Annotated in this window: 74 protein-coding genes and 11 pseudogenes; 43 read left to right on the plus strand and 42 right to left on the minus strand. The window is 69.3% G+C overall.

Going from position 1 to position 85,146, the window contains the following annotated elements; all coding sequences use genetic code 11:
• Positions 1–701: pseudogene (locus tag RZ84_RS40255) on the plus strand (transposase); the annotation flags it as partial.
• Positions 702–891: 190 nt separating this feature from the next.
• On the opposite strand, the gene RZ84_RS00450 reads toward RZ84_RS40255, so the two are convergent.
• Positions 892–1,389, minus strand: coding sequence for a nuclear transport factor 2 family protein (locus tag RZ84_RS00450; protein WP_157878710.1), 498 nt, complete (start codon positions 1,387–1,389; stop codon positions 892–894).
• A gap of 105 nt (positions 1,390–1,494) precedes the next feature.
• Between RZ84_RS00450 and RZ84_RS00455 the strand changes: the two are divergent.
• From RZ84_RS00455 to RZ84_RS00460, 3 genes and pseudogenes are all read left to right on the plus strand, one after another.
• Positions 1,495–2,315: pseudogene (locus tag RZ84_RS00455) on the plus strand (LysR family transcriptional regulator); the annotation flags it as partial.
• A 317-nt stretch (positions 2,316–2,632) separates the two neighbouring features.
• Complete coding sequence (locus RZ84_RS40070) at positions 2,633–2,809, plus strand: hypothetical protein (RefSeq protein WP_157878711.1); 177 nt, start codon at positions 2,633–2,635, stop codon at positions 2,807–2,809.
• Between the two features lie 514 nt (positions 2,810–3,323).
• Positions 3,324–4,211, plus strand: a complete 888-nt coding sequence (locus RZ84_RS00460; protein WP_052229638.1) for a COG4705 family protein — start codon at positions 3,324–3,326, stop codon at positions 4,209–4,211.
• A 1,196-nt stretch (positions 4,212–5,407) separates the two neighbouring features.
• Here the strand turns inward: RZ84_RS00460 and RZ84_RS00465 are convergent.
• A complete protein-coding gene (locus RZ84_RS00465; protein WP_043262656.1) occupies positions 5,408–5,617 on the minus strand; it encodes a hypothetical protein in 210 nt (69 codons plus the stop codon).
• Positions 5,618–5,843: 226 nt separating this feature from the next.
• On the opposite strand from RZ84_RS00465, the gene RZ84_RS39445 reads away from it, so the two are divergent.
• The gene (locus RZ84_RS39445) at positions 5,844–6,068 is read left to right on the plus strand and encodes a hypothetical protein (protein ID WP_198539916.1); all 225 of its coding nucleotides are present in this window, start codon (positions 5,844–5,846) and stop codon (positions 6,066–6,068) included.
• 288 nt (positions 6,069–6,356) lie between these two features.
• On the opposite strand, the gene RZ84_RS39450 is transcribed toward RZ84_RS39445, so the two are convergent.
• Together RZ84_RS39450 and RZ84_RS00475 are read right to left on the minus strand one after the other, a co-directional pair.
• Positions 6,357–6,770, minus strand: coding sequence for a hypothetical protein (locus tag RZ84_RS39450; RefSeq protein ID WP_052229640.1), 414 nt, complete (start codon positions 6,768–6,770; stop codon positions 6,357–6,359).
• A gap of 265 nt (positions 6,771–7,035) precedes the next feature.
• Positions 7,036–7,866, minus strand: a pseudogene (locus tag RZ84_RS00475) (RNA repair domain-containing protein); the annotation flags it as partial.
• 57 nt (positions 7,867–7,923) lie between these two features.
• Between RZ84_RS00475 and RZ84_RS38630 the strand changes: the two are divergent.
• Positions 7,924–8,133, plus strand: a complete 210-nt coding sequence (locus tag RZ84_RS38630) for a hypothetical protein (RefSeq protein ID WP_157878712.1) — start codon at positions 7,924–7,926, stop codon at positions 8,131–8,133.
• Between the two features lie 130 nt (positions 8,134–8,263).
• Here the strand turns inward: RZ84_RS38630 and RZ84_RS40260 are convergent, their stop codons facing one another.
• The 5 genes from RZ84_RS40260 to RZ84_RS00495 all read right to left on the minus strand — a co-directional run bounded on the left by RZ84_RS40260 (position 8,264) and on the right by RZ84_RS00495 (position 10,842).
• On the minus strand, positions 8,264–8,662 hold the full coding sequence (locus tag RZ84_RS40260) for a glycosyltransferase (protein WP_241777470.1): 399 nt from the start codon (positions 8,660–8,662) through the stop codon (positions 8,264–8,266).
• A gap of 174 nt (positions 8,663–8,836) precedes the next feature.
• Positions 8,837–9,253, minus strand: a complete 417-nt coding sequence (locus RZ84_RS40265; protein WP_241777471.1) for a hypothetical protein — start codon at positions 9,251–9,253, stop codon at positions 8,837–8,839.
• A gap of 477 nt (positions 9,254–9,730) precedes the next feature.
• Entirely contained in the window at positions 9,731–9,886 is a 156-nt protein-coding gene (locus RZ84_RS39455) for a hypothetical protein (protein WP_198539917.1), read from the minus strand.
• 85 nt (positions 9,887–9,971) lie between these two features.
• Complete coding sequence (locus RZ84_RS40270) at positions 9,972–10,205, minus strand: hypothetical protein (protein WP_241777472.1); 234 nt, start codon at positions 10,203–10,205, stop codon at positions 9,972–9,974.
• 190 nt (positions 10,206–10,395) lie between these two features.
• A complete protein-coding gene (locus tag RZ84_RS00495) occupies positions 10,396–10,842 on the minus strand; it encodes an anthrone oxygenase family protein (protein ID WP_043262659.1) in 447 nt (148 codons plus the stop codon).
• A 91-nt stretch (positions 10,843–10,933) separates the two neighbouring features.
• Here RZ84_RS00495 and RZ84_RS00500 point away from each other — a divergent pair, with 91 nt between their 5' ends.
• On the plus strand, positions 10,934–11,512 hold the full coding sequence (locus RZ84_RS00500; protein ID WP_043262660.1) for a TetR/AcrR family transcriptional regulator: 579 nt from the start codon (positions 10,934–10,936) through the stop codon (positions 11,510–11,512).
• 644 nt (positions 11,513–12,156) lie between these two features.
• On the opposite strand, the gene RZ84_RS40275 is transcribed toward RZ84_RS00500, so the two are convergent.
• Together RZ84_RS40275 and RZ84_RS34870 are read right to left on the minus strand one after the other, a co-directional pair.
• Positions 12,157–12,408, minus strand: coding sequence for a DciA family protein (locus tag RZ84_RS40275; RefSeq protein WP_052229641.1), 252 nt, complete (start codon positions 12,406–12,408; stop codon positions 12,157–12,159).
• Positions 12,409–12,897: 489 nt separating this feature from the next.
• Positions 12,898–13,620 carry a helix-turn-helix domain-containing protein gene (locus RZ84_RS34870; protein ID WP_157878713.1) on the minus strand — a complete coding sequence of 241 codons (723 nt, stop codon included), beginning with the start codon at positions 13,618–13,620 and terminating at the stop codon, positions 12,898–12,900.
• Between the two features lie 289 nt (positions 13,621–13,909).
• Between RZ84_RS34870 and RZ84_RS00515 the strand changes: the two genes are divergently transcribed.
• From RZ84_RS00515 to RZ84_RS00525, 3 genes are all read left to right on the plus strand, one after another.
• A complete protein-coding gene (locus tag RZ84_RS00515; RefSeq protein WP_043262661.1) occupies positions 13,910–14,278 on the plus strand; it encodes a peptidase inhibitor family I36 protein in 369 nt (122 codons plus the stop codon).
• A gap of 296 nt (positions 14,279–14,574) precedes the next feature.
• A complete protein-coding gene (locus RZ84_RS35770) occupies positions 14,575–14,919 on the plus strand; it encodes a peptidase inhibitor family I36 protein (protein WP_078893460.1) in 345 nt (114 codons plus the stop codon).
• Positions 14,920–15,812: 893 nt separating this feature from the next.
• A complete protein-coding gene (locus RZ84_RS00525) occupies positions 15,813–16,307 on the plus strand; it encodes a hypothetical protein (RefSeq protein WP_052229643.1) in 495 nt (164 codons plus the stop codon).
• Between the two features lie 21 nt (positions 16,308–16,328).
• On the opposite strand, the pseudogene RZ84_RS40280 reads toward RZ84_RS00525, so the two are convergent.
• Positions 16,329–16,472: pseudogene (locus RZ84_RS40280) on the minus strand (IS5/IS1182 family transposase); the annotation flags it as partial.
• 871 nt (positions 16,473–17,343) lie between these two features.
• Between RZ84_RS40280 and RZ84_RS35775 the strand changes: the two are divergent.
• Complete coding sequence (locus RZ84_RS35775) at positions 17,344–17,952, plus strand: hypothetical protein (RefSeq protein ID WP_198539918.1); 609 nt, start codon at positions 17,344–17,346, stop codon at positions 17,950–17,952.
• Positions 17,953–18,154: 202 nt separating this feature from the next.
• On the opposite strand, the gene RZ84_RS00535 is transcribed toward RZ84_RS35775, so the two are convergent.
• Both RZ84_RS00535 and RZ84_RS38635 read right to left on the minus strand, forming a co-directional pair.
• Complete coding sequence (locus tag RZ84_RS00535; protein WP_043262664.1) at positions 18,155–18,646, minus strand: hypothetical protein; 492 nt, start codon at positions 18,644–18,646, stop codon at positions 18,155–18,157.
• A gap of 633 nt (positions 18,647–19,279) precedes the next feature.
• Positions 19,280–19,426, minus strand: a complete 147-nt coding sequence (locus RZ84_RS38635) for a hypothetical protein (RefSeq protein ID WP_157878714.1) — start codon at positions 19,424–19,426, stop codon at positions 19,280–19,282.
• A gap of 640 nt (positions 19,427–20,066) precedes the next feature.
• Here RZ84_RS38635 and RZ84_RS00540 point away from each other — a divergent pair.
• Positions 20,067–20,642, plus strand: coding sequence for a hypothetical protein (locus RZ84_RS00540; protein WP_043262665.1), 576 nt, complete (start codon positions 20,067–20,069; stop codon positions 20,640–20,642).
• A 648-nt stretch (positions 20,643–21,290) separates the two neighbouring features.
• On the opposite strand, the gene RZ84_RS00545 is transcribed toward RZ84_RS00540, so the two are convergent.
• Together RZ84_RS00545 and RZ84_RS39460 are read right to left on the minus strand one after the other, a co-directional pair.
• Complete coding sequence (locus tag RZ84_RS00545) at positions 21,291–22,166, minus strand: polysaccharide deacetylase family protein (protein WP_241777474.1); 876 nt, start codon at positions 22,164–22,166, stop codon at positions 21,291–21,293.
• A 786-nt stretch (positions 22,167–22,952) separates the two neighbouring features.
• Positions 22,953–23,093 (minus strand): annotated as a pseudogene (locus RZ84_RS39460) (IS5/IS1182 family transposase); the annotation flags it as partial.
• On the opposite strand from RZ84_RS39460, the gene RZ84_RS38640 reads away from it, so the two are divergent.
• Positions 23,094–23,294 (plus strand): hypothetical protein, encoded by a 201-nt coding sequence (locus RZ84_RS38640; RefSeq protein ID WP_157878715.1) that lies wholly within the window; start codon positions 23,094–23,096, stop codon positions 23,292–23,294.
• Between the two features lie 341 nt (positions 23,295–23,635).
• Here the strand turns inward: RZ84_RS38640 and RZ84_RS00550 are convergent, their stop codons facing one another.
• Positions 23,636–24,826 (minus strand): hypothetical protein, encoded by a 1,191-nt coding sequence (locus RZ84_RS00550; protein WP_043262666.1) that lies wholly within the window; start codon positions 24,824–24,826, stop codon positions 23,636–23,638.
• A 776-nt stretch (positions 24,827–25,602) separates the two neighbouring features.
• On the opposite strand from RZ84_RS00550, the gene RZ84_RS00555 reads away from it, so the two are divergent.
• On the plus strand, positions 25,603–25,929 hold the full coding sequence (locus RZ84_RS00555; RefSeq protein WP_043262667.1) for a hypothetical protein: 327 nt from the start codon (positions 25,603–25,605) through the stop codon (positions 25,927–25,929).
• A 130-nt stretch (positions 25,930–26,059) separates the two neighbouring features.
• Here RZ84_RS00555 and RZ84_RS00560 read toward each other — a convergent pair whose 3' ends face one another.
• A complete protein-coding gene (locus RZ84_RS00560; protein ID WP_043262668.1) occupies positions 26,060–26,677 on the minus strand; it encodes a TetR/AcrR family transcriptional regulator in 618 nt (205 codons plus the stop codon).
• Positions 26,678–26,745: 68 nt separating this feature from the next.
• Between RZ84_RS00560 and RZ84_RS00565 the strand changes: the two genes are divergently transcribed.
• Both RZ84_RS00565 and RZ84_RS35790 read left to right on the plus strand, forming a co-directional pair.
• A complete protein-coding gene (locus RZ84_RS00565; RefSeq protein WP_052229644.1) occupies positions 26,746–28,089 on the plus strand; it encodes an alpha/beta hydrolase in 1,344 nt (447 codons plus the stop codon).
• A complete protein-coding gene (locus tag RZ84_RS35790; protein ID WP_078893461.1) occupies positions 28,086–28,277 on the plus strand; it encodes a hypothetical protein in 192 nt (63 codons plus the stop codon). Before RZ84_RS00565 ends, RZ84_RS35790 begins: the two co-directional genes overlap by 4 nt.
• 21 nt (positions 28,278–28,298) lie before the next feature.
• Here the strand turns inward: RZ84_RS35790 and RZ84_RS00570 are convergent, their stop codons facing one another.
• The 3 genes from RZ84_RS00570 to RZ84_RS00580 form a co-directional block, all read right to left on the minus strand.
• The gene (locus RZ84_RS00570) at positions 28,299–28,685 is read right to left on the minus strand and encodes a barstar family protein (protein WP_043268678.1); all 387 of its coding nucleotides are present in this window, start codon (positions 28,683–28,685) and stop codon (positions 28,299–28,301) included.
• Between the two features lie 179 nt (positions 28,686–28,864).
• A complete protein-coding gene (locus RZ84_RS00575; protein ID WP_043262669.1) occupies positions 28,865–29,302 on the minus strand; it encodes an SMI1/KNR4 family protein in 438 nt (145 codons plus the stop codon).
• Positions 29,303–29,491: 189 nt separating this feature from the next.
• Positions 29,492–30,094, minus strand: a complete 603-nt coding sequence (locus tag RZ84_RS00580; RefSeq protein ID WP_043262670.1) for a TetR/AcrR family transcriptional regulator — start codon at positions 30,092–30,094, stop codon at positions 29,492–29,494.
• A 75-nt stretch (positions 30,095–30,169) separates the two neighbouring features.
• Here RZ84_RS00580 and RZ84_RS00585 point away from each other — a divergent pair, with 75 nt between their 5' ends.
• The gene (locus RZ84_RS00585; protein WP_043262671.1) at positions 30,170–31,348 is read left to right on the plus strand and encodes an FAD-dependent monooxygenase; all 1,179 of its coding nucleotides are present in this window, start codon (positions 30,170–30,172) and stop codon (positions 31,346–31,348) included.
• A gap of 595 nt (positions 31,349–31,943) precedes the next feature.
• Here the strand turns inward: RZ84_RS00585 and RZ84_RS00590 are convergent.
• On the minus strand, positions 31,944–32,852 hold the full coding sequence (locus RZ84_RS00590; RefSeq protein WP_241777475.1) for an alpha/beta fold hydrolase: 909 nt from the start codon (positions 32,850–32,852) through the stop codon (positions 31,944–31,946).
• A 19-nt stretch (positions 32,853–32,871) separates the two neighbouring features.
• Here RZ84_RS00590 and RZ84_RS00595 point away from each other — a divergent pair, with 19 nt between their 5' ends.
• Both RZ84_RS00595 and RZ84_RS35795 read left to right on the plus strand, forming a co-directional pair.
• The gene (locus tag RZ84_RS00595; protein ID WP_043268680.1) at positions 32,872–33,432 is read left to right on the plus strand and encodes a helix-turn-helix domain-containing protein; all 561 of its coding nucleotides are present in this window, start codon (positions 32,872–32,874) and stop codon (positions 33,430–33,432) included.
• 144 nt (positions 33,433–33,576) lie between these two features.
• Positions 33,577–33,976, plus strand: a pseudogene (locus tag RZ84_RS35795) (transposase); the annotation flags it as partial.
• Between the two features lie 201 nt (positions 33,977–34,177).
• On the opposite strand, the pseudogene RZ84_RS40290 reads toward RZ84_RS35795, so the two are convergent.
• Positions 34,178–34,383: pseudogene (locus RZ84_RS40290) on the minus strand (FAD-dependent monooxygenase); the annotation flags it as partial.
• Between the two features lie 285 nt (positions 34,384–34,668).
• Positions 34,669–35,034 carry a hypothetical protein gene (locus RZ84_RS00600; protein ID WP_198539919.1) on the minus strand — a complete coding sequence of 122 codons (366 nt, stop codon included), beginning with the start codon at positions 35,032–35,034 and terminating at the stop codon, positions 34,669–34,671.
• Here RZ84_RS00600 and RZ84_RS00605 point away from each other — a divergent pair.
• From RZ84_RS00605 to RZ84_RS37710, 3 genes and pseudogenes are all read left to right on the plus strand, one after another.
• Entirely contained in the window at positions 35,027–35,632 is a 606-nt protein-coding gene (locus RZ84_RS00605) for a polysaccharide deacetylase family protein (RefSeq protein ID WP_043262674.1), read from the plus strand. The genes RZ84_RS00600 and RZ84_RS00605 overlap by 8 nt on opposite strands.
• A 68-nt stretch (positions 35,633–35,700) precedes the next feature.
• Positions 35,701–36,015 carry a hypothetical protein gene (locus RZ84_RS38645; RefSeq protein ID WP_157878716.1) on the plus strand — a complete coding sequence of 105 codons (315 nt, stop codon included), beginning with the start codon at positions 35,701–35,703 and terminating at the stop codon, positions 36,013–36,015.
• Positions 36,016–36,370: 355 nt separating this feature from the next.
• Positions 36,371–36,676 (plus strand): annotated as a pseudogene (locus tag RZ84_RS37710) (ISL3 family transposase); the annotation flags it as partial.
• Positions 36,677–36,903: 227 nt separating this feature from the next.
• On the opposite strand, the gene RZ84_RS00610 reads toward RZ84_RS37710, so the two are convergent.
• From RZ84_RS00610 to RZ84_RS00630, 5 genes are all read right to left on the minus strand, one after another.
• Positions 36,904–39,441 carry an acyl-CoA reductase gene (locus RZ84_RS00610; protein ID WP_043262675.1) on the minus strand — a complete coding sequence of 846 codons (2,538 nt, stop codon included), beginning with the start codon at positions 39,439–39,441 and terminating at the stop codon, positions 36,904–36,906.
• The gene (locus RZ84_RS00615; RefSeq protein ID WP_043262676.1) at positions 39,441–40,631 is read right to left on the minus strand and encodes a LuxE/PaaK family acyltransferase; all 1,191 of its coding nucleotides are present in this window, start codon (positions 40,629–40,631) and stop codon (positions 39,441–39,443) included. Before RZ84_RS00615 ends, RZ84_RS00610 begins: the two co-directional genes overlap by 1 nt.
• Positions 40,628–41,809 (minus strand): GNAT family N-acetyltransferase, encoded by a 1,182-nt coding sequence (locus RZ84_RS00620; protein WP_052229646.1) that lies wholly within the window; start codon positions 41,807–41,809, stop codon positions 40,628–40,630. Before RZ84_RS00620 ends, RZ84_RS00615 begins: the two co-directional genes overlap by 4 nt.
• A gap of 104 nt (positions 41,810–41,913) precedes the next feature.
• On the minus strand, positions 41,914–43,365 hold the full coding sequence (locus tag RZ84_RS00625; protein ID WP_078893463.1) for an MFS transporter: 1,452 nt from the start codon (positions 43,363–43,365) through the stop codon (positions 41,914–41,916).
• Between the two features lie 1,980 nt (positions 43,366–45,345).
• Positions 45,346–45,993 carry a class I SAM-dependent DNA methyltransferase gene (locus RZ84_RS00630; protein WP_043262678.1) on the minus strand — a complete coding sequence of 216 codons (648 nt, stop codon included), beginning with the start codon at positions 45,991–45,993 and terminating at the stop codon, positions 45,346–45,348.
• 702 nt (positions 45,994–46,695) lie between these two features.
• On the opposite strand from RZ84_RS00630, the gene RZ84_RS00635 reads away from it, so the two are divergent.
• Entirely contained in the window at positions 46,696–47,451 is a 756-nt protein-coding gene (locus tag RZ84_RS00635; protein ID WP_052229648.1) for a GNAT family N-acetyltransferase, read from the plus strand.
• 180 nt (positions 47,452–47,631) lie between these two features.
• Here RZ84_RS00635 and RZ84_RS40295 read toward each other — a convergent pair.
• Positions 47,632–48,040, minus strand: a pseudogene (locus RZ84_RS40295) (IS5/IS1182 family transposase); the annotation flags it as partial.
• Between the two features lie 97 nt (positions 48,041–48,137).
• On the opposite strand from RZ84_RS40295, the gene RZ84_RS00640 reads away from it, so the two are divergent.
• Positions 48,138–49,166, plus strand: a complete 1,029-nt coding sequence (locus RZ84_RS00640; RefSeq protein WP_241777476.1) for a hypothetical protein — start codon at positions 48,138–48,140, stop codon at positions 49,164–49,166.
• Between the two features lie 309 nt (positions 49,167–49,475).
• Here RZ84_RS00640 and RZ84_RS40300 read toward each other — a convergent pair.
• Together RZ84_RS40300 and RZ84_RS00645 are read right to left on the minus strand one after the other, a co-directional pair.
• Positions 49,476–49,624: pseudogene (locus RZ84_RS40300) on the minus strand (RNA polymerase subunit sigma-24); the annotation flags it as partial.
• Between the two features lie 201 nt (positions 49,625–49,825).
• Complete coding sequence (locus tag RZ84_RS00645) at positions 49,826–50,182, minus strand: YciI family protein (protein WP_043262680.1); 357 nt, start codon at positions 50,180–50,182, stop codon at positions 49,826–49,828.
• A 1,945-nt stretch (positions 50,183–52,127) separates the two neighbouring features.
• On the opposite strand from RZ84_RS00645, the gene RZ84_RS00650 reads away from it, so the two are divergent.
• Positions 52,128–52,904 carry a class I SAM-dependent methyltransferase gene (locus RZ84_RS00650; RefSeq protein ID WP_043262681.1) on the plus strand — a complete coding sequence of 259 codons (777 nt, stop codon included), beginning with the start codon at positions 52,128–52,130 and terminating at the stop codon, positions 52,902–52,904.
• 797 nt (positions 52,905–53,701) lie between these two features.
• On the plus strand, positions 53,702–53,854 hold the full coding sequence (locus tag RZ84_RS40305; protein WP_241777477.1) for a helix-turn-helix domain-containing protein: 153 nt from the start codon (positions 53,702–53,704) through the stop codon (positions 53,852–53,854).
• A gap of 338 nt (positions 53,855–54,192) precedes the next feature.
• Here RZ84_RS40305 and RZ84_RS00655 read toward each other — a convergent pair whose 3' ends face one another.
• Positions 54,193–55,386 carry a DUF418 domain-containing protein gene (locus tag RZ84_RS00655; RefSeq protein WP_043268685.1) on the minus strand — a complete coding sequence of 398 codons (1,194 nt, stop codon included), beginning with the start codon at positions 55,384–55,386 and terminating at the stop codon, positions 54,193–54,195.
• Between the two features lie 85 nt (positions 55,387–55,471).
• On the opposite strand from RZ84_RS00655, the pseudogene RZ84_RS40310 reads away from it, so the two are divergent.
• Positions 55,472–55,732 (plus strand): annotated as a pseudogene (locus RZ84_RS40310) (response regulator); the annotation flags it as partial.
• A 616-nt stretch (positions 55,733–56,348) separates the two neighbouring features.
• Here RZ84_RS40310 and RZ84_RS00665 read toward each other — a convergent pair.
• Positions 56,349–57,161: an MgtC/SapB family protein gene (locus RZ84_RS00665; RefSeq protein WP_078893465.1), complete on the minus strand. Its 813-nt coding sequence runs from the start codon at positions 57,159–57,161 to the stop codon at positions 56,349–56,351.
• A gap of 1,461 nt (positions 57,162–58,622) precedes the next feature.
• Here RZ84_RS00665 and RZ84_RS00670 point away from each other — a divergent pair.
• The 4 genes from RZ84_RS00670 (at position 58,623) to RZ84_RS39465 (ending at position 61,857) form a co-directional block, all read left to right on the plus strand.
• Positions 58,623–58,805 (plus strand): hypothetical protein, encoded by a 183-nt coding sequence (locus RZ84_RS00670; RefSeq protein WP_157878719.1) that lies wholly within the window; start codon positions 58,623–58,625, stop codon positions 58,803–58,805.
• A gap of 924 nt (positions 58,806–59,729) precedes the next feature.
• Positions 59,730–60,077 carry a PadR family transcriptional regulator gene (locus RZ84_RS00675; protein ID WP_043262683.1) on the plus strand — a complete coding sequence of 116 codons (348 nt, stop codon included), beginning with the start codon at positions 59,730–59,732 and terminating at the stop codon, positions 60,075–60,077.
• Positions 60,074–60,790, plus strand: a complete 717-nt coding sequence (locus tag RZ84_RS00680; protein WP_043262684.1) for a hypothetical protein — start codon at positions 60,074–60,076, stop codon at positions 60,788–60,790. Before RZ84_RS00675 ends, RZ84_RS00680 begins: the two co-directional genes overlap by 4 nt.
• A gap of 653 nt (positions 60,791–61,443) precedes the next feature.
• Complete coding sequence (locus RZ84_RS39465) at positions 61,444–61,857, plus strand: hypothetical protein (RefSeq protein WP_063772641.1); 414 nt, start codon at positions 61,444–61,446, stop codon at positions 61,855–61,857.
• A gap of 121 nt (positions 61,858–61,978) precedes the next feature.
• On the opposite strand, the gene RZ84_RS00690 is transcribed toward RZ84_RS39465, so the two are convergent.
• Positions 61,979–62,611, minus strand: coding sequence for a hypothetical protein (locus RZ84_RS00690; RefSeq protein ID WP_043262685.1), 633 nt, complete (start codon positions 62,609–62,611; stop codon positions 61,979–61,981).
• A 128-nt stretch (positions 62,612–62,739) separates the two neighbouring features.
• Here RZ84_RS00690 and RZ84_RS00695 point away from each other — a divergent pair, with 128 nt between their 5' ends.
• The 3 genes from RZ84_RS00695 (at position 62,740) to RZ84_RS00705 (ending at position 64,160) form a co-directional block, all read left to right on the plus strand.
• Entirely contained in the window at positions 62,740–63,171 is a 432-nt protein-coding gene (locus RZ84_RS00695; RefSeq protein WP_043262686.1) for an Hsp20/alpha crystallin family protein, read from the plus strand.
• Between the two features lie 99 nt (positions 63,172–63,270).
• Positions 63,271–63,666 carry a DUF2267 domain-containing protein gene (locus RZ84_RS00700; protein WP_043268692.1) on the plus strand — a complete coding sequence of 132 codons (396 nt, stop codon included), beginning with the start codon at positions 63,271–63,273 and terminating at the stop codon, positions 63,664–63,666.
• Positions 63,667–63,722: 56 nt separating this feature from the next.
• Positions 63,723–64,160 (plus strand): DUF2267 domain-containing protein, encoded by a 438-nt coding sequence (locus tag RZ84_RS00705; protein ID WP_043262687.1) that lies wholly within the window; start codon positions 63,723–63,725, stop codon positions 64,158–64,160.
• Positions 64,161–64,218: 58 nt separating this feature from the next.
• Here the strand turns inward: RZ84_RS00705 and RZ84_RS34875 are convergent, their stop codons facing one another.
• The 5 genes from RZ84_RS34875 to RZ84_RS00735 form a co-directional block, all read right to left on the minus strand.
• Entirely contained in the window at positions 64,219–65,220 is a 1,002-nt protein-coding gene (locus tag RZ84_RS34875; protein WP_241777478.1) for a site-specific recombinase, read from the minus strand.
• Between the two features lie 153 nt (positions 65,221–65,373).
• Complete coding sequence (locus RZ84_RS00720) at positions 65,374–66,129, minus strand: GNAT family N-acetyltransferase (protein WP_043262688.1); 756 nt, start codon at positions 66,127–66,129, stop codon at positions 65,374–65,376.
• Between the two features lie 118 nt (positions 66,130–66,247).
• The gene (locus tag RZ84_RS00725) at positions 66,248–67,060 is read right to left on the minus strand and encodes a right-handed parallel beta-helix repeat-containing protein (RefSeq protein WP_052229649.1); all 813 of its coding nucleotides are present in this window, start codon (positions 67,058–67,060) and stop codon (positions 66,248–66,250) included.
• A 60-nt stretch (positions 67,061–67,120) separates the two neighbouring features.
• Positions 67,121–67,900, minus strand: coding sequence for an FHA domain-containing protein (locus RZ84_RS00730; RefSeq protein WP_043262689.1), 780 nt, complete (start codon positions 67,898–67,900; stop codon positions 67,121–67,123).
• A 19-nt stretch (positions 67,901–67,919) separates the two neighbouring features.
• Positions 67,920–69,821: a serine/threonine-protein kinase gene (locus RZ84_RS00735; protein WP_241777479.1), complete on the minus strand. Its 1,902-nt coding sequence runs from the start codon at positions 69,819–69,821 to the stop codon at positions 67,920–67,922.
• 776 nt (positions 69,822–70,597) lie between these two features.
• Between RZ84_RS00735 and RZ84_RS00740 the strand changes: the two genes are divergently transcribed.
• The 7 genes from RZ84_RS00740 to RZ84_RS00770 all read left to right on the plus strand — a co-directional run bounded on the left by RZ84_RS00740 (position 70,598) and on the right by RZ84_RS00770 (position 78,771).
• Positions 70,598–70,957, plus strand: a complete 360-nt coding sequence (locus RZ84_RS00740) for a zinc ribbon domain-containing protein YjdM (protein WP_043262691.1) — start codon at positions 70,598–70,600, stop codon at positions 70,955–70,957.
• Positions 70,958–71,271: 314 nt separating this feature from the next.
• A complete protein-coding gene (locus tag RZ84_RS00745; RefSeq protein WP_043262692.1) occupies positions 71,272–71,793 on the plus strand; it encodes an NADH-quinone oxidoreductase subunit B family protein in 522 nt (173 codons plus the stop codon).
• Complete coding sequence (locus RZ84_RS00750; RefSeq protein ID WP_043262693.1) at positions 71,790–73,889, plus strand: proton-conducting transporter transmembrane domain-containing protein; 2,100 nt, start codon at positions 71,790–71,792, stop codon at positions 73,887–73,889. Before RZ84_RS00745 ends, RZ84_RS00750 begins: the two co-directional genes overlap by 4 nt.
• Positions 73,890–73,941: 52 nt before the next feature.
• Positions 73,942–74,898, plus strand: coding sequence for a respiratory chain complex I subunit 1 family protein (locus RZ84_RS00755; RefSeq protein ID WP_043262694.1), 957 nt, complete (start codon positions 73,942–73,944; stop codon positions 74,896–74,898).
• On the plus strand, positions 74,895–75,587 hold the full coding sequence (locus tag RZ84_RS00760; protein WP_043262695.1) for a hypothetical protein: 693 nt from the start codon (positions 74,895–74,897) through the stop codon (positions 75,585–75,587). The genes RZ84_RS00755 and RZ84_RS00760 overlap by 4 nt, the downstream gene beginning before the upstream one ends.
• Entirely contained in the window at positions 75,587–77,284 is a 1,698-nt protein-coding gene (locus tag RZ84_RS00765) for a proton-conducting transporter transmembrane domain-containing protein (protein WP_241777481.1), read from the plus strand. Before RZ84_RS00760 ends, RZ84_RS00765 begins: the two co-directional genes overlap by 1 nt.
• A 5-nt stretch (positions 77,285–77,289) precedes the next feature.
• The gene (locus RZ84_RS00770; RefSeq protein WP_043262696.1) at positions 77,290–78,771 is read left to right on the plus strand and encodes a hydrogenase large subunit; all 1,482 of its coding nucleotides are present in this window, start codon (positions 77,290–77,292) and stop codon (positions 78,769–78,771) included.
• 119 nt (positions 78,772–78,890) lie between these two features.
• Here RZ84_RS00770 and RZ84_RS00775 read toward each other — a convergent pair whose 3' ends face one another.
• Both RZ84_RS00775 and RZ84_RS00780 read right to left on the minus strand, forming a co-directional pair.
• Complete coding sequence (locus RZ84_RS00775) at positions 78,891–79,109, minus strand: hypothetical protein (protein WP_043262697.1); 219 nt, start codon at positions 79,107–79,109, stop codon at positions 78,891–78,893.
• 556 nt (positions 79,110–79,665) lie between these two features.
• Positions 79,666–79,863, minus strand: a complete 198-nt coding sequence (locus tag RZ84_RS00780; RefSeq protein WP_198539920.1) for a hypothetical protein — start codon at positions 79,861–79,863, stop codon at positions 79,666–79,668.
• A 157-nt stretch (positions 79,864–80,020) separates the two neighbouring features.
• On the opposite strand from RZ84_RS00780, the gene RZ84_RS00785 reads away from it, so the two are divergent.
• Both RZ84_RS00785 and RZ84_RS34880 read left to right on the plus strand, forming a co-directional pair.
• Positions 80,021–80,413, plus strand: a complete 393-nt coding sequence (locus RZ84_RS00785) for a DoxX family protein (RefSeq protein WP_241777482.1) — start codon at positions 80,021–80,023, stop codon at positions 80,411–80,413.
• Between the two features lie 227 nt (positions 80,414–80,640).
• The coding region (locus RZ84_RS34880; RefSeq protein WP_198539921.1) for a non-ribosomal peptide synthetase at positions 80,641–85,146 on the plus strand (4,506 nt) is incomplete at its 3' end.

An 85,146-nucleotide genomic window follows, 5' to 3' on the forward strand; every position in this document is an offset into this window, starting at 1 on the left:
GCCCCTGATCCGCACGGACTCCGGCGGCGGCACCCACGAGTTCGTCGCCTGGCTCGCCCAGCGGGGCCGCTGGCTGTCGTATTCCGTCGGCATGGTGATCACCGACACCTCCACCAGCACGTGCTGAAGATCCCGGCATCTGCCTGGACCGCGGCCGTCGAGACGGACGGCGAGGTCCGTGACGGCGCCTGGGTCGCCGAACTGACCAGTGACGTCCTCGACAGCCGGCCCAAGGGCATACGGCTGATCGTCCGCAAAGAAGGGCCGCACCCCGGTGCCCAGTTGAGGATCACGGACGCGGACGGCATACGGATCACCTGCTTCGCCACACACACCGCCAACCGTCCAATCACCGAACTGGAACTTCGTCACCGCATGCGGGCCCGCGCGGAAGACCGGATCCGGGCCGCCTGGGCCACGGCCTACGCAACCTGCCCCTGCACAAGACCGCCCAGAACAAGATCTGGTTGGAGATCGTGCAGATCGCCTTTGACCTACTGGCCTGGCTGCCCGTGCTCGCCATGACTGGCAAAGCCCGACTCTGGGAACCCCGCCGCCTTCGGCTCTGCCTGTTCACCGCCGCCGGACAACTCATCACCACCGGCCGCCGCCGCATCCTCCGCCTCGCCCGCCACTGGCCCTGGAGCCACGACATCACCGCCGCCCTCGACGGACTCGCTCAACTGCCAACCGCGAGCTGACCAGCAAATCTCCATGTCCCGACGACTGCACCACTCGACCCGGAGCGGTGGAACCCGGCGCCCACCCGACGCGACACTCGGGTTACTGGCCTGCCCACGACCCGTCACGAAAAGCGAAACGGTCCACCGACTTCGTCACGCCGGGTCTGCTGCACGATCGGGTGACAGGAAGGATCGAGGCTAGGGATGGCTACTTCACGTAGTCGGGGATCTTTCCCATTCCGTGAATGATCTTGCGTGGGTGCGGCTTGGCGTCCTGACCCTCCTGCTGGATCTGGGCGCACATCCAGGGTTTGTCGCCGTGGTACTGGTGTTGGTCGCCGCTCAAGTTGACGACTTGATCGACCTGGCCGTCGGCGTCGAAGTGCCATACCAGTGCCCACATCGTGTCGACCTGGCCCACGCCCTGGGTTGTCCAGCCTCGGTGGATGTCGACGACGTACTCGCCGTTGCTGCCGAGAAACACCGGTTCGGCTTGGAAGCCCGTCTTGCCGAGCTGGTCGAAGAAGCTGACCAGCTCGTCGAGTCCGCGCTTGATGCCCGACAGCGGGTGGTGGCCTGGGATGTTCCACTCGATGTCCGGAGCCAGGACCGTGCTCATCCCCTTGACGTCGTTGGCGGCGTAGGCGGAGAAGAAGTGGTTGATGGCCTCGGCCTTGGGGTCGGACATGGCTTCACTCGTCGTCACCTGGATGCTCCCCGAAGATTCGGTACCGGACTGTCCCGGTCGCGTGATCAACGATGCCGCCGGCCCGCCGGAGCCGTCCAATACCTGCTTCCATAACCTGGCGGAATGGATATCGACACCCGTCTGCTGCGGTACTTCGTTGCGGTGTTCGAGGAAGGCAACCTCACGCGGGCCGCTGAACAGCTCCACATCTCGCAACCCGCGCTCACGAAGCAGATCCGGCAGCTGGAAGTCCAGCTGGGAGTGGTCCTGTTCATCCGTTCCCGTGCCGGGATGGCCCCCACCGAGGCCGGTGAGGCACTGGCCGCCCACGCCAACGACGTGCTGACCGCTTGGGAGCGCACGCTGCGCGCCACCCGGGCCGCCACGACCCGGGCCACACACACGCTACGGGTCGGCTTCGTCGCCAGCGCCGCCAATGAGTACACCCCGCTGATCATCGCCGACTTCGCCCGGCGCAGCCCCGGCTGGCGGGTCCAGATGCGGCAGACCGAATGGACCGACCCCACCGCCGGACTGGCCACCGGCGAGGTCGACGTGGCGCTGCTACGCCTGCCAGTGCCCACGCACAGCGACTTCGAAGTCGAGGTGCTGCTCACCGAGCCCCGCTGGATCGCCTGCCCGCGAGACATCACCTCGCGGCGGAGGACCGCATCCGGTTCCAAGATCTGTACGACGAACCATTCGTGGCAACTCCCGCCGAATCTGGGGCCTGGCGCGACTACTGGCTCGCGGCCGATGAGCGCGAAGGGCACCCGGTGCGTATCGGCGCGGTCGCCCACAACCCCGATGAATGGCTCAACGCGATCGCTCACGGACAGGGCATCAGCCTCACCCCCGAGGCGACCGCCCGCTTCTACCAGCGCCCGGACGTCGTCTACCGGCCAGTGACGGGCGTCAGCCCCAGCCAGATCGGTGTCGCCTGGCCCCGTAACCGACTGATTGACGACGCCATCGACGCCTTCATCCTCAGCTGCCGTGCCATATGCGCGAACGATCGCCTCGCAGACACCGGCCTGACCATGGACAGCTGACGCAACCAAGCGGACATCACGCATTCAAGCCGACATCACGCATTCAAGTTGGGTAGCGGCGCGGCACCTCATGGGAAACCTGGGCCGCCGGATGCCGGCCGCAGATTGAGCATGACGAAGGAGACCGCCAACTGGAGGAGGTTCGGGTGGCGGGGAGAAGGGCGGCGAATGATCCTGCCGACAAGTCGCCTTGACCAGTGGAGGTCCCCGTGAAGCACCTGACCGTTCTCGCTACAGCAGTAGCCGCCTCAGCACTGATGATCCTTGGAGCTGGCACGGCCAACGCCGACGACGGCCACCGTCCCACTGTCGTAACTGCTCAGCTCGGACCTGTCCGGATCACCGACGGCCTTCACAGAGTCGGCACCTGGCTTCTCGGCGACTGAGCTCACCCGCAGGTGGGAAGAGCTCTTCACCCTCCCGGAGCGCTGAGCGCGCGGCGAGACAGGGAAAGGCCGCACGGGCGAGACCCGATGCCGACAGGGGTAGAGAGCTCGCCGCGCCCGTTTCATTGCGCTCGATTCGCTCGGCTTCGGCCTCGACCGTATCCGCGACAGCGCCCACACGCTCATCGACCGCGCCGAGGAAGCCGGAAGCCTCCTCCGGGGCCTCTGTGAGGAATCTCCTAGTCAACCGATGATCAGGGCTGGAACACCTCGCACCTGATGGCAGAACTCATGGCCAGTATCCGCGGTCGCTGACGCTGTCATCAGGGCAAACGCATCGTGGCCGGGGATTTCGCGGACGGGGATCGGGGCTCAGGCAGTCGTTCAGAGGTTTTACGTTGTGGTCGCCAGCGTCGGAGATCACGGTTGCATACTGCAGCTGCACCGGCTCAACAGGGCGCGCTCTCCTCAGGGATGAGCGCCCTGCCGTGACTCTGAAACAGGAGCCCCCACCTTGGAGAAAACGGAACTCCTCACCGATCTTGGTGTCGCCAACACGACGAAGTCGGTGATGAAGAAGCTCCCCGAGGCCACTCTGGCCTTCTGGATCATGAAAATCGCCGCGACGACCCTGGGCGAGACGGCCGGCGACCTGTTCGCCCAGACACTCAAGCTCGGCTACTTCCTCACCACGATGGCCCTGTTTCTGATCTTCGTGGTGACGCTTGTCGTTCAACTCCGCTCCTCCAGCTACAACCCGTTCTTCTACTGGACCGTGATCCTGTCGACCAGCATGGCCGGCACCACGATCTCCGACTTCATGAACCGCGATGCCAGCGCCAAGTTCCTTACGGACGGCGCCACTTCGCTCGGCTGGGGTCCGCAGGGGCTTGGCCTTGGCTACCCCGCCGGCGCGGCGATCCTGATCTCGATCCTCCTGGCGATCTTCCTGGTGTGGAAACTGTCCGGGACGACGTTCCAGATCCGCGACATCGTCACCTTCCGCGGCGAGGCCCTGTTCTGGTCGGCGATCCTCGTCTCCAACACCCTCGGCACCTCCATGGGCGACTTCCTGTCCGACAGCTCCGGCCTGGGCTACGCGGGCGGTGCCCTTCTCGTGACCGGCGCGCTCGCGGTCCTCGTCGTGCTGATGAAGGTGCCCGCCGTTCCGAACGTGCTGCTGTTCTGGATCGCCTTCGTCCTCACCCGGCCGCTCGGCGCCACTGCCGGCGACTTCCTCACCAAGCCCGTCGCCAAGGGCGGCCTGGACCTCGGCACGGCCGGTTCATCCGCCGTGCTGCTCGCGATCCTGTTCGGCCTGATGGCCTACGCCCACGTCCAGGAAGGCAAGACCGCCACCCCCTGCTCAACGACGCCGCCTACGTCGCAGGGGTCGGCCTGACCATCAGCGAACGCGACCGGCTCGATATCCCGGCCGACTTGGCGACCACCTCACCCGGCTGCACCGCATCGGCATCACGGTCGGAGACCTCTCCCCCAAGAACGTGCTCTTCAGCACAGCCCCCGGCCCGAGTGCTCCCTCATCGACTGTGACGCCATGCGCGTGCGGGGCGCCACCGTGTACTGCCCCAGGCCGAGACACCCCACTGGCAGAGATGGGGTACATCATCTTCGTCACGCTCATCGTGGCTCTACGGCAGCCCCCGAGCGAAGTCGCCGGATTCCAGAGCCGCCTCGCGCCAGTTGGCGGCGAGCTGGAGCATGCGCTCGGTGCCGTGTGGGAAGTCAGGTGGTGGGGTGTTCGGGGTGGTGGGCCACAGGATGGCGGCGGCGAACCGGACCGTATGCCTGGCCGCAGTTGCGTGGGGGCAACGCTGCCGCGCTCCAGGCGCCGCAGCATGTCAAGCCGGGCAGCGCCACCGAGGAGTTCGTCGAACACGTTCCCGCATTCCTGCGCGCGTACGGTCGCGAGGTAATCCACGGGGAGTGCCTCCGGCGTTCGGGTGGGTGGGGCTGAGCCTGGAGGCGTTCACCGAACTCGGCCTCCTCGGGGTAAGCGGAGCCTCGGACGGCGTCACGCGGTGGCAGGCTGTGGCACTTCGAGCGCGTCGGCGATCCGGCTGCCAACTCCGCGATGCAGGACGGCAGATAGCCGTCCAAGGCGTCTACATCACGGCACAGCTTGGCCCGCAGCAACCCGCAAAGGGCGCTTCGGTGAACAGCCTCTGCGGCTCGCCATCGGACGCCGGTACCGCCTCGGCGCGGCGATCAGCATGGACGCCATCCCCATGGTGTCCGCCGCGTCCGTGGCACGGTACGAACGTCATCCGCTTCCAGCGGTCCGCGACATCGGGCTGTGGGCCCGGTGCGTATCGCCCCGCGGCGGGAACACGTCCACGAACTCCTCGTCGGTGAGCAACCGTTCGTCGGTGAGCAACCGTCCCTGCTCGTCCGGTCCCGGATCGCCAGGCTCCCCTTCGCCGCACAGACATCGTCAGCCGCCGCATACGGCAATGTCGGCCTCCACGACCACAACCAGGTCTTGAAGGCCGACGTCACACAGGACCGCGAATTACGCCACGACGGCCGAGGATGGTTCCGGGGCCCAGTGGATGAGCACCGTGCTACAACTGTATCTCAGCCGTGGATCGGGCCCAGCGGGATGTCGGAGACCTGGAGGCTGACGGACTTCACAGAGCCGCCGGTCAGAACAGGAATGCCGTTGGGGCCCGGGGCGAACGTGGCGGTCAGGCCGTCCACGGAGCCACTGACGGACAGACCACCCGCGACGCTGTCGAGGTCGTCGTCGGCTATCTCACGGGTCTCAATACGGGACGTGTTGCTCATGATGTTGAGCGTCCTTCCTCAGTAGTGGTGGGTCGCAATGCGTCGCGCACTGCAGCGGGAACCCCCGGACGGTGCTGACGCTAACCATGGCCGATCAAATGGCGATGAAATCGCTGGTGGGCATGGTGCGTGTATCGACGTGTCGCGGGCTGCGGGCTGCGGGCTGCGGTGCTGAATCCTCGCGGGGCGTATGGGGGGACCGGGCAAGGTGGGCAGGATCGGGCAGATGCCGCATCCGATCCGCCCGTCGCTGTGCCATACTCCCACGATCCATGTCGACGTCCAGCTTCTCGATGAGGACCTGGACGTCATGGGTGAAACTGTCGTCCGTCCTGTCCAGGACCGCGCGGTAAGCATCGGTGGCGGGCTTGGCCTTGGCCTTGTGAGCATGCCGATGTGCGGGCCCGTACCGCTTCAAAATGGCTTCACCGAGAATGACCTTGGGGTTTGACGGGAGGTCAACTGGCAGGTCGATACATACTCGTTGATGAGCCCGTGGACGGCTGTCTGTCGGTCGATCCGGATGGCGGGCAGGGGGATGACGGCGGAGTCGTCTCGGGGCGCGAGCTGATTCCTGCCTTGGTGGGGCCGGTGGGCGTTGAAGCCGGGCGTAGTCGTGCGGGATCCTCTCAGGGTGGCCGCGACCGTCGACCAACAACCGTCAGTGCACTCCTGGCGCGCGGAGCGGATGAAGCGCTGGGCGTGCGCGCATTGCAGTTCGGTGAGCCGGGGGGGGAATCTAGGCCACGGCCAAGTACTCGGAGGCGAACACGGCGTCGAAGGCAGCGGTGAACTTCACATCCCGGTCACGGACGAGGTGGGTGAACTGCTCGGTGCGGTCGCCGAGTTGCCGCAGGAGCCGGCGAGCTTGCTGGGTGGCCCACTCAGCAGTGGGGTGGGAGGTGGCACCAAGGATGGGCACGGTTCGGGTTCGTACCTCCATCACGAACAGCGCGTACAGGCACCGAAGCGCGATCGTGTCGAGGTGGAAGAAGTCCGTCGCGAGCAGGCCATCGGCCTGCGTTTTGAGGAACGCGGCCCATTCGCCGCGGGCTTGTTCACGTTGAGGGTGCGGGGCTGAGGCCGGCTGTGCGCAGGATGCGGCGGACGGTGGCGGGGCCGAGGCGGTGGCCGAGGCTGCGTAGTGCCCCATGCTCTCGACGCAACTCCCAGCCAGAGTTCTGCGAGTCGAGGCGGAGGATCAGGTCGCGGATCTTGTCCGGGAGCGGTGGGCCCCGGTTCGCTCGCGGGAGCATGCTCGACCCACGGACCGGCGACGCGTCGTTCCGTGACGGGCACTACTGATGGTGGAACGCGGGTGGCGCTTGCACCACCTGGCTGTCGCCTCACCTGTCAGTGATCGCGGAGAGCCATGCGGTGTCCTCCGGGCCCGGCGCTTCGGGGCCAGGCGCGGGCAGCCAGCGGACCTCGCCCGAGCGCAGGGCGACCGTGGCCCGTGGTCTCATGGGCCCGTCGCCCCTGCGTGAGAGCAGGACGAGTTCCCAGACCGTCGCCGTCATGGCGTCGAGCCGGGTGGCGCAGTGTGCGGTGACTTGCCGCGGATCCCGGGTCTGCCCCAGGGACAGATGTGGGGTGAAGTTCTTGGCGTGCGCACGACAGCGCGGGAACCGCTGCTGCAGTACGCGGTGCAGATCTGCCCACGGTGTCTTGCCGGCGGCCGCAGGGTCGAGCCACACAGTGACGTACGCCCTCTGTTGGAAGGTGCGTACCCCGTCCAGCCGGGCGGTGAAGACCGGCGTCTCGGCCGTCGCCGCGGCGAGCGACGGGGCCGCCCGCTCGAAGTCGGACTCCGGCACGAAGCCGAAGAGCACATTGACATGCGGTGGCCAGCGGTGGATCTGCGGGTCGTAGTCCCGGCGGATGTCCTGGATCGGTGGCCACAGCTCCGCAGGCGGGATCCAGGCCACCGCCGTGCGGGCCGTCGGGGACACATCGAGGGCGCTGGCAGGCTCGCCTCTGGCGAAACTCAGGTGCGCTTGCGAGGCCCGCACCCGGCCGGCCCGCGACGCGTCGATGCGGTCCACGCCTGTGGTCCGGTCCCAGACCACCTCGCCGTCCGCCTCGATGAACATCACCCGGTGCCACGGGATGTCGCCCCCGGGAACAAAGGAAGGCAGCGGGATGCGTTTGACGGCATCCCTGCGCTGGCTGATCCCCAGCACGAACCGGGCCGGGTCGAACCGCGGGTCCCAGCGGACCCGGTGATAGATCTCGTCACTGGTTCGCATCACGCCCCCTCTCCCGCCTTCCCCCTCCTCTTCCCCAGGATGCCGCCTACCCTGTCCTTGACGACTGTTCCGCTCCGTACCGCGACGCGTCAGGTGCGGTACGTGATGGCGCCGGCGTACGTCGAGGCGGGTTCTCGGTCGACGGATGACGGAGCCATCGCCAACGTCCTCGTCAGGTTGGACGCCACCGGGGTGGCCGAGCAGGTCACCGATCAGCCACGCACCCAGCGGCTCGCCCAGCCCGCGCAGACGACAATCACCCGGTAACCACCTACCACGACCAGGCCGGGCGCGCCCCACACGCCGTGCGCGATGTGCCCGGCCCCGTCGCTTCAGCAGTGACAGGCGGCGGAGACACCAGGTAGCTCGGCGCCTGTGAGCGCAGCTGTTCTCGGTTTCATCCGTCAGACGCAACGCCGATGCGGGCCACTACCGCGGCGGTGCCGTCCTCTGCGGCGATGTGGTGCGCGAGTTCGACCGCTCGCTGCCGGTAGGCGGGCTCGGCCATGCAGGCCATGATCGCCGCACCGGGGGATTCGGCGGTGAGCTCGTGGAAGGGCAGTGGCTGCGGGGCGACTCCGAGCCGGTGCAGCCGGGCCGCCCAGAACGGCCGGTCGGCCATGACGGGTACCGGCACGGTCGGGCACCCCGGCGCGCAGTCCGGCCGCAGTGGTGCCCGCCCCGGCGTGGTGGACGACGGCGGCCGTGAGGGGAACAGCCAGTCGTGCGGGAGCTCGCCGATCGCCAGGACGTCATCGCCGACCGCGCTCAGTCCGGCCCACCCCGCCTGCACCACCGCGCGCACCCCCGCCCGGGCCTGCCGCGACCACGAGCTCGCCCAGCCGTTCCCCCTGGCCCGGTGCCATGCTGCCGAACCCGATGAACACCGGGGGCGGACCGGCCTGGAGGAAGTCGACCGGCTCTGCCGGGGGCCGCCACCCTCGCGGCCGGGCAGGCCACCAGTAACCCGTCACCTCGACGTCGGACGGCCAGTCCGCCGGGCGCGATACCACCAGCGGACTGAAGCCGTGGAAGACCGGCCGGATCTCCCCTGCCGGTACGGCGACACGGCGGCGGGCAGCCCAAGCCGGGTACACAGCCGCGTCAGGCCCGCTTCCTGGCGCGCTCCGGCGTGGGCCAGCAGCACCCGGCCCGCAGCGAGATTGCCGTCCAGTCCTAGGTCGTCGGCGCCCAGTACACCGGGCAGCGGGAACTCCCCGGTGGCGAAGGCCAGTTGGAGGTAGGTTCCGATGACAGGGACGGCGAGCGCCTCGCCGGCCGCCTGGCTGAGCGATGCGGGGCCGAACGCGGTGAGCACCAGGTCGGTGCCGCACCCCACGGCCGCCACCACCCCGTCTGCCAGCCGGTCCAAGAACGTCGAGGTCACCGCCCGCGCCTCCTCCGGGGACATCGCCAGAGCGCGGGCGCGGATCAACTCCTGGGGGTCTCCCGCAGAGGCTGGTGGTCGGGCCGCAGCCGGCCACGAGTCCGACGAAGGGCAGGTGCGCGGCACGGCGACCTGGTGCCCGGCGTCCAGCAGGCGACGGTCCTGCGGCGACGGCTCCAGCAGTTGGCCGCCTTCTCCGCCGCTATGGCTTACGGGTTGTGCGGACCGCGTCGGCGTATTGCTCGGTTGTCAGGTCTCCTTCGTTGATGCCCAGGTCGGTCAGTACTGCCCGGACGTCGTCCAAGGCGGCCTGCAAGGCGTCGTCCTTCGCAAGTCTTTCGACTTCGAGGCAGGCACCACCGTCGAGTTACGGCGCTCGGACCAGGGTGGCGAGCATGCGCCGGTATCGGGCCTCGAAGTGATAGTCCCGGCACCGCTTCTCAAACGCGATGGCGGTCACTCATGCTGCGGCTGCGCTCATGAACGCTTCAGGAACCTCAAATAGAATGCCGCGAACACCAAGACGATTCCAACGTTCACCATCAGCCGCGCCCAGAACTGATGCCTGAAGAGCAGGACGTCCACGCCAACCACGACGGCTACCAGCGCGAGCACGTAGAGCACGACGACCACCTGTCTTCCCATCCCTCTTTTCTACGTGCCGCATCCCTGGGTCAGCGACCTGATCTTCCATCCTCCGGTCGAGCTGCAAGACGCCTCAGCCGAGCAGATCATCCATGAGGCCCTCAGATATCGGCCGATTGCCCCGTGAACGGTGGGACCGGTCAACTGGCGGCCCGCCTGCTGTTCGGCGCGAGCGCAGGTGCCGGCCAGGCGGTGGAGCCGGTGCCGCCTGCGCGATGGTCGGGTTCCCGGCCTCGGCGAGGACGAGGTTCTGGCGGTCGGTCGACTGCTGGTCGGTCGACACCCGCTTGTCGACCGGATTGGCCATGCGGCTCGCCGTTCTGGTGGTCGCATTCGACCCTGGCTACCGCACTCCGGCACAGGTCTACGCTGACCTCCTGAACAGCGGTGATGCGCTGACTGCTTGAGCTCACCATCGTTTGGGTGCTTCCCCGGAGCGGTGAGTGTCGAGCAGGGACTGCACGATGGCACCATCTGCGCGGTCTCGGCCCGCGGGCTCAGGTGAGGGCGGCGACCAGCGAGGCGAAGACGGCGATGAGGACGGCGACGCGGACGTAGTGGAAGCGGTCCCAGCGGTTCATCTGCTCCTTCCAGTCCTCGGGCCGGTTCTCGGGGGTCCACGTCTTGCCCCGGTTGTTGATCGGGACGAGCAGCAGGATCGACATGATCACGCTGAGGATCAGCAGCGCGCCGGCGGTGACGACGAGGCCGGTGCCGTGGTGGCGCCATCCGGCGATGGCCCAGACCGCGACGAGGACAAGCGAGGTGATGTACCAGACCGGCATCACAGCGCCGAGCATCCGGCCCCCGTGGGCGCGGCCGAGTTGGCCACTGTCACCGGGGAGCGCGTCGAGGATCCGGTTGATGACGAAGGCGACGGAGAACTCCACCCCCACCATCACGCCGACGACCACGGTGGTGAACCCCCCGAGTGCGTTGAGCATGATGACCCCTCCTGGGATCTAGCGCCGCTAGATGATGAGTCGACGCTAGTACTGCCGCCGCTTGATTGTCTAGCGATGCTAGGATCGAACCATGTCGGTACAGGAACGCAAGCAGCGCGAACGGGCGGAGCGCGAGCGCCTCATCGTGGCGACAGCCCGCGAACTCGCCGAGCACCAGGGCTGGAACGCGGTCACCACCCGCCGGCTCGCCGAGCGCATCGAGTACAGCCAGCCCGTCCTCTACAGCCACTTCCGCGGCAAACGCGAGATCATCGGCGCAGTCGCCCTCGAAGGCGCCACCGAGATGGCCACGGCGCTGCGGGCCGCGACCTCCGCCGCAGACGGCCCCCGCACCCGGGTCACCACCCTCGCCCGCACCTACCTCGACTTCGCCGAGCGCAACCCGGCGGTCTACGACGCCATGTTCCAGCTCGACGGCGGCCTGGTGTTTGCGGACGAGGACACCCCGGAGCCACTGAAGGACGCCTTCGCCGCGCTGCTGGAAAGCCTCGGCGAGGTCGCCGGGGACGGCGTCCACCCGGCGCTGTTCACCGAGGTGTTCTGGGCGTCCCTGCACGGGCTGACGACCCTGACCCGGGCGGGACGGCTGCCGCCAGGGGACGCCGAGCGGAGGATGGAGCTGCTGGTGGACCGGCTCGCCATGGTCTGACACACCGTCCGGGCGGGCGGCCGACACGGGTGCTCGGCTCCTCCCCCAGGTCACTCACCTCACGTACCGGATCACATCGTCCTAGGTCGCCCCTGGAGTCATGACGGTGCCGGGTTCTCGTTCAGCTCTTGCCGGTCGTCCCGGTTCATTCGGCCTCGGTCTCGTCCTCGTCGAGACCGCCCGCACGCGGGTCGCGCAGTGGGCGCGCACCGCCATCTGGATGCGCCGTTTGTCAGCCTGTACAAACTCCCCCATCCCGGCTGGCTAACTCGTCGTGTCACCAGTGGAGTTCACCAACCAGAGCCCCTTTCGACTCTGCTCATGCCGAATGCCCCAGCTGTGCTGCACCCGCTGCTCTGCCGATCGCTCCATCCGCGACGTGCCCCTGCCGGGCAGCACGCTCTGCCCTGCCCCGTGTACCGCCTAGGCGTAGGTTGCGGCAGCTTCACGGCGACGTTGGGCGCGTGGCTGCTCGATCGGGGCCAGCCCGCCGTCCGGCTCGGGCTCGGGGAAAGCGCGTCGCCTTCGTCTGCCGCTCCACCGCCTTCGCGATACCCGGGTCGAGCCGACCCGCTGTGCGGGCGCAGCCGCCTGGTGCGCGGCGAGCGCCTGGTGGAAGCCGCGCGAGGCGATCTCCCTGGTCTTCACCGGCTCTTGGGCGCGGGCGCGGCCGGCTGAGCGGACTCCACCGTGCGCACCGGGGGTGCGGCGCCGGCGGCCAGGACCCGGATGCCGCGGACCGCCTGCGTACCAGCCGCGTCGTTGGTCGCGGCGACGACACGGGCGTTGAGCAGACGCAGCTGGGTGCCGTAGGCGGGCGAGTCCGGGCGCAGGTCCAGTTGCCCGGACTCCGCGTGGAAGGCGACCGCCTGGACGTGCCCTTCCAGATCGAACATGACCGTACGGACCCTCCTTCGGGCATGCCAGTGCACGGTGCCGTACGAGTCAGTGAGTCGGCGACCGACGGGCGTCCACTCACCAACGCCAAGGTCCGGGACCGTCTAGCCGGCCGTCGGCCTTCCGACTCGATCCACGCTCCAGGTGGCTCCCCAGGGAGGTGGTCGGCGTCCCGCGAGCTCGTCGAACACCCCCTTGCCCCCCTGGTCAAAGCTCTGCTCACGGCCTCTCTGGGCGTCGTCCCAGTGCGACCAGAAGCACGACCAGAGGCGTGACCAGGAGCCCGACCAGTGGCGCGACCAGAAGTGCGATCTCCTACCGGTCCAGGCCGGGGCCTCCGCGGGACCGTTTCACCCGCAGCCATGCCGCCGCCAGTTGGCGCCACAGCCATGACCGGGGCCGGGGGTGCACGGTGACGTGCCTGCCGTGGTAGGGCGCCGATCGAGTCGGCGGGGAGATTCTCTATGGGCGGGCGGGGTGTGGGGTTGTCAGGGGCAGCGCGGGAGGTTCCCGGTGTTCTGGCCTTGGACGTAGTCGACGCTGATGTACAGGTTGGGGCGGCCGTCGTCGTTCGTGGTCCTCAGCCAGGTGTCGCTCGTGTGGTTCAGCGCCGACAGCCACTCTCCTTGCGTCCAGCACGAGAACCACCGGGGTCCCGGCCCCACGTCCCCCCGGTGCGTGGCGTCCTTTGCATCGGGTGAGGTGTGGGTCCAGGTCTTGGAGGTGACCACCAGTTGCTGGGGGCCGAGTGTGCGAGTCTGCGCCAGGAAGCCGGTGGCGCGCGCGGTCAGGAGGGTGAGCGCGGCGGCGGAGATGGCCGCGGCGGCTGCGAGGGCGATCAGGCGCAGGGGGGTGTGGTGACAGCGGACCGGCGGGGACGTTCGTGGTTCGCCGGGAGGCGCCGTGACCCTTTCCCGTGCGGCCAACCATGGTGCCGTCTGGTGTGTCCCGGTGACCCCGCATGCCGCGAGGAAGGTCAGCAACCGTTCCTGGGAAGGGAGTCGTTTGCCGGTCAGGATGTCGCTGGCGGTGGCGCGCGGCAGGCTCTGCGGCCGGCCGTCGCGTGGGGGGAGCCGTTCGGCGGCCTGCGCCAGCGTGCGGTAGGACATGCCCTCTCGTGCGGCGAGCGTGCGCAGGCAGGCGGCCAGGTCCGCCGGGCTGCGGACCTGGGCAGGGTCGGATGGCTGGTCGTGAGCCGCGGGACCGCGCACGGACACCCCCCTCTTGCACAGCGAATGATCACTGCTTGTTGTAGCTGCTGGCTGCCGGAGCGTGTCCGGTTCCGTCCCGGACACCGCTCGAACGGGTGAGTCCCGGCTTCGCGCCTGTTCGCCCTCCGGTCGCCCGCCCGCCTGCGCATTCCCTGCCTCGGGGAAGAAACCGCTGGTCACGGACGTGTCCGGGAAGGTTCGGACAGTGGCCGGAGAGGCGGGGGCCCTGCTGTGGTAGCGGTGCCGGGCCGAGAACGGCCCGGTCAACAACGACGCACAGGAGCTCGACATGTCACCTCGTCGACGCCTCGCCACGGCTGCCGCGGCGATCATCCTCGGCCTCGCACCGGCGCTGACCAGCGCGGCGACCACGGCCTCGGCCGACCCCAACTGCCCGGACAGCGGATGGGCTTGCTTCTACGGCGGAGCCAACTTCACGAGCAACCTCGGCCACATGATCAAAGCGCCCGCGGACGCCGACGACGTCTACGGCATCGTCAGCGTGCGCAACCGGACCGACCACGTGCTATGCCTGCGCAACAAGGCCAACGGCGCCACCGCGGCTCAGGGCCCGCACAGCCAGGCTCCGAACATTGGCCATGGCTGGAACCAGGTGACGGCCCACGTCACATTCGTCCCCGTCGGCACAGCCTGCTAGGCCGCGCCGACCGGCACCTGGCGGCACCCGTGGTGGACAACCCGGCACGGGCGCCGCCCGGAACTCCCGGCAGCTCCAAGCGCGCCCGGATCAGCCGGTGCACCTCTGCGTCCACGGTCGCCATCGTTGCGAGCAGGCGCCGCCGGTACGGCGTGCGCACCCAGGCGGGCTCGGGATGACGGCCAGCGTCAGCCGTCACCCATTCGGCCCAGCATCGTTTGCCTCCCTGACAGTGTCCGTACCAGGAAGTATCACCACCTATGCGCACGCGTTCGGCCTTCGGGCAGTAATCCTCGATCCGCGCGCTCGCCGTCCCGGCCACCGCCCAGTCAGCCCCCTCCCACCAGGAGCACAAGGCCCCACGGAACTGCGCATCCGGTGCGCTGTGTGTCTACTCGGGCGCCAGCTACACCGGCCGGGTCACCGTGCCCCGTGGCGACAACAAGAACCTGCTGCACAAGTGCGCGCTGCGGCACGCCGGGTCGGTCTACGACAACGGCCGCCACGACGTCATGATCTGGGACCACAAGGACTTCAAGGGCCGCTCCATCGAGGTCACCCCGAACAAGAGCGAGAAGGCCCTTCCGCACCGCTTCAGCCACAACGTGGCGTCCAGCAAGTGGGAAACGCACCACTGCTGACCAGGCCCACGGCCTGAGCTGAACCGACCTGCGACCAGCACAGCCCGGTCCGCCCGGACGCACCGGCGGCGTCACAAAGTGAGGGGCACCGAGGGGAGTCAAACCTGGGTACCCTTTCCACTGCTGGCAGCCGGGATGTCTCTCAGGCTTCTGCATGCCGGTCCACCTCGAACTCGCGGTGCTGTTGCGCGGCGGCGACTGCCCCAAGCCGATCGATCGTCGCGGCCTGACCAGGCCGGTGGCCAAGTCCGAGACCGACGTCCCGGCCGGGAGGGTGGTCGACCGAGCGTGTGTCCAGGCCACGTCGCAGCCCAGGTCGAGCAGCGCTTCGTGCTCATCCCCGACCGCGCCGTCGGCCCGGTGGATGGCGCGCAGCCCATCCAGGGCGGGCGAGGTCATCTCCGGCAGCTGTCCGAGGGCCTCAACCACCGTGCTCCCCCGGAGCCAAGGAGGGTGGCAACGGGTGCGAGAGGCGTACAGGTGCACACCGGAGCCGTCCGCAGGCTGATCCAGCCCCCGGCCACGCACGACGGGGTGGAGAGCAGCCGGCAGACGGGTCACCACCGGACCGCGGCCGTGCGGGTCCGTGTCCACCAGCCACCGCTCCGGCTTCTGCTACTGGTGCCACCACACCGGCCGGCTCTCAGACCTGACCCGCGGCGGCTACTACGCGTACCACGTCGACGTCGCCCCATTTCATGGCCGACCGCACTCACAACGGCCCCTCCGTGGTGCGATGGCTCGATAGCGGGCGGCGGAGCCGCAGCCGCTGGCGTGCGCTGGTCACCACTCGACGCCAGTATCTGCACGCCGCCCGCTGAACATACCGGCCCACTCAGCAAGACAGGCCCCGCTGGGGTGCGCCAAGGATCGGGAGCGCCAACAGTGGAGTCATGAACGACAACGTCCTCTTCCTGAACGTCGACGACCCGCAGGCCGGCCACCAGGCTCTCGACGCGCTGCGGCAGGCGCACGCCAACGGCGAGGTGAAATTGCGCGAGGCAGCGGTTGTCGCACGCGACGCCGACGGCGTCCTCGACTTCCCCGACGCCGTCGACAGCACCGGCACCGCCCGCGCCTTCACGGTCGGCGGCCTGATCGGCGGGCTCCTGGGCATCCTGGGCGGCCCGCTCGGCGTCATGATCGGATTCGGCGCGGGCGGGCTGATCGGCGGTGCCCATGACGCGCGCGAGGCGACCGCGGCCAACGCGGCACTGGAGATGCTGGCGGCGGAAGTGCCGGCGGGAAGCACCGTGCTGGTAGCCGAACTGGTGGAGGAGGATTCATCACTCGTCGACGGACTGCTCGCCCCTTACGGGACGGCCGCGCGCTATCCCGCCAGGGAGATCCGCAAGGAAGTGGAAGAGGCCATCGCACAGAGGCGCTAGGCCGGGCTCAGGGGCGAGCTACCGCAGTGCCGGGTTCGTCCGCCAGTACACAGCAACCAGTAGGGCCCGGTCCTCGAGAGGCCACCTCCACATTCGGCCCCTGCGGACGGGTCCGCTCCTTCGCGCCGCAGCGGTGATCAGCTCGCCGAACTGACACGCACTCAGCCCGGTGAACGAAGCCCTTCAAGACGGCTCCGACGCCGTGATCACACCAGTCACATCAAGAGCGTCCGGGTTCCTGTTGTCTGCTGCCTTCGTCGGTGTCTACTTCCAAGGCTGCCATGCGGGCTTGTATTCGGCCTGCGGGATCTGCCCGAGGACCGCGAGGCGTTCCAGTTCGGCGACTTCGGTTTGATGGGCGATCTTGCGGCGCCGTTCTGCTTGCTCTCCGCTGTACTTGACGGCCTTTGCGCGCTGCCTGGAGCGGTTGCTGCCACCAGGACGCAGCCCAAGTCGTCCACGACGCCCGCGATGCCGTCGTGTCCTACGGCACGGCACTACCTCTGACCAGCTACATGAGGCCGCTCGGACCGAGTCGAATTGATCGTCACGCTGGTGCAGTCAACTGACCACACGTAGGTAGCCCCGTTGCGTACTCGTGACGGGGCTACTCCCTTCCCCACTCAATCCAGTGCATGGCCACTCCGGTTCGGCGGCCTGTGCGAGCCACCTGCCGCGGCCGACAACGACGGACGGGGCACCGAGAGGCGTCAGGCCAAAGGCCCGGCAGAGCCGCTCCAGCTCCGCAGCAGCCGCGGACTCCGTGTCCGCGAGCACCGTGTACACCGTCGCCATACCAGCATTCTGCCCCCGACGCCGGACAGTTGATGGCAAAACATGGCGATTTCACCACCCCGCCAGAGCCCGGAGATTGTCGGGCACCAGCGGCACAATGGCGACAGCGCTCATAGCCCGCCCCGAGGAGCCGCCATGAACGACCAAGGCAACAACGGCAGCTACCAATGGCCCACCTGTACTGCATGCGGCCGGAACCTTTGGGAGACCGAACACCGAACTCGGCCGACAGGCATGCCACATGTGTCAGAGCCGCGTCGATCAGGACCTCACGGCGCTGGCCGGGCCCCGCGGACTGTACGCCTCCATCGCCCTAACCCTCAGGCCCGATATCGGAAGTGGCGAAGCCCAGGTCTCCGGCGGCGCCCGCACCGCACCGCTCCCGCTCCGCCTCGAACCGCTCAGCCTCTCCGCTCGTGGCGGCGTCGTCACCGTCCTGCCGACCTGGCTCGTCGACTGGCACGAGCACCTCGGCTGGAATCATCCGCGGTGGCAAGGCGATCTGCAGCAGCAACTCGACCAGGTCGTGAACGCGCTGCGCAATAACCTCGAATGGGCAGCCACCGAACATCCCGCGTTCCGGGAATTCGTCACCGAGGTCGTGGTGCTCACCAACTCCTGCCGTCGGCAGGTATCTGGGAAGCGTCCCGAGGGCCGCATCACCGTCGCATGCCCCTGTGGCGGGACAATGCGCATCACCATTTCCACGCCCGGTGCACGGTGTGCTGTATGCGGCGCCCAATACGGCCGCGCCGATGTCCTCGAACTGCCGCCTACACGAGACGACATGGCCGCCTCAAGGATCGTCTCATTTGGCGTCGGTAGCCAGGTCGCGCCACCACTGTCGTGACATGGGAATGGCCCCATGGCTTCCCCTGCGCACATACGACCAGCGCGACAGCAGGGGGCCGCATCGTCGCGCTGGAGACAGCGGACTTCCCGTGGCGGACTGACCGGGCCCGAACTCTGGCCGCTGGCTGGACTTTTCAGGAAGGTCCAGCCAGCGGCCTAGCGTTTCGACTGCGGGGCGAGCTGAGTCCCGCGGCCTGACCTTATGAGGTCGTAAGGCTCTCGGTTCGGACTGTGTAGCGGAGACTGGGCTGCGGTGTCATCGCCTGCTGTTCCCCGCCTTTACCTTCCCTACTCTCCGAGCATCCGCACTTCTGTGCGTCGCCGCCCTTGTCTCCGTTGCCTTCTCTTTCCTCCGAGCCTCTGGCTTCTGAGCCTCCGCCCTTGTCTTCGTCGCCGCCCTTGCTTTCCTTCGGGAAGTCGGCGTTGTTGTTGCAGCCCACGGACGAGCCCATGGTGGTGCTCTGCCCACCCGCGGGACCCTCGCCGCCGAGCGCGTTGCCCGCCAGGCCGTTGAGGACCCCGACCTCGCCGAGGACGTTGACGTTCGCGTCGCGCGACCTGCACTGGCTGCCCTGCTTGATGTCGATGTCGGTGCCGCCCTTCTCGCCATGGGCGTAGGCGGTGCCGGCGCCGAGGAAGCCGAAGCTACCGAGGACGACGGCCACGACGGCAGTCTTCTGAAGCTTGCGCATTTCTTCTCCGGTGGTCGACGGATGCAATCCGTGATAAAGCGACTTCTTACAGTCACAAGAGGTTAATACGGGATATGTCGTAGGTGTTCGGCGGCGCGCCGGATTCAGGGCCGTCGCGAACGGGTGGCTGTACCACGGCAGTCGCAAGCCCTCCGCCCCAACGGCCCAATATGAAGTTAAGTGTTGATCATTCGAGATGACCTATATGCGGTTGCGGACTTGATAGTGGAATGTCGCACTGCTCCCAACGAAGCACTCGTGTGCCCGCAAGCCCTGAAGCCTCCGATTCGTCGGTGGCTTTTTGCATCCTCGATCTGGAGGTGTGCGCGTACGTCTCGTCGAGATCCTGCCGGAGGACCTGGTCTTCGCTCACGAAGCCGCCGCAGCCACTGGAGTCCCACAGCAAGTGATTCGCCAATGGGCTTCATGCGGGGAGATCCGCCGCTTCTCTGGTAAGAACGGGATCACCCGAAACCGGCACGAGTACAAAACATGTACGCCCCTGTGACGCGCCCCGGGACCACGTGGCTGCTGTCCTTCACCCCGAACCCCACTGACGTGCAACGCGCCTGGAACGATGAGGAATTCACCCCGATCCCCTCAATCGCGTGGACCGTCGTGGAGGCGTCGTGCCTACGGTCGCTGGACGCGATGCGTCCCCTCGCGCGCGGCGGACGGCTCGGCCCGGTCCTCGTTGACCCGGCAGCTGATGTCGCCTGGTGGCTCGTGGACGACGGCGCCGATCAGCGCCTCGCCGACTTGCCGCTTTTGACCGTCCACCCCCGGGGCTGGCTCCTGCGTTTCCGCCGCCACACCTGTACTTCAACGGCCGCGGGTGGCTGGAGAAGCCCAACGGCGCCGGCATACTCACCAACCCGATCAAACTGGGGCCGCGTTCGGCCCCGGCGGACGACTCCCATCAGAGGCGTTTCGATGACCAAGAGGAAGATGTGGTCGACGCCCGTCCCACGCAGTCCATGAGCGAAATCGACCTCAGATTCTCGGGGTGCAGGACGGCATGCCGTCAGTGTTCTTCACACTGGGGCCGGTTTATGCGATGGAAGCCCAGACCGCCGTGTTCCACTCATGACCGAGGCAGCGATACCGCAAGCTGGGCGCAGTGCCGGGTTGGCCTTTCCCCGACGTCATGGTCTTCGCTGAGGTGAGGCCGGATGAAGCTCTCGACGTCGAGGATGTGAGTAACGGCATGCACGACGACGACCGGACTGCCGCCGATGCTGCCACGGAACCGGAGCGCGGTGCCGCCGGCCGCCAGGGTCGCTCCCAGCGCCGGACCTGGCTGCGGATACTGAACTGGATCAGGGTCCCGTTGATCAAACGGTGTTGAGGTCCTCCTGGTGCGCAGCGGTGTGCTGAGCGTCACCGAGGCGGCATTGTCTACGTCGGTATCGAGGCGCTGATGGCCGTGATGCTCATCGTCGGCGCGGTCCGCTTCCGGGCGGTCGTCCGCGAGCAGCGGACGGGCGGAGCCACCGTAGGGACCGCCGCGCTCACCGCGGGGCTCAGTGTGATGCCTCCGCCCCTGGCATGGATGGTCCGCAACGAACTGGCCGCCCTGCGACTCGCCTGGCTCGTCATCCGTCGGCGGGTCGACGGTGCCGGACCGCAGGATCTGCCCATCAGCTACAAGGGCGGCAAGCGGGCGCACGGGATCATCGGCGCGCTGTTCCTACTCGGCGGTCTGCCCGTTGTCGAACTCCTCGACACCTGGTCCTTGTTGGACATCATGGCACCGCTCGCGGAGACGTACACCTTGCTCCTGCTGTGCGGGGCCGTCGGCGGGCCACGGATCCGCCCGCGCCTGCTGGGCCCGGAACTGCTGCGCGTCCGCTGGGGGACGAGGGAAGAACTGCGAGTGGCTTTAGAGGACGTGGTTGCCACCAAGCCCGAGCGTGCGTCCTCAGGGACCGTCAGCCGATGCTCATCGACCGCGACTGGTGCCTGCCGTCGGCCGGATGCACCTCGGTGCGCCTGACGCTTTCCCGGCCGCTCCAGGTGCCCTTGCGCTTCGGGCAGCAGGCCCGGACGGCGACCCAGCGGTTCGCCGCCGACGACCCAGCGACCGCAGCCGAAACCATCGCCGAAGCGGCAAGACAACGGCAGGCCCCCCTCGGACAACAGGCGCACGCGCTCGCGCCGGCTCCGGGCACACCGTCCGATTCGCATAGCGCCCGCTGATCCCCGTCCCTCGCGGTCCTGCGCGAGGGGTCCACCGCTGGGGCGGACGCAGGCCGCCCGGCTCCCCAGACCTGGCCGACTGGAACCTCGGCCTGAGCCGCCAGAGTCTACTCCACCGGCCCTGGCCACTGCCCTTTCCCCGTGGCGCAGCAGCCGGGGCCGACTCGTACACTCGGGTGCCAGGCGGAGAGTGCGACGGCCCTGCCCAGCACCCGGTCTGCTTCCGACCGACCGGCCGGAAACAGTAAGTCCCGTGGCCTGCGCCTTCGTCACATGCCCAAGCCCATCGGGATGTTCGCGTCAGACTGTCGGGCAGCCGGCGGCTTTGAGGCCGATGTTGAGCTGCTTCTTCAGCGCGGTTTCCTTCTCGGTGAGACGTCCTGGTTGGGGATGGTGAGCTTGATGTCCTTCTTGCCCTTCCCCTTCTTCACCGTCATCGCGACCGTCATGTCACGCGGGACGACCGACTTGAGGTCGCCGTGGGCGACGGTGACGGGTCGCGCCAGTACTCGTGCAGGCCGGCGAGCGCCAGCTGGTGGCTGGCCAACGGACAGTTGCCCCGCTCGTGGGCGACGTCAGGTCCGCAGCCGAACTGTCGTCCTGCTACGTGCGGCTGCCGGTGCGGTGCATTGGTGAACTCGCCTGGTAGGTGTGCTGGCCCCGCCCGCAAGGCGACTCCTTCGTCCGCGGGCCGATCACGGGTGGATGGGGGTGTGAGGAGGGCGCGCAGGTCGATGACGCGGTAACCACGGGCGGTGATCGCATCGAGGATCTGTGGCAGGGCCTGGGCGTCGATCACCTCGGTGCCGCCCTCGGGCGCCCCGACGTGCATCTGCAGGATCGCCCCTGGGCGCAGCGCGTCCAGCGCTCTGGCCACCGCGCGGTCCACGGTCATGCCACCCTCCGTGCCCTTCCATCCATTGGTGTCGGTGGTGAATTCGACGTCCGCGAATCCCAGCCCGTTGACCACCCTGACCTGGGCGGGGCTGGTCTCGCTGTAGGGAAACCGGAAGAACGGGGTCAGGGCCTCTCCTGCCCCGGCTGCACGCAGGGACCGATCCGCTGCCCAGACCTCGCGACGTCCTCCGGCTGCCGTCAAGTCGTTGAAGTAGGGGTGGCTATAGGAATGGTTGCCCAGCCCGTGTCCCGCAGCCGCGATCCTCTTCACCACCTGGGGGTACCGGTCAGCGAAGTCGCCGGTCAGGAAGAACGTGGCAGGCGTGTGCCGGCGGGCGAGCTCACCGAGGACGCGGTCCAGACCGGCGTCGTTCCAGGCCGCGTTGAACGTCACCGCGGCCACCCGCTCGCTCGTATGGATCACACGGTTCTCCGATCCGAACAGTGCCCGAAGGCTCTCCTCGTCCGCAGTCGCCGCCAGGCACCGCGAACCAGCCCTGACTGTCACGGCCGGCGGCCCGGGCACCACCACCCAAAGGGCAGTAAACAACCCGATGGCCATCTGGAGCAGGCTGCGGGACACAAGACGGCGTGCGGCGAGGAGAGAACGCGTTTCCATGCCAGCCCCATCGACCGACCGGCGCTTGCCCTTGACCCCGGCCGCTCGGCGGTACCGACAGAGATGGGGGGACGGATCCGTAGGGATCCGGGCCCATCAGCATCTCGACGGGGGTGGCAATGGAGGCTGCCTTCTTCTTGGCCTCGCCATGACCTGCGGCCAGGCCGCCGACACAGTACGTCAGGGGGGCCAGGCCCGTGCCATCGGCGTCGGCCAGGGCGAGCGGACCGTTGTCGCGGGTTCGGGAGCCTGACCGAGGGCCTACTTCTTCGCGGCCTGCTTCGTGCCGTCGGGCAGGCGGCTATCCGGCCGCTTGCCCGACGGCTGACGGCTCACACGAGATTCCCGCCGAGCGCCGTCGTTGTTGCGGGAGCAGGCAGGGCCGATGGCGGGAATCCCCGCGCTGACCGCAGCCCACCCGAGAGCCGGATTCACCGGCGGAGAGGAGAGGGCTGCCGAACGTGCTCCGAAGCAGCTCACCGCTGCCCGACCGCTACCGCCAAGATCCGGTCCGATCCTCTCCGAAGGCCTGGTAGGCATGATCCGTCTCATCCCCGGTCCGGGGAGTCCTCGGGCCTCCGGCAGGCAGTCATCGAAACCAGTGGGCCTCCCCCCTCCCCCAGCACTGCCACGACTGCGGCGGCAGGCCCGCCGGGCACGGTGCTCGGGGACGACGTGCCGGATCCGGCGCCGCCGCAGGTAACGGCGGTTCAGGCGAGACGGATACGCCTGATGGTCAGTTACCTCGCTGCCGGCGGCAGCCATGGCCTTGGACAGCTTCGTGACCGTCTGCTGGAGATCAGCTGTGCAAAGGCGGTCGCCTCGGCGCCGCAGATCGGCGAGGGTGTCGCGCATCCGTCGATGTGCGGACGCCTGCGGGTCCTTCTTGACGACCTGGGACCGAAGGATGGCCGGGGCCGTACGGGGGTGTAGTGGCTGGGAATCCTGGAGAACTTCGGGCCCCCGGACCGGTGCGACCTGCTTGACCTGCTTGACCTGCTTGACCTGCGGAGTTTCCGGAGCACGAGCTTTACGGGAAGGACCGACCGTCCTACCGGTCCACCCGACACCACGGCGAACCTATGTGGTCACAGCACTGGCAGTTCGGTGTGCTCGGCGACGTGTTCGGGTGGCAGGCTGCAGAGCGCGGCGACCTGGTCCAGGTGGAGCCCGCCGTCCTCGGGGCGTCTGACGGCCGCGGGCCGCCCGGGCGCGACAGCTCGGACGCCCCCGCCCATCGGCGGGGGCGTCCGCGTTCACACCTGCCGGGCGTGCTACCGCGCTTCCGCGCTGCGTGCCATTTCGAGCAGGTTCTCCATCTGCTGGCGGAGCTTCGTCATCTCCGGGGAGGGGTTCTCCCGTTCCAGCTTGCGCATCTTCTCCAGCTGCTGCTCGATCTCGGCGGAGCTGCCGCCGGCCGAGGCCGAGCCCTGGCCCTTACCGGCCTCGCCCTGCTTGGCCGACTGCAGATCGCTGACGGCCCGCTCCAGGTCCTTGGGCTTGACCGTCTTGGCGCCGGACGGAGCCTCGAACGCGGGGGCCTCGCCCTTGAGCTCGATGGACAGCGGCAGCTCTTCGCCGGCCTTCTTGTCGTCCTCGGTGAACTGGGCCAGGTTCAGGGTCAGTTCGGAGACGGCGCCGTCCTTGATGGCGATGTCGAGCGTGATGTCCTTCTCGGGGACGTCCTTGACGCTGTCCCTCAGAGAGCCGAAGGACGGGCTCTTGTCCGCGAGCGGCTCCAACCCCTTGGCCAGCGCCGTCATGGCCTTCTTCGCGGGCACGGTGGCCCTCACGTGGTCCGCACCGCCCTTGCTACCCGCGTCGTTGAGGTCGGCGTGGTCGATGAACGCCTTCTCAAAGGCGTCCATCACCTTCTTCTGGTCCTCGACCTTGAGCTGGGCGGCCGGGCCGGCGCCGGGGCCGCCGAGGCCGGGCTGCTTCTTCTTCGCGAACTCCTCGAAGTCCTTGACGTCGTACGCCACCCACTGCCCGCTCATCATCTCCTTGAAGGGCGACGGCAGCTTGTTCAGCTCGTCCTGCCGGCGCGCGAAGTTCGCGCTGCCCTGAGGCGCCAGCTTGGCGAGGCGCTGGAAGTCCATGCGCTGGTACATCTTCTTGCCGTCGGAGCGGATGTCCATGACGGGTTGCCCGCCATCCACGGCGAACGCGAATCCGCTCGGGATGTGGACGTTGGCCTCCGGGTCCTTGAAGACTTCTTCGACCGGCTTGTCGGGGGCCGTCCACACGGAGAGCCTGAGGCCGGCCATGATCTTGGCGTAGTCGCGCTGGAAGCCCTTGGAGCCCTTCAGCGCGGACCAGATCTGCTCCTCATTCGCCGAGATCCGGAACTCCGCGGTGAGCGCCTTCCGCTCACCCAGTTTCTCGAATCCCTGCCGGACCTTGGTGCCTGCACTGACCTTTTCGAACGGGCCGCATGCGACGGACGCGGTGGATATCAGGGCCACACAGCCGATGGCGGCCAGACCCTTGCGGTTGATGGAGATGCTTTTGCTCCTGCTCGGTGCGGTTGATGCCGGTATGGGAGACCAGGGTGGGAGCAAGAAGGTTGTACGCGCCGGCGAATTCTGTCAGGTGCGCGGCGCACCGTACTGGTGCTGCGCCGCCGCACGATGCGCTGCAACGGCTGCCCTTCTTGATCGGTCGGTCTGCGTACCCGGACGGGCTCTGCCACCGCGCCTCCCCCGCCGGATCGGATGTCCCCTCACATCCAACCGGCTCGGCCAGCACCCCGACGGGGGCCGGGGGTCCGGCGCTCTCCCAGGCGGTGAGCCAGTCGCGGAGGACCGCCAGAGATGGCGAGTCGGGGCGGTCGGCGAGGATCGTGCCGTCTTGCCGGAGGACGGCGGCGTCGTCGCGGTGGTGTGTCCGATGGCCCAGGTTCGGGCGGAGGCGGCGGTGGTGGTCAGCTGCGGATCGTCGAGAGATACGGCGAAGGTCCGGCGACTTGGCGCGGTTGTTGGCCATGCCGGTCGCTCCAGTCGCCGGCCTCGGCTTCGACCCCATCGGAGACGACTCGCTGCCTCAGACCGTAGGTAGGCCCGCCGGCAATCACTTCGTGCGCCCGCGGAGCCAGCAGCCCCACCGTCCGGCGCCCCTGGCAACGCCTCCTCGCCGGGACGACGCTGGACGTACGGGCCCGGACCACCGTTCCTCGCCGCGGCTCGGTGCGTGGGTAGCGCACACCGGGGGTGGCCCCGGAGGCGCTCAGAACGCCAGTGGTGTGCTGCTGCGGTATTTCGTGGGTCACGGCACCGTCACCGAAAACGGGGACCTCGTCCCGGCCGTGAAAGACACCGTCGCCAACGAACCGGACACTACCGGGCTGGAGTACATCACGATCCGGAGCATTCTGAGCGGAAGCCCCGCCAGGGTCAAAGCCGTTGTGGTGGACTGCTGTTACTCGGGGCGCGCCATCGATGTGCTCTCGGGGGATGGCCAGCGCCTGGCCGATATCACCGACACAGGAGGCACCTACACCCTCACCGCGGCCGTCGCCCGACTCCCCTCAGCCCGAACGGCAACCAGGGTCATCGGGTCACGCAGCTGAGATCCCCTCTGGCCATGGTGAATCTGGGTGGTCGGCCGCAGCTGGTCGACCTTGGCATGCCGGTCTTCATCGACCACGCACCACCACCGCAGCCGGCACCGGGCGAGCCCGGATACCCGCCCTGATCCTGTCAAGGAGCGAGTTCGGCTCGGCGAAGGCTGCGGAACACAGCAGGAGTCGTCCATCCGCGCAACGTGGCGTGGATCGTCGAGCGGAATGCCGCCTCGGCCGTGGTGGCGTCGAGGGCCCCGGCCAGTTCGAGAGTCACGAGCCCATGCAGGGTTCCCCAGATCGACAGGGCGATCGACGTCGCGTCGCCGGCGAGGACGGACGCCGTCAAGGCGCGATCGATCGCCGCGAGGAGCGGGCGGATCGGGTCACTGGCACCGACCTCCCCCGACGGGTCGAAGGACTGCACACCACCGAACAGCACCGTGTACAGGTGGCTGTGTCCGCGCCCCCAACGACGGTAGGCGACGGCCAGTGCGTAGAGGTCGGCGAGAGGGTCCGCGGAGGTCTGCACCGCCAACAGGTCCTGGAACAGGCCGGCGACGGCTCTGTCGCGCACCGCACCGATCAGCCCGTCCTTACCGCCGAACAACGAGTACACCGCCGTAGTCGACGCCTCGGCAGCAGCGGCCACGGCGCGGACCGTGACCGACTCCCGCGGACGGGTGGCGAGCATCTCGGTCGCGCACTCCACAAGCCGCTCTTTGACGACCTCGTCGTTTGTTCTCGGCCTACCCACGGCCAGCAGCCTACCTCCCCTGATAACGTCGTTTTGAAACAACGTTCTGAAACTGTTGGAGGTCCGCCGTGCCCACGTCCGCCACACGTCTCGTCCGCTTCATTGGACGCTTATTGCTGGCCCTTGCCGCCGTCGCGACGCTGGTCGTCGTCTTTCTCGCACTGATCGCCCTCACGGACGGGGCAGGCTCGGGGCTCGCAGCATGGTTGACAACTATTGGAGTCGGGGCTGTCCTCGCGATGTGGCGGGGTCGGCGGCGCACTTGGCCGGCGCGGCTCGTGCCGTTCCTGCCGGTGGTCGTCGCGGCGGCGTTGACGGCGGCGGTCTGCATCCCGACCGTGCCGACGGCCCGGCGGTACCCGCCCGCCCTACCCTTCGTGGTCACACAGCACTGGAGCCTGGCCACAGGCAGCCGGGTCGCGGTGTACCACTACCCGCCCGCGAACCACGGCACCCGCCATCCCATCCCGCTCGTGTACCTCAACGGCGGACCGGTCCGTGGCATCTCGGTGCTCGACCACCGGTTCCTGCAACTCCTGGCACGCCAGGGCTACGACGTCTACACCTACGAACAGGCCGGCGGCGGACGAAGCGACCCGCTCCCCATGGGCCAGTACACGATCTCCAGGTCGGTCCGCGACCTCGCCGCCTTCATCGACCGCCTGGACAAGGGCGACAAGGGCAAGGCCGACATCCTCGGATTCTCCTCAGGTGGGGCCGTGCTCACCCGAGCCCTGGCCGAGCCGAGCGTCGCCGCACGCTTGCATCGCGCGATCATCGCCGAGCCCGGCCCCATGGACGGCCCCACCGCGCACATCGCCGGGCACCAGGGCCGAAAATCCGCACGCGGCCTCGCGCCGGCCCCGACCGGACCGCGATCGACGCACGTCCCCCGGTACGCCGTGGCGTTCGGCCTCATGCGACTCGGACTCCTCACCCCCGACACCGGACTGATCGGACAGGCCGAAGGCGACAACGCCTTCACCGCCGCCGACCTCGGCAGCGACACCGCATCCGCCTACTGCGCGCGCGACGCGCACCGCATCCCCGCCGAGAACACCGCGCAGAACTTCTCCTTCAGCCCCGCCGCCAGTCTTCGCGTCGAGCAGACGGTCAAGGACTCGCCCTCTATTGCACCGCTACTGAGGCAGTCCCGGACCCCCGCGATGCTGATGATCGCCGAGTGCTCCTCCCAGGTCCGTCAATGGGAGACCACCGTTCTTGCCAATGACCCCGCCATCCAGCGCACGCAGTACATGCCCGGAGTCGGACACCACATGTGGAACGGCCTCGACGACAACAACGACCGGGCTGCCGCCGTCATCACTGCGTTCCTTCAGGACAAGCCGGCACCTCTGCCGAACTCCCCGACCCGCGACGAGATCCCTACGTTCCTGCGCGACCACAAATGAAGACGTCGCAACCCGTCACCGGCTACGGCGGGCGAGCCCTCGAAGCCGCCCGGGCCCTGCGGCAGGTACAACCAAGGACGCCCCCGGAAAAGGCCGGCGGCCTCACGGAAATCCTTGCCCGAGCACTTCGCGAGCGCGGCCACGACGTCGAGGTCGAGCACCTCCACGTCCACCTCCCCGCGTGCTGAACAAGGCGTCCTGATGACCCGTCATCGGAGTCGCAGGACGCCGGGGGCGCGATCGTCGAAGATCTCGACCAGCCAATCAAAGACAGTGGTTCCGCGCTCTTCTCTCGCTGCGGCAAGGTCGGCGCTGACAGAAGGACGGTTCGTGGGGTGACAGCGTGACAACCGGATCTCCAACTGGCGAACTGTCTCCGAATAGCCGAGATGATCGCGAGACACCTGGTGGTCGCGCCACTCAACCACGTAGTCATCGTCGTCGGGCGTCCCGAAGCCACCGCTGAGGCAGTCGGCGAAGGCGTCGAGGTTTCGACCGAAGTAGCCCCCGGGACCGTTGATCGCTTCGCCGATGACTCGCCAGAAGTCTTCCAGCGTTCTGATCTGCCTGCCGTCCAGCACATATGTCGGTGTCACGGCTCGGAGGATACGGGCTCTGCGCAAGGGCGGCCGGACTCACCGAAATCCTGGCCCGCGCACTCCGCGACCGCGGCCGCGAGGCAGAAGACGAGTACCTTCACGTCCACCCGCCCCGCGTGCTGAGGCCGACTGCCCCAACGACATCTCGGCCTCAGCATCAACGGACCGATGGCGGCTTACCGCCGATACCAGTCGTCTCCTCCGGCTCGGAGCGAACGCCGGAGGAAGTCCTGGAGGTTGTTGGCCACCCATCGGCGGCTGTCGGTCTCGTGCTCCCAGACGAACACGTCGGGTCGTTGGGGCTTCTGGACGAAGGCGAACTGATCGCCACCTCCGTCGTCCCCGAAGAACAGGAGCGCATCGAACGGCATATACAGCTGGGCGAAGGACTCGTCAGACCAGAAGAGCAGGTTCTGCTCAACGATCTGGTCGATGGTCCAGACGGTGTCCACATGGGTGGGTCCGATCACCCCGTCGCTTTCGAGCAGCAACTGCTTGAGTTCTTCCGGCAACGTTCGCCCGAGTCGTGTCTCGGCCTCGGTGAGCTGGGACGCCTCAGTCGGCTCCCGGAAGCCTGCCTCGGGAAAGACCTCCAGGGCCACGTGTTTCCACATGATCGAGAGCCTAGCCAGGCTCAGTTGCGGATTCCGCGGGCTGGGGCCTTGGGCGGCCGTTTCAGCGGCAGTTCTCGGTGCGCCACGAACGTGTGAGTACGACCGCGCGGGGCGAGGGTGGTGTCGTCGTGGCGCTGGCGAGGCCGACCGGGTGAGCCGTACTGCTCGGCCCCGGTCTGCCGCCGCCCTCTATCGCTCCAGGAATGGTCGCAGTGCCATCTTGGTGGCCTCCTGCATCCGCCGCTGGAGTCGCTGCGGATCGGTCAAGGCGTCCGGCTCGGCGAGCAGTACTTGCAGTGCGCCGGTGACCGCGCCGATGAAGGCCCCGACCATGGCGGCCGCCTGCGCCGCGTCCAGCTCGTCGGGGAACGCCTCTTGCAGGTGTCGAGCGATCTCCAGTTGGGCGTCCAACTGCTCTTGCAGTGCCCTTCCGCGTACGGCGGGAACGGACTGTGTGAGCCGCATCCGGAGGCGGGCCATGGGGCCGGCCATCTCCGTGTTGGTCTCGTTGACGTCCTGTAGCGCCCGCAGCAGCAGGTCTGCGGGGCGGTCTGCGGGCTTGCGCGCCTCGATCGCGGCGACTGCGGCGGCGACACGGGCATCGCTTTCCGGGAAGAGCAGCTCTTCCTTGCTCGCGAAGTAGCTGAAGAAGGTCCGTGTGCCGATCTCTGCCGCGTCGGCGATGTCGGCGATCGTCGTTCCCTCGTAGCCGTGGCGCTCGAAGAGGTCGGCGGCGGCGTCGATGATCGCTTGCCGGGTGCGTTCCCGTTTGCGCTCACGATGTGAGGTCATGCCGGAGAGTTTACCGCACTCACTGCGGAAACGCACTCATTGCATATCTGCACTGCGTGCAGATATGGTGCGTCCATGGCGACTCGAGCCGTTCTGATCTCCGGAGCCGGCATCGCCGGCCCCACGCTCGCGTACTGGCTGGCCCGCCACGGGTTCCGGCCGACCGTCGTGGAGCGCGCGCAGGGCCTGCGCTCCAGCGGCAGCCCGGTCGACGTCCGCGGCCCGGCCGTCTCGGTCGCCGAGCGGATGGGGATCATGCCCCGGCTGCGGGCCGCGGGCACCGAGGTGACGGAACTGAGCTTCGTCAACGACTTCGGCCGCCGGGTCGGCCGCATCCCGATGAGGCCGATGGATGACTCGGTCGAGCTGCCCCGGTTCGATCTCGCGGCGATCCTCTTCGAGGCGGCACGCGACGAGGCGGAGTTCCTCTTCCAGGACTCCATCGCCACGCTGCACCAGGACGTGGGCGGCGTCGATGTCACCTTCGAGCAGGCCCCACCGCGCCGGTTCGACCTGGTCATCGGTGCCGACGGGCTGCACTCACGGACCCGCCGACTCGCCTTCGGCCCCGAAGCTGCTTACGTCCGGCACATGGGGGTCTGGGTCGCCACCATTCCCGCGGACGGCCTGAGTCTCGACCGGCACAAGGTTCTCCTGCACAATTCGCCCGGCCGGGCCGTCTCGCTGCACCCCGGCCGCGGGAAGGCCATGGCAGCGTTCATGTACCGCGGGCCCGGCGATGACAGCTTCGACCACCGCAACACCGACGACCACAAGCACCGCCTTATCGAGGCGTACACCGGCGCCGGTTGGCGCATCCCCGAGCTCCTCCAGCGGGTGCGCGAGGTCGACCACGACCTCTACTTCGACTCGGTGAGCCAGGTCCGGCTGGATCGATGGTCCTCCCGCCGGGTGGCGCTGCTCGGCGACGCCGCCTCGTGCGTATCGCTCTTCGGAGACGGCTCGACCCTGGCGATGGCCGGGGCGTCGACGCTCGCCAAGGCGCTGGCCGCGACACCGGCGGACCACGAGGCGGCATTCCGGCGCTACGAAAGCGAGCACCGGCGGCTGGTAGCACCCAAGCAGCGCGCCGTCGGGCAGGCGACCGCGCTGCTCATCCCGGCCAGCCGATCGGGCATCGCGGCCCGGAACGCGGCGACACGACTCTGGCCCCTCGCATCAGGTGCGCGGACGGTACGCCGGGCACTGTGCGGGCGCCGCGCGGCCTCGACTGATCAGGAACCGTCCAAATGATCACCACGCCGTTCGGAGCAGGGACGTCATCTGCGCATTCCAGAAGTGGATCTTGCTGTGTGAAGATCCACTTCGGTTGCGTCGGACGGCTCAAGCCGTACTTCGGGGTCGAGTGGGGCCGACGTCATCCTTGCCGACAAGCGACTTGACTAGTGAACAACACAGCAGGGCCTGGCAGACCAGGATGCCGTTGCGGGGCCTGAGCACGGCCAGGCGCTCGCGCGGACGGAGGGTCAGTTTGGCCACGCCCAGCCGGCCCGCGCGGGACAAGGCTTCGACCAAGAGCGCGTAGCGGCGCTGCGCAGCGGGGGTGGAGGCCCTTCCGACCCGATGCACGCTCAAGGTGGCTTCCCAGGGAGGTAGTCGGCGTCCCGCGAGCTCGTCGAATACCCCCTTGCCTCCCTGGTCAGAGTAGGGCCTATCTGCACGTCGTCCCGGCGCGACCAGGAACGCGACCAGAGGCGCGACTAGCACTCCAGTTGGTTTCGCGATCTTGCGCTGGACCCGGACCAGGCGTTCGCTGACACTACGGCAGGCGTCGGTAGCCGGGATGTGGGGCGATTGGCCGCCGCTATCACCTCTGATCTGGTAGCGGTCAGATACGTGCTTGGCGTTTGAGCAGGTCTGTGACGGCGTCGGCCACCGCGTCAGGACGGTCCATCGGGATCGTGGTGTGCGAGGCGTCCTTGAGACAGCGGTATTCGCCTTGCGGTCCGTCGGCTGCGATCGCCTTGAAGAGGCGCTGCGTGGCGTCGATCTGCTCTTGCAGGTCGGCATCGGACTGGAACATGCGTTGGCCGGGATCGAAGCTGGTCGCCCCGAGCACTGTCACGGGGGCGTCGGGCAGGGTGCCTCCGGCGCGGAGCTCCGACAGGACGGCATGCATGTTGCTGCCTTCGCGTAGTCCGGCCAGGAGGCCGGCTGGGCTGGTGTGCCGGTCGATGAGTTGCTCGCGGAGCAGATCCGGCCAGGCGGCGAGCATCCGTGTGAACAGTTGCCGGACGTGCACGACGATTTCCGGGGTCGGCTCCGGCATCGGGGCATCCGATGGCCGGGTGTTGGACAGCCGCAGGCGTTCGGGCATGAAGGTGTCCCAGTCTTCGTGAGCGGGCTCCAGGAGCACCAGCCCCGCGACGTCACGGGGGAAGCGTTGTGCGTACCTTCGGGCGTATGCGCCGCCCAGGGAGTGCCCGACCAGTACGTACGGTGCCGGTATGTCGGCTGCATATAGGAGGTCCCGCAGTTCGTCGGTGACCTCATGGGCCGTACGGGGCAGCGCGATGTCGTCGCTCCAGCCGGTGCCTGACCGGTCGTACAGCACGGACGTGGTCAGTGCGGCGACGCGCTCGTGGACCTTCAGGTAATCAAGCCCGACCATGCCGCTGCCTGGCAGAAACACCACGGCCGGAGCGCCGGTGCCTGAACGATGCAGCCACAGCGAACGGCCCGCCACGTCGACATGCTGCCCAAAGCCAATTGGTCTCATACTTGAGAAAAATAGCACGTGTGAGAGAATGCTGCCGATGGATGCGATAGAACTTCTCCTGCACCCGGTTCGACTGCGCATTGTGCATGCGGTTTTTGACGAACGACCCTTTGCCACAACTGAGTTGTGCGAGCTGTTGCCGGATGTCTCGAAGGCCACCATCTACCGGCAGGTGGGGTTGCTCGCCGAGGGCGGCCTGCTTGAGGTCGTCAGCGAGGAGCGGATTCGCGGGACCGTTGAGCGCCACTACCGCCTGCGTCGCGCAAGGGCAGTGATCGACGCCGAGGTCACCGCGGAGATGAGCCTCGAAGATCACCGGCGCGGTTTCACCGCCGTTGTCGCGTCGGTGCTGGCCGAGTTCGATCTCTACGTGGGCAGGGCTGATACTGACCCGGCGGCCGACAAGGCTGCCTACCTGCAGTCCTCACTATGGCTCAGCGACGCCGAGAAGGCCGAACTCATCGACGAGGTCGCCGCTTCCCTTCGGTCGAGGTTCGCCAACGCCCCCGCCCCGGAACGGAAGCGGCACCTGCTCACCGCCATCCTGTTCCCAACCGAAGACAACACCCCCGTCACTGGCAGGCGGCACGAAGCCTGAGCGACCCGGCCGCCGGCACTGCACCAAGGCTTGATAGACCTTCAGCGACTTGGAGGTCGAACCGCTTGTTCATGTCGAGTCGGAAGACGCCGTACGGGTTGACGTTCGGTCAGAACAGGGCGGTCAGCCCGCACCAGTCGCCGTCGCCTGCTGCGCTACGTCTGCTGGGACGCTGATGCGGTCCGCGACGACCTGCGCGCGTACGTCGCCGACCACCTCGGGGCTGACGACTCCCCGTTCTCGTTGTCGACGAGACCGGCTTTGTGAAGAAAGGCCGGTCCTCGGCAGGGGTGCAGCGGCAGTACACCGGCACCGCGGGACGCATCGATAACGCCCAGGTCGGCAAGTTTCTCGCCCTGACGACCAGCCGGGGACGGGCGCTGCTCGACCGAGGGCTCTACCCCCAGAGCACTCCTGGTCCAACGACTTCGGACGCCGCAACACGGCCGGGGTCCCCAAGGACGTCCAGTTCGCGACGAAGCCCCGTCCGGCAACCGAGATGATCGAGGCCGCGTGGGACGCCGGGATCACCGCCTCCTGGGTGACCGGGCAGTGAAGCCTACGGCCAGGACCCCCAGCTCCGCGCTGCCCTCGAGGCACGCGGCATCGGCTGCACATCGCCATCATCCCTGTCAGGTACACCAGGTCGGACGCCGCGCTGCGCGTCGCTTTGTGTGTCGCTTCGGCGCCGTCGGCCTCGGGGAGGGCCAGCCCTGTCGACCAGGAATGCGGCGGCCATCGGCCGGGCGTTGCCGCCGCCGGGGTTGAGCCCTTGCCCGCCGGTCGGCGGGGGATGTGGGCTGCGTCGCCGGCCAGCAACACCCGGTCGATCCGGTGGCTAACACCCGGTCGATCCCGTGGCGCTCGGCCTGCCGGGTGGCGTCGCCGAAGCGGGAGAGCCGACGCGGCCAGTGCGCACCGACGTCGGTGCCGGCGATGGCCCCGCACCCGTGGTGGCCGCCCGGAGATCTCAGGGCGACAGGCCCTGCGACGCATCACCGCAGGCCCGAACGGGACGCAGATCACACAGCGAGCCCCTGGGCTGCGGCTCCGGATTCCCCTACCGTTATCGACATAACAGCCAAAACGGACTATTCGCGTCCGATCCGTCACATGGAGTAGGCGAAACAGGAGCAGGCGCATCAGTCGCCGCATCCGCCCGCCGCGGCCTGAGCCCACGATGACCATCGCGCAGCCCGCTGCCCCGCCCCGCCGTGTGCGGCACACCACCACCCATCACCACTGAACAGGCATGCCCGCCGGGGTGCCGTTGGAGGGACCTGCTGTGGCATTTGCCAGTGCGAAGAAAACGGCAGCCGCCGTTGCGGTGGCGCTCACCGGAGCCACCCTGGCGGCGTGCGGAGCGCATGCGGCACAGACGTCGTCGGCAGCCGGGCCGTCGTCCACCTCAGCGCCCCGGCTCATCGCCGCCACCGGCTCGGCCTCCCCTTCCCCGATCCCGTCGCACAGCGCGTCGCCCTCGGCACCGAGCACCGCGCCGTCATCCTCGTCGCCCGCCGCCCCCTCCTCCCCGGCCCCCGCCTCGCCGACTGGCCCGGGCAGCACTTCCACCACCTCGTCGAGCGGGTTCACGGTGAGCAACGCGCTCCAGTTCCGTACCCAGGACGGCGGCAGGTCTGTCGCGCTGACCTTCGACGACGGCCCCGACCCGCGCTGGACGCCGAAGGTACTGGCGCTGCTGGCCCAGCACCATGCCAAGGCCACGTTCTGCGAGATCGGCCCGAACGCGCAGCGCTACCCCTACCTCACCAAGGCGATAGCCGCCGCCGGTGACCGGCTGTGCGACCACTCCGTGCACCACAACGAGCGGCAGAGCAGCATGCCGCTGGACTACAACATCCACGAGATAGCCGACGCCCAGCGGGAGATATCCAACGCGGCCGGTCCCGGGGCCAAGGTCTGGTACTACCGGGCACCCGGCGGTGACTTCAAACCCGCCATCCGCAACATCGCCGCCCAGCATGGACTTCGGTCCATCGCCTGGAGCGACGACTCCAACGACTGGAAGCGACCGGGCGTCGAGGCCATCCTGCAGAACATCAACCGGAACCTGCACCCCGGCTCGATCATCCTGATGCACGACGGCGGTGGCGACCGCTCGCAGAGCGTCGCAGCGCTCGCCAAGCTGCTGGATCAGCTGGACGCCCAGGGCTACACCTACAGCTTCCCCAGCCGCTGAACCCACCCACAACCCCCTCCTACCCCAGCGCCGGGAACAACCCGCACCGCAAACCCGCCCGCCACACCATGGTCCGTCGAGCAGACACCACGGACGCACGGTCGGGCGGGCGGGGCGGGCACTGCTCGCTGTCCTCCGACGGACTGGCGGCGCTCACCCTCACCGAGGCCGGGCAACTGCCGGACGGCGACGACACGAGCAGAGCCCGGCAGCGACGCAACGCCCAACAAGCCCGCAGCAGAGCGGGCCAGCCCCCCGACAGCCAGGCAGCCGGACAACGGACAACGCAGGACGAGGTCGCCCGGACCCGCCCGGGCCGAACCAGCTCGCAGCACCCCAATGATCAGCAACGACCGGGCGGCAGCCGCGACGTCGTCTCGTAGCTTGCGCGGCAGCCGTGCCGTCATCGTTCCCGACGGGATCACGAGATCTCCTCGGTCACCATCACGGCCAAGGTGGGCCAGCGGGCCCCAGGGCAACGGGATCGGGTGCTTCCGCTACGGCAGGTCGAGCAGGTGCCTGGTCTTCGAGCCGAACAAGGTGGAGTGCACGGTTCCCACCGGGGTGCCGGGCACGTTGATAGGGCTCGTCGACATTGGCTCTGACCGCAGCCCTGTCGAGCTAGACGATTGAGGATGTGCTGTTGGCCGGGATCGATGTGCGAGTGGAGCACGTCGACGATGCCTCCGGCGGCCTGGTGCTGGAGGCGGTGTCCACGGGGCGTCGGGCCGTTGCCCGGACTGCCGAAAGCGGGCCGAACGCGTCCACAGTACGTACCAACGCTCCCTGGACGAGACGCCGTTGGGTCCGCGTCGAGTCACAATCCGGCTCCGGGTGCGATGGTTCTTCTGTGATCGACCACGCTGTTCGCGCCGGACGTTCGTCGAGCAAGTCGGCGGGCTGACCGAGCGGTACCGCTGGTCGAGCATCGGGATGACGGGCTGGCCCTGGTCGATCGCGGTGGAACTGGGTGGCCGTCCGGTCGCGCGGCTGTGCCGCAAACTGCGGATGGCCGCGGGCCGGACCCGGCATGTCCGCCCGTAGGGGCCGCTCGCCTCGGTCGTCCGTGGTGCCGCCGGCGAGGCGCCGGGCCGGAGTGCTTACCGAGGCGCACAGCGTACCGACGGTGAAGTCGGTGACATCCTGTCACCACCCGTGTGCGGCAGGACCGTTCACCGGACAGGCCCGCGCGCAGTCGCAGGCCGCGGGCGGTAGCGGGTGTGCTGCCGGCACCGCCGTGGTGGGCGGTGCCGGCGGTGAGGTGCGGTGCGTCAGGCGGTCAGGCGCCGGTCGATGACGGTGCGCAGCTTGCCGCTGCTGCCGGCGCGCGCGAAGCCGTCCCGGCCGACCGCCTCGACGTGCAGGTCGAGCAGGCGTTCCTCGGCGACGGCCGCGCGGAGCTCGGGGTAGTGGGCGAGGAAGGCCGCGGTGGCCTTGTCGGTGTCCGCGCCGTTCATGCGCAGGACGACTCTTTCGCGTGCGGCTGCCGGTTCGACGAGTATCTGCAGTTCGCCGCAGTAGCCGAGGTGTTCTTCGGCGATGCGGGCGAGGCGGCGGTAGTTGAGGAAGTAGGTGCCGGTGCGGATCACGTCGCCGGTGCGGCCGAGCAGTTCGAAGCGCGGTGTGGTGCGGCCGCACCGGCACGCTCCGTCCAACCAGCGGCCCAGGTCTCCCTGTTCGTAGCGGGAGATCGCGGGCGCGCTGCGGGTGTGCGGGGTGAAGACGATCCGCCCGGTCTGGCCGCGGGGCGCCGGCTCGTCGGTGTCGATGCCCAGGATCTCCAGGGTGAACAGGTCGTTGAAGAGGTGGTACACGGTGTCTTGGGCATGCTCGCACTGGTGGCCCATGGTGCCCAGGTCGCTGCCGCCGTAGGCGAAGCCGCGGATCACCTCGATACCGAACTCCTCGGCGAGGTGACGGCGCTGCTCGGCGCCGAAGTGCTCCCCGCCGTAGAAGACCTTCTTGATACCGCCGTAGGCGCGTAGGGCATCGCCCGCGTGCTGGAAGAGCTGCCAGAGGTAGGAGGGCATGGCGAGGAGGGTGTTCGCGCGGTGTTGGATCATCACGGCCGCGTCACGCTCGTAGTCGGTGCTGCCGGCGACCGGCAGCTGCATCGCGCCGATCTCCTCAAGGAGGCCGTTGCCGTACAGGAAGCTGCCGTACATCCCGCCTGCGAACAGCAGGTTGGCCACGCGGTCGGTGCGTACGTCGAGCCCGGCGGCGATCAGGCCCTCTCCCCCGCGCCGCAGCTGTGTCCTCCAGTCTGCGTAGGAGTGCACGGCCAGGGCCGGAGTGCCGCTGCTGCCTCCACTGCAGATGTGCAACTGCTGCTTGTCGGCGGGGATGCCGGGGTTGAGCTGCTGCACATCGGCCTTGGTCATCACCGGCCGGCCGGTGGCGGGCCGCTGCCAGGCCGCGGGGCCTGCGGCGGTGCGCGGGTGCAGATCCTCCAGGCGGGTGTCGTGCATGAAGCGCTCGTCCAGGCGGACGCTGACGCGGCGGCTGTAGCGCTGCAGCGGGTAGTGGCCGTCGTGCGGCTCGCCCGCGTAGCTGTCCAGCATCGAGCCGACCGGGGTGATGCGCAACACTCCCGCGGTGAACAGCTTCTCGGCGAGCTCGGGTACGTCGGTGCGGGCAGCGGCCAGGCCGGCGGTCTGCAGGTAGCGGCGCATCGGCCGCAAGGTGGCGGTGAGTTGTTCACGCGGCAGCGGCTTGACCCACACCGTGCGGTACAGCGGCGATGCACGCAGGGCGGAGCGGTGGTCGACCAGGATGCGCCAGGCGCCGTCGGCCTTCTCGTAGGTCTTCGTCAGGCCCAGGTGTTCCTCGCTGCGGGCGACCAGGAGGGTGGTGGTGATCTCCGCCTGCTCGGGCACGCTGGGCCGGGTGGCCGGGAAGCCGGCGCCGCGCCGGTCCAGGGCGGTGCCCAACCGCTGGGCGAAGGCGGCCAGTTGGGTACGGTCGTCGGTGTCCAGGTAGACCACCTGGGGGCTGGAGCATGCCTGCTGGTCCAGGCGGCAGACGCTGTCCGCGACGCCGTCGAGCACCTCCTGGTCGGCCCAGGTGTCGGCGGTGAGGTAGGCGAAGGAGATGCGGTGGCCCCAGGTGACCAGGCGGCAGCCCGCCGGTACGTGCGCGCGGACGCCGTTGACGGCCTCCTCGCCGCCCCAGACGGCGACCGCGTCGGCCGGGGCGCACAGGAGGTGCAGCCAGTCGGTACGGGCCGAGGAGAAGCGCAGCACGATCAGCCGGGCGGCGATGGTCCCGTCCGGGTCCTGCTCGCCCAGCGCCTGGAGGATCAGGTGGGTGAACAGTGAGTCGGTACCACTCGTCTTGATCACGTTGAGGTTGCCGGCGAGCAGTCCTTCGATGGCGCTGAAGACGCCGACGAGAGGATCGTTGGCGGCGGTGATGTGTGCCAGCATGCCCACCGGTGCCCAGGACTCGAACACCGGGGTGCGGAAGTCGGTGCGCCGCAGGCTTTCCGGGTCGGTGCCGCCCAGTTCCACGGCCAGCTTGCGTTCCAGGCCGTCGCGGCTGAGGAACCCGGCTATCTCCTCAAGGCTCTGCCGGGCACTTGCCCGGTGTGTGCCGGAGTCGACAAGGTGTGTGAACAGACGGTGGTGGAGGTCACTGTCCTGATCGGACAGCAGGCGGGAGAGCCGGTCGCAGGCGGCGACGACCTGACGGGCGGGCAGCGGGTGCGCCAGTTCCTCGCCGATCAGGACCGGCAGCTCGGTCAGGAGCTTGTCGGCCTCGGCGTCGTCGATCCAGCGGCCCTGCCACAGGTGGTTGTTCTGCTCGGCCATCACGCCGCTCCCTTCATGAGTTCGGCAGCCGCGACGGCGCAGCTGCGGTTGGTGCTGGTGCCGGCACGGCCGTGGATCTCGAACCAGTCGGTTTCCAGTCCGCAACCGCACGCGGAGCCGGGGTGGATGGAGACGAGGTCTCCCATGAGCACGCTGTGTGCGGGCACGGAGGTCATGAACGGCGAGACGCAGTGCAGGAAGCCCTGTTCGCCGTAGGGCAGCGGGTCGAGGGTGGCCACGTGCCGGGCGAAGATCCGCGACCAGATGGGGGCGTGCAGGCGGTGGTGGGCGCATTCGGCGTAGGTGACGCCGTGTTCGACGGCGCCGTAGCTGTCGCGTACTCGCTGGGCGGGTATGCCGAGCTGGTCCTCGATCCGCTCGTACAGCTCCGTCTTGCTGATCTGGCGGCCCGCGTGGCCCTTCCAGCCGCCGCCGAGGTAGACGAAGGAGTCGGGGCGCAGGGTGAGCGGCGGAACGCCCAGGGCGCGCATCCGCTCCAGGGTGAACCACAGGAACGAGGGGAAGCCCAACAGGCGTACCGGCAGGTCCTCTTCCGCGTAGCGCACCAGGGTCTCGACAGTGCCGAAGGGGTCGAAGACATGCTCGTCGCCGACCGCGCGCAGCGCGTAGGCGCGCTGGTGGACCGGGGCCAGATCGCATAGGAAGTCGTCGGTGAAGGCGGTGCCGAGGGTGAGGCCGTCGGCGGGCTCGTAGCTGTAGAGCAGGTAGTTGGCCGGCTGGTCGGGGGTGACGAAGCCGTAGTGGTCCAGGACGAAGGCGGCCATGCGCATCACCGAGCCGATCGACCAGGCGTCGAAGAACATCTGCGACTTTTGGCCGGTGGTTCCCGACGAGGTGAAGTGCGCCGCGATGTGCTCGTCGGGGACCGACTTCACCACGTGTGTCTTGAAGAAGTTGGCGTGGGTCAGCGGCAGGTGGGCCGCGTCGGCGGCGGTGCGCAGCTCGGGCTCGCCGTGGGCGCGCCAGGCGCTGGCGTAGAAGTCGCAACGCTCGGTGTGCCAGGTGTTGACCTCGGTGAGGGCCCGGGCGAACAGGGCGTCGAGGTCGGGGCCGGTCGCGTACGGGGTACGCAGGTCGCCGAGCTGCTGCAGGTGCGGCAGGCGCTCGGCGTCGGGCACCGGCAACGGCGCGAAGTACTTCTCGTGCGGGGCGGTGTCGGGTGTGGTCATCGCGGGAGCTCCGTGCTGAAGGTGTTGAGGTAGGTCGCGGTCCATGACCGGCGGTACTGCTCCACGTAGGGTGCGAACGCGGCGTCGGCGTTCAGGGCGCGGAAGTCGGGGCGGGTGGAGGTGTGCGTGAGGAGCACGTAGTCGTGCCACACGCCGGTCTCGTGCCGCATCGCCGGATACAGCGCGCTGGGCACGAAGCCGTGCGCCAGGTGGTGTTCCAGGCGTTCGTGGTCGGTCAGCGGCAGCAGCGTCTCGAGGTACGCGGCGCCGTGCTCGGCCATGGCGTGCACGACGTCGCCGAGTGCCTCGCCCAGAGGGGCGGTGGAAGGGACGACGTCGAGCAGCGTGCCGCAGCCCCCTTCCCGGTCGATCACGCCGTAGGCCTCGAACCGGCCGTCCCTGGGGGTGAGAAGTACGTTGGGCGGGGTCAACGGCAGCAACGGCGTCCCGGCGCGCGTGGTGTGCGCGTAGCGGCGCTGCACGAAGCCCGTCGCCTGGATCACCTCGATCGGCTCCGGCTGCGGGTGCGGGCACACCTGCGGCGGCGCCGGGCGGGGCCGCACTCCGCTGAAGTCGACGGTGCCCGCGGCGCGGGTGGCCGCCTCGAGCAGCGGCAGGATCTGCTCCGGCACTTCGGGGACCGGGGCGCGCCGGGCCAGCACGCCCTCGCGGTGCCGGATCACCAGCGCCAGCGTCTCCCGGCCGCGCAGTTCCACCGCTGTCGGCAACAGGCCCAGCGGCCGGAAGCCCTGCCGCATCAGGGCCCGTTGCGGCACCGGGGACAGGCAGCGGGCGGTGGCGTACACCGAGTCCATCGGGCCGTGGGGGCCGAAGGCCTCCTCGCACAGTTCGGACAGCAACGCTCGGGCGATGCCGGCGCCCGTGTGGCCGGGGTGCACGGCAAGCCCCTCGACCTTGCCGATCCGCGCGGCGGCGTCACCGCGCAGCACCGCCGAGCCCACGATGTCGCCGCTGTGCGCGTGCCGAGCGACCAGCCACCGCACACCGGGCTCGTCCAGCGCGGCCGTCATCGCGGCCGGGTCGGTGCCCAGGCGCAGAGGATAGGAGGGACCGTACACCGCGAAGTACAGCTGACGGAGCGCGGCCACGTCGCGGGGAATGGCGGTGTCGATCAGCACGGCACGGTGTCCGGTGGTCTCCGGTAGCACGTCAGTCACAGCAACTCCGTTCATCGAAGTCATCCGTAGGAGAAGAAGGCAAGGCCGGTGGCAGCGACGGCCGCTCGCGGGCCCCGCGCGCAGGCAGGTGGCCGGAACCGGCTTTAGGGAGCATCCGGCCGTGCCGAGGAGCGGACGCGGGCGAACAGGACCGCGGCGATCGGCAGCAGGCCCACCGCCTGCGTCAGGCACAGGGTCTGCGCCGACACCACGTCGCCGACCAGGCCGAAGATCAGGGAGGCCAGCGGGAAGCTGGCCCCGAGCAGCCCGAGCATCGCGGAGAAGAAGGCCGGCTTGGCCGCGGTCGGCACGCTGCGCTGGAACAGGGCGACAAACACCACGTTCGTGGCCCCGACCGCCCAGCCCGCGACGATCAGGCACGCCACGAACAGCCCACGGTCGGCGACCAGTCCGGGCAGAACGAGGGCAGCCCCGAACAGGGCGATGCAGGTGGCGCCGACGTGGCCCGGGGCTCCCGGCAGACGGTTGCCGGTGAAGATGCCCAGCAGCATGCCCAGCCAGAGGGAGCCTTCCAGCAGGCCCAGGGTCAGGGCCGGGGCGTCCAGGACGTTCTTGGTGTACAGCGGCAGGATCAGGAAGGTCGCGGTGATGAAGAAGTTGGCCACCGCGAAACAGATCAGGGCCAGGCGTATGAAGGGCAGGTCGGCCAGCAGCCGCCACGTGCGGCCCAGGCCCCCTTGCCTCTCCTCGTCGTCCGTCCCGGCGAGCGGGGAGAAACGGGCGCGGGTCACCAGCAGGGCCGCGCCGAGGTAGGCCATCGTCCCGGTGGCAGCCACGCCTGCCAGGCCGACGTGGTCGACGAGCGCGGCCCCCAGCAGCGCGCCCGCCATACCCACCAGGGAGAACGTCGACTGCTCGAAAGCGGTGGCGTCCTCGATGTCCGCGTCGTCGACCAGTTCCGGTATGGCCTTGGACAGACACGGGTCGAACAGCGCCTGGCAGGTGGCCAGTCCCAGCATCACCGGGTAGACGACCGGCATCGGTACCTCCGCCGAGGCGGCGTACGCGGCGATCGCGGCGGCCAGCACGGCCGCCGCGGACACCGACGACCGCAGCACGCCGCGACTGGGGTGCCGGGCGATGGCGCGGGCGATGACCGGGGCGCACAGCACGGGCGGCAGCGCCGCGCATGCCAGGAGGATGCCGGATGCCAGACCGCGTTCGCCGGCGGCCGCCTTGCCCAGAAGCCACCACAGGGCGGCCATCTGGTACATGCGCGTCGCGCTCTGACTCAGCAGCTGCGCACCCCATACCCGGGCGAAATCCCGGTTGCGCACCAAGAGCGGGCGCCGCCGCTTCGAAGCGGCGGCATCTTTTGAACAGCTGTGGGTGTCGGCCGGCTGGGATTCGGTGGCTTGAGAGCTCTCGTATCCACCAGGACCGTCGTGTCCACCGTCGTATCCGCCAGAGCCGTCGTGTCCGCCAGAGCCGTCGTGTCCGCGCGTATCGGCAGCGTTCTCATGAGGGCTCATTCCCTCGCTCACAAGAGGGCTCATTCCCTGGTCCACAGGAGGGTCTATTCCCTTACGATTCATCTTCCGTCAACCAAAGTAAGGGCGCCCAAAGGCACCGGGATATGCGGAGAGTGGTGATGTCGTCGTCACCGCGACGGGGCCGAAGTATGTGACTGCCATCTCGTGCAGCTCGGGGCCCCGCGAGTGAGCTCGCGCCATTCTTCATGCGTGCAACACGCAGAACACGGGGGCCGGTGAGGCCACCGGTCTTGTGGGACACGACCTCGGAAGCCGGGCCGGTCACCGCGCGGGCGGTGGGCGGCACATTCACTTGCCGCGAAGAGCTCCGGTCCCTCACGGAACGTTTCCGTGAGGTGTTTCCCAGGCAGGGGAAGAGGCGCGGAGAGGTCGGCGCGCAAGAAAGGAGTTAAGACCGGGGAGTTAAGACAGGGAAATGCTGTGAGGTCCGATAGCGGGTGGGCGGACATGCAGACTTTGCCTAGGGTTGACGAAGACGATGTAGGGCGTGAGGCGCGGCGAGGACTGGTGGCTCGCGGCCTGCTTTCGGGGGTACGACGTACGACACACCCGCACGTTCCGTGTAACCGTCGGTCTGACGTTCCATCACGAACGCGGCGCCTCTTCGAATATAGCGCAAAGCGGAGGCCACTCACGCCAACCGTTGAATTTTGAACCGGAGTTCACTGGCCGAAACCCCGACCCCGAAACCCGCGGTAACGCGCAAGCAAGCCTCCTCTGCATCCGGTTCCCGCATTCCGGCTCGGCGAGAATCCGACCGACATACCCCTTCACGACGTCGCTCATATCAATGCAGAACCCGGCATCGGCATTCGAAAATCCAGCCTCTGGGCGCAGCCGCCACCCGAGAAGCGCCGGGGCTTCACGCTCGCGCTCTCTCAAAGACGTCCACCTGCTCGCGGGCTCCCTCCCGCGGACCCCCGCCAGACCGACCAACCGCGAGCAACTTGCACCCCTGACCGCCCGGGACACAACGGCGATAGGGAAAGGACACATCCCCCAGGGACGCCTCAAAGGAAGGAGAACAATCCCAGCAGGTCACCGACACCGCCCGCACCAAGCCGATCAACTCGCCGGGCCCATGCCGTTCGCCGTCCTGGCCGCCAAGGTCCCGCCCCTGTCGGGTAGCAGGAGTGTCGAGGCGCTCTTGCGCAGTGCGTTTCCGACCCTGCTGGGCGAGTTGCAGGTGTGGGTATGCAGCAGGTGCTGGCCGTCGGGGCGAGTTGAAAGCTGTTCACCAAGCGCCGGCGCAGGTATCCGCAGACTGCTTGCACGATGCCCCGGATTACCAGACCGGTGACCATGTGTGAACATCCACGGCCACTCGACTCCCCGCCACATGCCCGCGAGCGAGAACTACAACTGACCGCCAACAGAGAGCCATACAAACGGTCACGGCCCACAACCCGCACAATGCGACCACTCCCCTTCCGATCACCGGTCACCAGTCACCGGTCACGCGTCAGCTCCAAGACCAGACCAAGGTCTTGGAGCTGACGCCAGCCACGCGGGGGAACACGAGAATGGCACCAGCCAACGAGCATCACGCGCGATCGTCACAGCAACCGGCCCTCCCAAGACGACGGGCTCTGGGGAGATTCCGGCATGGGCGGCCGAGGCGGTGTGCGGCGCGAGGCCGCGGCGCGCCTCCGTCCCCGGTGCGGCTCTGGCTGCGTCACCTGCGCCCACCGGGCGCTCCGGACATTCCTGCCACCCGGCCGAGTTCGCGCGAGATACCCAGTCCGTCCTGGTGGAACGCGTCGCTCCCGCACCGGGTCCTCCAACTCCGCGCAACCGGAGCAGCACGGCATGCGTGAGACACTTCGGATGCCGCCAGCAGCCGACCGGTTCTGCCGTGCCCATATCCAACGTTCCGGAGCCGGACGCGCTCGTCACCGTGCCCCTACCGCCCCGGACGACGACCAGCAGCCCACCACCGGCGACTCCCACTGATCCCCGAAAGTGAAGACCCGTTCGATCGGAGCCGATACAGTCACGTGATCGGCTGAAGGGCTCCTCGTTCTACGCCTTGTACGCGAGGAGTTGGACTTCCTGGAACTGCCGCCGGTCAGTGGGCTTGGGCTCGATCACGATGCGGGCCGACTCTTCCAATCCGTGATCACGCAGAAGCTCGGCGAGACGATCGGGGAACCAGCGGTAGGCCGTCACCACCGTGTGGTCGTAGGCCTGCGTCTCGTTGTGGGGGCCGTCAGTGGCGGGGAAGTCGATCAACAGGTGCCCGCTGGGAGCCAGGACCCGGGCGATCTCGGCCAAGATGGCGGGCAGGTCCTGCGGCGGGGTGTGGATGACGGACCACCGCGAGAGCACCCCGCCAAGCGCGCCATCCTCGATGTCCAGCGCGGCCATCGAGCCGACCTCGAACCGCAACCCGGGATTGGCTTCGCGAGCGAGCTCGACCATCACAGGGGAGGCATCGACGCCGAAGGCATTCAACCCCAGCCCGTGGAGGTGAGCGGTGAGGTGGCCCGGTCCGCAGCCGAGGTCCGCGACCCCGCCGTCGCCGTTCGTCCGTACCAGCTCCGCGAAGGCACTCAGGAGGGCGCGCTCCAAAGGACGGTCGCCCAGGGGGTCATGGAACAGCTGCGCGTAGGTGGGGGCGATGGCGTCGTAGGCATCGCGGGTGGCGTGCAAGGTATCGAGTTCGGTCACCCCGAGACCCTAGCGGGAGGAGAGCGCCTGCGTTTCAAGGACGTCTGGCCGAGCAGCTCTGCGACCGATCGTGTGCGGAGCCAGATGACGAGTACAGCTACGGTGGCGTGCCGAAGAACATGCAGCCGCGTTTGTCGTAGCGGGTGGGTGCGGCCCACGGCAAGCCAGGTCGCCTGATCGCCCGGACAGTTCCTGGTGATATCCCCGGCCGGGCTCCCCCGTCCCGGCCGGGCCCCCTCCCCTACGCACACCAGGCCTGCCGTGTCACGGATCGACGACCTCGTCCGCACGTACCTTCGCGGGGGCCGGCCGGGCAGCGCGCTCCTACGCCGGGCACCCCTTCTCCACTCCGTGACCAACACCTCCTGCGTCGACGGCTACCGCGGTCAGGGCCCAACGTGATGCGGTGGTCGTGCGGTCCCCTCACGCTCCTGAGCACGGACCGGGCGCCCGCCACCTCGTCACAGGGGCAGGCGACTGCCCGGTTCCCGGCAACGGCTGGGCCTACAAATCGAGTTGCGCTCCGTCGAGCGGACACCTAGCGTGCGTTCTGCCGTAGTTCGAACATGGAAGGACGATGCCTGTGCCTGCGACCCGCTGACGGGCCGCTGCGCGACTCCGCCGGACACGTCCGGCGTTGGCTGCTGGAGTGGCCCGTTCCCACGGAACTCTCTTCAGACCAGCAAAGAAGGACCTTTCGTGTTGGCATCCTTTGAATCCCACGCGCACGCCTACCTGCGTGCCGCAGCCGGCCACCGGGCCGTTCGCACCGGGCCGTTCACCCTCCGCATCGATCCCCACGACGCCGGATTCTTCCTCAACTACGCCATCCCCGACGACGGCGCCGAGCCGACCGGCGACCAAGTCCGGCGGCTTGTCGAGGCGTTCACCGGCCGGGCGCGGACGCCTCGCCTGGAGTACCTTCCCACGGCCGCTCCGCGCGTCGAGGACGCGCTGGCCGCGTCCGGGTTCACCGTCGAACGGCAGCTGCCGATCCTGACGTGTGATCCCGCGGACGTACCCGTGCCACAGACCGCCGCGCCGATCGAGATCATGCTCGCCGAGACCGACGCGCAGCTGCGGAAGGTCGCCCAGGCGCAGGGCGAGGCGTACGGACAGCCGGTGACAGCCGAACACGATGTCGCACGGCTGCGAAGCGGACTGAACCGCGGCGGCCTGGTCGCGCTGGCACTCGACACGGTGACCGGCCAGGGAGTGGGCGGCGGCCAGGTCGGTCCGCCGCACGGCGGGGTGAGCGAGCTCGCCGCTATCGGTGTGCGGGCGGCCTACCGGCGTCGTGGGATCGCGTCCGCGCTCGCCGCCGCGTTGACACGCGCCTGCCCAAACGCCGGCATCACCACCCCGTTCCTCATGCCGGAGAACAACGACAGCGAGCGGATCTATCAGCGCCTCGGATACCGGCGCGTCTCGGAGATCCTGCACATCTCACTGCGGTGACCCCATGCGGCTGCCCGGCCACAACAGTGGCCGGGCAGCCGTCCCCTCTCCTGCGAAACCTCGCAGGTGAGAGGACAATCCTCGACTGCGCGGGCCACCTCCGACGCTCGCGTGGACCCATGCGACCGCTCACAGACCAGGCCAAAGAATCAGTCACAACTCGCACAACTCATGTGGTCGAAAACGGTAGCTGCGCGAGGAGGTCTCGACCACATGGTCCCGGGCCGGGATCGATATGCCGTCCACGGTCCAGAGCCGTTCCCACGATCCAGAGCCGTTCCACTGCGTCAGCGAGCTGACCGGCCGGCTCGACGGCCAGGAGACGTCGCAGCTGCTGGATGGCCCGGCACACCGCCGCAGGGAAGCCCCCCAAGCAGTGGGGCAAACTGCCTCATCGTCAGATTCGTGCCGTAACAGACGGCCACCAGCAGCACATCGCCCGTTCCGACGGCAGGCACCACGATCACCCACCACCAGGACCATCCCCGCCACGCTCCCGCACAACCTTCAACAGCCGCTGGAACTGCCGCATCCGCAGCCCCGCAAACGTCTCCACCTCAAACGATTCAGCCCTCAACACCCCACGCATACAAGGGAAACGCCCGGATCGCAGCCTTCTGCAACACACACGAGGGCAGATTGGGCTTCTTACATCGTTCTTAGAACCATGCCGTAGACATAGGCCCATGGCGATCAAACGTGTTGCAGTCGGTGTCGGAACGCTCGTGACGATGACCTTGACGAGCGTAGTCGGAGCAGCCATCGCGACTCCGGCTCCCGCGCCTGACAGGGCTGCTACTCCAGCGCTCGGAAACAAGACAGCGACAAACTATTTGTACGCTTCGATGGGCGATTTCGACACCACCGTGAAACCGCTGATCGATCGCCCGGACATCGCCGGCGTGCAGCTGGTGGTGCCGTGGAAGGCGCTCGAACCGAAGAAGAATCGGTACGATTTCTCGTCGATCGACCGGGCGCTGAAATATCTGCAGTCCCGTCACAAGAAGCTATTCATTCAGGTCCAGGACCGGTTCTTTGCGCCCCCGACCAGGCTCCCGGACTATCTGCTGACCGACCCGGAATATCATGGGGGCGCAGCTCCGACAAAGAACGAAAGCGGCCTCGGCCCCGGCCAGCCCGGAACGATCGCGGCGCAATGGAATCCGCAGGTCCGGGGGCGGTTTCAGCATCTGCTCAAGGCGCTGTCGCAACGTTTCGACGGTCGCCTCGCCGGGGTGAACCTTCCGGAAACCGCTACCCAAGTGGAAACCAGCAAGGACCACACGGGCTACAGTGACGATTCCTACTTCCACGCAGAGCTCGACAACATGGCCTACGGCAAGAAGGTCTTCACCAAGACGCCGTTCATTCAGTACGTCAACTTCTGGCCGGGCGAATGGAACAACAGCCGCAACTACATGAAGCGCACCTTCGAGTTCGCCAAGTCGCACGGAATCGGCCTGGGTGGACCTGACATCCTGCCGAACCGCCCGGCACAGATGCAAAATTCGTATCCTTTCTTCAAGCGATACCGAGGGCAGCTCCCCCTCGTGGCCATGGCTGTCCAGGAACCCGACTTCCAATACAAGAACCCCAAGACGAAAAAACCGTACACCCGGCAAGAGTTCGTCGATTTCGGCGCGAACACTCTCGGAGTCGACTGCATCTTCTGGGCCACCAGCGCGCCCTGGCTCCACCAGCCGGCGGCACGATAGCGCCGCCCATCGTCCGTCGGTGGTCGTCCCATCGTCGGCCCCGAACCGGATCGACGGCTACAGCGCCAGGGGCTGTCCGATGGGGCGTCGGCGCGGCCGTCGCCTTACGGTTGAGGCGGCGCAAGCGTCTCCTGCGCCCACTCGCGCAGACGCGGCCATCGCACGCGGTGGCCGCGTTCACGCCTGTCCGACGGTCACCCGCCGGACAGGGAAAGGGTCTTCGCGCAGATATGCAGATATCGAGCCAACGGCCGGTGCGTCCGGTGTCGTGTCAGGCGTTCCGCGTGATCACCTGACAGACCCCAAAGAGGCGCAGTGCCGGGCGGTCGTCATCAGCCAGACGCCCGGACTGTCCGGCACCCCGTCCCGCAGCCACCGCTCCAGCACCGCGACCAGCCCGTCCTGCGCAAGCCCCTCCGCGAACCGACGTCCCGCACGATCGGGGCGACGCCAGCCATGACACGCACCGACTCCAGCCGGAAGACGGTCCCGATGGCGCGGCGGCCTCGCAGCAGGTGGCCTTCGGCCGCTGGGCGCCGGTGTGGCCGCGTCCTGACCGGGCCCGATGGCGGCGGGCCCGGTCAGGACGGGGTGGCGGTGGGCTGCGGTTCCACAACCCACCACGCAACACTCCAGGGCAGCGCTGCCCCTGGGAAGGCTCAGCCCTCCGCGATCTGACGCACCTCGCAGGTCACCGTCCAGAGCTCCTCGTGCACCTTCAGGAACCGCTTGGTCCACTCCAGCGCCTCGGCCTTGTCCTTGCACTGCATGATCGCGTAGCCGCCGACAACCTCCTTCGACTCGGTGAACGGACCGTCGGTGACGGAGATCTTCCCGCCCTCCCAGCGCACCCGGGTGCCCTGCGCGGACGGCGTCAGCCCGGCGGTGTCCAGCATCACCCCCGCCTTGGTGATCTCCTCCATCAGCTCGCCCATCCGCTGCATCATCTCGGGACTCGGGCCCTCGGCGGGCGCGGTCTTCTCGTCGATCTGCACAAGCGACAGGTAACGCGGCATCGTGACTCCTTCGCGGACCTACGACGGTCCTACCGTTGGGGCGGGGCCAGTCCCCGCCTCTCACCATTGCGTCGAACAAAGACCGCCCGAATCGACACACGCGCCGGATCTCTTCCAAGATTTTTTCGGCCGGACCCCCTGCACAGGTCACGGCTGCCGTTCCCCACACCGGCCATGCCGCCCCACTCGCCACCCGAGCCGGCCCACGCCCGCCCGACCCGGCACGAGCCGAGCCAGTGGTCGGCGCCGCATGGCACCGGGACCGGTCGGCGAGTACGCCGGACGTTTCGCTCCGGATGTATCAAAGCCTTCACAGCACCGTGCGGCTCTGCCCACGAGAGGTCCGCGTACTCGTCTGAGTGGCCCTGGCACGTTCTTCGTAGCCGGAGACCATCCTGACGTGGTGGTTCGGCCGATCCACGTAACTGTGGTGTTGGTAGGAGATCGGTACGCTCCGTGGTCACGGAACAGGCACGCTGTCCTGCTGAGGAGCAGGTCCGCGACGGCTTGTTGAGAACCACTCCGTACTCAGGGGCGCAGGGATATTCAGTCCCCATCATCGCCTGAAGCGCCGCCCCGCACGCCGAGGCATCGAGCAACTCGCCCATTCTGATGTGCGGTTGCCCCACCGCCTGCCGTCCGCCCGGAAGGGCCGCCACCAGGTGCCCACCGCCCGCTCGGACACGCTGAAGACCTCTGCGGCCTGGCCGTACGTCCCAACTCGCCCCGACTCCAACGCCGCAACGCCCGCAGCCCCGGATCCTCCTGCGCCGCGGGCGCCAGCCGATGTCCCCACTCTCGACATTCACGCCCGGCCAATGAGCAGGAGACCCACCAGTTTCGGCTCAATATCGGGAACCACCGTGTTGGCCAGGATTCAACACAAACTGCAGTTCGATCACGTCCTGAAGCGGCCCCTCCGAGCTGGTTGAGGAAGGCGAACAGCGAGCGCAGGGCGGTCAACCGGGTGTGCCCGTCCCCGCCGCCGGGAGTGGGCTGCTGCAACGCATTGATCACGTCGTCGCGGGTGACCTCGCGCAGGGTGTCGTACTCGCAGGCCCAACCGGACAGGATCGGCAGTGCATGCTGAAGGTCGTTCTTCCATGTCAGCTCGGCCTATGGACGAGACATGCGAGCTCACCGAGGACGAGGTGAACGACCTGCTCGACGGTCAGGGGGTCGCCGTAGCAACGGCCCCAAAAACGACGGATATCGCTGATGGGACGATGCCGCTTGTAGTGCGGTGTCGTCCGGGGGCGCGCGCCGTGAGTGCTGCGGCTCAGCCCCGTCGGCGGGCTGCCGGGTCGCGTGAGACAAATGCCGGGCGTAGCGTTCCCGTGCCCGCACGACGGCCGAGCCGTACATCGGCCCACCCCCAACGAGCCACGGTACGGCCGGGACGGGACGGGACGGGTTCGGGCGCACAACTCGGCCATGTCTCCTGCCGCTTGCGCGTGTCTGCGCAGTGCCCCGAGGTGGTGCCCGTCGTCCGGGCGAAGGTGCGGACGAACGCGGTGGTCGTCGCCCGCCCACAGGCGGGGGCGGTGTCGGTGATGGTGACGCTCCATGCCGCCACCGCTCTCGCAGGACTGGGTGCTGGTCGGCGCAATCCGCGTGTGGCGGATCCGAGATATAAGTAGGCCGAACACTGGAAGCACGCCTGGTTCGGATTGCTCATCGTGGATGCGTGACTTCGATCCAGGAAACGGCGCGAACGCGCCCCCCGACGCCGGTGAACCGCCGGGACACTGGCGCCGGATGCGGGTATGGACCGCCGCCCACGCCACGCGAGGTGCGCTCGTCGTCCTCGCGTCCGTACGGTGATCGCGATCGCGGTCTCCACGGCTCTGCGCGAACCGGCCGACGCAGCCGAACCGCCGGACGGCTCGGGAAACGACACGCTGTCAGAAGACTCCAACCAGTAGAGGGAAGGGAAGGAACTCCCATGACGAAAGCTCACAATGATGCGGTCCGCGAACAGTTCAGGATCCAGGCCACAACCTTCACCGATGAGGGGTTCGCCGCCCGCGGGCTGGACTGGATCCTCGAACAGCTCGCCCCCTCGGCCGACGCGCAGGTGCTGGATGTCGCAGCCGGCGCGGCTCACCTCGGCCGAGCACTGGCACCACACGTCAACCATGTCTGCGCCCTCGACCTGACCCGGGAGATGCTTGAGCAGGGGCAGCGACTCGCCGCGGCCGCCGGTCTGCGCAATGTGACCTTCACGCTCGCAGACGCTGCCGAACTTCCCTACCTCGACGATCAGTTCGACCTGGTCGTATGCCGACTCGCACTCCATCAAGTCGCTGATCCGGCGGCGATGGTACGGGAGATGGTCCGCGTCACCCGCCCAGGTGGCCGCATCGGTGTCACCGACATGATCGCCGACGAGGACTCGGAGCTGGCCGAGGAGACCAATCGACTGGAACGCCTGCGTGACCCGAGCCACAACCGGACCCTTTCGCTCACCGAGGTGCACGCCTTCCTGGAGACCGCTGGCGCTTCGGTGGCCTCGACCGCCGTCCGTGACCACGATCTCGACCTGACGGACTGGCTGACCCGCAGCGAGACACCGGCCCCGGTGCGCGCACAGATCCGGAAACGCCTCGAAGAGGAACTCGCCGGCGGCACGGCAACCGGCCTGCGCCCCGCACGCGGCGACGACCAAGCCATCAGCTTCACCCATGCATGGGCCACCGTGACCGGTACCCCGCGGGATTGAAGGCAGGGGCTGAACGCAGTTCGAGACCGGGAACGTTGGCCGCCTGGTGGATCGACAGGTGTGTCATCTCCGAGGCGAACCACCGTGCGCACACCGGCTAGCGGAGCCAACGACCGCAGTGCCGCTCTCTCACCGAGGCCGGTTTCGGGGAGGGCATGCGGGAGTGGCAGTTCCGCTGAGTGGTTCATGGGCAGTCCGGGGATGTCGGCGACCGCATCGGCCAGGATTTCCAATGCCTCGTCCCGGCCAGCCCTGTCGTAGACGAAGGCATTGTCGGCTGTTTGTCCGCTCATCGTGCCCCTCTGCGTTGAAGATCGCCGGGTGGACATCCCCTGGACGAGGACAGAAGTCATGCGCTCTCCTGCCGCAGCGCCCGCGGTGGTGTCTGGATCGCGTCGTATGGCGGACAGTGCTGCGGCCAGGTCGTGGCAGAGGTCTTGGGGGCTTTCCAGTCCGATGTGGAAACGGACCAGTCGGGGCGCGTCCGCCGGGGCGCCGAGGGCCCGTAGGTGGTGGGGCACGGCGGGCATTTTCAGGCTCTCGAACCCGCCCCAACTCGTGCCGAGGCTGAACAGTGAGAGCTGGTCGATGAACCGGGTGAACGCGTCTTCGCTGCACGGGGCCAGCTCGCTGGTGAACGGGCCTGCCGCACCGGAGAACTGTGAGCGCCGCAGCTCGTAGCCGGGATCGGTATCGAGGGCGGGGAAGAGCATCCGCTGGACACAGGGCTGTGACTGCAGCCACTGCGCGACGGCGAGAGCGGCCGTCACGGTGGGCACCCGAAGGTGGTCGACGACATGGCCGACTACGCCCGATCCCTGCGGGCCAACGGGGTCCCCGTCCCCGAGATCGCCCGCAGGTTGGGCATCACCTCGGGCAAGAACCAGGGCAAGCGGCCCTCGGTCGCCACGGTCTACCGCATCCTCGCCGAGGATGAACAGGAGGGCTGAGGCTCACCGGGACTCCAAGATCATCTCATTGCCTCTTTGACTCGTATCTCGGCGATACCCCAGGTCGAGGGACCCAACTTCCGGTATAGCCGGCGAGGCCGGCTCCAGCAGGCGATGCCGGTGGCGATCGGCCGCCTCCGGGCTGGGCGAGCGAGTGCCCGTCCCGCCGGCATGCTGCACCGCCCGGTCAGCCCGAACACCCTGCTCAGACGCGTCCGGGCCCCCATCCACAGCCCACTGACTGTGGCTCTAGCATCCGCATCCGCGACGAGACCGGGGCTGCGCGGATGGCAGCGTCCGATCCCACGGCCCGGCCATCCTGTCTGGGGCTACCCGGCCTATCGGATGTGCCGGGCGATGCCGGTTGCCCGGGCCATCAAGCCTTCGAGCGGTCCGCGACGGAAGAACCGTGACCAGACGGTGGCGAACACCATGCTGGCGGCGATGAAACCGAGCAGGACGGGCAGGGACGATCCAGGCAGTTCCTCTATGCCCAGGAGCCAGATGCCGGCGATGTGGAAGACGTACGCCGTCAATGACATGGACCCGACTGCGATGGCCGGCCGGGCCAGGGCATGCAGGCGCGGGACGGCGTCCACGGCGGTGAGGCAGGTGGCCACGACGGCTATGGCCACACCGGCGTTGCCCACTATGGACAGGGTGGTCTCGCTGTGCGGGGAGGCCACCAGCAGCCAGGCCGAGGTGTCGCCGGTGGGGTAACCGGCGATGTCGGACCACCACGCGCTCGCCGCGCCCGGTCCTGCCAGGCCGGTGATCGCGTCGAGCGCGCCGGGGACGAGGTGCAGCGCCAGCCACGAGCCCCCGTAGCCGGCCACGGCGAGGAAGAGACCGGTGACGGCGAGGCGCGTGCGGACCATGGCGGAGGCCAGGTCGAGGCGGGCGACGGCCATGCCCGCGATAACGAACGGGACCCATGTGAGGGCCGGGTAGCTACCGGAGAAGAGGAGGGAGACGATGCCGCCGGCCTCACCCTGGCTCCGGGGCCCACCGTCGCCGATCACCTGCGCCACGAAGTACAGCACCTGAGGGAAGATGACCGCCGCCCCCACCGCGATCACCGCCAGCGATCTGGCGCTGAGCCGGTAGAGCGGCAGCACGAGCAGGAAGTACGCACCGTAGAAGGCCAGGATGACCTCGACCGGGGTGCCGGTCATGGTGAGAGCGGTACCCACCGCCAGCAAGAGCGCGGCCCGGATCACCACCTTGGCGACGGCCTGGCGACCGGCCCGCCCGGTTTTCGGCGTGCTGCGCCCGGTGATGAGCACCACGGTGAAGCCCGCCAGGAAGGCGAAGAGCGCCGAAGCCCTGCCATGGGCCAGCTCCATCAGGAAGCCGGTCACCCCACCCTGGTCCGGGTCGGGGCCGACATGGGCGGCGTACATGCCAAAGACCGCCAGGCCGCGGGCCAGATCGACGCCGATCAGCCGACCCGCCGCAGCCCTGCCGTTCTCGTGTGTCGGGGCCGGGGCGCCAAGTGTGGGCGCTGCAACCTCCGTGTGCTGTCGTGCCATGGTCTCCAAGCCGGGAAACAGACTGATCGCCGGGTATCCGGCCGCAGGCCGGACCACCCCCGCCACCCCACATGACGGAACGCGCGTGATCCGGGTTGTGGAGGTGGACGTCGAGGCACTGCTCCGGCCCGGCTTCGGGTTGATCCTCAACGTGGCCGCCGACGACATCACCGTCGTCACGACCGCGACTGGGGCAGACGCCTTCGACGCAGTCCGAAAGCACCGTCCCGATGTGGTCCTGCTCGACGTCCGGATGCCGGACGTCGACGGTCTCACCGTCTTGGGCGAGCTACCTACGGTACCCGACGCGCCCGTGGTGGCAATGCTCACGATCTTCGACACCGACTGGCAAGCTCCGCCTGCTCTCGCCACCCGCCCTCGTCCCGTTCGTCTGGCGTCTGCTGTCGGCTCCGCCCAGCCCAGGCCGGCCGAGCGGGCACGCAGGGAGGCATACGCAAGCCATGGGGCGCCTGGAGCTGACGCGATGCCTCTCGGATCACGCACCGCCCAGCCCGCCCTGTAGGGAGAGAACATGCCTCTTCCTCCTCCTGAGGAAGAGGTGTCAGCAGCGAGAGGCGCCTACCCCAGCGCCCTGACCAGCATGTTTTCCGCCGTGCCTCTGACGGACCTGGTACGCGGGGTAGTACCAACGATACGTACGGTCGCACCTACGCTGGCACGCATGGTGGAACCGAGGCGGTGGGAAGGAAATCCGCCCGCAGATCCCCACCCAGGACCTCAGCCCGCAGAAGAAGACCGCGCTGAAGGAGATGTTCAATGAAGGTCTGGCGGCAGATAGCCGCCCTACAGTCCCCTGACGCCGGGAAGGGCCTTCTCGCTGCTGGATCGGTGTGCCGGACAGCCAGCACACCGATCCAGCAGCCCAGGTGTGATCGGCAGTGGCGATGGTGACCGCCATGGTGCTGCTCACCTGGCCACGCTGCCCCGTCTCCGCTACCCGGCTACCGCCGGCGCGTTCCCCCACGGCCCCACCCGGTGAAGAGGCTCCGGAACCGGTGGTGGGGTGCCTCGTCCGCGGGGTAGTTGACGTCGTCCTCGTCCGGGTGGCCGATGACCGTCCAGCTGACGGCGGAGACCGCGGGCTCCAACGACAGTCGGCTGACGGCCGCTTCGAGGAGGGAGTCGTCACGACGCTCGGTGGTGAGTTCCGCGGCGACGGTGACCTTCCCTTCCTCCGCGTCGCGGCTGTACACCGAGCGCAGCCGGAAGCCGGGTTGGGCGACGGCTTGAACGATCAGGGCCCTGATGTGCGCCTCCTCGGGCTCGGTGCACACCGCCTCGAAGTAGTAGTCGGTGGCGACCTCGGCGCCGCCGCGCGGCTCCCGGTCCAGGCGCCGGCCCAGCGGTCGCAGCACCAGGTTGGCGCCCACCACGGCAACTGTGCCAAGGCCCGCCAGGACGTACAGCCCCGTACCGGCCAGGGCGCCTACTGCGGCCGAACACCACAGGGTGGCCGCGGTGTTGAGTCCGCGCACGCTGAGCCCGTCCCGGATGATGACACCGGCTCCGAGGAAGCCGATGCCGGAGACAATCTGGGCCGCGACCCGTGAGCCGTCGTACCCGATGGTGCTGGTGGCCTGCGCGAAGCCGTAGTTGGACAGCAGGACGAAGAGCGCGGACCCGGCGGCCACCAGCGCGTTCGTCCGCAGCCCGGCCATCCGGGCCCGCCACTGCCGCTCCAGGCCGATGACAGCGCCGAAGCCGAGCCCGGCAGCGATGTTGTCCACCATCTGCCACTCGTTGACGATGGCCATGTTCCGTTCCTCTCGTCGTTGATTCCTTTCCCGTGTCGGCTCCTGTATCGGCGATTCACAGCCAGGTACTGAACCAGCGGATGCATCTCAGGGCGGTCACCCGGCAGTGGATACCTGCGCTGGAGGTGCGGATACCCCACTCAGGCGATGCTCCCGTGCGCCCAGCGCATGATGTGCCGCTGCCTGCGCGACGGCGAGAACAGCGAAGACGTGGCACAGTTGGTGGTCGCCTCCCTGCGGGAGGCGGTGCGCGGCTACCCGGTGGCGCGGCGCCCGCGACGGGTGGCGACGAATCTGCGCATGGAGTTGTGGCACCGCGTCTCGCGAGAGCTCAAGCAGGAGCTGGCGCCCTCCGCACAACTGGAGGAGCAATGGGCGGTGCACCTCCCCGGTGGTGATGAGCCTTCGCGGGCTGTCGAGCCGGCTCTGCTGGCGCGAGCCGCCGAGGAAGCAGGTCTTCGGGCCGCAGCGCATGAGCTGAAGTGGAACGGCCCAGGCACTCTGGTGGGCTGGACACCGGTTACGCGCGCCTTCCGCGACGGGCACACCGCCACCCGGTGGGCCGCCGACGCGACATTGCGGTGCTGGGGCCCGGACGGCCTGACACGCCAGGTGGTGGCCACGACCGCCCCGGCCACCCTGCCGGAGAAAAACACCTGGTACCTCGCCACGAACCTGCCCCGCCCCGGCTCACCACGCGCCGCTGACAGTCCTTCCCGCCCGCTGACCTGGCCGAAGTCGTTCGGATCTACGCCGCCCGCAACTGGATCGAGCAGAGCTACAAGCAGGTCAGGGACGAACTCGCCTGGGCCGACTTCCGCGTCCGCTCCGACTCGGCGATCCGCCGCCACCAGACGCTGGTGAACCGCGCGTTCTCCTTCTGCTGGGACACCTGGTTCGACCTGCCTGCTCCACCGGTGTCGCCGGGGCCGCGGCCTCCCACCGACCATCGCCATCGGGACGAGCGGTCGGAGAGGGGACCGTCTGCGTCCCATCAGCCCCGACCGTCCTGCCGGCCCCAGGCAATCCGCGCAGTCCGCAGCCGACTGACCCCATCGATCACCTTACGGCGCTGGTGGCAGGCATGGTCCAACACACCATCACCCACCCAACTACAAGCCCTCATCAAGGCATTCACCAGAGGAAGACCCATCAACCTCTACCGCCCGGATCAACAAACTGCCGGTAGCGCCTTTCGGAGTCCGCCAGCCGCGGCGGCCCGCCCCAACCACATAGGGGCCAGAGCTGGCAAGCAACGGTGAGGGAGCTTCGCGACCTGGCGAACACGGTGAGATGCCAGACGACGAATGAGGCCACGAGGCACCTTGAGCCGGAGTCGCCCAAGTAGCACCGGCGCAGCGTTGAAGTCACAGGGCCGCCAACTGGAGGAGGCTCGGGTGGCGGGGAAAAGGACGGCGAATGATCCTGCCGATAAGTCACCTTGACCACTGGAGGTCCCTCATGAAGCACCTGACCGTTCTCGCTACAGCAGTGGCGACCTCAGCACTGATCATCCTTGGAGCCGGCACCGCCAACGCCGACGACGACAACGAGCCCGAAGTCGGAGCTTCTCAGGTCGGAACTGCCCCGATCACCGACGGTCTTCAAAAAGTCCTGAACGGCTCCTGGCTTCTGGGCGGCTGAAGCCCTTTTCAGCAAGCGGCCAGCGGGGCGGGGCTGGTCGCCTCAGAACGAAGCCGACCAGCCGGCACAGATGCCAAGCGGGCATCAGGTCTCCTTTGCAGCCGGGCTACTTTGCGGTTCTCCCCGGGTCGATCTCGGGGTGGGTGAATCGGACGGCTTGCCCAGATCGCGGGCGCAGGTGATCTCGGCGCGGGCACTGTCGCCGATGTAGAACAGCCGCGGGTAGGACACGGTCAGGACTCTTCGGACTACCGGTGTTGGCGATCTGGTCGATGATCCGGAGTCCGTCCGGGGTGACGTGGATGGCGCCGAGGTTGGCGAGCCACTACATCCACACCGGTTCGATGCCGGGCCGGTCCGCGAATTCGTCGTCGGAGTGGTGGTTGAGTGCATACGCGATGGTCCGGTCGGCGAGGGTTTGGAGTTCGGCGGCCGAATCCAACGAACGTTCTTCGTCTCGCGGGCGCTCGGTGCGAGCGTCCTGTCACCTCAGCCCGGTAGATCGTCCACTCGTGGCCGAAACCGCGCGGGCCGGGATGGCAGCGGCAGCGGTTGTCGCGCCACCCGCCGGTGACGCGAGTGAGGGTGGTGACCGTGAGCCCCAGTTTGTCGTCGACCTCGGCCTGGGCCCCGTCGTCGGCGCTGGCGTGATCGTCGATGTGGCCGGCAGCTGGGGCTACGCCGGGCGGGAACGTGTTGCGGTCGAACACCAGGTAGTGGCCGACGTCGTTGGTGACGACGATGCCGACGGAGGTGTTGTCACAGGTCTTGCGGGCGGTCACGCGTATCTCCTTGGTGGTCAGCTCCGCAAGTCCTTCGGGGTGTTTCACGTGGGTGGCCGGAGCCGTGCATGGCCGGGGCCCGGACTACCTTGCACCGCACTAGTTTGTAGTGCATGAGACATGCTGTGTAAGGTACTGGCGCATGGAGGAGACATCCGCCCCACGCGCCCAGTGGCTACGTGGAGTGCTGGACATGTGCCTGCTGGCCCTGATGGCGGAGTCCCCGGTCTACGGGTACGAGATGGCCGTCCGGCTCGCCAAGGCAGGGCTCGACGTCGCAGACGGCTCGATCTACCCGGCGCTGGCACGCCTGCGTAAGCGTCAGCTGGTGGAGATCGAACGCCGCAGCGGGGGTGGAGGGCCCGCCCGCACCTACTACAGGCCCAGCGAAGCAGGCATGCAGATGCTCCGGTCGTGGAGCAGCGACTGGAGCGCGTTCGCCACGAGCATCGGCACAATCATCAACCAGACCACGCGGAAAGAATCATGACGTTGACTGTCGATGACGCGATACACCAGGCCGTAGAGACGTGGCGCCGCCTCGGCGTGGACGAGGTCGTCGCAGAGGAGATGGCTGAGGAACTGGCCGCGGACCTGACCGCTGCCGCCGCCGACGGCCGGTCGGTCGCCGACTACATCGGCGGTGACATCGAGACGCTGGCCACCTCCTGGGCGGTCGAACGCGGTCTGCTGCCCGTGCACCGGCGCCTCAAGGAGACCGCCTTCGCGGCGGCCACGGGCGCCGCGATCCCCGCCCTTGCCGCGCTCCTCTTCTGGTGGATGTCCACGTCCCATCTCTTCGACCCCAGCAGCGAATCATTGACGACCACGCTCGACGGGCATGTGCTGCGGGACGTGCGCAAGTTCCCCAATCCCGGAGTGCCTCTGATGTGGGTGGGCTGGGTCGCGTGCCTGTGCATCGCCTTCTTCTTCGTCCGGCGCGCGGTGGACGAGAGCCTCCAGCGCCCGCTCGACCCCGCGCGCCACGCGACCATGCGGGCCCTGAACAAGGCCCTTCCCCTCATTCTTCTGGCAGCGGCCCTGGTGGCCGTCGCGATCGGCGTCTTCGGGGCATACGTGGTCGGGTATTTCCAGCTCCTCTTCACCGTCCCGGTCGCGCTGGTCGGAATGATCGGCACGGTCGCAGCCGGTGCCGCCTGGGTCCGGCACCGCACCTGCCCGCCCGTAACCGCCATCAGCTGAACCACAGGCTGCGGGCCACCTGTGCCGCGACAGGGTGTGGCCGGTCAGATCCACTTCCGCTGATCGGCCTTCCTGCCTTGTCCGTTGCCTCTGCCTGCCCGATATCGCTGGCCGCCTCGCAAAGGCGTCGACTGAGGAAGATGGCCCATGGCCACAAGTTCCCTACCAGCCGGATGCGCGCAGATCGTGCTGCATGCGCCAGAGGCCACGCGCGCATCGCCCGTCGGACGGGCCTGCATCTTGACACCGTGCGAAAGCACCTTGACCCCGGGCGCAAGTGGCGAGGCCGGTTCGCCGAGGACGGCATACCCGGGCTGGCCGCCCGCAGCCGTCCCGGGCGCCCTCTCCATCCAGGCCCGCCGTCACTGCCACCCCACCCTCGCCCCGGCAAAGCCCAGGCCGTGCGCGTGAACCACACCTACGGCCGCGGCGGCGCACTGGCCTGCCTGGCCGCCTACGACGTCCACCGCCCGCGTGTTCGGCCGCGGCGAACCACGCACCCGCATCGGCCCGTTCATGACCCTGGTTACCCAGGTCATGAGCCGAGAAGCGTACGCCAGCGCCGAGCGCGTCTTCTGGATCGTCGACAACGGCTCCTCCCCCGCGGGAAGAAGGCCGCAGACCGCCTGGCCTCCGCCTTCCCCAACGCGGTCATGGTCCACACCCCGGTACACGCCTCCTGGCTCAACCAGGTGGAGATCCGCTTCTCCGTCGCCCAGCGCAAGGTCGTCTCGCCCAACGACTTCACCGGCCTGGGCGAGGTAAGGGGCCGGCTCCGAGCCTTCGAAGACCGCTACAACGCCACGGCACGGCCGTTCCAGTGGAACTTCACCGCCTCCGGCCTGGACGACCTGCTGGCCAGGATCGACCGGGTGCGTGTCCGGCGTGATCGGCGGCGGATTGTCGAGTGCTCCGGGGTCGGGCAGCCACTCGACGCCTCCCATCGGAGCCGGCCACGCCGCCGGACGTGGCCGGTCGGCGTCCGGAGCGACGACCCGCAGCGCGCCGTACCCGCCGGTGACGGTGTCCTCGACGACCCGGGCAAACCGCCCGTGGTCACGGTGTAACAGGCCCTGTGCGGAGGTCACTTGAACTCACCGCTCACCAGCTCCTCGTGTGATGAAGCGCAGAGTTGTGCCACGCGACGGCAGGGGGATCTCGCGCCATGCCGTGGGACAACGGGTGGGTTCAGGGGGGTGTGAGGGTGTCGAGCCGGGCGGCGAGGTCGGGGTGGGCGGCGGCCAGGTGGGGGCGGGCAGCGGTCAGGGGGGCGATGAGGTCGGCGGGGTCGTCGTGGGCGAGGGCCGTGTGGAGCTCGCCGAGCGGGCGGCGGGCGGCCGGGGGAAGGTCGGTGAGGGCGGTGATCTGGCCGGCGAGGCGGCGCAGGTCGGCGGCGTTGGCGCGGGCCCAGGTGGCGGTGGTGCGTTCGGCAGCCCTGGCCTGGCGGGTGGCCGTCACGCGTTGCTCGCCGGTGGTCCCGGCCGGGCCGGGACGGCCGCGCAGATAGCGGCGCTCGGCGGCCTGGCGGCTGGCGACGCCCAGGGGATGGGCGAGGTCCGCCCAGCTGGCTCCCGCGTCCCGGGCTGTTTCGATCAGGCCGGTCTCCCATCCGGCGAGTTGCTCGCGCACCTGCCGCAGCAGCATCAGGGAGGCCAGCGCCTGCTCCGGCCCGGGGCCGGGACCTTCGGGCGTGTCAGGGGCCTCTCGCTGGGCGTCGCGCAGGGCGTCGTCTATGGCGTTGAGGGCCGCCGCGGCGGCGAGGAAGGACGCCGGGCTGTGGGCGTTCGTGCTGGTCGTGGACGGTTGGTCGGCTGCGGTCACGGGCACCTCCCTCGGATTGTCATCACGTAGACGACATCGTGTTTGTCATCCATTGGATGACATGTTACAACGATGTCAGTGAGGCGCATTGGCAGCAACTACCTGAACCTGCTGGAGGTGTTTTCACGATGTTGATGCGCACTGACCCCTTCCGTGAGCTGGACCGGCTGGCGCAGCAGCTGATGGGCCCGGGCACCTGGTCCCGTCCGTCGGCGATGCCGATGGACGCCTACCGCGAGGGCGACGAGTATGTGGTGGCCTTCGACCTTCCGGGCGTCACCGGGGACGCGATCGACATCGACGTCGAGCGGAACATGCTGACCGTCAAGGCCGAGCGGCGGCCGGTGGCGAAGGCCGACGACGTGCAGATGGAGCTGTCCGAGCGGCCGCTGGGTGTCTTCTCCCGCCAGATCGTGCTCGCCGACACCCTCGACACCGAGCACATCCAGGCCGACTACGACGCGGGCGTGCTCACCCTGCGCATCCCGATCGCCGAGCGGGCCAAGCCCCGCAAGATCTCCGTCGGCGTCGGATCCGGCCGCAAGGAGATCTCCGGCTGACACCGGCCGGACGGGTGCGGAGGGCGGGCACCTGATCTCCCCCTCACCCCGCTCTCCGCACCCCGTGGGCAGTCCGAAGAAGAAGAGGTGACGGCCGAGATGACTCTGCGACGCGAAGCGTTCCTCGGCCACGTGAAGGAACGCGGCGAGTACGAGACTCCGGAGGAAGCCGAGCGCGCGGCCCGTGTGGTGCTCGCCCTCCTCGGCGCACACCTGGTCGGCGACGTCCGCGCCCAGCTGGCGGCGCGCCTGCCTGAGGCATTCGCCCTGATCCTGCTCAACCCGCTGCAGAGCGCTGAGCCGCTGCCCCCGGAGCGGTTCGTCCGCGCAACCGCCGCGTGGATCGAGGGCGCCACCGAGCAGACCGCGGCCTGGGACGTCAGCGCCGTGCTGTCCACCGTCGCCGACGCCGCCGGCGAGGACCTGCTGGACCAGATCCTGCTCCAGCTCCCGGCCGGCTACGACCTGCTCTTCGGCCACCCCCAGCCCACCTGACCATCCCGCACGCCGGTGCCCGGACACCGGCCACAGCAAGAAAGGCAACCACCCCAGTGATCTCCGACCGGCACGCACCGCCCCAGCAGCCGTACGGGACGGCATACGAGCAGATGCTGGAGAAGGTCCGCTACGAGGGCGCCTACCCCACCCGCGAGCGCGCGGACGAAGCCGTCCGCCTGGTTCTTTCCGGACTGGGGCGCCAGCTGACCGGCGACGAACGCGTCGACCTGGCCGGCCGCCTGCCCCTGGAAGCCGCACGCGTGCTGACCGCGCAGATCCCCGACACCCAACCGCTGACCGGCCGAGCCTTCGTCAAAGACCTCGCCGCCCGCACCGGCGCCACCCTGGCCACCACCCGCTGGGACACCGGCTCCGTCTTCTCCGCCGTCACCGCCTACGCCGGCCCCGACCTGATCACCCGCATCCTCCACCAGCTCCCCACCGGCTACGCCCTGCTGTTCGGCCGCGCCGAACTCACCCCCGCCGCGTAGACGGCGATGTGCGTGCTCGGGGCGGGCGCGACGACCGCTGCGTCGCTGTCCGCCCTGGTCACGTCCGGCAACGTGCGGCGGGATCGAGCTCAGCGACGTACCGGGCGACGGCATCGACGCCGGGGCGGGCGTACCGCTCCAGGGACCGCACGGAGGCGTGGCGGGAGCGGGCCAGCAGCATCGGGGGGGGAAGTGCCGCTCTCCGCGTCGTGGGTGAGCGCGGTATGCCGCAGCCGGTGCAGGGTCCAGCCGTCCAGGTCCTCGACGTCCTCGGGTGAGGCGAGCGGGTTGGCCAGCAGCCGGGTCTTCCCCTCGAAGATCTCCTCAGCCCGGCGATACGACAGACGGGCCCGGCCGGTCTCGGGGCACACGTCCAGCGTTGGCGTCCCGGCCGGGGCCTTGCGGTCGGTGAGGAACAGCGGGCCACGGTTCGGCGGGCGATGAGTCGCGGCAGGAGCTGGGCGGTGCCGGACTGCCAGTGAATCCCCTCCGTGGCCCCGCCCTTGGCGGTGATCCTGCCGCGCTTGTCCTGCGGGTAGAGGTCTTCCGCGTTCAGGCACAGCACCTCGTCGGCCCGTGCGGCGGACTCGTAGCGCATCTTCCAGAACGTCCTCCCCCGCAGGGCGGCGTCCAGGCGCCACAGGGCGACGATCCGGTTCTTGGCCAGGGCCTTGGTGCGGTCGGGCGGTGCCGGCCGCCGCTCGATGCCGATCGTCGGATCGCCTTCGATCCAGCCCTGGCGCTGCCCCCGACCGATCGCCTTGCGCGCGATCAACAGCTCCCAGTTGACGGTGTCGGCGTCCATCTCGTCCGCCCGCGCCGCCGCCAGTTCGGCCAGCACCTCCGGCAGCGCCGGGTCGTCGATCGCGGTGAGAGGGAAGACAGGTGGATTCGCGCCCCGGCGGGCGGACCCGGTCGGCGCGGGGGCGCCGGCGAGCATCCACCCCCACGTCGTCAGCGAGATCCGGTAGATCCGCGCGGAGCACTTCGCGATGCCCGCGCCGGTGAGGTACCGCTCGACCGCCGCGGTGTACGACGAGGGCGGGGCGGACAGGGGCACGAATGCGGTGCACGGCCGGGCGCGATGTCCTCTGCCGCCGGCCGCACGCAGCCAACCCGTGGACGGCAGGATCCACTGCACCCGGGGCACAGCGGCCCGCCACCGCGCCTGCATCGGGCTCGGATTGGCCGCTCGGCGCGGTGTGGCGCAGCGTCAGCGGCGGGCGAACTCCAGGGTGCTGGTCGCGCGCCGGGCGCCGACGCCCTCGAACAGGGCGGTAGCCGCCGCGTTGGACTCATTCACCTCGGCCCATACCGAAGCGGTACCGCAGCGGTGCAGCGAACCCAGCGCATGGGCCAGCAGCGCCCGGGCGACGCCGCGACGGTGCCTGTCGGCCCGAACGGCAATCAGTCCGATCCGTGGCTGCCGGGTCAGCGGCGCCAACCGGACCAGTCCCACGTACCGGTCGGACTGCCGCGCCACCGCATACTCCGACGGGTCGAGCAGGGTGGTCCCCGCCGGGCGGGGCGGCACCTCGGCCGGCATCGTCCGCCATCCGACGGCAGCCTCGACCTCATCGCGGATCGTGCGGTCCAGGGCGCGCAGCGGGCCCTCCTCCGTCTCACCGGAGGGCACGATGGTCACGCCTGATGGGGGCCGCGTCGAGCCGAGCCCGGTGACCTGCGGGTCGGTGGGCACGAGATATCCCCACTCGCGGCGTGCGGCGGCGAAGCCGGCCCGCTCCCAGGCGGACCTCGAGTCGTAGTCGGCCTCGTCGACGAGGGTGTACAGCGGTGTTGTCAGGTCCGCCAGCATCGTGTCTGTGATGCGGTCGAAGACCGCGCTGTGCCACGCGTCGACGCTGATGAAGAGCTGCCCGTGGGGCCGGCGCGAAGCGTCGCCGCGCCCGACCACGCGGCCGTCCTCCACGGCGCGCCACCGCAGGTCCGATACCCGCGTGATCACCACCGCGTGGGCGTTCTCTCACGGTCGCCCAGACGGTACCGGCGGGGGTCGGTAGGGTCGGCCCAACCCCTTTGAAGCCGGCCGGGATCACTCCCCTGCCTTCCGTGGCGGCCGAGACCGGTCACGGAGCGCCGCCCGGCTTCGGGCCGCGGTAGCCGGGCCGGGAGGAAGCATCGATGCCGACCTCGTAGCGGACGCGGGGGTTGGTCCAGTTGTGCCGGACGTGGGCGCCCGTGGAGTGGATGGCCAGGCCGATGGCGTGGTCGGTCGGGGCGGCGAAGGTGTTGCCGGTGATGGTGACCTTCTGGACGTCCTCGAACATCAGGGCCTGTGACGCAATCAGGGTCTCGCAGTAGTTGTCGCGAATGACGAGGTCGGACGTGTGGCCGTGGCCGTCGCCTTCTCCGTCGTCCGGGCCCTCGGCCATCACGCACATGTTGTCGACGTGCTCGCAGCGGTTGCCCTCGATCAGCACGTGATGGCTGGGCGGAGTGTCGCTGGCGAAGGTCTGCATGCAGTCGGCGTGGCCATAGCGGTTGGAGGCGCCGCGGACGGTGTTGTGCTGGATCCTCAGATGGTCGCCGAAGAAGCGCATGCCGTCACCGTCGTGGCCGTGCGGGCTGACGACCGTGTTGTTCCGTACCGTGATGTCGTCGCCGGTGATCTCGATGCCGGGCGCCTCGGGCCTGGTGACCCGGTAGTTCTCCACGATCACGTGGTTCGCCTCGACGGTGATGCCGTCGACGGTGCGGCTGTGACCGTCGTACACGGCCGGATGTGCGGCGGTGCCGCCGTGGGTGATGACGAGCCTGGGCCGGGCGGCGGCCGAGGCGGGGCTCGGGTGCAGCGGCGCGGTCGCGTTCATGGCCGCGGCGGCGGTGAGCAGGGCGACGGCCCGGAGCGCCCGGAGCGCACGTCGTGATGTGGTCGGCATGGCGGGGAGCGTAAGGCGGGCGGCGGGGAGGGGTCCCGAGCCCGGCCGTCCGCACAGTCGTCAGGGCGCCTCGGCCAGGGCCAGGTCCATCGGGACGAGCGTCGTGGAGGCCAACAGGGCGCGCAGGAGATGGTCGTTGAGGGCGTTGCCGACGGGTTCGCCGACCTCCTCGCGGGTCAGATACGGCACCCCGTCGCGGGACAGTCGGGCGCGCACGGCGTTGACCATGTGCTCGACGCGCTTGTCCGTCCAGTCGGCCCCCGGTTGCAGCTCGGCGAGCTGGGCGGCCGTCCGCTTCCAGGTCAGCGGCTGCGGCCTCGGCTCGTGCAGCAGATAGCGGCGGCCGAGCACGACGAGGGCCAGCTTCTCCTGCTCGGTCAGCGCCCAGACGCGCGGCGGGCGGGTGACGTCCGCGTGCCGGGGGCGAGGGCGCTCGTCGTCGGGGCCGGTGACGAAGACCTCCAGGAGGTGCTCACGTCCTCGTGATCCCTGGACGAACAGCGGGGTGTAGCCGGTGGAAAGCGGCAGCGGTTCCTCGCCGCGGAACAGCAGACGGCCCTCGGTGCAGCGGATCGGCAGCTGCCCGCGAGTGCTCAGCCACCACCGGCCGTCGTGGTGCGTGAGCGTGCCCTGGTGACGGCTGACGCGCGGGTCGTCCTCGCCCAGGCAGACGTGGACCTCGGGCCTGTTGCGGCCGAAGTGGACCTCGCGCCCCTCCCCCGGCCGCAGCGTGATGCCGCCGGTGAGCGCGAGCGCGAAGACCGTACCCGGCACCGGCGCAGAAACACCGCGGGCCAGGCTGCCGTGGGTGGCGGGGAGAACTCCGGGTGTCTGTGTCATGTTCCGTTTCCGGACCGTCTCACTTCCCGGGCATACTCTTCGCGATGTTCTGCACGGCGGCGCCCGCGAGCGCCTCGGCGCCGGCGCACACCGTGGCGTTCGGCTGCCCCTGTTCCCGCAGGGTCAGCCGGAACAGCTCGATGGTCCGGCCGCCGACGGAGTCCGTGAACGTGCGGTGCGGTGTGTAGACGACGCAGCTGTCGTCCCCCTCCTCCTTGGGGGCGACGTGGCTGGCGGTTCCGGCGATCTGCGCGGGCTGTCCGTTGTCCGACAGGTCGTTGTCCTGCGTGAACTGCAGCTGCACGTAGGCGCGTTGGCCATCCGGGCTCGCCCAGTCGCACGTCCAGTCGGCGAAACCGCGATCCGTCGGCCGCTGCTGAAGGCCGGGCACCTTCTTGAGCACGGCCGGATCCAGCAGAGCGCAGGCGTCCAGCCGGCCCAGGGAGTTGGCCGGCCAGGCCGCCGAACGCCGGGGCACCGGGCCCTGGTCCAGCACCGTGACCGCGTGGTCGACGGCGGCGTCCGACAGGGCGCACGGGTCGGGCGCGCCGGCGCCTTCCCGTTTGCCGTTGACCACGATCTGCCCCCGGTCGGGTGTCGTGATGAACCGCAGGCACTGGTCCCCGTCCCGTTTCAGGGACGCGACCTCGACATTGCCGACCCTTCTGACGGGCACACTGCTGTCGAAATGCTGCAGATCGCTGCTGAGGTCGACCTCGGCGTCGGCGATCTCATCCCCGCCGGAGCTCTGCACCAGTACGTCGCACCGGTTCAACTTCCCGTAGGTGGGGGCGAGTTCGGTGTGTCCGAAACGGCTCAGCGACGCGTCGTCCAGCACCTTGCAGGGGTCGGCGCTCCGGGCGTCGCCCATGGCGCCGGCCTGCACCGTGGCCGAGGGCTTCGCGTCGGCGCCGTTGCCGCCCTGGTGCCCGAAACCCCAAGGGCCGAAGAGAGCGAGACCGACCGCGAGGCCTGCCACGGCCAGCGCCGTCGCCGTGACCGTCAGCGCCCGGCGACGACCGCGCATCGTCCGGCCCAGCCGCAGCGTGCGGGACGGCAGGGCCAGCGTCCGGCGGAGCCGCAGCGTCTCCCGCGCGTCCCGGTCCGGGCTCAGGTGCTCCTGGACGTATTGCTGAATGTGCGCGGGCGGCGGTGCGGCGCGCGTGAGAAGTGCGCGTGCCTCAGCGGCGTCCGGGCGTTTCCCGGGCTCCACCTCAAGGAGTGCGGTGAGCGGTTCGGTGAGCGGACCGGCCTGCTGCGGGGGGTCCACGTGCCCTTCGAGAGCTCTGGCCAGATAGCCCATGACGTGCTCGAACTCCCCGTAGGGCGAGCGGCCCTCGATCGCCGCGAACAGGCTGGCGCCGAGGGAGAACACATCGGCTTTTGCGTCCGCCGCCCTGCCCCTGGCCACCTCGGGCGCGAGATAGCGGGGCTTGCCGCGCACCGTGCCCGTCGTGGTGTGCGTGCCGGTCTGGGTGACCTCGCTCCACAGGGCCCGCGCGATCCCGAAGTCCGTCAGCCGGGCCACACCGTCGTCGGTGACCAGGATGTTCTCCGGTGTCACATCGCCATGCACCACGCCCTCGCCGTGGGACTTCGCCAGCGCCGCCGCGATCTGGCCGCCGATCGAGCCGGCCTCCTGAGGGCAGAGGGGGCCGCGCTCGGCCACCAGCTGGGCCAGGCTGCGCGAGGGCACGTACTCCATGACAATCCAGCAGGCGTCGCCCGCGGTGACGTAGTCGAACACGGCCACGACGTTGGGGTGGTGCAGCCGCGCGGCGTAGCGGGCCTCCTTCATCAGCCGCTGCGCGGCCCGGACGTCGTCCGGGCGGGCGCACTTGACCGCCACACGCCGGTCCAGCAGTTCGTCCCGGGCCTGCCAGACGATGCCCATCCCGCCCTGGCCGATGGGCTCCTGCAACCGATACCGGCCCCCGACCCTGTACCCGGCCTCCGGTGTCACCGGCACCGCCCCACTCCCTGCCCACACCGTCACGCCTGGTCCCTTACGGGTGCCAGAGTGTACTCAGCGACGATCAGCCCCAGGAAGCGTGCGGATGACCGTCACAGGATCCCCTCAAGAGCGTCGTTTACGGATTGATACGGCCGAACTTCCGTACGCGGTAAGGAGCTTGGCCGAGGACGCGGTTCCACCACGCACGATGAGGAACCGCAGCCTGCCCGACGCCACGCGACGGACCTGCGGCCCCACCATGTCGCGGCATCACCGGACAGCGGCGCCGGGGCGTTGCTGACACCGTGCGCGGACAGCACGGCGCAGATCGCCAGCGCCGCCGCCGAAACGGTCCCGGTGCTCGTCGATGAACGCTACGAGCGTGTGTGGCCGGGGCGATCTCGGCCACGAAGAGGACTGTAAGAGGCGCGCGTCACGATGAGCGGCGGATGACTGGACCGTGAGGTCTGGTCGGCGCGGGATCGGGGAGGACCAAAGTGCAGGGATGGCTCGCTGTCGCACCGCGCGGACCAACTTTCCAGACGGGAGGTGGTCGGGTGTTGCTTATGCGAGGGGGCGACCTCAGTCGGTCACCACCTGGCCCAGCGCCTCGTAGACGTGGTCGATGACGTGGTCGATGAAAGTGAAAGTCATCGCGATAGTTCTTGGTTTACGCGCGAGTGCCGGCGGGAGGTGCCTCGTAGACGCTCGGTGGGGATGTCGACACGGGATACCCTGGAGGGGTGATCGAGAATCTTCCCCCTTGTCCCAAGTGCTCCTGTGAGTACACCTATGAGATGAACGCCCTTGTGGTGTGTCCGGAGTGCGGCCACGAGTGGGTTCCCGCCGAGAGCGGCGTGGAGGGCGGGGAGGCCGCCGGCGAGAGGATCGTCAAGGACTCCGTCGGCAACGTGCTGCGGGACGGCGACACCGTGGTCGTCGTCAAGGCCCTCAAGGTCAAGGGGAGCCCGTCGGGTATCAAGGCGGGCACCAAGGTGCGCAACATCCGGCTGGTCGACGGGGTCGCCGGCCATGACATCGACTGCAGGATCGACGGATTCGGGGCCATGCAGCTGAAATCCAGCGTGGTCAAGAAGGCCTGACCCGCTGCGTTCCAGGGAAGCGCGTAGCTCGCCGATCTGAAGGCCGCGCAGGGGGAGGCGAAACCGCCGTCGTAGCGGCGGCCCTTGATCGGCGGCCGTCTCCCGTGAGCCGGACAGCGCTCTACGGCATCGGGAGGCGGTCGCCTGCGCCCCGCAGCCCCTCCTCAACGGGCTGGTCCCGGCTCGACGGGATGGTCTTGAGGCGACAAAGCCTCGTCAAAGTCGGCAAAGGGCAAGACAAGTGCCGTAACTCCGGCTGCGGAGTGCCTCGTTGGTGACCTGCAGACACGTCCTCACCGTGTCAGGGAGGGTTCATGGGCCTGCTGCGCAAGATCCGCGACACAGGGCGGGTGGCCGAGCCGTCCCCCAAGCTCTCGACTTCGCTCGAGCAGGGGGGACCCCCATCGCCGCGTCCGGAAGGTGAAGCCCCACCGGGGGCTGGGGAGTTCGGCGGGTCGGTGCAGGTGCGGTGCGTCGATGCGGGGTCCTGCAACGGGTGCGAGATCGAGATTGCGGCCGCCTTCAATCCGGTGTACGACGCGGAGCGGTACGGGGCACGGCTGGTGGCCTCGCCCCGGCACGCGGACGTCGCGCTGGTGACCGGGCCGGTGACGCGGAACATGGCGGAGCCGCTGCGGCGCACGGTGGCCGCCATCGGGGAGCCGCGGCTGGTGGTCGCGGTGGGCGACTGCGCGATCAACTGCGGGGAATTCGCGGGCGGTTACGGCGTCGAAGGCGCGGTCTCCGATGTCGTACCGGTGGACCTGGCGGTGCCCGGGTGTCCGCCTGAGCCGGCGGCGATCGTGGCGGCGCTGCGGAGAGTGACCGGGCGGTGAGCGTGATCCCGGCCGCCCTGGCGACGGCCACCGGGTTGGGCGGCGCGGGTGTGCTTGCCGGGTTCGTACTGCCGTACCGGCTGCGTGTCCCGGTCGTCGGGATACTGACGGTGGGTGTGGGGGTGGGCGGTGGCGCGGCGGGTGCGGCTGCACTGGGCGGCGGCAGCTGGGAGGACACGCTTGCCTGGGTGCTGCCGCTGGCCGGGGCGCATCTGGCGGTGGATGCGCTGGCAGGGGTGTTCATGGCGGTGGCCGGGGCCGTCGTGGTCGCGGTCTCGCTGTATGGCATGGGCTATGCGGCCGGGCACGGTCCGCACGGGTTGGGGTCGCGTACGGCGCAGGGGGTGCTGCCGCTGTTCGCGCTCACCCTGGTGCTGGTGCCCGCGGCGGCGTCGGTGTCGACGTTCCTGGCGCTGTGGGAGCTGATGGCGCTGGCCTCGTTGCTGCTGGTGCTGGCAGAGCACCGATGGGGGCACTCCCCCAGCTACCGCCGGAGGGACCCCCACCCTGCTCGACCGGAGTCGAGAGCTTGGGGGAGGGCCTCGGTGCGGCTTGCCGGTGTCTGGTACGCGGTGATGACACACCTGGGCCTGGTGCTGCTGCTTGCCGGGTTCGCGCTGTTCGCCGCGCACGCGGGCGGAGAGACCTTCGCCGCGCTGCGGGCGGGCGGGCACGCCATCTCACCGACCGTGCGCGGGCTGGTGTTCGTGCTGGTCGCGGCGGCGTTCACCTCGAAGGCGGGGGCGGTGCCGCTGCACGCCTGGCTGCCGCGCGCGCATCCCGAAGCGCCCAGCCCCGTGTCGGCGTTGATGAGCGCTGCCATGGTCAACCTCGGTGTCTACGGGCTCGTCCGCACCGGCCTCGACCTGCTCGGTGGCGGTCCGGTGTGGTGGTGGCTGGTGGTCGTCGTGGTCGGCGGGGTCAGTGCCGTCTACGGCATCCTGCAGGCCGCGATGGCCTCCGACCTGAAGCGGCTGCTGGCCTACTCGACCAGTGAGAACATGGGCCTGGTTCTCATCGGCGTAGGGGCCTGTGGGCTGTTCTCTTCCTACGGCAACCGGCCGCTGGCCGCGCTGGCGTTGGCGGCTGCGCTGTTGCACGTGGTCAACCACGCGGCGTTCAAGGCGCTGTTGTTCTGCGCGGCCGGCTCCGTCCTGCGCTCCACCGGTCTGCGCGATCTCGACCTGCTGGGCGGGCTGCGTTCCCGTATGCCGGTCACCGCCGCACTGTTCGCGCTGGCCGCGCTCGGCGCGGTGGCGCTGCCACCGGGCAATGGCTTCATCAGCGAGTGGCTGCTGCTGCAGTCCCTGATCCACGGGCTGGCGGTGCCGGGCGTCGCGGTCGCGGTCGTCCTGCCCCTGTCGGTGGCGTTGATCGCCCTGTCTGCCGGGATCGCCGCCGCCGCCTTCGTCAAGGCACTCGGCGTCGGTTTCTTCGCCCGGCCCCGCAGCATGCAGGCTGGCTCGGCGAGGGAGGCGCCGCCGCTGATGCTCGCGGGAATGGTCCTGCTCGCGGTGCTGACGGTGGCGCTGGCGGTGGTGCCGGGCCTGCTGGGCGACGGCCTCGACCGGGCCGTGGAGGCCCTTGGGTTGCCGGGCAGCGGGGCGGTGACGGGCGGGGGGCTGAGGGTACGCCTCGCCGACATCTCCGCGTCGCTGTCCCCGCTGTGGGTGGTCGCCGCCCTGACGTGCGCGATCGTGGTGGCGGTCGGGCTGCCCCGGCTCTACGGGCGCCGCCGGCGCCGTGTGAACGCCCGGCTGTGGGACTGCGGGGGTGGGGCGCCGACACCGCGCATGGCGTACACGGCGACCTCGTTCGCGGAGCCGTTGCAGCGGGTCTTCGACGACGTCCTCGCGCCGGAGCAGGACCTTGACATCACTCCGGTGCGGGAGTCGGCGTACCTGGTGGAGCGGGTGCGCTTCCAGCGCCGGGTGCCCGACCGGATCGAGCACCGGCTGTACGGACCGGTGCTGCGGGCCCTGGCCGGGACCGGAGGAGCCGCCCGGCGCCTGGCGGGTGGCAGCGTCCACCTGTATCTCGGCTATGGCTTCGTCGTCCTGGTTGTCCTGCTGTTGGTGCTGGCGGTGGGCTGGTGAGGCATGACAGTGGACCGGTTGGTCCCGGCGGTGGGCTGGTGAGAGCGAACCCATGAGTGCTGTCGGATACGCGGCCGTGGCCGGGCAGATCGTCGTCGTCGGCGGTGGGGCGCCGCTGCTGACCGGATGGATGCGGCAGGTGCGGGCCCGCCTGGAGGGCCGGGCCGGAGCCGGGGTGCTCCAGCCCTGGCGCGACACCCGCAAGCTGCTGCGCAAGGAGCCCATCACGCCCGTAGGGACCGGGCCCGCCTTCCGCGCCGCGCCCGCCCTGCTGGTTGCCACCACCGTCGTGGCCACCGCCCTGGTCCCGCTGCTTTCCACCGACACTCCGGTCAGCTCGCACGCGGACCTCATCGTGGTGGTCGCGCTGATCGCGCTCGGTACTCTCGCGCTCGCCCTGGCCGGCCTCGACACCGGCACCGCGTTCGGCGGGATGGGCGCCTCCCGGGAGATGACGGTCGCCGCGCTGGTGGAGCCGACGATCCTGGTGGCGGTGTTCGCGCTGTCGATACCGGCGGGCACGACCAACATCCCGGCCATCGTCTCCGGCGCCGTCCGTGAGCCCGCCCGTCTCGCCTCCCCGGTGGGCCTGCTGGCGACGGCCGCGCTCGCGGTGGCCGTGCTGGCGGAGACCGGGCGGATCCCGGTGGACAACCCCTCCACTCACCTCGAACTGACGATGATCCACGAGGCGATGGTGCTGGAGTACGCCGGACCCGACCTCGCGCTGGTCGAACTCGGCGCCCAGATGCGGCTCACCCTGCTCCTCGGGCTGCTGTCCTCGCTGTTCGTGCCGTGGGGCATCGCCGGTAACGCCTCGTGGTCCGCGCTCTTGGTCGCCCTGGTGGTCTTCGTGGTGAAGGTGGCCGTCCTGGGCGCGGTGCTGGCCGCGGCCGAGGTGTTCTGGGCCAAGGTGCGGCTGTTCCGTGTGCCGGAACTGCTGGCCGGGTCCTTCCTGCTGGCGCTGCTCGCGGTGACCGCCTCGTACTTCATGAGCGGAGAGTCATGAGCAGCGGCCTGTTCACCCAACTCCTCGACCAGGCGTGCGGCGGCTTCCTGCTGGCAGCGGTGATCGTGCTGTGGCGGCGCGAACTCGCCGCGATCGTCCGGGTCTTCGCCCTCCAGGGCGTCGCCCTCGCCGCGATCGCCGTCCTGCTCGGCGCGCACGAACAGCGCTGGGACCTGATCGCCGTGGGCCTGGGCATCGGGGTGCTCCGGGCGGGCGTCCTGCCGTATCTCATGCGGCGCGCCCTGGCCGCGCTCACCAAGGACCGGCAGCGCTACGGCACCGGCGGCGCCGAGACCCGGGAGACCCAGCCGCTGGTCAACGTCGCCGCCTCACTGCTCACCGCGGCCCTGCTGACCCTGCTCGCCTACGCCGTCGCCCGGCCGCTGACCGAGCTGGCCCCGGCACCGGCCACCCGCGCTCTGCCGGTGGGCCTGGCCGTCGTCCTGATCGGCTTCTTCGTGCTGGTGACCCGTCGGCGGGCGCTCGCCCAGGTGGTCGGCTTCCTGCTGCTGGACAACGGCATCACCGCCACCGCCTTCCTGGCCACCTCCGGGGTGCCGCTGATCGTCGAACTCGGCGTCTCCTTCGACGTCCTGCTCGCCGTACTGGTGCTGCAGATCCTCACCACCCGGATGCGGGAGGCGTTCGGCACGACCGACATCGACGACCTGCGGGAGCTGCACGAGTGATGCCGCATCCATTCCCAGGGGCCACAGTTCTGCTGACCGCGCCCGTAGCCGTCCCGCTGGTGGTCGCCGGCGGGTACGCGCTGGCCGGCCTGTGCACCCGCCGACCGGTGGCCGCCGCGCCGCCGAAGGCCCGGCAGCCGCTGCCGGTTCCGGCTGGGGCTTCGGAACAGGCGCTTCGGAGAGCAGAGTTGGAGCAGTCCCCCGTGCCAGGGCCCGTCCGTGCGCGGCGCGCCGCCGACTGGGCCGGTCTCCTCTCGCCTGCCGTGATCCTCACCTGTGGGAGCCTGCTCGCGGAATCCGTCACCTACGACGGCCCACGGCTGGCGTACTCCGGATTTCTGCGTGCGGACGCGCTGACCGCGTGGCTGCTGCTGGTGGTCGGTGCTGTCGCGCTGATCGCCGGTGGCTCCGCCCCGGCCCATCTGGCGAACGAGCGGGCCGCCGGGCGGGCGAGCGACCGGACCGTGACGGGGGTCCCCCCTGGTCGAGCGGAGTCGAGAGCTTGGGGGAGCTACCACGTCCTCGTGCAGGCGTTCCTGTCCGCGATGTGTCTGGCGGTGGTGACCGCCGACCTCGGCGTGCTGTGGGTGGCGGTCGAGGCCACCACCATCGTCACCGCGTTCCTCGTCGGCCACCGCCGCACCCGCACGTCGGTGGAGGCGGCCTGGAAGTACGTGGTGATCTGCTCGGCCGGAATCGCGCTCGCCTTCCTCGGCACCGTGCTGATCTACTACGCGGCGCGGCAGGCGGGCATCGCCGAGGCATGGGCGCTGGACTGGCCCACCCTTGTCACCCGCGCCGACCGGCTCGACCCGGCGGTGACCCGGCTCGGCGTCGCCCTCGTCGTTCTCGGCTTCGGCGCCAAGGCCGGTCTGATCCCGCTGCACGCCTGGCTGCCGGACGCCCACAGCCAGGCGCCCGCACCGGTCTCCGCGCTCATGTCGGGTGTACTGCTCTCGGTGGCCTTCGCCGCGATCCTGCGCTACCGGGTCATCGCGGACGCAGCGCTCGGTACCGACTTCACCCGCATCCTGCTGGCCGGGATCGCGCTGCTCACCCTCGTGTTGGCGGCGGGGTCGCTGCTGGCCCAGCGCGACTACAAGCGGATGCTGGCCTACTCCAGCATGGAGCACATGAGCCTGATCGCCCTGGCCGCGGCGATCGGCAGCCCGCTCGCGCTGTCTGCCGCACTGCTGCACATCGCCGGGCACGGTCTCGCCAAGTCGGTCGCGTTCTGCGCCTCCGGCCGCATCCTGCAGCAGACCGGCACCGCCAAGATCGGCCGGGTGCGCGGGCTGCTCGCCCGGACACCCGCACTGGCAGGCACGTTCGGGCTCGCGGTGGCGGCGCTGATGGCGTTCCCGCCCTTCAGCCTCTTCGCCTCCGAACTCGGCATCGCCCGGGCCGGTTTCCGCGCCGGAAACGGCCTTGCCTGGGCCACGGCGACGGCCCTCCTCCTCGTCCTGGCCGCCTTCGCCGCGCTCGCCACCCGCACCGCGCGCATGCTGCTCGGCCCGGCACTCGGGGCCCCTGGGAGCACCGCGCCCGCCGAGGGAACCAGGCAAGCCAAGGGGGCCGAGGTCACCGCCGTATGGCCCCTCGCCCTCGGCCTGGCCGCCTGCGCCGCCCTGGGCGTGTCCCTGGGTCCGCTCACCGACCTGCTGCACACCGCCGCCCAGGCGATCGGAGGCCACTGAAACCGATGCGCACCACACACGACATCGATGTCTCCGAACTGCCGGCACGGGCCGAGGAGTTGCTGAAGAGCGGGCACCGGCTCGCACTGGTCGCCGCGCACCTCGACGAGGCCGGACCGCGTGTGGTGTACGTCTTCGTGTCCGGCCTGCCCGACACCCGTACCGAACTACAGATCCGCCTCAACCCCGACCGCCCCGAAGTTCCCACCCTCGCCGATCTCTCCTTTCCTGCGGGCCGGTTCGAGCGCGAGATGCGTGACCTGTTCGGCATCGTCCCCCTCGGCCACCCACTCCCCCGCCGCCTGGTACGCCATTTCCACTGGCCACGCGGCTGGTACCCGATGCTTTCCGACGCCGGCCCGCCGCCGGCCTTCGGCGAACAGGAAGGCCCCTACCCGTTCCTGGAAGTGGAGGGCGACGGCGTCTACGAGATCCCCGTCGGCCCGGTGCACGCCGGGCTGATCGAGCCCGGCCACTTCCGCTTCTCGGTCGTCGGCGAGACCATCCTGAGGCTCAAGGCCCGCCTCTGGTTCGTCCACAAGGGCATCGAGAAGCTCTTCCAGGGCCGCTCGACCGCCGCCGGACTCCCACTCGCCGAGCGCATCAGCGGCGACACCGCCGTCGGCCACGCCCTCGCGTACTGCCTGGCCGTCGAGGAGGCCACCGGCACCGAAGTCCCGGACGCGGCCCAGCGCGCCCGCGCCCTGCTCCTCGAACTGGAACGGATCCACAACCACGTCGCCGACCTCGGCATGCTCTGCAACGACGTCGGCCACGGCATCCTCAACGCCCACGCCCAGCGCATCCGCGAACAACTCCTGCGCCTCAACGGCGAGATCACCGGCCACCGGCTGCTGCGCGGCGGCGTCATCCTCGGCGGTGCCGGCCTTCGCACTCTGCCTGACCCCGCCCGACTCACGGCGATCGGCGCGGACATTCACGAGATCATCGACCTGGCCCTGGGCCACTCCACCGTCCGCGACCGCTTCACCGGCACCGCCGCCCTCACAACCGACGCCGCCCGCGCCATCGGCTGCCTCGGCTACGTCGCCCGCGCCAGCGGCCTGCCCGCCGACGCCCGCATCGCGCACCCCTTCACGCCGTACGGCCTCCACCTCGACGTCCCCGTGCACGACAGCGGCGACGTGCTGGCCCGCTTCCTGGTCCGCGCCGAGGAGATCGACGCCTCCCTCGCCCTGATCGAGCAGCTCGCCGACGGGCTTCAGCCCCCTGCGGGGGCGCCGGTACTCCAGCCGACGTCGGAATCGGGCCCCCGTACGGGTGTGGGACTGGTGGAGGGCTGGCGCGGCACCATCGCCACCCGAATCGAAATCGCCCCGGACGGCACCCTGGCCCGGGTCAAGCCGGTCGACCCGTCCTTCTTCAACTGGCCCGCGCTACCAGTAGCGTTGGCGGACACGATCGTCCCGGACTTCCCACTGACCAACAAGAGCTTCAACCTCTCCTACGCGGGAAACGACCTGTGACCTGTCGATGGCCGGGCCGAGCCCGATGCCGCCCGCGTTCCGGGAGCGGGGGCAGCTGAAGCGGGCAGAGCATGCGGCCGCATCCGGCGCCGTCGAAACTCTCTCGGGGTGCCAGTCCCCTACCGCGCGACATTCCACACGTCAGGCCCGCCTCCGCGCCAATCGATCAGCTCCGGGTCGTCGATCGCCGTATCGGTCTTCGGCAGGTCTGCGCATCGCAGGAGCTCGATCAGGTCGAGCAGGTGGTACGCCGTGCCCATGCGCTCACCTCGGATGGTCACCTGCCTGCCACCATCGGTCATGGGCGGGTGCACCACCACAGGCGCGCCGTCGGTCATAGCCTCATCCTCGCTCCGACCGGCCCTCTCGCGCGAGCCCCATCGTCACACGCCTCCAGCAGCGGTGCAGCAACAACGTGAATCACGAAAATCAGCAATCAGCTACATCCTGTATCGGTCGTACCCGTACGTAACCGCGGGCACGACTTTTGAGGTGTGGCCCCGCCCGCGGCGGGCCGTATGTGAAGCGATTGAGGATTTCCGTGCTGGTTCCGCTGTATCAAGCCAAGGCTGAGTTTTTCCACGTCGGCCGGCTCCGTTGCCGACTCGTACGACAACGCGGTGGCCGAGACGCTGAACGGCACCTTCAAGGCCGGGCTGATCGAGATGCAAGACCCCTGGACCGGCATCGAACAGGTCGAGCGGGCGATCTTCCAGTGGGTCACGTGGTAAGACGAGGAGCGCCTGCACCCCGCGCTCGACTACGTACCGCCCGCCGAGTACGAACGCGACTTCCGGCGAAGCCAGGAACACCCCCGCAGTCCACCTGACACAAGATCACCGGACTCTCCACAACCCGGGTCAGCTCGGATCCTCGACCTGCACAAGATTCCCATCACAGCGATACCCGGCTCCCGTGTACGCACCCCCAAGCAACGGACAGCGATCCGTTGGTGACCGCCGCCAGCTCGCTCATCCGCCGGGTGTGCTCTGGTGCCTCGGACAGGTTCACCAGGACCCCGTACTCGAAGTGGGTGCCCCCGGCGTCGCGGTGCAACTGGGCATCCAGGGCGGTCGGCAGCTTGAGCAACAAGCTGGTGAGTGCGAGCCAGGTCTACATCTCCTCACCGGTGAGCCAGCGGGGCTGCTGCGGCGTCTCCAGGTAGCCAGCGTAACTCAACTGTTGAAGTGATCGACTCGGATACTTTGGTTGACGATTCAAGTAATCGCGGCTAGCTTTGACTTCAAGGTTGAAGTTGCAGAAGGGCTGGAGCTCGGTGTACGTCGTCTTGTCGGTCATCACGAGCGTGCTCGCGGTCACATTTCTCGGTGCCGGGTTGATGAAGGTCGGACAGTCAAGAGGGAAACTGGCCGCCTCCGGCATGGGCTGGGCTGACGATTTCGCGCCTGGCGCGATCAAGGTCATCGGCGGCCTGGATGGTTTGATCCTGCCGGCCGTGTTGGGCGTTGCACCGGTGCTGATACCTGTGTCTGCGCTCGGCCTGGCCGGACTCATGCTGGGCGCCGCGATCGTCCACGGCCGCCGCGGGGAAGCCCGGTTCGTCATCGTGAATCTGGTGCTCCTCGCGCTGGCCGCCGTCGTGGCCTGGGGCTGGTTCAGCCCGTGTCCCTTCGCGTTCTAGTTCGCGTTCCTGCGCCGGCGGAGGCGGACGCGGCCTGACATGCCTGGTTGTGAGTCAGTGCGGCGGGCTGGTGTCAGCGCCAGTCCACCGCAGCAGAAACGGAAACCGTCACCGGCCCCTGCGGTGAGACCCACCGCCGAGCGGCGGTTGACGAGCTGAGTCATGGCCTCTCAGACAACGCCCCGCCCGTTGGGGATCCAGATGATCTATGTGAAAGCGGTTAGCTCATGAGTGACTTGGGTGCCCACAAGGCACGAAAGTCAGATGTCCGCACGGTGCGGATGTCCGCGGCGCAGCGCGGCGTGTGGTACGGCCAGCGCCTGGAGCCGGACAACCCGATGTTCAACATCGCGCACTACCTGGATATCCGCGGCGACTTGGACGTGGCTCTGCTCGAACGGGCCTTCCGCCGGGTCCTTGAGGAGTCGGACGCGCTGCGCGCGCGGTTCGTCGAGCACGGCGACGAGCCGCTGCAGGTGCTGGACCGGCTGGACGACTGGTCGCTGCGGGTCGTCGACCTGCGTGCGGAGGCCGACCCGCTGGCCGCGGCGGTCGACTGGATGCGCGGCGACCTCGCGAGCCCGATCAACCCGGTCCGCGGCCTGCTGTTCACGGTGGCCGCGCTGCGCCTGGCCGACCAGCGGTTCCTGGTGTACCAGCGGGTCCACCACCTGGTCCTGGACGGTTACGGCGCGTCGATCGTGGTGGCCCGCACCGCCGAGCTCTACCGCGCCCTGGAGGCAGGTGAGCAGCCCGGTGACCGGTTCTTCGGCACGCTCCGCGAGCTGCTGGCCGAGGAGGACGAGTACCGCGGCTCCGAGCAGTTCGCCGCCGACGCCGAGTTCTGGCGCGCGCGACTGGCCGACCGCCCGGTGGCGACCATGCTCACCGAGAGCACCGCGCCGATGGCCGACCACTGCCTGCGGCACAGCGACGACCTGCCCGCCGACGAGGCGGTGCGGCTGCAGGCCATCGCGCGGGAGCTGGGCACCAGTCTGCCGACGCTGGTCGTCGCGTGCTTCGCGGCCTACCTGCACCGCATGACCGGGGACCGGGACGTGGTGTTCGGGCTGCCGGTGACCGCGCGGCGGTCCGCCACGTCCCGCGTGACCCCGGGAATGCTGTCCAACGTGCTGCCGCTGCGGCTGGCCGTCACACCCGACGTGACCGTGGACGAGCTGGTGCGCAGGGCGTCGGCGGAGATCCGCGAGGCGCTGCGGCACCAGCGCTACCGCGCCGAGGACCTGCGCGGCGACCTCGGGATATCCCGGTCGGCGCCGCTGCACGGTCCGAGCATCAACGTCCTGCCCTACGACGACCACTTCGACTTCGGCTCGCACCGTGCGACCGTGCACAACCTCGGGGTCGGTCCGGTCGACGACCTGTCGTGCGTCGTCCAGCGCCTGTCCTCCGGCCTGCGCCTCGACCTGGACGCCAACCCGCGGCGGTACTCCACCGCGGAGCTCGGCGGGCACGCGACGCGGTTCCTGCGCGTGCTGCGGTCCGTCGCGGCCGACCCGGGCGTACGCGTCGGCGATCTGGAGCTGCTGGACGACGCGGAGCGCCGCGCGTCGCTCCCGGAGCCGACCGCGCCGGCCGAACCCGCCACGCTGCCCGAGCTGTTCGCCGACCGGGTCGCCGCGACCCCGGACGCGCCGGTGCTGCGCGACGACGCGGAGTCGCTGACCGCCGCCGAGCTGGACGCCCGGTCGAGCCGGCTCGCGCGGGCGCTCATCCATCGCGGGATCGGTCCCGGGGACACGGTCGCGGTCGTGGCGGGTCGCACCGCCGGCACGATCACCGCGCTGCTCGCGGTCAGCAAGGCCGGTGCGGCCTACCTCCCGCTGGACCCCGCCTACCCGACGGACCGTCTCGCCTACCTGGTCGCCGACGCCCGCCCGGCCGTCGTGCTCGCCACCGCCGATCAGGCCGGGCTGCTCCCGCACGGCACCGCGACGCTGCCGCTGGACGGTCCGGAGCTCGCCGCCGAGCTGGCGTCGTACTGCGGGGACGCGCCGGGTCAGGCCGACCGCGTCCGCCCGCTGCGTCCCGGCGATCCCGCCTACGTCGTCTACACCTCGGGGTCCACCGGGCGCCCCAAGGGCGTCGTGATCGAGCACGGCTCGCTGGCGAACCTGTTCGCCCAGCACGTAGAGACCGTGTTCGGCCCGGCCGTGGAGGCGGCCGGGCGCCCGCTGCGGGTGGTGCACCTGGCCGGTACGGCGTTCGACGCGTGGTGGGACGCCGTGCTGTGGCTGGTGGCCGGGCACGAGCTGCTGATGCTGGACGACGCCGTGCGCCGGGACCCCCAGGAGTGCGTGGACTACCTGGCCCGCGAGCGGGTCGACGTGCTCGGGACGACCCCCTCCTACCTGCGTCAGATGCTGGATGCCGGGTTGCTGGACGGCCCGCACAGGCCGTCGGTGGTGCACGTCGGCGGGGAGCCCGTCGATCCGGAGCTGTGGCGCGAGCTCGCCGGGACGCCGGGGCTGCTGGCCTTCAACTTCTACGGACCCACGGAGGCCACCGTCGACTCCGTCATCGCGCGACTGGACGCGGTCGCCGAGCCGGCGATCGGCACCGCCGTGCGCGGCACCGCGGCCTACGTCCTCGACGCGGCGCTGCGGCCGGTGCCGGCCGACGTGCCGGGCGAGCTGTACCTCGCGGGCGCGGGCCTGGCCCGCGGTTACCACGACCGGCCCGCGCTGACCGCGGAACGCTTCCCCGCCGACCCTTTCCGCGCCGACGGCAGCCGGATGTACCGCACCGGCGACCTGGCGCGCCGCAGGGCGGGCGGGGCGCTGGAGTTCGTCGGGCGCGCCGACGACCAGGTCAAGATCCGCGGGCACCGCGTCGAGCCCGGCGAGCTGGAGGCCGCGCTGGCCGCGCGGCCGGAGGTGTCCCGGGCCGCGGTGGCGGTACGCGGCAACGACGACACCGACCGCCGGCTGCTCGGGTACGTCACTCCGTCCACCGTGGACACCGACGCGGTGCGGGCGGCGCTGGCCGCGCGGCTGCCGGAGTACCTGCTGCCGCAGGCCGTCGTCGCGCTCGCGGAGCTGCCGCTGACCGCGAACGGCAAGCTCGACCGCGACCGGCTGCCGGAACCGGCCACTTCCGGCCCGGGCCGGGAACCGGCGGACCGCGTCGAGCGCGTGCTGTGCGAGCTGTTCGCCCAGACCCTGGGGGTGCCGTCCGCCGGGGTGGAGGACGACTTCTTCGCGCTCGGCGGGCACTCACTGCTGGCGACCCGGCTCGTCGGCGCGATCCGCTCGGCGCTGGGGGTGGAGGTCAGCATCCGGACGCTGTTCGAGTCGCCGACCCCGGCGCGGCTGGCCGCCCGGATCGGGCGGGACGCCGGCACCGGGCCCGAGGCGACCACCCGGCGCCCGGTGCCGCGCCGGGCGGAACGCCCGGAACGGCCGCCGCTGTCGTCCGCGCAGCGCCGGCTGTGGTTCCTGCACCGACTCAACCCGGACAGCGCCGAGTACCACATGCCGGTCGTGCTGCGGCTGGAGGGCCGGCTGGACGTCGACGCGCTGCGCGGCGCGCTGGAGGACCTGGTGGCCCGGCACGAGGCGCTGCGCACGGTCGTCGTGGACGACGGATCCGGGCCGTACCAGCGCGTCTTGCCGGCGGCGGGCGTGGAACTGCCCGTCGAGGAGGTGGACCGCGACGGGCTGGAGGGGCGCGTCCGCGCGGAGTCCGCCCACGGGTTCGACCTCGCCGGGCGGATCCCGCTGCGGGCCCGGCTGCTGCGGGTCGCGCCGGAGGAGCACGTGCTGGTGCTGGTGATCCACCACATCGCCGGCGACGGGTGGTCGTTCGCGCCGCTGGCCCGCGACCTGGGCGCGAACTACGCCGCCCGGGTGCGCGGGAGCCGCCCGGCGCTCCCCGCGCTCTCGGTGCAGTACGCGGACTACGCACTGTGGCAGCGCGAACTGCTCGGCGACGAGTCCGATCAGGACAGCCTCGCTGCGCGGCAGTTGGCGTTCTGGAAGTCCACCCTGGACGCGTTGCCGGAGCTGACGCTGCCGCTGGACCGCCCGCGCCCGACCGAACCGAGCGGCCGCGGGGACGCCGTCCGCATCGAGCTCCCGGCGTCGGTGCACGAGCGGATCACCGCGCTCGCCGCGGCGCACGGGGCGAGCACGTTCATGGTGCTGCACGCCGCGCTGTCCGCCTGGCTGCACCGGATGGGCGCCGGGACGGACATCCCGGTGGGCACGGCGGTCGCCGGGCGCACCGACGACGCGCTGGCCGACCTCGTCGGGTTCTTCGTGAACACGCTCGTGCTGCGGGCCGACGTCTCCGGCGACCCCAGCTTCACCGAGCTGCTGCGCCGGGTGACCGAGGCGGACCTCGCCGCGCTGGAACACCAGGACCTGCCATTCGACCGGGTCGTGGAGGAGCTGGCGCCGCAACGGGTCTTGGGCCGCAACCCGCTGTTCGACGTCATGCTGACGCTGCAGAACAACGCCGCGCCGGAGCTGGAACTCCCCGGGCTCGACGTGTCCGCGATGGACGAACACGCCACCGGGACGGCGAAGTTCGACCTGTCGGTCACGCTGGCCGAGACGTTCGCCGACGACGGCACGCCGGCCGGGATCGCCGGCGACCTCGAGTACGCCACCGACCTGTTCGACACCGACACCGCGCGGCGGTTCGCCGAGACGTTCACCCGGCTTGTCGGCGAGCTCGTCCGCGAACCGCACCGGCCGGTGCGGCGGGGC

Source organism: Streptomyces sp. CT34 (assembly GCF_000805335.1).
Classification (GTDB): domain Bacteria; phylum Actinomycetota; class Actinomycetes; order Streptomycetales; family Streptomycetaceae; genus Streptomyces.

Coding starts and splice junctions, on each gene's coding strand:
- RZ84_RS00645 (WP_043262680.1), bottom strand. CDS start 50,182: ATGCCGCGTTACCTGTCGCTTGTGCAGATCGACGAGAAGACCGCGCCC.
- RZ84_RS00745 (WP_043262692.1), top strand. CDS start 71,272: ATGGGCCTGCTGCGCAAGATCCGCGACACAGGGCGGGTGGCCGAGCCG.
- RZ84_RS00700 (WP_043268692.1), top strand. CDS start 63,271: ATGACTCTGCGACGCGAAGCGTTCCTCGGCCACGTGAAGGAACGCGGC.
- RZ84_RS00775 (WP_043262697.1), bottom strand. CDS start 79,109: ATGACCGACGGCGCGCCTGTGGTGGTGCACCCGCCCATGACCGATGGT.
- RZ84_RS00695 (WP_043262686.1), top strand. CDS start 62,740: ATGTTGATGCGCACTGACCCCTTCCGTGAGCTGGACCGGCTGGCGCAG.
- RZ84_RS00585 (WP_043262671.1), top strand. CDS start 30,170: ATGGCGACTCGAGCCGTTCTGATCTCCGGAGCCGGCATCGCCGGCCCC.
- RZ84_RS00535 (WP_043262664.1), bottom strand. CDS start 18,646: ATGCGCAAGCTTCAGAAGACTGCCGTCGTGGCCGTCGTCCTCGGTAGC.
- RZ84_RS00610 (WP_043262675.1), bottom strand. CDS start 39,441: ATGGCCGAGCAGAACAACCACCTGTGGCAGGGCCGCTGGATCGACGAC.
- RZ84_RS00465 (WP_043262656.1), bottom strand. CDS start 5,617: ATGAGCAACACGTCCCGTATTGAGACCCGTGAGATAGCCGACGACGAC.
- RZ84_RS35775 (WP_198539918.1), top strand. CDS start 17,344: ATGTGTCAGAGCCGCGTCGATCAGGACCTCACGGCGCTGGCCGGGCCC.
- RZ84_RS00525 (WP_052229643.1), top strand. CDS start 15,813: ATGAACGACAACGTCCTCTTCCTGAACGTCGACGACCCGCAGGCCGGC.
- RZ84_RS00770 (WP_043262696.1), top strand. CDS start 77,290: ATGCGCACCACACACGACATCGATGTCTCCGAACTGCCGGCACGGGCC.
- RZ84_RS39450 (WP_052229640.1), bottom strand. CDS start 6,770: ATGGGGCACTACGCAGCCTCGGCCACCGCCTCGGCCCCGCCACCGTCC.
- RZ84_RS00495 (WP_043262659.1), bottom strand. CDS start 10,842: ATGCTCAACGCACTCGGGGGGTTCACCACCGTGGTCGTCGGCGTGATG.
- RZ84_RS00760 (WP_043262695.1), top strand. CDS start 74,895: ATGAGCAGCGGCCTGTTCACCCAACTCCTCGACCAGGCGTGCGGCGGC.
- RZ84_RS00675 (WP_043262683.1), top strand. CDS start 59,730: ATGGAGGAGACATCCGCCCCACGCGCCCAGTGGCTACGTGGAGTGCTG.
- RZ84_RS00625 (WP_078893463.1), bottom strand. CDS start 43,365: ATGAATCGTAAGGGAATAGACCCTCCTGTGGACCAGGGAATGAGCCCT.
- RZ84_RS38640 (WP_157878715.1), top strand. CDS start 23,094: ATGGTCAGTTACCTCGCTGCCGGCGGCAGCCATGGCCTTGGACAGCTT.
- RZ84_RS00765 (WP_241777481.1), top strand. CDS start 75,587: ATGCCGCATCCATTCCCAGGGGCCACAGTTCTGCTGACCGCGCCCGTA.
- RZ84_RS38645 (WP_157878716.1), top strand. CDS start 35,701: ATGGTCCGTCGAGCAGACACCACGGACGCACGGTCGGGCGGGCGGGGC.
- RZ84_RS35790 (WP_078893461.1), top strand. CDS start 28,086: ATGAAGACGTCGCAACCCGTCACCGGCTACGGCGGGCGAGCCCTCGAA.
- RZ84_RS00500 (WP_043262660.1), top strand. CDS start 10,934: ATGTCGGTACAGGAACGCAAGCAGCGCGAACGGGCGGAGCGCGAGCGC.
- RZ84_RS00755 (WP_043262694.1), top strand. CDS start 73,942: ATGAGTGCTGTCGGATACGCGGCCGTGGCCGGGCAGATCGTCGTCGTC.
- RZ84_RS00640 (WP_241777476.1), top strand. CDS start 48,138: ATGGCGATCAAACGTGTTGCAGTCGGTGTCGGAACGCTCGTGACGATG.
- RZ84_RS00575 (WP_043262669.1), bottom strand. CDS start 29,302: ATGTGGAAACACGTGGCCCTGGAGGTCTTTCCCGAGGCAGGCTTCCGG.
- RZ84_RS40275 (WP_052229641.1), bottom strand. CDS start 12,408: ATGTTCGATCTGGAAGGGCACGTCCAGGCGGTCGCCTTCCACGCGGAG.
- RZ84_RS00595 (WP_043268680.1), top strand. CDS start 32,872: ATGGATGCGATAGAACTTCTCCTGCACCCGGTTCGACTGCGCATTGTG.
- RZ84_RS00580 (WP_043262670.1), bottom strand. CDS start 30,094: ATGACCTCACATCGTGAGCGCAAACGGGAACGCACCCGGCAAGCGATC.
- RZ84_RS00725 (WP_052229649.1), bottom strand. CDS start 67,060: ATGCCGACCACATCACGACGTGCGCTCCGGGCGCTCCGGGCCGTCGCC.
- RZ84_RS00670 (WP_157878719.1), top strand. CDS start 58,623: ATGAAGCACCTGACCGTTCTCGCTACAGCAGTGGCGACCTCAGCACTG.
- RZ84_RS40305 (WP_241777477.1), top strand. CDS start 53,702: ATGGCCGACTACGCCCGATCCCTGCGGGCCAACGGGGTCCCCGTCCCC.
- RZ84_RS00730 (WP_043262689.1), bottom strand. CDS start 67,900: ATGACACAGACACCCGGAGTTCTCCCCGCCACCCACGGCAGCCTGGCC.
- RZ84_RS39445 (WP_198539916.1), top strand. CDS start 5,844: ATGCCGCATCCGATCCGCCCGTCGCTGTGCCATACTCCCACGATCCAT.
- RZ84_RS00665 (WP_078893465.1), bottom strand. CDS start 57,161: ATGGCCATCGTCAACGAGTGGCAGATGGTGGACAACATCGCTGCCGGG.
- RZ84_RS40270 (WP_241777472.1), bottom strand. CDS start 10,205: ATGGCCAATCCGGTCGACAAGCGGGTGTCGACCGACCAGCAGTCGACC.
- RZ84_RS00655 (WP_043268685.1), bottom strand. CDS start 55,386: ATGGCACGACAGCACACGGAGGTTGCAGCGCCCACACTTGGCGCCCCG.
- RZ84_RS00615 (WP_043262676.1), bottom strand. CDS start 40,631: ATGACCACACCCGACACCGCCCCGCACGAGAAGTACTTCGCGCCGTTG.
- RZ84_RS00650 (WP_043262681.1), top strand. CDS start 52,128: ATGACGAAAGCTCACAATGATGCGGTCCGCGAACAGTTCAGGATCCAG.
- RZ84_RS39465 (WP_063772641.1), top strand. CDS start 61,444: ATGGTCCACACCCCGGTACACGCCTCCTGGCTCAACCAGGTGGAGATC.
- RZ84_RS00680 (WP_043262684.1), top strand. CDS start 60,074: ATGACGTTGACTGTCGATGACGCGATACACCAGGCCGTAGAGACGTGG.
- RZ84_RS00540 (WP_043262665.1), top strand. CDS start 20,067: ATGGCCGTGATGCTCATCGTCGGCGCGGTCCGCTTCCGGGCGGTCGTC.
- RZ84_RS00515 (WP_043262661.1), top strand. CDS start 13,910: ATGTCACCTCGTCGACGCCTCGCCACGGCTGCCGCGGCGATCATCCTC.